This window comes from Roseovarius sp. MMSF_3281 (assembly GCF_030733685.1).
In the GTDB taxonomy this organism is placed as follows: Bacteria; Pseudomonadota; Alphaproteobacteria; order Rhodobacterales; family Rhodobacteraceae; genus Roseovarius.
The window spans coordinates 1-112,282 of sequence record NZ_JASHIM010000003.1; the positions used below are offsets into that span (position 1 = coordinate 1).

Consider the following 112,282-nt stretch of genomic DNA (forward strand, 5'->3'; position numbering starts at 1 on the left):
GGACGATGTCTCTGAGCAATCAGAGCATCCGGATACTTACGAGCTCCCGCCCGCAAACATACTTACACGTCAGCGACAGACTGGATATTTCGGGCCAGAAGAAACCCTCAGGCCCAGTTCAGGAAGCGCAGGATCTCTGCGCCAACCTGCTTGGCATGGGTGATCGGGGCCATATGACCGGCACCGGCAATCACCGCGCGTTCGGCGCGCGGCAGGCGCTTGGCAAGCCCTTCGTTGATCGCGGGGATGATGGCGGGGGATTGATTGCCCTCGATCAGCAAGGCGGGCTGCGTTACGGCATCGATCCCGCCGGGGCCCAAGAGGCCGCCAACATCATCGTAAAGCGCGGGCTGCGCGGCGGCGACCAGGTACATCTGGTCGGCCATGGCGGCGCGATGCGCAAGGGGTATGGACGCCCAGGGCGTTCCATCGCCCCAGACCGAGGTGAATGCCTTTGCGGCCTCCATGTCATTGCCATCCCGCATCGCCCTGTCAAAGCCGGTCATCGCCTCGTCGAAACGCCCCTTGGCAGCGGGTTGATCGGCAAAAGCCACGGCGAAGAACACAGGTTCGATCAGGGTAAGCGAGCGCACCAGGTCGGGCCGAATCACGGCCAGCCGAAGCGCCACGGTCGCCCCGAAAGAATGGCCGATGAGATCCCGCGGCCCGCCGTCGCAGAAACTGGCGGCGATCCTTGCGGTTTCTTCCTGTATCTCGCCGCTGCCCTGCCAGGGCGCACTGCGCCCGTGCCCCGGCATGTCGAAGGCGGTGAGCGTCAGCGCGCCCGAGACATGCCGCGCCACACCGCCCCAACTGCCCGAATGCGACAAGGAACAGTGGATGGCCAGCGCCTCCCTTGGGCCCTGACCGAATGTCGTCCAGTGGATGTCATGGCCGGCGCGGCGCCCCCTTGGCATCGCTTAAAGCTTGCCCTGCAAATGCAGGTCCAGATCCTCCAACCGGTCCTGCCCCCAAAAGCTTTGGCCCGTATCCACCACGTAAAACGGCGCGCCAAAGACATTGGCGGCGACCGCATCCTCAAGGTTTGCGGCATAGGTTTCGGCCCCGGTCAAAAGCCCGCTGTCGGCCAGCCCCGGATCAAAGCCCGCCTTTTCCAGACAGTCCTTGATCACCGCATCCTCGGCAATATCGCGATCTTCGGCCCAACAGGCCCGCAGAACCCCATGCACCAGACCGCCCAGATCGCCGCCGCCCGTCTTTTGCGCGGCAATGATCGCGTAAGAGGAGGGCGCGGCATTGGTCGGCCAATGCGCCGGTTGCAGGTTCAAGGGCATTTCCGCCTTCTTGGCCTGACGCGGCAATTCCTGATTGCGATAGGCCATCCGCGAGGGATGCCTGTCCTTGGGGGCAACCCCGCCGGTACGGGCAAAAAGCTGCATGATATCCAAGGGTTTATAAATCACCCCGGCCGCGTGGCGCGCGGCGATCTCTTCCAGTCGACCGCCCGCCAAGTAGGCATAAGGCGACAATGTTGAAAAATAATACTCAATCTGCGCCATTTTCGCGCCCTCCCCCTTTGCACAGCTTTGCCCGACGCTACGCCCATGCTAAGCGAAGTTCAACTTCACGAATCTGTCATACCAGACCAGCCAGGGACCGCTGCCATGCCCACCTCCGAACCCAAACTTATCACCGGCAATGCCAACAAACCCTTGGCCCAGGCCATCGCGCGGCGCATGTCCATGCACCGTGGCGTCAACGTGGGGCTGGTCGACGCGCGTGTCGAACGCTTCAACGACCAGGAAATTTTCGTCGAGGTCTACGAGAACGTGCGCGGCGAGGATATGTTCATCATCCAGCCCACTTCGAACCCGGCCAATGACAACCTGATGGAACTGCTGATCATGGCCGATGCGCTGCGCCGGTCCTCGGCCAAGCGGATCACCGCCGTGATTCCCTACTTCGGCTACGCCCGACAGGACCGCCGCTCTAAGGCGCGCACGCCGATTTCCGCCAAACTGGTGGCCAACATGATCGTCGAGGCGGGCATCGAGCGGGTTCTGACGATGGACCTGCACGCTACCCAGATCCAGGGCTTCTTCGATATTCCCGTCGATAACCTCTATGCCTCGCCGGTCTTTGCGCTTGACCTGATGACCCAGTTCAAGGACGAGATGGAAGACGTCATGGTGGTCTCGCCCGACGTCGGCGGCGTGGCCCGCGCCCGCGAGTTGGCCAAGCGGATCGAAGCGCCGCTTTCGATCGTCGACAAACGCCGCGAGAAAGCCGGGGAAGTCGCCGAAATGACCGTGATTGGGGATGTCACGGGCAAGAAATGCATCATCGTCGACGACATCTGCGATACCGCCGGAACACTGTGCAAAGCGGCGCAGGTTCTGTTGGATAACGGCGCCTCGGAAGTGCACGCCTATATCACCCACGGCGTCCTGTCCGGCCCGGCGGTCGAGCGGATCACCAACTCGGTCATGAAATCGCTGGTGATCACCGATACCATCGCCGCCACCGAAGCCGTCAGATCCGCACCGAATATCCGGATCATCCCCACCGCCCCGGTTTTTGCCCAGGCAATCCTGAACATCTGGAACGGCACCTCGGTTTCGTCGCTCTTCGAAACCCCGACGCTTGAGCCGGTCTACGAAGGTCAGTTCGGCCATTAGAACGTATTCAGTTTACCCTGAATCAAGGTGCATCACCAATGTCCCGAGAAGGCCGTAGGCCTGGCAGGGTATTGGGGATGCAACAATAACTGGAAACGCTTTAACGTCGCGCCAAGCCCGTTCGAACGGGCTTGGACAACGCGGTTTCGAAACCGCGTCGGAAAGCGCCTTGCACGGCGCTTGGGCCAAGCCGTTTCGAAACGGCTTTCCGGCTTTGATCGGAAAAGTTGAAGGTCTTAATAGACGTCTTGCCAGTCGTCGTCGTGAAAGACTTCGCCAATGGCCGTCCACAGGATACGCGCCCGGGCGACGCGGGTGTCGGCCCATGTGCGAAACACCACGTCAAAGCCTTTTTCGGTGATCTTCTCGGCGCTGACATCGGCGCGCACATTGGTGGCGCTGTCCATGTCCCACATGGAAAGCGACACATGCACCACCGGCGGGCTTTTGAAATGTTCGGGGAATTTCAGGCTGTGCCGCCTCTCGCGCGATCCGCTGCCCGTCCACATATCGCCACCGTCCTCGTAATCCGAGAACAGCACATCGTCGCCCTGTGCCACACCGATATGTTTGCTTTCGAGATGCCGCATCGCGCTTTCCACCTTCCCCCGGATGCGAGTAATACGACTTCTGGGCGAAATTAAGAACCAAAAAAGGAAAAGGGCCCAAAGGGGCCCTTTACGGTCTGTTACCTGATCCCGCCGGGGGTCGGTCAGTTGGCCGAAAGACCGATGTGGTCGCCCATCGCCACCATGTCGGCCAGCAGCTTGGCGGCGTCATCCACCGGGCCCGGCTCGTTAACATAGACCTCTTGCGCCTTGGCAAGCTTGTCGCTTGCCTCGTCCACCAGGGTCTTGAAATGCTCTTGCGTGATGTCGTCGCGCGCAATCGCCTTCTCGGCCAGAACCGAGATACCGTCGGCGTTGATCTCGGCAAAGCCGCCGGTAACCACGTAATCCGCCTCGCCTTCGGCGCTGACAACCTTGAGGATGCCGGGCCGCAGGGTGGTGATCAGGGGCGAATGATCGGGCATTGCCGTCATGTCGCCCTCGGCACCGGGAATACGCACCTCTTTGGCCGCGACGGATGTCAAAAGGCGCTCGGGGCTTACCAGATCGAATTGGACTGTATCAGCCATTCATTGATCTCCTTCAGGAGTTACCCTCCCGTCCCGGGGGACGGGAGGCGCTAAGGCTTAGGCCGCGTCGGCAGCCATCTTCTCGGCTTTGGCTTTCACCTCGTCGATGCCGCCCACCATGTAGAAGGCGCCTTCGGGCAGGTGGTCGTATTCACCGGCCACAACCGCCTTGAACGATTTGATGGTGTCTTCCAGCGGAACCTGCACACCGTCCGACCCGGTAAAGACTTTCGCCACGTCGAAGGGCTGCGACAGGAAGCGCTCGATCTTACGGGCGCGCGCAACGGTCAGCTTGTCGTCTTCGCTCAACTCGTCCATCCCAAGGATGGCGATGATGTCCTGAAGCGCCTTGTAGCGCTGCAAAACACCCTGAACGTCACGGGCCACCGCGTAATGCTCTTCGCCCACGATCTGCGGGTCCATCAGGCGCGAGTTACTGTCAAGCGGGTCAACCGCCGGGTAAATCCCTTTTTCCGAGATCGCGCGGTTCAGAACCGTGGTCGCGTCCAAGTGGGCAAAGGTGGTCGCCGGGGCGGGGTCGGTCAAGTCGTCCGCAGGCACGTAAACGGCCTGGATCGAGGTGATCGACCCCTGCTTGGTCGAGGTGATCCGCTCCTGCATCTGGCCCATGTCGGTGGCCAGCGTCGGCTGGTAACCCACCGCCGAAGGAATACGACCGAGCAGAGCCGAAACCTCGGAGCCCGCCTGCGTAAAGCGGAAGATGTTGTCGACGAAGAACAGAACGTCGGTCCCGGATTGGTCACGGAACTGTTCGGCCAGCGTCAGACCGGTCAGGGCCACACGGGCACGCGCCCCCGGCGGTTCGTTCATCTGGCCGTAGACAAGCGCCACCTGGGATTCTTCAAGGTTGTCGGGCTTGATCACGTTGGATTCGATCATCTCGTGGTAAAGGTCGTTCCCTTCACGGGTCCGCTCCCCCACACCGGCGAAAACCGAGTAGCCCGAGTGCACCTTGGCGATGTTGTTGATCAGTTCCATGATAAGAACCGTCTTGCCCACACCGGCACCCCCGAAGAGGCCGATTTTACCACCCTTGGAATAGGGGGCCAGCAGGTCGATCACCTTGATGCCGGTGACAAGGATTTCCGACTCGGTCGACTGCGCCTGAAACTCGGGGGCTTCGGCGTGGATCGGGCGGGTTTCCTTGGCCTTGATCGGCGCGCCTTCGTCCACCGGCTCACCGATCACGTTCAGGATGCGGCCAAGGGTGGCGTCGCCCACGGGAACACTGATCGGCTCGCCCATGTCCGACACTTCCTGCCCACGGACCAGACCTTCGGTCGCGTCCATGGCGATGCAGCGCACGGTGCTTTCCCCGAGGTGCTGTGCCACCTCCAGAACAAGGCGCTTGCCGTTGTTGTCGGTTTCAAGGGCATTCAGAATTTCGGGCAGGTGGTCGTCGAATTGCACGTCCACCACGGCGCCGATCACCTGAGTGACTTTGCCTTTTGCGTTTGCCATTGTTTCGTTTCTCCGGTTGTCGTCAGAGCGCCTCGGCGCCCGAAATGATTTCGATAAGCTCGTTGGTGATCACGGCCTGACGCGAACGGTTATATTCGATGGTCAGATCGTCGATCATCTCGCCGGCGTTGCGCGTGGCGTTGTCCATGGCGGACATCCGCGCGCCCTGCTCCGAGGCGCCGTTTTCCAGCAGGCCACTGAAGATCGCCGTGGCCACACCGCGCGGCAGAAGATCGGCCAGGATGGCCTCTTCGTCCGGCTCGTAGTCGTAAACGACATTGGCATCGGCCTCGTCCTCGGCGGCGCTTTCGTCCACCTGGAACGGGATCACCTGCTGCATGGTCGGGATCTGGCTTACGACGTTCTCGAACTCCGAGTAGAAGATCTTGGCAACGTCGAATTCGCCCTTGTCGAAACGATCCAGCAGGTTCTTGGCCACCGCCTGCGCGTCGTCATAGCCGATGTTTTTCACACCGGTCATATCGACGTGGTCGATGAACAGATCGCCAAAGTCCCGCTTCAGGGCATCGCGGCCCTTCTTGCCGACGGTGATGATCTTCACCGTCTTGCCATGCGCTTTCAGGCTTTCGGCCTCGGTGCGCGCCAGCTTGGCGATATTGGCGTTAAAGCCACCGCAAAGCCCCCGCTCGGCGGTCATCACCACCAGCAGATGCACGTTGTCCTCGCCGGTGCCGCGCAACAGGCGGGGCGCGCTATCGCTGTCGCCCACCGATGCGGCCAGCTTGCTCATCACGGCATTGAACCGCTCGGCATAGGGGCGCGCCATCTCGGCGGCCTCCTGCGCGCGGCGAAGTTTCGCCGCGGCAACCATTTGCATGGCCTTGGTGATCTTGCGGGTCGATTTGACCGACTCGATCCTGTTTTTTAGGTCCTTGAGATTCGGCATTGCCTTATCTCCCCCTTAAGCGAAGTCGGCGGCGAATTCGTCCAGCGCAGCCTTGATCTTGTCCTCGGCCTCACCCTTGATCTTCGGATCTTCGTTGGTGATCCAGTCCAGCACGTCCTGGTGCTTGGACCGCAGGTGATTCAGAAGACCGTCTTCGAAGCGGCCAACCTGGCCCACTTCGATCTTGTCAAGGTAACCGTTGGTGCCCGCGTAGATGATGCAGACGATCTCGGCATTGGTCAGCGGCGAATACTGCGGCTGTTTCATCAGCTCGGTCAGGCGCGCACCACGGTTCAGCAACTGCTGGGTCGCGGCGTCAAGGTCCGAACCGAACTGCGCAAAGGCCGCCATCTCGCGGTACTGGGCCAGCGACAGTTTCACCGGACCGGCAACCGATTTCATCGCGTTGGTCTGGGCCGACGAGCCCACACGCGACACCGACAGGCCGGTGTTCACGGCCGGGCGGATACCTTGGTAGAAGAGTTCCGTTTCAAGGAAGATCTGACCGTCGGTGATCGAAATCACGTTGGTCGGAATAAAGGCCGAAACGTCACCACCCTGGGTTTCAATGATCGGCAGCGCGGTCAGCGACCCCGAACCATTGTCCTCGTTCAGCTTGGCCGAACGCTCCAGCAGGCGGGAGTGAAGGTAGAAAACGTCACCCGGGTAAGCTTCACGCCCCGGCGGACGACGCAGCAGCAGCGACATCTGACGATAGGCAACGGCCTGTTTGGACAGGTCATCGTAAACGATCAGGGCATGGCGGCCATTGTCGCGGAAATGCTCGGCCATCGCGGTGGCCGAATAGGGGGCAAGGAACTGCATCGGCGCGGGGTCCGAGGCGGTCGCGGCGACAACGATGGAGTATTCCATCGCACCGGACTCTTCCAGTTTCTTCACCAGCTGCGCAACGGTCGAACGCTTCTGGCCGACGGCCACGTAGACACAGTAAAGCTTCTTGCTTTCGTCGTCGCCCGCGGCTTCGTTATAGCTTTTCTGGTTCAGCATGGCGTCCAGCGCCACGGCGGTCTTACCGGTCTGACGGTCGCCAATGATAAGCTCACGCTGGCCACGGCCAATCGGGATCATCGCGTCAACCGATTTCAGGCCGGTCGCCATCGGCTCGTGCACCGATTTACGCGGGATGATGCCCGGCGCTTTGACGTCGGCAACGCCGCGGTTCTTGGTCTTGATCGGGCCCTTGCCGTCCAGCGGGTTCCCCAGGCCGTCCACGACACGACCCAGCAGTTCGTCACCGATGGGCACGTCCACGATCGACTTGGTGCGCTTCACCGTGTCGCCTTCGCCGATCTCACGGTCCGAGCCGAAGATCACGACACCCACGTTGTCGGCTTCAAGGTTCAGGGCCATGCCCATCACACCGCCGGGGAATTCGACAAGTTCACCGGCCTGCACATTGTCCAGACCGTGCACACGCGCGATACCGTCACCGACCGACAGAACCCGGCCAACCTCGGCCACTTCGGCGTCTTTGCCGTAGTTCTTGATCTGGTCCTTCAGGATCGCAGAAATCTCTGCAGCTTGGATACCCATTTATCCGACCTCTTTCATTGCATTCTGTAGGGAATCGAGGCGCGAACGGATCGAGGTATCGATCATCTTCGAGCCCACCTTGACGACAAGACCGCCGATGAGGCTTTCATCGACGGCCGCATTGATCTTCACGTCCTTGCCAATACGCGCCTTCAGCGTCTTGGCCAGTTTCTCGGACTGCGCCTTGGTCAGCGCCTTGGCGCTGGTCACGTCGGCGGTCACTTCGCCCTTGTCCTCGGCGATCAGCGCATTGAGCTGGCCCAGAAGCTGCGGCAGCACGAACAGGCGGCGCTTGTCGGCCATCACGGCCAGGCCGTTCTGCAGCGCAGGCACCAGGTTGAGCTTTTTGCCGACAGCGGCGATTGCGGCCCCCTGTTCGGCACGGCTCAGGACCGGGCTTGCGATCAGATCGCGCAACTCCTCGCTCGCGTCCATCGCGGCGGCAAGGTCGGTGATATTGGATTCAAGCTTGGCCACGGATTTGCTTTCCTTGGTCAGCTCGAAAATGGCGGTGGCATAGCGCTCGGCAATGCCGGAGGAAATCGAAGCTGGTTCGGACACGTCCACCCTTCCGATGTCTGGCCCCGGTTTACAAAAGACGGCACGGGGGCCGTCTTGCCGGGGGCGTTAACAAACGGCGTGACCCGGATCACACCAAAATTCGGCTGGGGTGTAGCAGAGCCTTGCACACCGGGCAAGCCGCTTGAAAAAGAATGTATACCATTGAATACCACGTGTTTTCAAACACTTGTGCACCCTGCGACGCTTTGCACCCATTTTCCCGCTTGAAAAAGATCATGCCGGGACGGTTTTTTTGCGATTCCTTGGCGAAAAAGGCGGCAATCCGTTAACGCTATCACGCCCAAGATGGCCACCTGACCGGGGTTTCTACGGGGACGTTTGCGATGTATCACCGGCAGATCAGGACAAGCGTCAGGAGTGACATGCCCCATCCTATCGCCCTCATTCTCACCCTGTTGACCGGCGCGATCATCGGCTGGTTCACCCTGACCCCGCCGGGCGAGACCGGCAGCGCCCTGCCGCTCACCGACAAGCAGCTTCACGCGCTGGCCTTCGGGCTGCTGGTGCTGCCCGTCGCGCTGACGCGGCCCCGCGCGCTTTGGTGGCTAGCGCCCCTCGCGCTGCTTTACGGCGCGGTGATCGAACTGATCCAACCCGGCGTCGGGCGCACCGGCGAATGGGCCGACCTGCTGGCCGACGGGCTGGGCATCGCCCTTGCCTGCGGCTTGGGCGTATTGCGCGGGTGGCGCCCCAAGGCGGCCCGCACATGACCGATGCCATCACCCTTCTGGGCACCAAGGGCGGCCCGGCGATCCGGCCCGGCTCCTCCATGCCCACGGCGATCCTCGTGCAAATGGCGGGCCAGACGGTGCTGGTCGATGCCGGTCTTGGCTGTACTTCGGCCCTTGCCCGCGCGGGGGTCACGCTGACCGATCTCGATGCCGTGCTGATCACCCACCTGCATTCCGATCATTACCTCGAACTCGGGCCGCTTTTGCACACCGCTTGGACGGCGGGCCTCAAAACCCCGCTGCCCATCCACGCGCCCGAGGGGCTGAACACCTACTGGCAGGGCTTTCTGGCCTCCATGGCGTTCGACATCGAAACCCGCATCGCGGACGAGGGCCGCCCCGATCTGGCCAGCCTCGCGCCGATCCATGTGCTGGACGAGACCACGACCCTTCGCATGGGAGACCTGACCGTCACCGCCCTGCGCAACCACCACCCGCCGATCGAGGACAGTTTCGCCCTGAAACTCACCGGCGCGGGCAAAACGGTGGTGCTGTCGGGCGATACCGCGCCCCTCCCCGAAATGGTGGATTTCGCCAAGGGCGCCGACCTTCTGGTGCACGAGGCGATGCTGATCCCCGGCGTGCAAAAGATCGTCGACCGGATGGGATACAAGGACGACCGCCTGCTCAAGCACATCCTGCGCAGTCACACCCCTGCCGAAGAGGCCGCCAAAATCGCCCGAAAGGCCGGGGTCAAGGCGCTGGCCCTCAATCACCTGATCCCCGCCGACGACCCCGGCATCACGGCAAAGGATTGGCTGCACGCCACCGAACCGCACTATTCCGGGGCAATCCACGTGGGCCAAGACGGCATGAAAATCCCGCTTTAGGGGCCACGGACCCTAACCCGCCTGCCAGGTGGCAATCGCCTCAACCGGGTACAAAAGCATGATGATATTGAGCGCCAAGCCGTCGCGGATAATCCACATGGTCAGCACCTCGAACCCGATGACAACGGCCACACTGGCCCAGACCGGCAAGACCCGCGCCAGCCAGAAGCCGATGAACATCGCCACGATATCCGACGCGGAATTGAGGACGCTGTCACCGTAATAATCCAGTGAAATCGTCACCTCGCGATACCGCTGGATCACCGCATCGGTGTTCTCGACAATCTCCCAAGCGCATTCGACCAGCGTGGCGATCACCAAGCGCCAGCCAAGCGGCACCCGCCGCGCCACCAGCCACAGGGTCGCGTAGAACAAAAACCCATGCAAAAGGTGACTGGGGGTATACCAATCGGCCAGTTGCTGACTGGCCTCGCTGGTGCCCAGTGTCCCCCACAGGTCAACATGCCCGCATTCGCAAAACGGCACCCGCCCCATCGCCAGCAGGGTGATCAATGTGCCCAGGGTGATCAGGGCGGTCAGGATAAGGGCGGGGCGGCCAAGGCGCGTATCACTCGTCATGGCGCTAAAAAGGCACAAGCCGCCCGGGCTGTCCATGGGTTAAACCCCTATCATCCCGGCCTTCATCCGCCTATCGTCGCCCCGAACAAACAGACAGGAGGCCCCGATGCCCGCCCCCGAAAACCGCTTCAAGATCCGCCTGGCCAAGGGCGAAATGCTTTACGGCTGCTGGGCGGGTTTTGCCGACCCTTATGCAACCGAGGTGCTGGCCACCGCCGATTTCGACTGGCTGGTGATCGACGGCGAACATGCCCCAAACGATCTGCGCTCCATCATGGCACAGCTTCAGGTGCTGGAAGGGCGGCACAGCGCCCCGGTGGTCCGCCTTCCCATGGGCGAGGACTGGGCGATCAAGCAAGCGCTCGACACCGGCGCGCAAACCCTGCTGATCCCCATGGTCGAAAGCGCCGACCAGGCCCGTGACCTGGTGCGCGCCACGCGCTACCCGCCCGAAGGTATCCGCGGGTCGGGCGCGGCGCTGGCCCGTGCCTCGCATTTCTCGGCCATCCCCGATTATATCGGCACGGCGAACGCGCAAATCTGCCTGCTGGTACAGGTCGAAACCCGCGCCGGGATCGCCGCGCTGGACGACATCCTTGCCGTCGACGGCGTCGATGGCGTTTTCATCGGCCCCTCGGACCTTGCCGCCGACATGGGGCACGCCGGGGACAGCAGCGCGCCCGAGGTCCGCGACGCCATCCAAGATGCCCTTGCCCGCATCAAGACGGCAGGCAAGGCCCCCGGCATCCTCGCCCTCGACCCTGCCACCGCGCAAACCTACCGCGACTGGGGCGCGCAATTCCTGGCCGTGGGCATCGACGTGGTGATGCTTGCCAAGACCGCGCGTGACACCATGGCCCGCTGGCGCGATGACTGACCTTCTGGTGGACCTCGGCGGCACCCATTGCCGCGTCGGGCTTGGCGACGATACGGGCCTTCTGCCCGAAACCGTCGCCAGCCTGCGCAATGCCGATTTCCCCGATCTGTCCAGCCTTCTGCAGGATTATCTCGCCGCCCAGCGCCCCGGCCCCCTGCGCATCCTCTGCGTAGGTGTCGCCGGGCCGGTGCGCGGGGATACGGCCCAACTGACCAACCACGCATGGCATATAAGGGCCGATGCACTGGCCCGGGCCACCGGCGCGCAAGCCGTGCATTTGCTTAATGATCTACAGGCCCAAGGCTACGCGCTCTACACGCTGGCCCCCGGCACCCTGACGCCGCTGCGCCCCGGCACGCCCGATCCGGACGGTGCAAGGCTGGTTCTCGGCCTTGGCACCGGCTGCAACGTCGCCGTGGTGCACCGCGTGGGCGATGACCTGTTCGTGCCCGCCGCCGAATCCGGCCACGCCCCGCTGCCCGATTGCCCCGACCTGCGCCCGCTTTACGATGCCCTGCGCGGCGCGCACCCCCACCTGCCGATCGAGGCCGCCCTTTCCGGCCCCGGCCTTACCCGCCTGCACCACTGGCTGACAGGCGAACGGCTGACGCCGCAACAGGTCATGACCGCAAAACACGATGACACTTTTGCCCTTGTCTCGCGCATATTGGGCAAGGTCGCAGGCCTGCTTTGCCTGCACCACATGGCCACGGGCGGCCTTTTCCTCATCGGTGGCACCGCCCGCGCCATCGCCCCTCATATCGCTTGGGGCGTGTTCGACACGGCCTTCACCGCCCGTGGGCCATATACCGAGATCGTCAAGGGCATCCCCCTACACCTTGTAACGGATGACAATGCTGCCCTCAGGGGGTGCGCAAGAGTCGTCAAAGCCTTCCGCCCTTGACCCGAGATACCAGCCAAAGGCGAAAGGCCTGCAACGATTGAGGAAGGCGCAGCATTTCGCGAAACCCCGTGTTTCAGGTTTTTCGCGAAACGCTTTGGGCAAGACAACACGGTCGTGCACGCCCCCCCACCGGGCTGCTGCCACAGCCCCAGGTGCTTATAGTCTAGGCAGGTTCCTTCACCGCCGAAGGTTGAATGACCTTCAGGCTGTTGCTGACCTTCGTCCAGTTCCGGCCATAGCGCCGGTAAAGATCTTGGTCCGCGTCGTCGCTGGGCCGCGCAAGGAATTCATCGCCTGGCTGCCAATCGGCGGGTACGGCAAGATTCGTCGCCTCGGCCGCCTGCAAGGCCTGCGTCGCGCGCAAAGCCTCTTCGCTCGACCGTCCAACACAGGCAGGGTAGTCGAACATCATCCGAAGCCGCAAATCCGGCCCGATGATAAAGCTTTTGCGAATACTGAAGTTCGGATCGCTCTTTGGATGGATCAACCCCATCTCTTCGCTCAGCATCCCGTTCGGATCTGACAGGACAGGGAAATCAATCCGGATGTCGAACAGCGCTTCGACCTCCTCGACCCAGGTCATGGTTTCATACAACGTCCCCACCGAGATCGCCGCCAGCGCGATATTGGCACGCTTGAAATCCTCCTGCATGACGGCCAGCGAGGCAAGCTCGGTCGTGCAAATCGGGGCGAAGGCCTTTCGATGGCTGAAAAAGTAGACCCATTCCCCCTCGGCCCAATTGTGCAGGCAAAATTCTCCCTCCGTTCCCCAGGTTCTGAAGTTGGGGAAAATGTCTCCGATCTGCGGCGTCCATTTCTTCGCGGTTTTATATCCACTCGGAATTTCGATCCATTCGTCTTCCGGCTTTGAAAACTGCAATACGTTTGGCATTTTGCTTGTTCCTATTGTTGCCCCTAGTCACAATAACGTCTTCAACCAACAAACCTCAGGTTGAAATTTCTCTGGCAATAATGGCGAAAGTTGGGCAAAAACCACCTGAGGGCGAATTTTTTCGTCATCTCTGTTTCCGTTTCGAAACCAGCCCCGAAAAAGACGCCCCCGGCGCCACGTACCGCATCCATGCCGCACGGGGACGATGCGCAATCCCTTCCCCTGCTCCGCGCGCTCTGCCATAATGCGCCCCAACCCATAAAACAAAGAGCAGTGCAGACATGGCCGACGATCTTCTGACCCCGTCCGAATCCTCCGATTACGATGCCTCCTCCATCGAGGTGCTCGAAGGGCTGGAACCGGTGCGCAAACGCCCCGGCATGTATATCGGCGGTACCGACGAACGCGCGCTGCACCACCTCGTGGCCGAGGTGCTGGACAACTCCATGGACGAGGCCGTCGCGGGCCATGCCAACCGCATCGAGGTGGAACTGCACGAGGATTACTCGATCACCATCCGCGACAACGGCCGCGGCATCCCGATCGACCCGCACCCCAAGTTCCCCGGGAAATCCGCGCTAGAGGTGATCCTTTGCACCCTGCACGCGGGCGGCAAATTCTCGGGCAAGGCCTATCAAACCTCGGGCGGGCTGCACGGCGTCGGGGCCTCGGTGGTCAACGCGCTGTCGGATTCCATGGTCGTGCAGGTGGCCCGCAACAAGGAACTGTTCGAGCAACGCTTTTCGCGCGGCAAGCCCCTTGGCCCGGTCGAGAAAGTCGGCCAGGCGCCCAACCGGCGCGGCACCACCGTCACCTTCCACGCCGACGCCGAGATTTTCGGCTCCCACCGGTTCAAGCCTTCGCGGCTTTTCGGCTCCATCCGCTCCAAGGCCTACCTGTTTTCCGGCGTCGAAATCCGCTGGAAATCCGCGATTCCCGATGGCGACACCCCGCAAGAGGCCACGTTCCACTTCCCCGGCGGTCTTGCCGATTACCTCAAGGAAACCCTGGGGCAGGCGGCCACCTACGCCGAACACCCCTTCGCCGGCACCGTCGATTTCCAGGAACGTTTCGGCACCCCCGGCAAGGTCGAATGGGCCATAAACTGGACCCCCTCGCGCGACGGTTTCCTGCAATCCTACTGTAACACCGTGCCCACGCCCGAGGGCGGCACCCACGTGGCGGGTTTCTGGGCCGCGATCCTCAAGGGCATCAAGGCCTATGGCGAGTTGGTAAACAACAAGAAGGCCGCGCAGATCACCCGCGACGACCTGATTACCGGCGGCTGCGCCCTTGTGTCCTGCTTTATCCGCGAGCCCGAGTTCGTCGGCCAGACCAAGGACCGTCTTGCCACCACCGAGGCGCAGAAACTCGTTGAAAACGCCGTGCGCGACCATTTCGACAACTGGCTGGCCTCCGATACCAAATCCGCCGGCGCGATTCTCGATTTCCTTGTCCTGCGGGCCGAAGAACGCCTGCGCCGCCGCCAGGAAAAGGAAACACAGCGTAAATCGGCCACCAAGAAACTCCGCCTGCCCGGCAAACTGGTGGATTGCACCGCCACCAACCGCGAGGGCACCGAGCTTTTCATCGTCGAGGGCGACTCGGCGGGCGGCTCTGCCAAGATGGGGCGCGACCGCAAGCGTCAGGCCCTCCTGCCCCTGCGCGGCAAGATCCTCAACGTGCTGGGGGCTGCCTCTTCGAAACTGGGCAGCAACCAGGAGATCAACGACCTCACCCAGGCCCTTGGCGTGGGACTGGGGACCAAGTTCAACATCGACGATCTGCGCTATGACAAGATCATCATCATGACCGACGCCGACGTCGACGGCGCGCATATCGCCTCGCTTCTGATGACCTTTTTCTTCACCCAGATGCGCCCGATGATCGACGCGGGGCACCTGTATTTGGCCTGCCCGCCGCTCTACCGGCTGACGCAGGGCGCCAAGCGCGTCTATTGCATCGACGAGGCCGAGCGCGACGAATGGCTGGAAAAGGGCCTTGGCGGCAAGGGCAAGATCGACGTCAGCCGGTTTAAGGGCCTGGGCGAGATGGACGCGAAGGATTTGAAAGAAACCACCATGGACCCGGCCACCCGGAAATTGATCCGTGTGACCATCGACGAGGACGAACCGGGAGAAACCGGCGACCTGGTGGAGCGCCTGATGGGCAAGAAGCCAGAACTGCGGTTCCAGTATATTTCGGAAAATGCGCGGTTTGTGGAGGAGTTGGATGTTTGAGGGAGCTTGATCACAGACAACCAACACACTATTTTTAGTCTATCTATTAAGGGTAGAAACAAATGTCTAAGGTCACCAAACCTTCGCAATATACGCGCTACTCAAGCGCTAAAGATGGCTCTTGGCAATGCAAGCGCGAAGCCAAGACAGGACGTTTTGTTACCGTGAAGAATGCTTCAAAGATTACGAAAGGCGTGGTCAAGGCGAGTGCAAGTAAGCGAAGTGCTGCCTTGATTCGTTTAGCGGATCGGTAAGCGTCATTATCGTGTTTCACTGGCCGACGCGTTCGAATGCCATTCCATAGCACTTCAATATGGTGGTGGTGCAAATGGAGTGAGTAATATTGATTCGCTGCTCGGGGCACTTGGGCGACCTTACCACGGCTATCATCCTCCAATCAGTCGCAAAGCAGCCGCCTTGCTGCACGGCGTCGCAACTTCGCATGGATTTGTAGACGCGAACAAAAGAACGGCTTGGCTCATAACAGAATTGCTGATTGAAAGAAGCGGCTATCAGCTGACGGTGTTTGAGGATGACGCCATTGACGATCTTGTCGTTAACGTAGTGATCGGTGCAATCACTGAGATAGATGCCGCAAATTGGTTCAAGCAAAGATTGGTGAAATGTGATTGAACTAAGTATGTCGTAGATCACCGTCTCGAACATCGACAAGGCCGCCGCCCCACTTCCCCTCAGGCTAGAAATTGATAAACGCCAGCGCGCCGTATGACCGTTCTCCGACAGTTCCATAGATAAATCAAAAGTGCTCAAAACGCGTATCGCCCCCCCGCCGTCTGGCAATCCCGCGGCTTGCTCCCCCGGGGCTCCGCCCGTTCGCGGCTGAATGCGTCCCCCGGACGCATTCCAAGACGCCGCTCACCCCCGATTTCGTCAAAAGAAATCGGACCGAAGTCTTTTCAAGACTTCGGCACCCGCCAAACCAAACCCACCCGCCCCGGGCCTGACCCGGGGCCTCTCTCAAAACAAGAAACCCGCGAACTCCAATCTCCCCCCTTACGCCATCGTGCCGCCGTCCTGCGCAATGCGCGGGCGGTGGCAAAGGGGAAAACTCGCCCGGCACAGCCGCTTTGGTGTTGCGTACAAAACTCGCGTACGTTCTGTACGTTTTGTACGTTTCTCGGCAGGGCCCTTGCATTCCCCCTGTCCGCAGCCCCGATCCCTTGCTAAGTCTTGCCCATGCGCTGGTTCTGGCTTCTTCTTCCCCTGATCCTCATTTCCTGTGGCCGCCCCCTGACGGACACCGAAAAAACCTTTGCAAACCAGATGTTTGGCGACAGTTTCGATGCCCGGCCTGTGCGCGTTGTCGATGGCGCTTTGATCGGCAAGGCCACCTATCCGCGCCGCAAACGCCCGCGCCTTGCCTGCCGCGAGCGTATCTTCCCCGAGCCGACAACCCCCACCGTCACCGTCAGCCCCGCCGCCTTGGTGGTGCACAACAAGGTTTTTTACTCAAAGGATTGGTATCAAAGGAATTTTTTGCCCCGCTACCCGCAAGTGATGAGCCTCGTCCATGCCATGGTTTTCGCCCATGAGCTGACCCACGTCTGGCAATGGCAAAACCGCCGGGCCACCGGCTACACCCCCCTGCGCGCGGCCCGCGAACACGGGGTCACCGATGACCCTTATCTATTTGATATTTCAACGGAAAATCGCTTTCTCGACTATGCCTACGAACAACAGGCCAGCATCGTCGAGGAATACGTCTGTTGCGCCACCCTCGACCCCGACGCCCCCCGCACCAAGCGCATGGAGAAGATGCTGTCCGACACCTTCCCCTTGGGCGATCTGCCCATCCCCGACGCCACGATCCTGCCGTGGAAAGGCGCCAAGGTGAAGGGCATCTGCCGCATCTAAGCCTTTGTTATTCCTGGATACTTTCGAGGTAGGTCAACAGTGCCGCCAAGGGCCGGGGCGTCGGCGTCAGCACTCCGTCGCCCACATCCACCGGCACGGTATCACCTTCCAACAGCAGCCCGAATTCCGGCATCTCCTGCCCCGGAAGGCCGGTGCGGTCATAACCGTCGATCACGCTCAACACCTGCGCGCGCGGAAACCCCTCTGCCGTGCTCAGTTGCGTCAGGTCCGAAGGCTTGGGCCGCAGGCTTGCCGCCCAAGGGCCATTACCCTTGCCGCTGACCCCGTGACACTGCGCACAGTTTTCCACGAAAAGCACGCGGCCCTCATCGGGTTCGGGCATCGACACCTCGGAACAGGCCACGATCAGCCCAAGAACTGCCATTGAAATCAACGTGTTGCGCATCTTGCCCCTGCCTTTGCTGTTTTGCCTATCATGCCAAAGGCGCGGGACACGCGCAACCGACTCAGGCGAGTTTGCCCGCCAAGGCCGCGTTGATCAGGGCGATGGTCTCATCGACCCCGTAAAGCGCGATGAACCCGCCGAACCGCGGCCCCTGGCTGGCGCCCAAAAGCACCTCGTAGATGGCGGTGAACCAATCGCGCAGCGGTTCGAACCCGTGCAGTTTGCCGATCGCAAAAACCACCGATTGCAGGAATTCCTCGTCCGAAAAATCCGGCTCCGGCAGCGGGTCATCCCGGCCCATGGCCTTGTTTTTATTGGCAATCGCTTCCAGGGCCGCCTCGGGGCTGGACAGCGCCTTGGCCAAATCCTGCAAGGCGGCGCGCTCAACGTCCGTGGGCGCGCGGTAAACCTTCGCAGGCTTCACGAAGTCATTGAAATAGCGCACGGCAAAGCCCGCCGCCGCATCCATGCCGGGGTGCGTCTCAGACGTGGCATCGGGGGCGTATTTGCGGATGAAGCCCCACATGGTTTGCTTGTCCTCGGCGCTCGACGCGCTGGCAAGGTTGAGCAGCATGGAAAACGGCACCACCATGTCCGAGGCGGGCACATCGCCGCCGTGGATATGGAACACCGGGTTATTAAGCTGCTGCGTCTGATCCTGACCGGGATAGGCGCGCAATTGCTGATGGTATTCGTCCACCGCCTTGGGGATCACATCGAAATACAGCCGCTTGGCGGTCTTGGGCTTTTGATACATGAAATACGACAGGCTTTCGGGGGCTGCATAAGTCAGCCATTCCTCCATGCTCAGCCCATTGCCCTTCGACTTGGAAATCTTCTGCCCTTCCTCGTCGTTGAACAACTCATACGACAGGGATTCAGGCGGGCGTTGACCAAGCGCGCCACAGATGCGCGAGCTTTGCTTCACGCTGTCGATCAGATCCTTGCCCGACATCTCGTAATCCACACCCAAGGCGGCCCAGCGCAATGCCCAGTCCGGCTTCCACTGCATTTTCACATTACCGCCGGTGACAGGGATTTCCACGCGCTCGCCATCGGGTTCTTCATAAACGATGGTGCCTTTTTCCACGTTCCGCTCAAGCGTCGGAACCTGAAGGACATGGCCGGTTTTCGGGCTCACGGGCAGGAAGGGCGAATAGGTTTTCTGCCGGTCTTCGCCGAGCGTGGGCAGCATGATCTCCATGATCTTGTCGAAGCGCTCCAGCGCCACCAGAAGCATTTCATCGAACCGGCCAGAGGTGTAATACTCGGTCGCCGAGGCGAATTCGTATTCGAACCCGAAACTGTCCAGGAACGCCCGCAGGCGCGCGTTGTTGTGCTGGGCAAACCCCGCATGCGTGCCAAAGGGGTCGCGCACCTTGGTCAGCGGCAGGTTCAGGTCTTCGGCCATCTGTTCGCGGTTGGGCACATTGCCCGGCACCTTGCGCAACCCATCCATGTCATCGGAAAAGCAAATCAGCTTGGTGGGAATGTCGCTCAGCACCTCGAAGGCCCGGCGCACCATGGTGGTGCGGGCCACCTCGCCGAAGGTGCCGATATGCGGCAGGCCCGAGGGGCCATAACCCGTCTGGAACAGCACATAGCCCTTTTCCGGCGGGGCCTTTTGATAGCGTTTGAGCACACGGCGCGCTTCTTCAAAAGGCCAGGCTTTCGAACTCATCGCGGCCTCGCGGATATCTGTCATGTGCTCATTCCCATAATTGATGCGCGCAAAAGCGCGCGCAGCGCCGCCCGCTTCCTATTGCCGAGGCGCCGGACAGTCAATATTCTGCACCGCAACAGGAATTCAGCCCCGAGCGGCGAAAGGACCCCGAAATGACCGAGCAGATCCCACACCCCCTCTCGCCCGAAGATTGCCTTGTCGCCGTGATGATCGCCGTTTCGGCCTCGGACGAGGACATCCGCACCGCCGAACTGGTCAAGATCGAGTCGGCCGTGAACAACCTGCCGATTTTCGCGCAATACGATGTGGACCGGATGAACATCGCCGCCCAGACCGTGTTTGATCTGTTCTCGGTCGAGGATGGTCTGGATGCGCTGTTCGGCCTGATCCGCAACAACCTGCCCGAACAACTTTATGAAACGGCCTATGCACTGGCCTGCGACGTGGCCGCCGCCGATGGCACGATCCACCAAGACGAACTGCGCCTGCTGGAAGAAATTCGTTATGAACTGAGCATCGACCGGTTGCATGCAGCCGCCATCGAACGGGGAGCGCGCGCGCGGCATATGACCCTGTGACGCGGGCTTTCAGCGCCTGCCCCCGGGAATGCCACAAGGCTCAACAAACTGACCCGGTCGGCGGGCCGCACCGCGACCTCGATCGAGACCCGGGGCAAAACCAGCTTATCGGGGGTTTCACCCCCGGACCCCCAGGGTATTTTCACCAAGAAAAAGCCCAAGGCCCTGCTTTGGGCGGCGGTTGCATCTGTCAGGCCGTCCAAGTCAACCCTTGGGTGCAAGGATAAAATTCGCCGTTTCCTTCCCGCGCGGTTTCGCGTTTAAATACCCGCGCAATTCCGGCAAGAGGTCAAACATGCGCCCCGTTTACGTAAACATCCGCTGCAAGCCCGGCACCTCCTATCGTGTGGCCGAGGAAATCGCCCTTCGTGAAATCCATTCCGAGCTGTATTCCACCTCGGGGCCATTTGACCTTTTGCTCAAGCTTTACGTCCCCGACGGCGACGACGTGGGCAAGTATATCAACGAGAACCTGCTTGATATCGCAGGGATCGAACGCACCGAGACGACGCTGACCTTCAAGGCGTTCTGAAAAGCAAAAACAGGGAGATTGAAGATGAAGATGAAAACGCTTTTTGCGGCAGGGTGTGCCGCGATGCTGGCCACGGCGGGCCTGGCCGACGACCACAAGGTCAAGGTCGGCATGATCACCACGCTTTCGGGCGGTGGCGCGGGCCTTGGTATCGACAGCCGCGATGGCTTTCTTCTGGCGGCCAAGCTTGCCGGGGCCGACAACCTTGAGATCATCGTCGAAGATGATCAGCGCAAACCCGACATCGCGGTCCAATTGGCCGACGAGATGATCCAGTCGGAAAAAGTCGACGTGCTGACCGGTATCGTCTGGTCGAACCTGGCCATGGCCGTCGTGCCTGCGGCCACCGCGCAGGGGAAATTCTACCTGTCCACCAATGCCGCGCCCTCGATGCTGGCCGGCAAAGGATGCAATCCCAACTATTTCTCGGTGTCTTACCAGAACGACAACCTGCACGAAGCCGCCGGCGCCTACGTTAAGAACGAAGGCTATTCCAAACCCTTCATCCTTGCCCCCAACTATCCGGCAGGGCAAGACAGCCTGACAGGGTTCAAACGCCTCTACGGTGGCGAACTGGCCGGTGAAGTCTACACCAAGCTGGGCCAGACCGATTACGCCGCCGAACTTGCCCAGATTCGCGCCAGCGACGCCGATAGCATCTTCTTCTTCCTGCCCGGCGGTATGGGGATTTCCTTCCTCAAGCAATATGCCGATAGCGGTCTTGACCTGCCGGTGGTCGGCCCCGCCTTCAGCTTCGACCAAGGCATTTTGCAAGCCGTGGGCGACGCCGCCATGGGTGTCAAGAATACCAGCCAGTGGAACAAGGATATCGACAACACGGCCAACGCCACCTTCGTCAAGGAGTTCCAGGCCGAGTATGGCCGCCTGCCCTCGCTTTATGCCGCGCAAGGCTATGACACGGCGAACCTGCTGCTCTCGGCGATGGACAAGGCCGATGTCTCGGATGCCGATGCCTTCCGCGCGGCCCTGAAAGAGGCCGATTTCGACAGTGTCCGTGGCGATTTCGCCTTCGCGGCCAACAATCACCCGGTTCAGGACATTTACGTCCGCGAAGTGATCAAGGAAGGCGAGGTTTTCACCAACAAGATCATCGGCACCGCGCTGGAGGATCACGCCAACGTCTATGTTGACGAGTGCGAGATGTAAGCCAAACGTCAAGACCCGGGGCCTTTTCATGAGGGCCCGGGGCACAAGCCCGGGACGCGACAGATCAGCCACCAATGACAGCCATTCTTTTCATCGAACAGGTCCTCAACGGGCTTCAGTTCGGGGTCATGCTTTTCCTCATGGCCGCCGGGCTGACGCTTGTGTTCGGGGTCATGGGGCTGATCAATCTGGCGCATGGCTCGCTTTACATGGTGGGGGCTTTCGCCGCTGCCGCCGTGGCCGGGGCGACGGGCTCTTTCCTGTTGGCCTTGGCGGCGGCATTGGCCGCCTCTGCCGCCGCCGGGGCCTTGGTTGAATTGCTGGTCATCCGCAGGCTTTATGACCGCGACCACCTTGACCAAGTGCTGGCCACCTTCGCGCTGATCCTGATCTTTTCGGAAGGCACGCGCTGGGTATTCGGTTCGTTTCCGCTGTTCCTCGATATTCCCGACTACCTCTCCGGCCCGGTCACCCTGCCGGGCGGGATAGAATATCCGCTTTACCGCCTGACCATCATCCTCACCGGGCTGATCATTGCCGCTGGCCTCTTCTGGCTCATTTCCCGCACACGGCTGGGGGTGCGCATCCGCGCCGGTGAGTCCGATCGCCAGATGATCGCGGCACTTGGCGTCGATATCTCGAAACTCTACACGGTGGTCTTCGCCCTTGGCGCGGCATTGGCCGGGCTGGCCGGGGCCATGGTGGGGGCGATCCAGTCGGTGCAGGTCGGCATGGGAGAGCCCGTGCTGATCCTTGCCTTCGTGGTGATCGTGATCGGCGGGATCGGCTCGATCAAAGGGGCCCTCATCGGGGCCATTCTCGTCGGCCTGACCGATACGCTTGGCGGGCTTCTCCTGCCGGAACTCTTCAAACTCTTCATGGAGGCCTCGGCGGCCAGCACCACGGGCTCGGCGCTGGCCTCGATGCTGATCTATATCCTCATGGCCTGCGTGCTGATCTGGAAACCCCAGGGGCTGTTCGGGGGGCAGGCATGAGCCGCGAAAACCTGATCAACGCCGCCCTCCTTCTGGGCCTTGCCATGGTGCCGCTTTACGCCTGGGCCATGGATGAGCCCTTTACCATCACGCTTGCCACCCGCGTGGCTATCCTCGCGCTGGCGGGCGTGGGTCTCAATATCGCGCTGGGGCTTGGCGGGCTGGTCAGCCTGGGGCATGCGGCGTTTTTCGGGGTCGGCGGTTATGCCATGGGCATCCTTGCCAGCCATGCGCAAAGCTATACCCCCCTGATGGAGGTGCCATTCCTGATCGAAGGCACCAAATCCATGCCGGTGATCTGGATCACCGCGCTTGCCGCCTCGGCCCTCGCTGCACTTCTCATTGGCGTGCTAAGCCTGCGCACTTCGGGCGTCTATTTCATCATGATCACGCTGGCCTTTGGGCAGATGTTCTATTTCTTCGCCATAAGCTGGCCCGCTTACGGCGGTGAGGATGGGCTTTCGATCTATATCCGCAATGATTTTCCGGGGCTGAACACCCTCGACCCGATCCAGTTTTTCGGTATCTGCTTTGGCCTGCTGCTTCTCGCGCTCTGGCTCAACGCCCGACTGGCGCGCTCGCCCTTCGGGCTGGCGCTCAATGCCGCGCGCCAGAACGCACAGCGGGTGGAAACCGTGGGCCTCAGCCCCTTTCGCCTGCGGCTGGCGGCCTTTGTCATCTCGGGCGCGATCACCGGGCTGGCGGGCGCGCTTTTTGCCGATCTCAACCGCTTTGTCTCGCCCACCATGTTCAGCTGGCAAATGAGCGGCGAGATCATGGTTTTCATTATCCTGGGCGGGGTGGGCCGCCTCTATGGCCCGGTAGCGGGCGCCGCGCTCTTCATCACGCTGGAGCATTTCCTCGGAGGGCTGTCAGAGTTCTGGCACATCTACCTCGGCGCGCTTCTGCTGGGCGTGGTACTTTTCGCGCGCGGTGGCGTGATCGGCCTTTTGGCCGGACGCAAGGTGGCACATGACTGATCCGGTTCTCACCACCCATGGCATCACCAAGTCTTTCGGCGCGGTACAGGCCTCGCGCGGCATCTCGCTATCGCTGAACCCCGGCGAAATCCACGCCATCATCGGCCCCAACGGCGCAGGCAAATCCACGCTCATCGCGCAAATCTGCGGCGGGCTTGCGCCGGATGCAGGCCGGGTGGAGTTTCTGGGCCAGGACGTAACCCCCCTGCCCACGCGCAAACGCGCCCAACTGGGCCTTGCCCGGACCTTCCAGGTTTCCGCCTTGGCGATGGAGGATACCGTCCTGCAAAACGCCACGCTGGGGGCGCTGGGCGCACGCGGCGGGCCGCTGGGCCTTCTGCGAAACGCGCTCAGGGATCAGGGCCTGCGTGACAAGGCCATGACAGCGCTGGAACGCGTGGGTCTCGCCGGACAGGCCAGCACCGTGACCGCCGAACTGTCCCATGGCCAACGCCGGCAACTGGAAGTCGCCGTCGCCCTCACCCTCTCGCCACGTGCTTTCATCATGGACGAGCCCATGGCCGGGATGGGCACCGAAGGCTCCCACCGGATGACGGGCTTCCTGGATGAATTGCGCGCCGAGGCCCCGATCCTCCTGGTGGAACACGACATGGACGCGGTCTTTGCACTGGCCGACCGGCTCAGCGTGCTGGTCTACGGCGAAATCATCGCCACCGGCACGGTCACGGAGATCCGCAACAATCCAGAGGTGCGCGCCGCCTACCTTGGAGACCCCGCATGACCCGGAATGCCCACCCCCATATCCAGTGGCCACTGTCGGATGCCTCCGGCGGGGATATTTGTGAAAAGAAGAAGACATGGGCCCTGCCCCCTTCTTCTTTTTCCAAATATCCTGGGGGAGTCGCCCGCAGGGCGGCGGGGGCAACGCCCCCATCTCCAAAGGAAGGCTTGGGCACATGAGCTTGCTCACCCTGCAGGATGTCACGGCTTTCTATGGCCCCACGCAAGCGCTTTTCGGTGTTTCGCTGTCGCTGGCCGAGGGCGAGGTGCTGGCCCTCATGGGGCGCAACGGCATGGGCAAATCGACCACGGTGAAAACCATCTGCCGCATGCTGCCCGCGCAGGCGGGTCGGTTGGAATTTGACGGGACCGACCTCACCCACCTGCCCTCCTATCGCGCGGCGCGCTTGGGCATTGGCCTTGTCCCCGAAGGTCGCCGCGTCTTTCCCAACCTGACGGTCGAGGAAAACCTGATCGCCGCCGCGCGTCCGGGGCACTGGGACATGGCCCGGGTGACCGGCCTCTTTCCCCGCCTGGCCGAACGCCGCCGCCAGGCCGCGGCCACCCTTTCGGGAGGGGAGCAGCAAATGCTGGCCATTGGCCGCGCCCTGATGACCAACCCGCGCCTTTTGATCCTCGACGAGGCGACAGAGGGGCTGGCCCCCATCGTCCGGCAAGAAATATGGGCTGCCATTGCCACCCTAAAACGCGAAACCGGCCTTGCGATCCTTCTGGTCGACAAATCCATTGCCGAGCTGGAACAGGTGGCCGATCGCGCGGTGATCCTGCAACGCGGCGAAACGGTCTGGACCGGCGGGTTCGATGCCCTCTCCGAGGACATCACAACCCGCTACATCGGCGTTTAAAGCGTTTCCAGGTATTATTGCATCACCAATACCCTGCCAGGCCTGGGGCCTTCTCGGGATATTGGCGATGCACTTTGATTCAAGGTGAACTGGAGACGCTCTAACCCTCGCCGATCTTGTCCTGCGTTTTCGTGTCGAAATCGCTGGCCGCGTGGCGTTCGTGCAGTTGCTCATGCGGCTCGCCCATGGTGCGGTTCACCATCCGGCCCCGCTGCACCGGCGCGCGCGCATCCAGCCGCTCGGCCCATGCCTTGAGGTGGCTGTAGCTGTCGGCGTCAAGGAAGGTCGCCGCGTCGCCATATTGGCGGCCAAGCACAAGGTTTCCGTACCACGGCCAGATCGCCATATCGGCAATCGTGTAGTCACTGCCCGCGACGAACTCATGCTCGGCCAGTTGCTTGTCCAGTACGTCCATCTGCCGCTTCACCTCCATGGTGAACCGATCAATCGGATATTGCCATTTTTCCGGCGCGTAGTGATAGAAATGGCCAAAGCCGCCGCCAAGGTAAGGCGCGCTGCCCATCTGCCAGAACAGCCAGTTCAGCACCTCGGTCCGTGCCGCACCGCTTGCGGGCAGGAAGGCACCGAATTTCTCGGCCAGGTGCAAAAGGATCGACCCGGATTCGAAAACCCGCACCGGGGCATCGCCGCTTCGGTCCACCATGGCCGGGATCTTGGAGTTGGGGTTCGCCTCCACGAACCCGCTGCCGAACTGGTCGCCCTCGGTAATCCGAATGAGCCAGGCATCGTATTCCGCGTCATGGCCCGCCGCCAAAAGCTCTTCGAACATCACGGTCACCTTCACCCCGTTGGGCGTGCCCATGGAATAAAGCTGAAACGGGTGTTCCCCCACGGGCAGTTCCGCGTCATGGGTGGCCCCCGAAACGGGCCGATTGATCGAGGCGAACCGCCCTCCCGAGGGCTCTTGCCATTGCCAGACCTTCGGCGGGGTATAGCTGTCATCACTCATCGCGCGCTCCTATCCTGTCCTGTTTGTTCTAGAGGTAACCAAAGCGCACCGATGCGCAAGGTGCGCGCCTGCACATATCCGTGTGCAGCATAAAAAACGCGCCCGAGTTGCCCCGGGCGCGCCTGCATAATGCTGTTTTCCAATGCGGCTTAGTACACCACGACCGAGCGGATCGATTCACCCGCGTGCATCATGTCGAAGCCCTTGTTGATATCCTCAAGGCCCATGGTGTGGGTGATCATCGGGTCGATGTCGATCTTGCCGTCCATGTACCAATCGACGATCTTCGGCACATCGGTCCGGCCCCGCGCACCGCCAAAGGCCGTGCCTTTCCAGACCCGGCCGGTCACCAGTTGGAAGGGCCGCGTCGAAATCTCGGCACCAGCGGGCGCAACACCGATGATCACGCTTTCGCCCCAGCCCTTGTGCGCCGATTCCAGCGCCGTGCGCATCACGCCCACGTTACCCGTGGCATCAAAGGTGTAATCACCGCCACCGCCGGTCACTTCCACCAGATGCGCCACCAGATCGCCGTCCACCTCATCGGGGTTGACGAAATGGGTCATGCCGAATTTCTCGGCCATCGGCTTTTTGCCGGGGTTGAGGTCAACGCCCACGATCTGATCGGCCCCCGCAAGGCGCAGGCCCTGAATGACATTGAGGCCAATACCGCCCAGACCGAAAACAATCGCGGTCGATCCGATTTCCACCTTGGCGGTGTTGATCACCGCGCCGATGCCGGTGGTCACGCCACAACCGATATAGCAAATCTTGTCAAAGGGCGCGTCCTTGCGCACCTTGGCCAGCGCGATTTCCGGCAGGACAGTATGATTGGCGAACGTCGAACAGCCCATGTAGTGCAGGATCGGCGTACCATCCAGCATCGAAAACCGGCTGGTGCCATCGGGCATCAGGCCCTGCCCCTGGGTCGAGCGGATCGACTGGCAAAGGTTGGTCTTGGGGTTGAGGCAGTATTCGCACTCCCGGCATTCGGGCGTATAAAGCGGGATCACGTGATCGCCCACTTCCAGCGAGGTCACACCGGGGCCCACTTCCACGACAACGCCCGCCCCCTCATGGCCAAGGATCGCCGGGAAAAGCCCCTCGGGGTCAGCCCCGGACAGGGTAAAGTCATCGGTGTGGCACAGGCCCGTTGCCTTGACCTCCACCAGAACTTCACCGGCCTTGGGGCCTTCAAGATTTACTTCCATGATCTCAAGCGGTTTGCCCGCTTCAACGGCAACGGCGGCTGTGGTGCGCATAGGACGATCCTTCCGAATATGATTTGCCCTGACTTTGAGCGAAATGCCGCAGAGTTTCAACACGATGTGCGACACCTGCTTGCGCATGGCCGACGAATGACCAAATCCTTAGGCGAAGACACATCGGAGGGTAATGCCATGCAGCGGCTTGTTTTTCTTGGGATCGGGGCAATCGCCCTTGCGGCCTGTCAACCTGATCGCGAAGCCGCGCCCGATACCGCCGAAAGCTGCGGTGCCGATGCGCTGCAACACCTCGTGGGCGAACCGCGCAGCGCCTTTGAAAGCCAGAACATCGACGCGCCCACCCGCGTCTTGCCGCCCGGATCGGTCATGACAATGGATCACCGACTTGATCGTCTGAATATTGATCTGGATGAGGAAGGCCAGATCACCCGCATCTGGTGCGGCTGATCGGCATGCGGGGACACGGCTCCAGTTAGGGACAGTCCCAATCTGGAGCAAATCAGGAACAACCGTATCCCCCCTGTCCGCCCGACGCATCCTTTCCGCGTGGCTTTCCCCCACCGCGGGGCCGAACGCCTTTTGCAGCCTATAACACATGAATTCCCTTGATTTACCGCCGCACCCGCGCAACTCTGGAGATATGACATTCCAATCGCCCAGCCCCTTCCCCGCCAAGGGCGCACAGGATCAAGTGGCTTTCCATCGCACCGAACTCGCGGTGATCCTGTCGCTTTACGGTCGCATGGTCGCCGCCGGGGAATGGCGCGACTACGGTATCTCCTCGCTGCGCGACGTGGCCGTCTTCTCGGTTTTTCGTCGCACCGCCGAACACCCGCTTTACCGGATCGAAAAGCGCCCCAAGCTGCGCAACAAGCAGGGCCAATACGCGGTGATCGGGATGGATGGCCAAATCCTCAAACGCGGGCATGACCTCAAAACCGTGCTGCGCGTCCTTGAACGCAAGCTGATCCGCGCCATCGACTGACGCGCCGGCAGCCTAGCCTGCCGCCCGCGCCTTGATCATATCGGCGGCCTTCTCGGCAATCATCGTCACCGGCGCATGGGTGTTCCCCGAGGGGATCGACGGCATGACCGAGGCATCGGCAACACTCAGGTTCGCAATTCCCTCAACCGTCAATTCGGGCGAGACCACCGCGCCCGGGTCACTGCCCATCCGACAGGTTGAAACGGGATGGAAAATCGTTGTCGAAATATCCCCCGCCGCCCGGGCCAGCGCCTCGTCGCCCTGCACATCCGCGCCGGGCAGATATTCATCCGGTGCGAAGGCCCGCATCCGATCCGTCGCCATCAACCGCCTTGCATGCTGAATGGATTGCACCGCCACCCGCCTGTCGCCCTCGGTCCCAAGGTAATTGGGCCGAATGGCGGGCGGTGCGGCAGGATCCGCACTCGCGATATGGCATGTCCCCCGGCTTTCCGGGCGCAGGTTGCAGACCGAAACCGTCAGTGCCGGAAACCGATGCAAAGGCTCGCCGAACTTCTCCAAGGATAAGGGCTGCACATGGTATTCGATATTCGCGGTCTCATGCTCCGGGCCGGAGCGGGTGAATATGCCAAGCTGGCTGGGGGCCATCGCCAAGGGGCCAGACCGGTTCAACGCATATTGCGCCGCGATCTTTGCCTTGCCCAAGGGAGAGGCATACAGATCGTTCAGCGTCTGCGCGCCCTTGATCCTGAACACCGTGCGGATTTGCAAGTGATCCTGAAGGTTCTCCCCCACCCCCGGCAGGTCATGGCGCACCCCGACCCCATGTTCACGCAGCACCGCTTCCGGGCCGATGCCCGACAGTTGCAAAATCTTGGGCGATCCGATCGCCCCCGCCGCAAGCACCACTTCGGCCCCGGCCGCCGCATGGCAATCCCGCCCCTTGTGGCGGAACCGCACACCGGTCGCGCGCCGCCCCTCAAGGCTCAGGCCCTGAACCTCGGCCCCGGTCAGGATCCGAAGGTTGGGCCGCCCGCGCGCCGGGTCAAGAAAGCCCTTGCGCGCGTTCCACCGAACGCCGCCTTTCTGCGTCACCTCGAAATATCCGACGCCCTCGTTGTCGCCTGAATTGAAATCCTCGGTGCGTTCGATCCCAAGTTCCTGCGCCGCCTCGATCACCGCATCCAGAATCGGCCAGTTCAGCCGCTGGCGCTCGACCCGCATCTCGCCATCGCCGCCATGTGCCCCGGTCTTGCCAAGGTAATGCCCCTCGGACCGCTTGAAATAGGGCAGTACATCGTCCCAGCTCCAACCCCGGTTGCCCATCTGCCGCCAGCCATCGTAATCCCGCGCCTGCCCCCGCATGTAGATCATGCCGTTGATCGACGAACAGCCGCCCAAGACCTTCCCGCGCGGATAGTTCAAGGCCCGCCCGTTCAGCCCCGGTTCCGGTTCGGTCTTCAGGCACCAATCCAGCGACGGGTCGCCCATGGCGTACAAATACCCAACCGGCACATGCACCCAGAACCGGTTGTCACTGCCGCCCGCCTCCAACAGCAAAACCCGCGCCTTGGGATCTTCCGACAGGCGGTTGGCCAAAACACAACCGGCCGAGCCCGCGCCGACGACGATGAAATCATAGCTGCCTTCGTCTACCGTTGCCTCGCTCATGCGGCCTGCCCCGCCATCACGCAAAGCATCTCGAACATGATCGACACCCCCAGGAAGGCCGTACCGCCCGATTGATCGAACGGCGGCGACACCTCGACCATATCGGCCCCGACGATATTCAGCCCCTGCAACTCGCGGCACACCTGCAACGCTTGGAAACTGTTCGGCCCGCCCACCTCGGGCGTGCCGGTGCCGGGGGCAAAGGTCGGGTCCACGAAATCAATGTCATAGCTGACATAGGTCGCCCCGTCGCCCGCAATCTCGCGTGCCTCGGCCATGACATCCTCAACGCCCCGGGCGTGGAACTCTTCGATTTCAATGATCCGTATGCCTTCGGCCTTGGCGAAATCACGGTCCTCGCTGTCATACATGGTGCCACGAATACCGATTTGCACAACGCGCCCGGGGTCCAGAAGCCCCTCTTCCACAGCCCGGCGGAAAGGCGTGCCATGGGTATACATCGTACCGTTGAAATAGCTGTGAAACAGGTCCGTGTGACTGTCGAAATGCACCATGCCAAGCGGCCCATCCTTGGCCAAGGCCCGCAAAACGGGAAGCGAGGTCAGGTGATCGCCCCCGGCGGTCAGGGGCCGAATGCCCGCCGCCCTGACCTTGTCGTAGAACACCGTGATCCGTTCCAGGCTATCCATGATGTCTGCCGGGTTCGGCCCCACATCCCCAAGGTCGGCACAGTTCACCGCCTCGAAGGGGCGCATGCCGCTGGTTGCATGCTGCGCGCGGATCATGGTCGAGGCATCGCGCAATTGCCGTGGCCCGTGGCGCGGGCCGGGCCGGTTTGTCGTGCCGCTGTCCCACGGCACGCCGATCAACCCGATATCCACCTCGTCCAAACGCGGGTGATCCAAGGCCAGATGCGGCAACCGCATGAAGGTCGGCACCCCGGCGAACCGCGGCAGGTCGAACCCGCTCACAGGTTGGAAAAATGCGTCACTCATCCTGTCCTCCCAATCGTTTGTGGGCTGTCACCGGCCCATCGCCTTGCGCCTTGATCCGGGCGATGGCCGCGTCCAGCGGCTCGTAGGCCACCGCCATGTGATGCACATTGGCATGCAAGATTGTCGTGGCATCGACCACCCATGCCACATGCCCGGCCCAAAACAGCAAGTCACCACGCTCTGGTGGCGTTTCAGGGGGCACAACCCGGCCCAAACCGGCCGCTTGCGGCCCGCTGTCGCTTGGACAGGACCGCCCGCACGCGATCAGCGCAGCATGCACCAACCCCGAACAATCCACGCCCCAAATGCTATTGCCCCCCCAAAGATAGGGAACGCCCAGGTAAACTTCGGCCACTGTCACGGGGTCTGTCGCGGGGGTGTCGGCAAGATGCGCCGTCGGCACCCAGCCGATCTCGGTCTTCGAAAACCGGCCCTCGCGCCCGGTCACGCATAATTTCGACAAATGCGCCAAGCCCGCCCGTTCCGGTGCTTTGAAATCCGGCTCGCTATAGGCGTGGGTTTGCCGCGCGCTTACCCAATGGGTCGGCGCGCCGCGCTGATCCGCAGGCATCACAGCCGCCTCCAACAGCCAACCTTCGTGGCCCGCATCCTCGGACCGCCCAAAGGCGAAACCATCCCGCCGCTCGTGGATGGTGAACCCCTCGCCATAACGCAACTGGCGGTCACGGCCCTGGCCGATCTCCTGGTAAAGGTCCGTGACCGGATGCGCGACAAAGGTTGGCTCGGGCCTTGTCATGCGGTCAGGACATCCGGCAGCGCCTGCAGGATCGCCCGCGCGCCCATGCCAACCCCGCCCTTGGGTCGCGCCGGTTTCGCCTCGGGGTTCCAACCGTAAACGTCGAAATGCGCATAGCGCGTCTCGCCCGCGAAGCGCCGCAAGAACAGCGCGGCGGTGATCGCCCCGGCAAAGCCGCCCTTGGGCGCATTGTCCAGATCGGCGATGCCCGGCTCGATCATCGCCTCGTACGGCGTATGCAGCGGCAAGCGCCAGACCGGGTCGGCAACCTGCCCTGCCGCCTGTTCCACCGCCCCGACAAAAGCCGCATCATCCGTGAAATAGGGGGCCAGATCGGGGCCAACAGCCACCCGCGCTGCCCCGGTCAGCGTCGCCATCGACAGCATGAAGTCCGGCTCGGCCTCGGCCCCATAGGCCAGCGCATCGGCCAGCACCAGGCGCCCCTCGGCATCGGTATTGTTGATCTCGACCGTCAGGCCGCTGCGCGCGGTCAGGATATCACCGGGCCGGAAGGCATTGCCGCTCACCGCGTTTTCCACCGCCGGGATCAGCACCCGCAACCGCAGCGGCAGGCCCAGTTCCATGATCATCTGCGCCAGCCCCAGAACCGTGGCCGCGCCGCCCATGTCTTTCTTCATCAGGGCCATCGACCCGCCAGGCTTGAGGTTCAGGCCCCCGGTGTCGAAACACACCCCCTTGCCCACCAGCGTCAGCATCGGCCCGGCCACGCCCCATTGCATGTCAATCAGGCGCGGCTCGGCCTCGGGGGCCGCCGCGCGGCCCACGGTGTGGATCAACGGAAAGTTCTGTTCCAGCAGCGCCTCGCCCCGAATCACTTCGATCTCGGCCTCGTGCTGGGCCGCCATGGCCACACAGGCCGCTTCCAATTCCGCGGGGCCCATATCGCTGGTGGGCGTGTTGATCAGGTCGCGGGTCAGGCATTCGCCCGCGGCGATCGCCTCAAGCCGGACAGCATCAACGCCTTCAGGCGCGACAAGTTGGGCGGCCGGGGTGGTCTGGCCGCGATATCGGTCAAAAACATAGCCCGCCAATAGCCAGCCCAGCGCCTCTTCCTCGGCGCGGTCCTCCGGCAATCCTTCAAAACGATAGGTCCCCTCGGGCAGGCTTCCTGCCGCAGCGGCCAAATGGAACCGGCCGCGTGCCCGCGCTTCGGGCGTGCCGTACCCGACGACAGCGCTTTCAAGGCGTCCGTTCTCACCGGGCACCAGCAAAACCTTGCCCATGGCACCGGTAAATCCCGCCGCACGCACCCATCGGGCGACGCGCTCGGGCTGCGCGGAAAGCCAACCATCGACCCCGTCTTGCTCAACCACATGTAGCGGAATGGCCCCTCCGGCCCCGGTGGCAAACGTCAGTTCCATGGCGCGCTCCTGTCAATTTGTTGGTCGCGCACAGCCTAGCCCAGTCAGTGCCACCTGCAAGGCATCAAATACTCATATCCTGTAATTCCCAAACCTCGCTCAAGGATCGCTCCCCGATCCGCAACAGCCGCGCCAGAACCGCGCCCAGGGCGACGGCATCGCTGGCATCAATGCATTGCGTCACATCGCGCGCCACATTGGCCAACATCCACATGCCGATCTGTTCAGCGATGGCAATCAGGCTGCGGGCGGATTTGCGCATATCCTCGGTGCGGCGTTCCCGATAACATCTTTCAGTGTGCGACAGCCGCGCCGCCAACTCCTCCAAGGCGCGGCACACCACGCTTTCCGCGCCCCGCTCTCCCAACTGGTCATACAAATCCTCCAATCGGTCGGGATCAAGGCGCACAACCTCATCCTGTGTCAGCATTGTCACCTGTTTCACGATCTCACCCCATTCTTCATGCCCCCTCGGACAAAGGTAATCTGTCCCACAAATGGTTCCCAAATCCTTTCCACGGAGCTGTCGCCCTTTGAATTTGTCTCTCGAATTCTCTGCGAATCCGCTCTATCTACAGTGAGATGCCGAACAAAAGAGGGTTACAATGAACAACGCACGCCCATTGCCCAGTTACCTTGTAAAGCGCTTCCATGGCTGGAAGGCCACCGCTTATGCCGAGAACAAGGCATGGTATCGCCGCCTCGCCGACGAAGGCCAGCGCCCCCGCGCGATGGTTATCTCGTGTTGCGACAGCCGGGTGCATGTCACCTCGATCTTCGGCGCCGATCAGGGCGAGTTCTTCATTCACCGCAATATTGCCAACCTCGTGCCGCCGCATGAACCCGATGGCAACCAGCACGGCACATCGGCGGCGGTGGAATACGCCGTGACCGCCCTCAAGGTGGCGCATGTCATCGTCCTGGGCCATTCGAAATGCGGCGGCGTGCAGGGCTGTCTGGATATGTGTTCGGGCAATGCCCCGCAACTGGAAGAGAAAAGCAGCTTCGTCGGCCGCTGGATGGACATCCTGCGCCCCGGCTACGAGCGGGTCAAGGACATCTCCGATCAAACCGCCCAAAGCCGCGCCCTTGAGAAAGAGGCGGTCATGGTTTCGCTGGAAAACCTGATGACCTTCCCTTTCGTCGCCGAGGCCGTCAACTCCGGCGAACTCAGCCTGCACGGCCTTTGGCACGACATCGGCCAAGGCAGTATCGAACAGTACATGGCCGACAGCGGCGAGTTCGCCCCGGTCTGAGCACCGTACCGTTTTCTTCAAAAGAAAACGGACCGAAGTCTTTTCAACACTTCGGTCCGTTCCGGCGTAACCTGCCGGTCTCGATACCGCGCCGGGGCTCCCCGGCGCGCGCAGCTACCGCAGCACCTTGCCCTCGGGCCATTGCAGGTCGTACTGCACCCCGATGTCGCGGCTCTCGCCCGCGCCAATGTCAAACGACCACGCCAGAACCCCGCGCTTGCCATCCACATCAACCTCGCTGGCGCGCGGCGTGGCTTGCCATTCCACTTCCAGGTCCTCTTGTTCGGAATAAGGCACCCTGTCGATCACCCGCACCGGCCACGCCTGCCCGGTCAGGTTTTCCACCTCGATCTTCACCTCTTCGGTAAAATCGCTTGACCGGGTGATGACGCCCCGCTGACCTTCCTCCCGGCCCAAAACGGTCCGCGTCAGGCGCAGCCCGTCAATCGGCCCAAAGGACAGGTCCGCTTCGCCACCCGCCGGGATCATCTGCAGGAACTGCTTGCCGATGAACCGACCATCCAGATAGAACATCGCCTCGCCCGTCGGCAGGATCAATTCGCCCATGTCATTCTCGACCCGGGCCATCAAGAAGGCACTCGGATCGAAAAGCGGCACCGCCCGCGCCTCGACCTGCGCTTGCGTTTCCAGCGTGCCCAGCGCCAGCCGCACACGGTCCGCGCCTGTCGCAACGGAAACCGCGCCGGGATAGTCATATGTCACCGCCAGACCGTCGAAATTCGCCTGCGCGGTTTCCACCTCTGCCGCCTCGGCCTGCGGCGCGGCCATCTCGGCAAAGCCACTGTCGGCCTGTCCCCGCATCAATGGTTTGGGGCGAATCTTTTCGGGGTCGAAGACCCGCCGCAACCATGGGAAAACCTCGCTCGGGGCCACCTGCTCGGACGGGCGCACGGTGGACAGGGTCATCGCCACATCGCTCCAGTTCTCGCCGGTGGATTGCCGCACGAAGGCCCCGCGTTCGATCCGCAAATCGCCACTGTCGCGCGCAAGATGCAGGTCATAAACCGGCGTCCACCCGGCATCGCGGATCGTGTAACTTACCCGCACATTGCCCTCGGTCGCCTCCTCGCTGGAAACCGCAACCGCCAGCATCGCCCGTGCTTCTTTCTCGGGCACCAAGGCCCGCAACGCGGCGCGCGCCGCCTTCAGTTCCTTGCGCAGGTCTTTCAAGGCGCGGTCGGTTTCCTCGGCGCGGCGCTCTGCCTCATGGGCGGCGCGCAGGGCGGCAAGGCTTTCATCGCCGATCATCCCCACAACCTCGCGCAGGTCCGCCGGGGCCATGCCCGCCACGGCCTCGCCCTCGCCCAATTGCTCAAGAAACTGCAACCGGGCCCGCGCCGCATTGCGCTCCAACTGGATTGCCCGCACATCCGCCTCGCCTTCGCGCAAAGCAGCTTCCAGCCGCTCCACCTCGGCGCGCGCCGCCTCGCGTGCGGCGCTCATGTCCGGGTCACGCGGCGGTACGAAATCGTCCCGCGTCGTCACACTCCCCATGACCGCGCCATCCACGGAAACCCGCACTGACGCCAAAGGGGTGCCTTGCGGCAAATCGGTCAGGATCAGGTCATGCTGCCCGGCGGGCGCGCTGAACGGCACTTCGCGGATCACGGTGGCCCCTTGGGGGTAAAGCGTGACCTCGCTGACCTGACTTTCAAGCGGGATATCCTCGGCCCATGCCGCCACCGGCAATGCCATGAAAACTAAAGCGTTTCGCGAAAAACCTGAGTAACAGATTTTCGCGAAACGCAGTGCTCCGCTCAATCGTTGCGCGCGTTCCGCCTTTCGCCGATGTCTCGGGTTAAAGGCGGAACGCTTTAGGGGGAAAGTGAAACGCATGCCGAAGCTCCTGACAGTAAACTCACCGTTCTACTTGGGCCGAGTGCCCACCGCTTGGCAAGCGGCACGTCGCGGAATACGGCAATTCCCCGCCGACGACGAACGCAAAACGGCGGGCACGGTTGCCCGCACCCGCCGTTCCAGATCTCTTCAAGAACGGGCTCAGCCCTTCTGCAACACGCGCTTGCCCAGCGTTTCGGCGATCTGCACCGCGTTCAACGCCGCGCCCTTGCGCAGGTTGTCCGACACGCACCACAGGTTCAGGCCGTTATCAATCGTGCTGTCCTGCCGGATACGGCTGATGAAGGTGGCAAAATCGCCCACGCATTCCACCGGCGTGACGTATCCACCGTCCTCGCGCTTGTCGATCACCATGATACCGGGCGCCTCGCGCAGGATGTCGCGGGCCTCTTCCTCGTCCAGATGATCCTCGAACTCAAGGTTGATCGCTTCCGAGTGACCCACGAAAACCGGCACCCGCACGCAAGTGGCTGTAACCTTGATCTTGGAATCGATGATCTTCTTGGTCTCTGCGACCATCTTCCATTCTTCCTTGGTCGACCCATCTTCAAGGAAGACATCGATATGCGGGATCACGTTGAAGGCGATCTGCTTGGGGTAAACCTTCGGCTCATATTCCGTGGTCGGGTTGTAAACCGCCTTGGTCTGGTCCCACAGCTCGTCAATCGCTTCCTTGCCCGAGCCCGAAACCGACTGGTAGGTGCTGACGACCACCCGCTTGATCGTCGCGCGATCATGCAGGGGCTTGAGCGCCACGACCATCTGCGCGGTCGAACAGTTGGGGTTGGCGATGATGTTTTTCTTGGCATAGCCATCCACCGCCTCGGGGTTGCACTCGGGCACCACCAAGGGCACGTCCGGGTCATAGCGGTAGAGCGAGCTGTTATCGATCACGACACAGCCCTGGCTGGCGGCCTTCGGTGCGTATTTCTTCGTCGCGTCCGAACCGATGGCGAACAGCGCCATGTCCCAGCCGGTGAAATCGAATGTATCCAGATCTTCGGTTTTCAGGGTGCTGTCACCAAAGCTCACCTCGGTCCCGAGGCTGCGGCGGCTTGCCAGTACGGCAATCTCGTCCACAGGGAACTGGCGCTCGGCCAGAATGTTCAGCATTTCGCGGCCCACGTTGCCCGTGGCGCCCACGACGACGACCTTGTAACCCATCTGAGTTCTCCGTTTCCAAAAGTGGCCGGGTCTTACCGCAGCGCAGCATTGATTTAAAGCGGATTCGGGTGATTAACCGGATCACACCCTGTGATACGGACTTCCGGCAAGGATCGAGGCCGCCCGATAAAGCTGTTCCGACAGCATCACGCGGGCCAACATATGCGGCCAGACCATCGCCCCGAAGGACAGTTTGAAATCGGCCTTGGCGCGCAAAGACGGGTCCACCCCATCCGCGCCGCCGATGACAAAGGCCACGTCGCCCCGCCCCTCGTCACGCCACGCGCCCAGCTTATCGGCAAACTGCGGCGACGGGATGACCTTGCCCCGCTCATCCATGACCACAAGAACCGCCCCCTTGGGAATCGCGCGTTCCAAAAGCGCGGCCTCGGCGCCCATGCCGCCGCCCTTCTTGTCCTCGACCTCATGAACGCAAACAGGGCCAAGCCCCAAGGCTCGGCCCGTCTTGTCAAACCGGGTCAGGTAATCGTCAAGCAAAGCGCGCTCCGGGCCGGCGCGCAACCGGCCCACCGCGCAGATATGCACCTTCATTCAGCTCTCGGTGGCTGGCACCGGGGCAACCGCGCCGCCGGAAAGCCACATCTTCTCAAGCTGATAGAAATCGCGCACTTCGGGGCGGAACACATGGACGATCACATCGCCCGTGTCGATCAGCACCCAATCGCCCGTGTCCTTGCCCTCGATCTTCGACAGGATGCCATATTCCTGCTTCAGACGATCGGCCAGTTTCTCGGCAATCGCCGTGACCTGCCGCGACGATCTGCCCGAGCAGATCACCATGTAATCGCCCATCGCCGATTTGCCGCGCAGGTCAACCTGCACGATGTCTTCGGCCTTGTCGTCGTCAAGGGATTTCAGGATGCGCGCAAGCTGTGCCTCGCTATTCGCGCCAGTGCCGGGCGTCATCACGGGCGCCCCATGTTCAGCGGCCTGTGCCGCGTCAGCCGTAAAAGACAGGACATCGTCCTCCTTCGCAAACGCGCCGCTCAGCCCCGGCGCCGGGCATGTCTTTAAGGTAGCAACTCAAACGGGCCTTTTCAATAAAACCCTGCGCGGGCTCAAGTGCCCTGTGCCCCTTCTGCCGCATCGCCCAGCAGCCGCACCTCGCGCTGCGGGAAGGGGATGGAAATGTCATGCTCTTGGAATTTGTCCCATAGCGCAAGATACACATTGCCCCGGATATTGGTCAGGCCGCCGGTTGGGTCACTGATCCAGAACCGCAGGATGTAATCGACGCTGCTGTCGCCAAAGCCCACGATATGGCACACCGGCGGCTTGAACTCCAACACCCGGTCCACGCTCTTGGCCGCCTCGATGGCCAGCGCCCGCACCTTGTGCGGATCGTCGCCATAGGCGGTACCGAAATAGATATCCAGCCGCACGTAATCGTTGGAATGGGACCAGTTGACCACCTGGCCGGTGATCAAATCCTCGTTCGGAATAAGGTATTCCCGACCGTCGCGCGTGGTGATCGAGACGTAGCGCGCCCCAAGGCTGTTGATCCAGCCGAAGGTCTCGCCAAGGCTGATCACATCGCCCGGCTTGATCGACCGGTCCAGCAAAAGGATCACCCCCGACACAAGGTTCGACACCACCTTTTGCAGGCCAAACCCAAGGCCAACACCAATCGCCCCCGACAGCACCGCAAGCCCGGTCAGGTCCACGCCCACCGCGCGCAAGCCGATGAAAAACGCCGCGCCATACAGCAAAAGCTGGATGAACTTGACGGCCAAGACCTGCATCGAGGGCGAGATTTCTTCGTTGCTGCGAATCCGCGCCGCCGTGGCTTTCGACACGAACCGCGCCGCGAACATCAGCGCGACCACGATCACGACCGCCTGCACCACCATCCAGACCGACAGGCGAATGTCACCGAAACTCACCGCCGCACTGTCCAGAAGCCGCTCAACCTCATCCGTCAGGCCAAGGATGATCAGCGTCACCCATATCCACGCCCCGTAACGCACCGCCGAACGCACGAAACCATTGACGATGAATCGCGTGATCACCGTGATCAACAACCACGCCATCGAAAGGCTTGCGAATATCTCCAACAGGTAGGATCGCGATGGCCATGTCGTGGCCTGCATCCCCCAGACCACCGGCCAGATCAGCGCGACGAAAACAATCAATCGCAACCGCCTGTGGATCATCACCAGAAAACGCATCCGCGATTTGGGCCAGCCTTCGCGCCCGCGCATCCAATTGTGATACCGCGGCGCCAAAACCCGCGCCACGAGCGTGGCCAAGATGAAAACCCCGACCGCAATCGCCACCTGATAGGCGTTCCACGGCCGCATAAGGCCCATCGCGAAGGTCTGGACATGCTCCCAAAGGCCCAGCGCGATTTCCTGGGTGCCTTGCGGGAAGGCCCGCGAAAGGCCATCCGTGATGATATCTTCTTCCATGAAGCCAGATTACACGCACTGCGCACATCAACAAGCACCGTCTGGACAATCCGGTGCGCCCGCGTCCATCCTGTGGCGCAACACAGGACGCGGAGACACTCGATGACAACCACCCTTCTGACCCATGCCGATGGCCTTGAACACGTCACGCCCCCCGGCCACCCCGAACAGGTGGCCCGGCTGGAACGGGTCTGGGCCGCGCTTGCCGGCAAGGATTTGATCCGCGAAGAGGCCCCGATTGCCACCGACGACGACCTGCGCCTCACCCACCCCCAGGCGCATATCGACCATATCAAGGCCTCCGAACCCGCCGAGGGCCTCATCCAGCTGGATGCAGATACTTGGATGTCGCCCGGTTCGGTCGATGCCGCCCTGCGCGGTGTGGGCGCAGCCCTGCGCGCCACCGATCTGGTCCTGTCCGGCGATACGCAAAACGCCTTTTGCGCCATGCGCCCGCCCGGCCACCACGCCGAGACCGAAAAAACCATGGGCTTTTGCCTTTTCGGCACGGCGGCGATTGCCGCCAAACACGCGTTGGAACGGCATGGCCTCAATCGCGTGGCGGTGGTTGATTTCGACGTCCACCACGGCAACGGCACACAGGACCTACTGTGGGATGAGGCGCGCGCGCTTTTTGTCTCCTCGCACCAATTCCCGCTTTGGCCCGGCACCGGGCGCTCCAGTGACGTTGGTGCGCATGACAACGTGCTGAACCTGCCGCTTGACCCGATGAGCGATGGCAAAATCTTCCGTGCCGCCTATGAAGATCACGTGTTCCCCCGGCTCGGGGCCTTCGCCCCCGAACTGGTGATCATCTCCGCCGGGTTCGACGCCCACCGCGACGACCCGCTGGCCCAACTCGACCTGCTCGAGGCCGATTTCGCATGGGTGACAAATCGCCTTTGCGACATCGCCGACAAACACGCAAAGGGCCGCGTGGTCTCGGTTCTCGAAGGCGGCTACAACCTCGACGCATTGGCCGCCAGTGCGGCGGCGCATGTGGATGTGCTGATCGAACGGGGGTAAGGCCCGCCCCCGCAGGGGGAAAGGTCAAAGACCCCGCGCACCGGCGATCGAGAACACCTCGTCAGGCTCTAACACCATGTCGAACCCCAGCTTGAGACAAACCGCAAGCACCAGCATGGCAAGCAGAATCCGCACCTGCTCGGCCTTCAATAGCAATCCGATCCTCGATCCGATCTGCGCCCCGATCACCCCGCCGACAATCAAAAGCACCGCCAGAACCGTATCCACGGTATGGCTGCTATAGGCGTGCATCATCGTGGTGTATGCCGAAACGAAAAGGATCTGGAACAGCGAGGTCCCGACCACAACCTTTGTCGGCATGCCGAGAATATAAATCATCGCAGGCACGATCACAAAGCCGCCGCCAACCCCCATGATGGCCGACAACACACCGACGACAAACCCGACGATCAGGGGCGGGAAAACCGAAATATACAATTTCGACGTCCGAAAGCGCACCCGCAGCGGCATGGCATGCACCCAGTCGCGGCGCGTGCGCCTGGTCCGGGGCCGGGGGCCTTGCACTCTGGCCCGGCGGATGGCGTTCAGGCTCTCGATGAACATCAATCCACCGATCAGGCCCAGGAAAACCACGTAAAACAGGTTCACCAGCAGATCGACCTGGCCAAGCTGACGCAACAGGTTGAAGACGTAAACCCCCACGGTCGACCCGGCCAGCCCGCCGCACATCAAGGCGAACCCCATGGGAAAATCCACCGTGCCGCGCCGCAGGTGGGCAAGGATGGCCGAAAAGGACGAGGCGACGATCTGGTTGGCCGATGTAGCCACGGCGACGGCGGGCGGGATGCCGATGAAAAACAGCAATGGCGTGATCAGGAACCCGCCGCCAACCCCGAACATCCCCGACAGCAACCCGACAATCAGCCCGATGGACAACAAAAGAGGTCCGTTCAAGGAAACTTCGGCGATGGGCAGATAAACTTGCATACGGCGGGCTTGGGAAATTGCGTCTGCCACGCCCCTACGCCCAAGACCCACCGGGTGCAAGCCGGGGCCGCATTAAAAGTTGGTCAATCCCGCCTAATCCAGCACCCGCGCGGCCGCCCCGATCAGGTCCAGCACCTCACGGGTTTCGCGGTCCACATGGTACACGTGATCGCCGACGCGATAATAGGTATAATGCGGGTCCAGCCCATGCCGCCCCGGTCGCCTGACGATCCAGTAATCGCCGTCTATGATATCGCCCCGCCGGTATTTTCGCGCCTGGCCGGGCGGCACGCAGGGCGGGTTCTTCTTGGTCAGTCCGGGCGGGCAATCAAGGCCCTGCGCAACGCCCCCCGAACGCCCCTTGCCCGGCTTGTGGTTTCCCGCCTCCGCCGCCAAGCCGACCAAGGCCAGCCCCGCCGCGGCAATGAATACCGGAACATATCGCATAAGACGCCTCCGTTTCTTTCAATCGTGTCACAAAGATAGGCATTTCCCGTGCAAGGAAAGCCCCGATCAGGACCCGTCGGCGGAATCGAGCCTGCCTGCAGAGCCGAGGGGCCACATCCACCGCAAGGCCCCGCCGCTTGCCCGCCCCGGGCATCGGTCCTCGCTATCCAGCGCACCGGATGTCCCCTGCGGCACCGCGTCCCCCTGCGCTCCAGGCAGGCCCCACCACCCCTACATAACCTGACGCCAAGGGGTTCACCCCGCCGCCGCAAGGCGCTAGAACCCCTGCAACCCGAGGCAGGAGCAAAGCATGAGCACCCCGAAACCCGTTGTCCTGTGCATTCTTGATGGCTGGGGCCTGTCGGACACGACCGAGGCCAACGCCCCGGCCTTGGCCAACACCCCCAATTTCGACCGCATCATGCAGACCTGCCCGCAGGCCACCCTCATCACCCACGGCCCCGACGTGGGCCTGCCCCGCGGGCAGATGGGCAATTCCGAGGTGGGGCACACCAACATCGGCGCGGGCCGGGTGGTGGCGATGGACCTTGGACAGATCGATCTGTCGATCGAGGATGGCTCCTTCTTCGACAATGAAAACCTGCAAGCCTTCGTGTCGAAGCTGCAAGAAACCGGCGGCACGGCGCATCTCATGGGGCTGATATCGGATGGCGGGGTGCATGGGCACCTCAACCACATCCTCGCCGCCGCCACGGCGATTGCCGGCGCGGGCGTGCCCGTGGCCCTGCATGCCATCACAGATGGGCGCGACGTGCTGCCCCGCTCCGCCCGTCCCTTCTTTGAAACATTGGAAGACGGCCTGCCCAATGGCGCCCATGTGGCTACCGTCACCGGGCGCTATTTCGCCATGGACCGCGACAACCGCTGGGACCGCGTGCAAGAAGCTTACGAGGCCATGGTGCACGGCAAAGGCATCCGCGCCAAGGACGCGCGAACGGCCGTGACCAACGCCTATGCCCGCTCCGAATCCGATGAATTCATCGCCGCCACCGTGATCGGTGACTATACCGGGGCCAAGGATGGCGACGGGGTCTTCTGCCTCAACTTCCGCGCCGACCGCGCCCGTGAAATCCTCCGCGCCGTGGGCGAGCCGGGGTTCGACGCCTTCGACGCGGGCCCGCGCCCCGACTGGGCCGCGCTTCTGGGTATGGTCGAATACTCCGACGCCCATAACCAATTCATGGATACGGTCTTTCCCGCCCGCGACATCGTCAATACCTTGGGCGAATGGGTGGCCAAACAGGGCAAAACACAGTTCCACCTGGCGGAAACCGAGAAATACCCGCATGTCACCTTCTTCCTGAACGGCGGCAAGGAAGAGCCCGAAACCGGCGAAGACCGCTACATGGCCGCCTCCCCCAAGGTGGCCACCTACGACCTGCAACCGGAAATGAGCGCGCCGGAAGTGACCGAACATTTCGTCGGCGCCATCGAAGACGGCTATGACCTGATTGTGGTCAATTACGCCAACCCCGACATGGTCGGCCACACCGGCGACCTGAAGGCCGCCATGGCCGCCTGCGAGGCGGTGGACGAGGGATTGGGCAAAGTCCTGACAGCCCTCGAAAAAGCCGATGGCGCGATGATCGTCACCGCCGATCACGGCAATTGCGAAGTGATGATCGACCCCGAAACCGGCGGGCCGCATACCGCCCATACCCTCAACCCGGTGCCCGTGGTGCTGGTGGGCGGGCCTTCGGGGGCCTCGCTTAACCCCGGTCGGCTGGCCGATCTTGCGCCCACCCTGCTGCACCTCATGGGGCTGCCGCAACCGCCCGAGATGACCGGGGAGTGCCTGATCGCATGAAACTGCTGGCCGCAGTCGCAGGGATCTTCTTTGCCGGTGCCCTCGCCGCACAGGAACCTGCGGCCACGCCAGACCCCGCCGAGGCCGCGCGCACCGCCGCCGACCGCCTGTCGCGTGCAGGCCGGATGCTGAACGACGCGCAGGGCGCGCGCAACCGGGTCAAGGCCCTGTCGGAAACCGTGCACGCCTACGAGGACGGGCTGGAAGCCATGCGCGAAGGCCTGCGCCGGGCGGCCATCCGCGAAGAAACCCTGACCCGTGAATTGCAGTCGCGCGAAGATGACATCGCCCGCCTTCTGGGCGTGCTGATGTCGATGGGCGATACACCCGCGCCGGTTCTCACGCTGCACCCCTCGGGGCCGGTGGGCACCGCGCGCTCGGGCATGATCCTGGCCGAGGTGACACCGGCCCTCAACAGCCGTGCCAGCGACCTGCGCGAAACCCTGAACGAGGTCGCCATCCTGCGCGGCCTGCAACAAACCGCCGCCGACAGGTTGGCCGAAGGCCTGCAAGGCGCACAGAAAGCCCGCACAGCCCTTAGCCAGGCCATGGCGGACCGTACCGACCTGCCGCGCCGCTTTACCGAAGACCCGGTGAAAACCGCGCTTCTGATCGCCTCGACCGAAACGCTGGAAGGCTTCGCAAGCGGCCTCAGCGAGATCGCCGTCGACGAAGCGCCGGGCAGCCTGCCGGGTATCGCCGAGCGCAAAGGGCAACTTCCCCTGCCCGTGCAGGGCCGCATATTGCGCCGCGCGGGCGAACAGGACGCCGCCGGAATCGCCCGGCCCGGCATTGTCATGGCCACCCGCCCCCGCGCCCTTGTCACGACGCCTGCACCGGCGACCGTCAGGTATCGCGGGCCGCTTCTGGATTACGGAAACGTGATCATCCTCGAACCGCAGGCCGGAATTCTGCTGGTGCTCGCGGGGTTGGACGTGGTCTATGGTCAAAGCGGACAGGTGCTTCCGGGCGGCAGCCCGGTGGGCCTGATGGGCGGTGCAGCCCCCGGTGCCGACCTGATAATTCCCGACGCGCCCCAACAGACGGGTGCCGAACGCAGCGAAACCCTCTATATTGAGGTCCGAGAAGACAACTCACCCGTGGACCCCGCCCAGTGGTTCAAGACAGACGAAGGATAACCGCACCATGAAGAAATTCCTGATGGCCGCAGTCGCCGGAATACTGGCTGGCATCGTCGTGACCACACAGGTCGCCGCCCCCCTTCTGGCGCAGGAGGCCGAGCGGCAAACCAATGTCTATGAACAGCTCGACCTGTTCGGGGATATTTTCGAGCGCATCCGCTCGCAATACGTCGAAGAGGTCGACGAAGCCGACCTGATCGAGGCCGCCATCAACGGCATGCTGACTTCGCTCGACCCGCACTCCAGCTACCTCAGCCCGCAAGACGCCGCCGACATGCGCGTCCAAACCCGCGGCGAATTCGGCGGCCTGGGCATCGAGGTCACGCAGGAAGACGGTTTCGTCAAGGTCGTCTCGCCCATCGACGGAACCCCGGCAGATAACGCCGGCGTCGAGGCGGGTGATTTCATCACCCATGTCGACGGCGAAAGCGTTCTGGGCCTGACCCTCGACGAAGCGGTCGAGAAGATGCGCGGCCCGGTCGGCAGCGAAATCGTCATCACCGTGGTCCGCGAAGGCGAAGCCGAACCTTTCGACCTGTCGATCATCCGCGATACCATCAAGCTGACGGCGGTGCGCGCACGGACCGAACAACAAACCGTGGTGCTGCGCGTGACAACCTTCAACGACCAGACCTATGACAACCTGACCGAGGGCCTGACCGAACAGTTCGAGGCCGCAGGCGGGGCCGACAAGGTCAACGGTATCGTGCTGGACCTGCGCAACAACCCCGGCGGGTTGCTGACACAGGCGATCAAGGTGTCGGACGCCTTCCTTGAAAAGGGCGAGATCGTCTCGACCCGGGGCCGCAACCCGGAAGACGGCGAACGCTTCAACGCCACCGCCGGAGACCTGATCGACGGCAAACCCATGGTCGTGCTGATCAACGGCGGCTCGGCCTCGGCCTCCGAAATCGTCGCCGGTGCGCTTCAGGATCACCGCCGCGCGGTGGTCGTGGGCACGAAAAGCTTCGGCAAGGGCTCGGTTCAAACGGTGATGCCGCTGCGCGGCGACGGCGCGATGCGCCTGACCACCTCGCGCTATTACACGCCGTCGGGCCGGTCGATCCAGGCGCTGGGCGTGTCGCCCGACATCGTGGTCGAACAACCCCGCCGCGCACCGGAAAGCGAGGAGGAGGAAGAGACCACGCCTCGCGCCCGTTTCGAAGCCGACCTGCGCGGCAGCCTCGACAACGACAGCCTGAGCGAGGACGAGATCCGCCAGATCGAAGATGAACAGGCCCGCGCCGAAGAGGTCGCGAAACTGCGCGAGGAGGATTATCAGCTGGCCTATGCCATCGACATCCTCAAGGGCCTGACCACCCTGAACGGCGACGGCAAGTAAGCGTTCCAACCACGCTTGTGTGACGGCCCGCCCCTCCCGGCGGGCCGTTTTCTTTTGGCTTTCGGGTATCTCGGTCTCCGCCTTCGGCGGGAACCTCGGCGCCTGCGGCGGGCGGGCCGCGATGCGCCGACCCCGGCGCGGGTGGCCGGCCCTGGATGCCTCCGGCGGGGATATTTATGAAAAGAAGAAGACCGGTGGCATTGAAAGGACGCGGCAGTTGCGAAAGACTGCCCATATGGTGGTTGAGAAAAGCCCAGAGGAGCCCGCGGTCGCCCCGCCCGCCCAACGCGCGTTGATCCTGATGCTTTGCGCGCTCGTCATTGGCGCGGCGGCCTCGCTTGCGGCGATTGGCCTGACCGATGCGGTTTCGTGGCTGAACGACGGTCTGCTGATCGCACCGCGGGCGCGGGTGCAATACGAGGCGGCGGGTTGGCTTGTGCCCCTGGCGACCGTCGCGGTCCCGGCCCTTGGCGGGCTGATCGTGGGCCTGATCTGGCGCTATGTCTCTTCTGCGCGCCGCCCGTTGGGGCCGCCGGATGTTATCGAAGCCGTGCAATTCGAACGCGCCTTGCCGGACCTGCGCAGCGGTGTCGCCTCGACGCTGGCGGCGATGGTGTCCCTGGGGTTCGGGGCCTCTGTCGGGCAATACGGGCCGATGGTGTATCTTGGCGCCATGCTTGGCGGTTTGGTGCGGCGGCTTCGGCTGGGTGTGCCGAACCTGCCCGCCATCGCCGTGGCCTGCGGCGTGGCGGCGGCCATCGCCACGGCCTTCAATGCACCGGTCGCGGGGCTGGTCTTTGCCCATGAGGTGGTGCTGCGGCACTACTCGACCCAGGCCTTTGCGCCGACGACCGTGTCGGCGGTTACCGGCTATGTGCTGGCCAATGTCGTCTTTGAGCGCCCGGCGCTGTTTCTGGTCCAGTTCGACGGCGTCGCGCATGGGTATGAATTCGTGCTTTTTGGCCTGTTGGGCCTGTTGTGCGCGGGCCTTGCCATGGGTTTCATGCGGCTGATCCTGCGCATCGCCACCCTGGCCGCGCAAAGCCGCCTGCCCGTGCTTTTGCGGCCCATGGCGGCGGGGCTGGCCCTTGGGGTCACCGCGCTTTGGCTGCCCGACGTGCTGGGCATCGGCAAGGAGGCCTTGCGTTTTGCCACCATCGAAGGGGCCTTCGGCGCGGGCGAACTGGCGGTGCTGGTCACCGCCAAGATCGCGCTGACCGCGCTGTGCATCGGCTTTGGCTTTGCCGGCGGGGTCTTCAGCCCCGCACTTTTGATCGGCATCCTTTTCGGGGCGCTGTTCTGGACAGCCATCGACAGCACCGGGCTTGCCCCCACCTCGGGCGTCGCGGTCTATGCGATCTGCGGCATGATGGCCCTGACCAGCCCGGTGATCGGCGCACCGCTCACCACCATCCTGATCGTCTTCGAACTGACCCGGAACTACGACCTGACCATCGCCGCCATGGTCGCCGTGGTGTTTTCCAACCTCATCGCACACCGCTTCTTCGGTCGCTCGCTGTTCGACGTGCAACTCGCCCGCCGCGGCACCGACCTTTCGGCAGGGCGCGACCGGGCCCGCCTGCAGGCCATGCCAATCACCACCTGCCTCACCCACGACATGATCCGCGCCACCCACGAAGAGCCCCTGAAGGACATCCAGAACCGCCTTGCCGCCTCCCCATGGTCCGAGGCCTATGTGACCGACGCCGAGGGGCGGTTCGTCGGCGTCTTGCCACAGGGCGCGGAAACCCCCGAACCCCCAAGCCTGCAATTCCACGACACCACCACCGTTCTGGAAGCCATGCAATCCTTGCGCGGCTTCATCGGCGATGCCATCCCGGTGGTCGATCGCGACACCGGGAAACTTATCGGCGTGGTCTCCGAGGCCTCGGTGATCGAAGCTTACCTCGACATCTCCCAAACCCTGAGGCGCGAAGAAAATGCGGTTCTTTAGCGCCCTCTTCGTTCTTCTCGCGGTCACGGCCCGGGCCGAGGAGCTGACAGTCGTCACATGGGGCGGCGCCTACGAGGCCGCACAGGCCAAGGCGGTCTTCGCCCCCTTCACCAAGGCCACCGGGATCAAGATCACCACCGCCCGCTACGACGGCAGCCTGACGGCCCTCACGGCCCGCGCGGACGCCGAAGGCTGGGATGTGATCGACATGCTGGAACCCACGGCGATCACCGCCTGCGACGCGGGGCTGCTTGCGCGGCTCGACCATGCCGCCCTCACCAAGGCGCCATCGGATTTCGCCCCGGCGAAACTGCGGCCCTGCTCGCTGCCGCAGAACGTCTTTGCCACGGTCATGGCCTATGCGCCGAACGCCTTCCCCGGCGTCAAACCCACAACGATCGCCGATTTCTTCGACACCGCCCGCTTTCCCGGCAAACGCGCCATCCGCAAAAGCCCCGACGACATCCTCGAATGGGCGCTGCTGGCCGAGGGCGTGCCGCCTTCGCAGGTCTATGACCTGCTCAGCACGGACCGCGGCCTGCGCCTTGCCTTCCGCAAACTCGACCAGATCCGCGACCATATCGTCTGGTGGGAAGATGCCGCCGACCCGCCCCGCCTGCTGGCCAAGGGCCGCGCCAGCATGGCAAGCGGTTACAACGGGCGTTTCTTCGCCGCGCAACAGGCGGGCGACCCGCTTAGCGTCGTCTGGCACGGCCGCATCATCGGGCACGAGGTCTGGGGCATCGCGAAAGGCACCGACGCCCCCGATGCCGCCCGCCGCTTCCTGCGCTTTGCAACCCGGCCCGATACCATGGCCCGCCTGTCCGAACGGATCCCCTATGGTCCGGCGCGGCAAAGCGCCCTGCCGCGCATCGGGTTGCAGCCGGGCACCGGCATCCCGATGCGTGACCACCTGCCAAACGCGCCGCAACACGGGCCCACCTACCTTGTCCGCGACAGCCTTTGGCACAGTCATACCGCCGATCTGCGCAAACGCCGCTTCGACGCATGGCTGGCACGCGGCGAGGATGATGGTTGACCCCGGGGATGGCACACCGCATGTAATGACCGAACGCTAAGCACGAGGCCGCCGATGACCCCCGAAGAAATCGCCAAACTGCCATACCGCCCCTGCGTGGGCGTCATGCTCGTCAACGAAAAAGGCATGGTTTTCGCCGGTCAACGCATCGACAGCGAGACCCCCGCCTGGCAAATGCCCCAAGGCGGAATCGACCCCGGCGAAGCCCCGCGTGACGCCGCCCTGCGCGAACTTTGGGAAGAAACCGGCGTGCCCGCCGACATGGTGAGCGTCGAGGCCGAAACCACCGAATGGGTGCCCTACGACCTGCCGCATGACATCGTGCCGCGCATCTGGAAGGGCCGCTTCAAGGGGCAAGAGCAGAAATGGTTCCTGCTGCGCTTCCACGGCACCGACAGCGATATCAACATCGAAACCGAGCACCCCGAGTTTTCCAAGTGGCACTGGATCGCGCCCAACGACATGTTAGAGCAGATCGTGCCCTTCAAACGCGCGGTCTATGAACATGTGCTGAACGAATTCCAAGCGCGGCTCTAGGCGGCGGCTGCATGTGTCAGGCCATCCTGCGTTATCCGAGCTTGCAATAGCCCCGCTATTCCTGTGCTCGGGTGCCTTGGGGCTGACGCAACCCGACAGAAGTCGGGGCGGCCTGACAAATGCAGACGCCCCCAAAAGCGTTTCGCGGAAACCTAAAGCGTACCGCCTTTAGCCCGAGATATCGGCTAATGGCGTAACGCGTGTAACGATTGAGCAAAACACTGCATTTCGCGAAAATCTGTGATTCAGGTTTTTGCGAAACGCAGTACACCGTACAATCCTTGCGCATGTTGCGCCTGTCGCTGATGTTTCAGGTTAAAGGCGAAACGCTTTAGGCAAAGGCCTATCGCCCTCAAAAGCGTTTCGCGGAAATCTGGACATGGCATTTCGCGAAACGCGGCACACCGGTCAATCGTTGCACGCGGTCCGCCTGTCGCTGATGGCTCAGGTGAAGGGCAGAACCTGTTAAGCCTTGGGCGATTGCGCCTTTCGCCGGGGCCTCCGGGTACGGGCGAACACCGCGTGGCCATCGACCGGCAAGCTCTTGCCAAGCGGCTTTCCTTGCCTGTCGCGCCGTGGCATCCTGACAGGATCAACCGTCAGAGGGCCTGTTATGAGTGATACCGCAACGTCGCAGCAACCACTTTACCCGAAAGGCGGTTTTCGCCATCGCCATCGCCTTCGCAATGCAATGTCCACGTTTGCCGCCATGCGGCTGGATGGCCTGAGGATAAAACCCGCGTTGCGGCCTGTCGCCGGTCTTGCCCTCCTGTCGCTATGCACCTTGCCCGTTGCCCCGGCCCATGCGCTCAGTTGCCTGCCCCATGATGTCGCCCGGACCTATGAACAGGCCGCCAAATCCGACAAGACCTATATCGTGGTCCATGGCACCCTGACCTTCGATGAGTCGCGCCTGCCGAAAACCGATTGGCAGAACCAGCAAAAGACACCGCCGAACACCCTGATCCCGGCACGGCTCAAGGGGAAGGCGCTGACACGGAACGGCTTTGTCGCGCGCTTCAACCGGCCGATCACGTTCAACGTCCAATGCCTTGGTCCATGGTGCGCCAGCGCCGAATCCGGCACACCCTACCTTGCCTTTCTACGCAGAACCGGCACGCCCTCGGGCTCGGGCGAAACAGGCCAATCCGCGTCCGGCGGCAGTTATCAACTCGATATCAACGCCTGTGGCGGCATGGGGTTTGCCGCCCCGTCGGGGCAAGCGCTTGAAACGGTCGTTGAGTGTTTCCGCGGCGGCCCCTGCAAACCGCAAGATCAACGGCCCTGAAAAACCTTATCGCCGCATCCTGTTCATCTCCTTTGCCTCCGTGGTTCCGAATCCTCGTATGACCACACTCGCAGGACAATCTTGCCAAAAGGTAAACCAAGGCGCGCGGCGGCCCGCCCCCCGTGTTTCGTACGAAACTTTTTCGGCACCCCCCGAGTTTCGTACAAAACTCGGGGGTAAAACGTACAAAACGTACAAAATTTTCAGCGGCGGCGCAGGTGCCCCAGAACCGTCTGGCTGGGATGGCCGTCCGCCGTCACCCCGATCGAGCGTTGGAACGCCTGAATCGCCCCCACCGTGTTCGGCCCGATCAGCCCGTCGATCTTTTCCACGGCAAAGCCCTTGCGTTTCAGGCGCCGCTGAAGTTCCTTTTTTTCGTCGAAACTCAATGGGTTATACCCACGGGGCCAGCTTGCCCTGATCGGTGGGCCACCCTTGATCCGGTCGGAAAGATGCCCCACCCCGATCACGTAGGCATCGGCGTTGTTATACCGTTCGATCACCCGGAAATTGTCGAAGACCATGAAGGCCGGCCCGTTCGTTCCAGCCGGCAACATGATCGAGGCCGGCCCAAAATCTCGTATGGGCCTCCCCTGCATATCCACAACACCTTGTGTCGCCCAGTAAGACGGCATCGCCGTGTTGCTGCGCTTGGCACGCCCCGGGCTAAACCCGCGCGGCACTTTCACCTCAACGCCCCAAGGCTGGCCCTTTGTCCAACCAAAGCGTTTCAGGTAAGCCGCCGTCGAAGCCAAAGCATCCGTAGGATCGTCCGACCAGATATCTCGTTTTCCATCACCCGTGAAATCCACCGCATAGGCTTCATAGGAGGTCGGAATAAACTGCGTGTGCCCCATGGCCCCGGCCCAAGACCCTTTCATGTTGCGCGGCGTCACATCCCCCGACTGCAGGATTTTCAAAGCGGCGATTAACTGCTTTTCAAAGAACGCCCCGCGCCGCCCGTCAAAGGCCAAGGTCGCCAGCGACTCGATCACCGGCAAGGTGCCGCGCCGATCCCCGTAGGAACTTTCCATTCCCCAAACCGCCAAAACCACTTCTTTTTCAACACCATAGCGCCGCTCAATCGCGTTGAGCGCCCGCCTGTGACGGCGCAACATTTTCTTCCCGTCACTTACCCGCACCGGGTTCGCGGCGCTATCAAGATAATCCCAGATCTTCTTGGTGAATTCCGATTGGTTACGGTCTTTTTCGACCACGCCGGTGTTGTAGCGCACACCGCGAAAGGCTTGGTCGAAAACCCGTGAACTGATGCCCTGCGCCCGTGCGCGGCCCCGAAACCCATCAATCCACCGTTGAAACGCCCGGTTCGAGGTCGAGACCTGAAGCACATTGGCGTCCGCCCCCAAATCCGAGGGCCGCACCACGGGGCGCAGGCTACTGACGGGCCCGTCCATCACGACAATCGCGGCCTCATGGAGCAGGCCCGATCCCGGCCGGGCCTGTGGCCGCAAGGATTCCGCCGGGCCCGCTTGTGCGGCCCCTATCGAAACCACTGCTAACAGTGCTGAAATCAATCCACCCATACGCATTGCTCGACCCCTTTGTTTCCGGGTTTTGAACAATGGTAGCGCGATTAGGCGTAAATCGAAAGAACTCTTAGCACCGGCTGCGAAAGCCCGCCTAGCGGCGGCTGCGCTTCACCTTGCGCTTAACCTTGTCGGATTTGCGTTTCGCCTTGGCCTGCTTGCGCCGGGGCGGCTTGCCCCGCCCCTTGGCCGGACCACGCGGCATTTTTTCGCCTTCGATGCTGATAAGCTCAAGCGCGATACCGCCCGTCACCGGTGCGGCCTCCGACAGTTTCACCGTCACCCGTTGGCCCAACTGGATGGTCAGCCCCGTATCGGCCCCCATCAAGGTGCCAGCGTCGCGGTCGAAATGGAAAAACTCCCGCCCCAGGGATCGGACCGGGATCAACCCGTCGGCCCCGGTTTCATCCAGCTTCACGAAAGCCCCGAACTTGGCGATGCCATTGATCCGCCCGGTAAATTCCTCGCCCACCCGTTCCGACAGAAAGGCGGCAAGGTAACGGTCGGTGGTGTCCCGTTCGGCGGTCATCGACCGGCGTTCGGTATCGGAAATATGCTGCGCCGTGGTCTCAAGCTTGTCGATATCCTGCGGTCGCAAGCCATCCTCGCCCCAGCCATGCGCCAGGATCAACGCCCGGTGCACCACCAAATCCGCATAGCGCCGGATGGGCGATGTGAAATGCGCATAGGCCTGCAGGGCAAGGCCGAAGTGCCCGAAATTGCTGGGCGCATAATAGGCCTGCGTCATGGCGCGCAGGGTCGACATGTTGATCACTTCCGAATGGTCGGTGTCCTCTGCCGCCTCCAAAAGCGCGTTGAGATGCGCGGTTTTCAAAACCTGCCCCTTGGCCAGCGTCAGGCCCGCCGCGTCTGCCACATCGCGCAGGGTATCCAGCTTCTCGGGCGAGGGTTCTTCGTGCACCCGGAACAGCAGCGGCGATTTCTTGGCGATCAGGGTTTCGGCAGCAGCCACATTGGCCAGCACCATGAATTCCTCGATCAACTTGTGGGCATCCAGACGGTCGGCGAAATTGACCGACAAAACCTTGCCTTCGTCGCTCAACACCACCTTGCGTTCCGGCAGGTCAAGATTCAACGGCTGCCGCCGCCCGCGCGCCTTTTCAAGCGCGGCATAGGCGCCGAAAAGCGGGCGGATCACGTCCTCCATCAGGGGGGTGCATTGGTCGTCCGGATACCCGTCCATGGCCGCCTGCACCTGCTGATAATTGAGCGAGGCCGCCGAGCGCATCAACCCGCGCACAAACCTGTGCCCCACCTTCTCACCATTCGCGGCAATCTGCATCCGCACCGCGATACAGGCGCGCGGCACCCCTTCGTGAAGCGAACACAGGTCGCCTGACAACCGGTCCGGCAGCATCGGCACCACCCGATCGGGGAAATAACTGGAATTGCCGCGCTTGCGCGCCTCGCCATCCAAGGCGCTGCCCGGCGTCACGTAATGCGCCACATCGGCAATCGCCACCCAGATCACATAACCGCCGTCGTTCTTGGGGTCGTCATCCTCATGCGCCCAAACCGCATCGTCGTGGTCGCGGGCATCGCTTGGGTCGATGGTGACAAGCGGCATCTCGCGCATATCCTCGCGGCCCTTCAGACCCGCAGGTTTCATGCGGTCGGCCTCGTCGATCACCTCGTCAGGGAAGTCATCGGGAATCCCGTGTTGATGAATGGCAATAAGCGAGACCGCCTTGGGCTCCGACGGATCGCCCAAACGCTCGACCACCCGCGCACGCGGCAGGCCCATCCGGCCCTTGGGGCCGGATTGTTCTGCCTCCACCAATTCGCCGTCCTTGGCCCCGCCCGTGGCACCATCGGGCACCTGCCACTCCTTGCCGTCGCCCTTGTCGATGGGCACGATCCGCCCACCTTCGGAGCGTTTGCGGAATATTCCCAGAACCTTGCGCGGGTTGGCCCCGATCCGCCGAATAAGCCGCGCCTCGTAGTGATGGCTCTCGCCCTTCACCTCTTGCAGCCGGGCCAGAATACGATCACCCTCGCCCAAAGCGGGATCACTGGCGCGCGGGATCATCAAGACAACGGGTTCCACGCCCTCGCCGTGCCACTCCAGCGGCTTGGCCAGAAGCTCTCCGTCATTGGTCATCCCCGAGATCTGCAAAACACTCACCGGCGGAAGCTTGTCCGGATCTCGATAGGTCTTCTTGCGCTTTTCAAGATGGCCCTCTTCCTCAAGCTCTTTGAGGATACGCTTAAGGTCGATCCGCGCAGCCCCCTTGATACCAAAGGCCTTGGCGATATCGCGTTTCGAGGTGAGGGTCGGGTTATCCGAAATCCATTGCAGGATATCGTCTTTGGAAGGCATCTGGCTCATGGCTTTGGCCTAACATGAAAGATAAGCAGGGGCCATTGCCGAAACGCATCACGCGGCCCGACCAAACAACCCGGTCAACGCGCGTTTGACCAAGCCGGTGACCGACGGCCGCTCGCCGCGCGTGAACGGCAAGGGGCGACAGACCTCCATCGCGGCCACGCCGACCCGCGCGGTCAGCGCCCCGTTCACCACGCCCTCGCCGAACCGGCGCGATATCTTTGACAAGACCCCGCCCCCCGCGACCGATCCGATCAGGTCATCGCCCACGGCAACGGCCCCGGTGGCCACCAGGTGGGTCATCACCGCGCGCGCCAAACGCCAGCTTCCCAAGGTGCCAGATCGCCCGCCGTAGATCTCGGCAATCCGCCGGATCATCCGCAGGTTCGCCGTCAATGCGGCCACCACATCGGCCATGGCCAGCGGCACCACTGCGGTGACTGTCGCCACCTGCCGGGCGGCGGCCTCGATCTCTCGCGCGGCGGCGGTATCCAAGGGGATCATGACCTCGACCTCGGCCAAGCCCAAAAGCCCCGAGGCATCGAATTGATCCGCTTGCAGCCCGGCCAGTTTATCCCGGCCCCAGCGGGTATCCTCCCGCCCCTTGTAAAGCGCGGTCAGGTCGCGCACCACGCCGCGCGCCTTGCCCAAATCCTCCTCGCCAAGCGCCTCTTCGGCCTGCCGATGCAGCCGGTCAATCCGCGACAGCCGCGAAAAGGCCGCCAGCTCATTCAGGGCAATCACGATCAGCACCAAGAGGAAGGCTGCGATCAAAGCGGTCACGACATAGCCAAAGATCGGCGCCCGTTCGATCAACCCGGTCACGAAATCCCACGCGGCCACCGAAACGACCGCGCCCAGAATGGTCAGCAACAAACCCCAAAACAGACGCGCCAAGCGCGATGGGCGGCGCGCCGCCAAGGTCGCCACCGTCTGCATCGCGCGCCCCTCGGGCGGTTCCGGCATCTCGGGGTCGGGCACAGGCGGGGCGCTATCCGGCCCCGGCGCGGTCTCTTTGCCTTCAAGATCAATCAGGATCGGCCCCTTGGTCATGTCAAAGCGCCTCCCGCGCGTGCCAGATCATGCGAATATCCGGCAGGTTTTCGTCATTGCCCGCGCCCGTGCCCCGGCCCGCCTCGGCAAAGCCTTCGCGGGCATAGAACGCCCAAGCCCTCCGGTTCTGCTGCAAAACAAAAAGATCCAACTGACGTGCCTGCGCCTTGGCCTCCTGCAAAAGCGCCCGGCCCACCCCACGGCCCCGCGCGTCTGGATGCACATAAAGCGCATGAATACGGCTGCCCTCGCGGGCGATAAAACCCACGGGCCACACCCCGTCAAAGGCCACCCGCACCCAGCCCCGCCGGATCACCGCGCACATCATGCGCAGGTCGGTGAAGGGCGAGCGCACCTTGGGCAACCACGCGGTGCGCCGTGTAAAAGCCCAAAGAATGCCCAGCAAACTTGGGGCATGACCGATATGCGCCTGCCCCAACCTCATAGCTTATCGCCAATCAGGAACTGCGCAGCCCGGTCCAGCCGGATATGCGGTGGCCCTTCCCCGGGCTTGAGCGACAGCTTGGCAGGCGCGAAATTCATTACCTCGTAATCCGCATCCAGCCATTTTTCCGCCCCCTCCCGCGCAGGCCCCAAAAGGCGCGCGGGGTCTTCTGGCAGGTCACCGGGATAGAACGCCGCCTGCTTGCCGCTGCTCAACAACCGCCCGCGCACACAATCCAAGGGTGTACCGTCGTGATCGATGGTTTCCTCGACCGTCGCGCGCAACGCGGCCAAGGCCATGGCCTGCGTCTCGGCCCCGGCGAAATCCGCCCGATCCCTCGCATCCCGCGTAAGCGCATTCATGATCCCCGTCAGGCGGGCGTGTTGGCCGTGATGCAAATGGTCGGCCTTGGTGGCGGCAAACAGGATTTTTTCAACCCGCTGCCCCAGCAAAAGCCGCGACAGAAAGGCGTTCTTGCCGGGCCGGAACGCCCCCAGAATCTCCGCCATGGCGCGGCGCATATCCTCGACCGCCTGCGGGCCGCTGTGAATGGCCCCAAGCGCATCGACCAACACCACCTGCCGGTCAATCCGCGCGAAATGATCCCGAAAGAAGGGTTTGACCACCTGCGCCTTGTAGGCCTCGAACCGCCGCTCCATTTCCCGCCAGAGCGATTTGCGCAGCGGGCTGTCAGGCGCGGGCAAAGGCGCAAAGGTAATCGCGGGGGAGCCCGCCAAATCCCCCGGCAAAAGAAACCGCCCCGGGGTGCAATCGTAAAACCCGGCCAGCCTTGCCTCCTGCAGATATTCGGTAAAGCCCTGCGCCAGGCCCTGCGCTACCGGCTCGTCCAGCTTTTCTGCCCCGTCCGTCGACTTGGCCTGCGCCAAATAAGCCTCTGCCTGTGGCCGCGCAGCGATCCGCTGCAAAACATCCTCGGACCACTGGGCATAGGTCTTGTCCAAGAGTGCCAGATCAAGTAACCACTCACCGGGGTAATCCACGATATCCAGGTGCACGGTGCGCGGGCCGGACAGCCCCCCCAGAAGCCCCGTGGGCTGCACCCGAAGCGAGAGCCGCAATTCCGACACCGCCCTCGTGCTTTCGGGCCACCGGGGCGTTTCCCCGGTCAAGGCCGCCAAATGCGCCTCGTAATCAAAGCGCGGCACGGTATCGTCGGGCTGGGGCTGCAAGAACGCCGCGCTGATCCGCCCGTCGGCGGCGGCCACCAACCCCGGCATCCGCCCACGATCCATCAGATTGGCCACAAGCGAGGTGATGAACACCGTCTTGCCCGCGCGCGACAGGCCGGTCACGCCCAAGCGAATAACCGGTTCAAAGAATGTCTCCGACAGGGTGTCGGTCACATTCTCCACACCCCGCGTCAGGCCATCGGCGATATCCGTGATGATCAAAAGACCTGTCCCCTTGCCCGTCTTACCCTGAAGATAGCCACGCAACCCCGGCGATACCAGAGGGGAGCTTTGGGGGATTGTTCCCCCACCCTCACCACGCTATTTGCCTCGCTATGCCCAGATACGCGCTCAAAGTCGAATACCACGGCGGCCCCTTTGCGGGTTGGCAACGGCAGGCCGATCAGCCTTCGGTGCAAGGCGCGATCGAGGCGGCTTTGGCCAAGCTTGAGCCGCGCGAGCATACCATCGCCGCCGCAGGGCGCACCGATGCAGGCGTTCATGCATTGGCGCAAGTGGCGCATTGCGACATGGAGAAAGACTGGACGCCCTTCAGGCTGTCCGAGGCGCTGAACTACCACCTCAAACCCGATCCCGTGGCCATCGTCGATTGCGCGCGCGTTGATGACGGTTGGCACGCCCGTTTTTCGGCGCTGGAACGGCGCTATTTCTTCCGCCTGTTGATGCGTCGCGCCCCCGCCACCCATGACAAGGGGCTGGTCTGGCAAGTATCGCAACCCCTGGATGCCGAGGCCATGCGCCAAGGGGCCGACCATCTTGTCGGGCACCACGATTTCACCACCTTCCGCTCGACCATCTGCCAGGCAAAAAGCCCTGTGAAAACGCTGGACGCGATTGAGATTGCCGAGGTGCAGGGCCTGTCAGGCCCCGAAATCCACTTCCACCTGCGCGCCCGCTCCTTCTTGCACAACCAAGTGCGCAGCTTCGTGGGCACGCTTGAACGCGTCGGTGCAGGTGCATGGGAACCCCAGGATGTGAAACGCGCGCTAGAAGCCCGCAACCGCGCCGCCTGCGGCCCGGTCTGCCCGCCATATGGCCTCTACCTCGCCGGTGTCGGTTACCCGGACGATCCCTTCGTCTGAGCTGCGGGCGATTTGCCTTTGATCTCCCGCCCCGACCCCGCTAAACGAAAACTCAGCGGTCCCGTAGCTCAACTGGATAGAGCAGCTGACTTCTAATCAGCAGGTTCGGGGTTCGAGTCCTCGCGGGATCGCCAATTTATTTATATTTTTCAATTCTTTGCGAGAAATGCTTCTTGCGTCGCTTCATCCCGCTGATCTGCCGGAAGCAATACGGAAGCACCATATCAATGAATAGTTCTGTTGCAGATATGAGGCACTATGCGAGTCGGTGAATGAATTGCAGGAATATCCGGCGGCTTTCAGTCGTTTTCTTCGGCCTGCACCAATGGTAGGTCGCAGGAACATCATTTCCAGTTTCCAGCGGTTCCTGACTGCAAGCCCATACTTGGCTACTTCACCAGAAAGAATTAGTGCCCATATCAGCTTGAGGTTGAATGCAGCCACTAAAGCACAGATATTGAAATCTGTCCGCACCACGCATTTTTTCTATTTTGGCGAAAAGGCATTCATCAATGGTTTCTTTTTTGGAAATTTCACCAGAACAAATCCAACGCCTAGATGAGCACTTGCTGGTAGAGTTACTCCGCAGGCTTTCCAAAGCTGAAATGCTGAAAAACGAAATCCCTTTGAGGGATGTGAATGTTCCAACGCAAATCCATATACCCGATGGGGGTGAAGACGGTCGCGTGTCATGGAGCGGAGGTTTAAACGAGACAGATTACCTACCTAGTAGGCATACTATTTTTCAATGTAAAAAAAGTGATCCTGGGCCCACGGGGTGCAAGAAGGAAACTTGGAAAAAGGGAACAGGAACCACAGACCATCCGGCAGAACTAAACGAGGCTTTGGATGAGGCTTTAGCCGCTAGCGGTTCCTACATCATCGTTACCGGCAGCGCCGTAGTCGGCACCAAGGTTACCGACCGGATCAGCAAAATCGAAGAAGGCATTAGGGATGCAGGTAAAAACCCTGATTTATTATCAAGTATCAGAATCTATGACGCAAATAAGTTATCTGACTGGACCTCCACCCACCCGGCAATTGCACTGTGGCTAAACAGCATTTTGCAAGAAGTCGATCTTGGGGGCCTGCAGTCTTTTGAATTATGGTCGCAAGATGGCGACATATCGCAAGTGGCCTTCCAGACCAGTGAAGAGCCGCGATTTCGCCTCACAGGAAACACAGCCCGAAATTTAATATCTGAGTTAGGGATCGATCAAAAAACGATCAATTTTGAACAACTTCAGGCAGTGATTGAGCATTTCTTCGCATCTGGTGGAAAGTCCGTTCGCGTTGTTGGTCCGTCTGGTTTTGGCAAGACGCGCGTCGTTCATGAATTATTCTCAAGAACAAATGATACATGCCCAACACTCGATTCTTCGTCAGTGGTTTTTTGTGACTTCGAAGATGTCTCGCAGCGCCTTGGCAGTCTTGCCTTGAACCTAGTCTCAAGCGGTGCCGAAAGCATTCTGATCGTCGATGATTGCCCAGACAATCTTCACAACGATCTGTTCAAAAAAGCTCAAAGAAATGGGTCCAAAGTTAGACTGATCACTTTGGATGTGGAAACTCGGTCTCAGGGCGTGTTTGGAAACCTTGTCATCGAACTACTTCCGGCTTCAGATGAGCTTATCAATGGGATTGTAGAAGGCAGCCCATATTCTAACGCAAAGAACGATGTCGGCTTCATTCGCGAACTAGCTCAAGGCTTTCCCAGAATGGCTCTGGTAGCAGCAGAAGCGGCGGAGAACGGCGACACAGAGCTGGTTTCGGTTGACGCATTGGTTAATCGGATTGTTTGGGGTAAAGAACAGGAAGATGCGGAAGCCCTTCGAGCGCTACAGTTCTTAAGCTTATTCACGTTTGTCGGCGTAGAAGGAGACAGGCAATTTGAGCTTGAGCAATTGGCAAGCTTTATGGAAACGCCGACCAAAGACATCTTTCGAGATTTGGCAGCATTTCGTGATCGTGGTGTTGTTGGAAGAGTGGGAGACTTTGCCGAAGCGCGTCCACAGCCACTGGCCGTAAGGCTAGCCGTTCAATTGCTCGACACTTCGCCGGAGGGTGAACTCATTCGGCTCTTCGAGAGGGTCGGCACAGACTTGCGTTTCAGATTGCTCAGTCGACTTAGGTGGCTAAGCTTCGATCATCGTGTTGCCGGTCTTGCATTGAGCATTGTCGAAACACTCATCCCAAGTATTGATGCACTCAACACAGACGAAGGCTCCAAATTCATGGATCGGCTCGTTCATCTGGAACCCGATCTAGCAATAGCTACACTTGAGGGCTTCCTTTCCCACTTATCAATCGATGAGCTCTTGGAGTTCAGAGGCGGTCGTCGCAATACGGTTTGGGCGTTAGAAAAGCTTGTTTTTCGGAATGACAGTTTTGAGCCCGCGGCCAATTTGTTGCTAAAACTGGCTGCAGCAGAAAACGAAAATTGGGGGAACAATGCTCACGCACAGTTTGTTGGACTGTTTCAACTACACCTATCAGGCACTGAGGTTGAACCTGCAAGACGACTAGAAATCTTAGATGCAGGGCTTAAGGATGAAGACTCCAGAATAAGGTCGGTTTGTATCGATGCGCTCGGAAGGATGCTGCAGACAGGACATTTTACTAGGTCAGGTGGCAATGAGCGGATTGGCGCAGACCCAGCCCTACAGGATTGGCAGCCCGAAATTTATAAAGATGTTTTCGAGTTCTACAATGCAGCTATAGATCGACTGACCGATATCGCGTTGGAAGCGAACGTCGAGAGCTACGAAAAGGCTACTTCGCATCTTGGAAGCAATATTCGTGGATTGCTTTCGTACCCCAATATTTTCGATAATCTACGAAAACAGGTAACGCGGGTTTTTGAGAGAAATCCTGCATGGACAGAGCCAATCAAGTCGATAAACCGATGGTTCTTTTTCGACAGCAAAGAGGCTCCGGCGGACTACGTCATTCAAGTGCGTGAATGGTATGACGAATTGTTTCCAGACTCCAAAGTGGACCAGATTTTGCTTTTGTCCGAAGGGTGGCCCGGAGACTTCCATGATATTGAAGTTCCGTACGACCCTCAGAACGACACAGACCATGAATATGCAATAACTTGCATTCGCGAGGCTGTCTCTACTCTTTCAAGAGATGCAAAAGATAACTCGGAGTTGGTTGGCAAGATTGTCCGTGGTGAATTCAACAGCGGTTGGGCTCTTGGATATGCGCTGGCTAATCATGTTGAGGATCCCGAAGCATTAATGGAATTAGCCTGTGAGGCTCTTCGCCTCCCGGAAGAAACTGTAATATGCCTTAAAACGTTTTGTGGCATTATATCTGGAAGCTTTGATCAATCTCGCGATGTCGGAATGGCCAACTTGGAGATTGCTTTGAGCACACCTGAGCTAGAAGCTTACGCCATTACATTGATTTCAGCCGCTCAAATGGATGCTGAAATTGCATCGCGCGTTGCCCAATTGGTTACTGACGGTCTATGCGATCCAAGACATGCCGCGACTCTAAGTTGTGGCCGTGGCTTTGACGATTATGACTTCGAGACTATTCTGCCACTTGCAGATGCTATCAAACAAACCGGACCGCTGGGAATATGGTCAGCCTTGGATTTGGTTTATATGTACAGATATGGACAACCCGAGAGCTCAGTAGAAAAAGCTTCATATTTAAAGGAACTTTGCTCTTGCCCAGACCTTTTCTCAGTTGAGGCGATCGGGGTAATGGACGCCCATCATTGGGAAAAAAGCATTGAAAAACTTGTCATTTCCAATCAGGTAGACGGAGCGTTCGTCGAAGCCATTTGTGATCGCTCGCTGGAACTGGCGACCGAAGCGGAGCATAATGTTCAACTGAAAATGGATGATGCAGCGTACAAGGTTTTGTTGCTTTGTGTGCAGTATGATCCCGCCGTGGTTTGGAACAGAGTTTTGGCAGCATTTGAGCACGCAGATGCCCTCACAAAGTGGCGGTTGCATAACCTTCTTAAAGGTTCGGATCGAACGCCCGGTCAGGCTGGAGTCCTAAACGATATCCCTGCAGAAATATATCTGAAATGGATAGGTGAAAAGCCCAACGAGCGGCTTGAGTTCGTGCTTGAATGGATCGAGTTGGTGGAACAAGATGAGGAAAGTCGTCTTTTTTGGACTTCTCAGTTTATATCGCTGATCGAAACCTATGCGTCCGACGTTTCTCAGCTTGAAGCAGTATATTGTAGACTGCACTCCGGCGTAAGTTGGGGTCCGTTCTCTGCTCGACTGAAGCCACTTGTTCCGCTGTTTCAGAGCCTTCGGAACAGCAAAAACCCAACAGTAAGAAAATGGTCCAGCGAATGCGTCCGGAGTCTAACTATTAGCATTGAGCAAGAAGAAAGAAGGGAAGCCAATCGGGAAGCAGAGCTACAAGGTTAACATCTTTTAGCTGTATCATGTCTGATTTAGGAGCCGCATAGGCTGCAGTCCCTGTGGTGATTAATCACACGAAAGGGCTCTGTATGATCTCTATATGATAATGCTGGTCCGAAGTGATGAGAACTTGCGCAGTCACCAAGGTCATTTATGCTGGCCTACATGGAGCTTATCTATCCAATAAACTTTGTAGGCCACGATGAGTGGATGGAAAGCGAATACGCACTCGATCTGGCAGGCGGCGACGTCATTACCCGTGACGGGGAAGTTCTTGGAAGCTGGCGCGTCGTGGAATATGACCCCGAAGATGATCAGAGCAGCGGGCGATACGAATTCGTCTTGGATGGGCAGGATGTCGTTTTGCTCACTGGGGAGTTTGCACATTTGGACTACAGGATCAGTAGAGGTCTTGTGCTTTCAACACTTACTCGTGAAATACGAGAATGGCACGAAGCCCAGCCAACCTGATACTCCGTTAGCGGTGACAATCTTCTTGTGACGGCGGCCAGCAGGTCTCAAGTACCCGCTAGTGGGAAAGTGGTGTCCAGCACCGTGTATAGGGGCGAATAGCATGAACCGAAACGCGAGAAACCGACGGTGTTTCCTGGCGAAAAATTAGTCATTTGATTTCTACGGCGGGCCAAGTGTACCACCAGCCCGCCGCATTACCGCAGACTATTGGTAAGTCTGACCCGGCGGCGCGTCTCGATTGGCCGGGTTGATAAAGGCATACCGATCCCGTGCATCCTGCAACTGTTTTGCGGTGCGTTCCGGGTCAGCCTTGGTCTGACCCGCCAGTTTCGAGGCCGTATCCTTGAAAAACCTTTCAAGGTCTTGCTCTTCCACGCCTTCAAGAGCGGCAAGGGTGATCGTGCTACCCTTGATGTTCTTTAATAGTACGCTGATGTGATGACTGCGCTGAATCTCTTTAACCGGGTTGGGGTCGGTGCCTTCGTACATCTCAATCAGGTCTGTATTGATCTCGCCCAGTGCGATTTCCCAGATTGGATGGTTGGGCCAGCGGGCGCGGTTGGTGTCATGGGTCGTAGGGACGGTGTAGCGGATCACTTGGCCCGTTTCATTGGTCAGATCGCCAAATCGTGTGAACAGGTCTTCCCACGTTCGGATATTCCAACGGTCTCGCAACAGGTGCTTGCCTGCCCGGAACTCAACACGCCAGATGCTCAGGTCGGGTGTATCCGGCCCGATGGTTGTTTGTGAGTTGGCGCGACGAGTCTGGTTCCAGAGATGCCACCAATGCGGCTTATGCTTCTGTATCACCTCGGCCCGCTTGTCATAGACGATGACCTGCCGCGCACGCGAGCTGCCGATGGTGACGGAGGTTGTACGCCCTGACTTGCCGCTGACCGCCATATCGGTATTCGCGATATGATCCCGGCGGTTCGTGCTGGAATGCATAATGACGGCCTCGGGATCGAGCACGAAGTCAAGCGGCGTGAGGATATCGACGCAGTAATCGACACGGGACATGCTGATATCCTCGGGCCGGGTTCGGATACCCAGCCGCTCCAATACGCTGTCGAGATGCGCCCGCGCCGCGCCAAGGCCCAGCGTTGCCAGAAAGGTTGAGCCAAAAATCACGCGGATGCCCCAAGGGTCTTTCGGGTTGGGCTTCTTGAAAGCCCATTGTGCACCCATAGGCCCGCCATTGGCCAGAATGCGATATCCTGACCCGCCATGCCCTTTGATATGGAATTGCACGCCATTGTAATCGGTCAGGGTGTCTTGCTGCTCTTTTTCGGCAAGGTCCTTTTGCGTTTCAAAATACTCGAACGCCTCGGGCGGTAAATTGACCTGAATGGCGATTGTTAGATTGTCGAAACCCTTGTGCAGAACCTGATAGGCGCCGGGGTGGTCTGTATTTCTGGAGAGGGGTGCTACTATCCCCCCTCTCCCGGTCCCGCCCGGATCGGAAACTGGGGTTTCTTGTGGCTGGTGTGCGCCTCCGGCGGGGTAGCTTCTGTTTTGGGGCCGGGGCGTGGCCCCGGCTTGGTTCAGTTTGAGTTTGTCAGCTTGCATTGGTTTTCCTCGAAATCCAGATTTCCGCGCGCTCGGCGCATTTTGCGATGTTGAGAAGGTCCGCGTGTGAAAAGGTCGTGGTGTTTTGCCAGTTCCCTTCCTTGTCGCGGTATGAGCGGGACAGATCGACGGAATAGAATCCTTCGTTGTCCCACACGGTGGCCGTGATCAGGCCAAGCCGCACTTTGAAGGCGGGTTGATTTGCCATGGTTTCCTTTCCTTGGCTGTCGGTTGTTGGCAGGCACAAGAAGGGCGCGAGGTGCGTTTACCCCGCGCCCCTTTTCGAGCCATCCGGCCCCAAAATCCCTTAAGGTGCTACCAACCCCTTAAGGGCAAAACTGGTTATTTGGTGGGTTCGGCTCCGGTGTTCGCAACACGCTTTGCGGCGATCCACTCTTGCAGGTCGCGGCGCGTGTAACGGACAGAACGCCCGGAAACTTTAATGAAGTGCGGACCGCCACCGCGTACGCGCCAGTTCTGCAACGCACGAACCGAATAACAGAGATAGCTGGCGGCTTCTTTCTCGTCGATCAAGCGATCAAAATAGTCTGGGTTTGTTTGGGTCTGCATCGTTTCACCTCGTTGCGTCTTAATGCTTTGAGGTGACTATGCAGCGTAAAGCCGGGTTTATTCTAATGGCGTAAATGTCCCGGATTTGAGCTATTTCCGCCATGACCTATTTTTTAAGGTCAAAAGCACGCCTCGCCGCATCTCCAAGCGCGTTGCCGCTCGGGTAAGCGCGATCATTCAAAGACCAGAAAACAGCATAAAGGAAGTCGAAAAACTGCCCTTGATATGGTTGCGAGCTATTTGATTCGTCATAGGTGTAAGTCTTCATTGGGGAATTGCCTGAGTATTTCTCGAAGATATCACCCAAATCCTTTATCGTGCTGGTCAACGTCGCATTTTGAGGCGGGCGCCCCCTTCCCCGGCTGAAATGCTTTTTTGCATCGTCCGTAATACTTGCAAAAGATTTCAATTCTTCGATCAATCGGCAGAGGCGAAATTCTCCGTAGGACAACCCCTCATACTCACCGGAATAGCATGGTTCGAAGCCTTCCGGCTCATTCTCAATGTTGTATGCAATTATCTCATGCTCAATATGATAATGTAGGTTTTCCAACTCAGTACGAAGCCGGCTAATTGATTTTTCCAGTTTGTTATAAGCTGAACTGCGTTCTTTCCACCCAAGGGCTGCTTTCCGATCTGGACCCGGCCTGTAGAAACGCAAAGCATCGCGCAGGTCTGATTTAAACTCGGCACATGGTTGCCCCTCGCGCCCACAGGTGGACCAAAGTTCATCAAGGTCCAGCCTCGAAATTGCTTTCTCACTTTCCTCGTCGGTGACGAAACCCAAGGGCAACCTCCGTCTTGTCATATGTGTAAATTTACCGAGATCGGCGAAGCATGAATTTGGCTGATTTCTTACGCGTACGTTCGTACGTAGGAAATTAGAAGCGTGCAAATTCTCGTACGTAGACAGGCTTTTATTCGTACGTACGTACGCGTTACAGCAGTGGGCCAAGCATCCCTATATCTATAGGCCCCTATATAAAGGCCCTACATATACGTAAGGTAACGGGGTCACTTAACCGCGCGCAGCCGCCGTGGTTCGCCACCCCTCTTACCTATAGCTCCGGCCAAGCGACTTGCCACTGACCCGGCGGCACGCTGTACGGCGTCGTCCGCCAGATGTGCGTAGCGCAGGGTGGTTTGCAAATTCCGATGCCCCATGATTTCTTTAAGCGTGAAGGGATCGATACCGTTCTGCATCGCAACCGATGCATAGGTGTGTCGCAGATCATGCAACCGCACGTCCGGCAGCCCGGCCCGGCTTCGAATACGTCGCCAAGGCCGCTCCAAATCTGTCAGGTGTCCATCTTCGGTCAGCCCCCGGATCACATAGGGGTTTCCATCCTCTCGGGGCAGGTTCATGAGGATTTCATATGCCTCTCGCGGCAGGGGAATGCGCCTGCGGCCTGTCTTGCTGTCCGGCAGGTCCAAGTGCGTGTAATGCACATAGGTCCATTTCAGGGTGGTGATCTCATTGCGACGGCACCCGGTCAGCATCAAAAGCATGATGGCCGACACGACAAAGACGGTTTCGCTTCCGTCTTCGAGACACTCATTCAAAACACGGCCCAAGCGCATCTGTTCATCGTCGCTTAGGTAGCGCTTCTTTTCTTCCTCTCGGTTCTTCTTGATCCGTCGCGCGGGGTTGGTGCCTTCGTCACGCAATCCCCAATCCTCCGCCGTGTTGAACAGCTTAGACAGCAACGACAGAACCCGGTTGGCCTGATAGGGCGCGTCAGCACTCAGTTTCAGGTGCAACGCCGCTACATCTGCGCGGGTCACATCTTGGATCAGCATCGGGCCAAGTGCTGGCTTGATATGCAGCCGGATCAGCATTTCGTAGGACCGATTTGTTGATGGCTTGCAATGGATCGCCGCGTAGTATTCCAAAAACCGCTCACAGAGCGCCTTGACTGTCGGGGCCTGCCTTCGATCCTGCCGGGTTGCTGAAGGGTCTTCACCGCGCAACACATCGCCTAGAAGGCGCTTTGCTTCGGCGCGGGCCTGATCGGCGGTCAGCACACCATGCGATCCTATGGTGTAGCGCCGGGTGCGACGTCCGCTGCGGTATTGTACCAGATAGGCCTTCTTGCCCGATGGATAGATCCGCACCCCGAACCCGGCCACGTCGCGGTCCCATTCGATATAGTCCACGCCCCGCAATTCGAGGGCTTCAACAGAGCGTTTTGTGAGCCGGAACATTTGTGAACACCTCCAAGTTCATGACTGCCTGCCGGAAGCAATACGGAAGCACCGTGCAGCAAAATCTGGAGTCGTTTGTGATAGGCAGGCGCAACAGCCGTCAATCTAAATATCTGAAATAAAGTGATTTTTCGCAGTGCGGCGAAATCTGGCGCGATACGGCGAAACCAACTGACCGGGACTTCTAATCAGCAGGTTCGGGGTTCGAGTCCTCGCGGGATCGCCATAAAATCAAATCGACTTTGGGATGCCCCGTCCGATCAGCCACCGTTACGTCCAAGAATGATATCCGCCCCTCGGTCCGCCAGCATCATGACCGCCGCCTGCGTGTTGCCTGACACCATATCGGGCATAACCGAAGCATCCACAACGCGCAGGCCACTGACCCCGCGCACCCGCAAATCGGGGCTGACGACGGATTGCCCTTCGGGCCCCATCCGGCAGGTGCCTAGCGTGTGGTAAATCGTCTGTCCGTTACGGCGTGCGAAATCCAGCCAATCGGCATCGCTGCGGCACTCGGGGCCGGGGGCGATCTCATGCATCCTGTAGCGATCCATGGGGTCTTGTTCGATGATCCGGCGGCCGATCTTCATACCTTCGACCATGGCCCGCTGATCTTCGGAACTATCAAGAAAATTCGGGCGAATGGCGGGCGGTGTCATGGGGTCGTCCGAGGTGATATGGATACTGCCCCGTGATTCAGGACGCAGCTGCGTCACCCCCAAGGTCATGCCCGGTTCACGGTCCAGTTTTCGTTCTGCCGCATTTGCATAACTTGCGTGCATGAAGAAATACTGAACGTCTGGCCCTTCCAACCCGTCACGCGTGCGCACAAAGCCATGCGCCAGACCTGTTCCAAACGTCAGGACGCCGGTACGGTTGAAAGCGTATTTCAACACTTCGCCGACAAGGTGCAGGCCGCGTGTTTGCTCGTTAAGCGTTTCGGGTCGTGAGACCCGCCAGCTCATTCGCGTACAGAAATGATCAATATAGTTTTCACCCACATTCGGATTCGCCACCCGCACCGGGATTCCCGCCGCTTTGAGGATTTCCGGATCGCCTATACCGGCGAGTTCCAGAAGTTGCGGGGATTGTATCGCCCCGGCGCAAAGGATCACTTCGTGCCCGGCGCATATACTGCGTTCCTGCCCCTGTTGATTGAACGTGACCCCCGTTGCACGTTGGCCGTCAAGGTCCAGCCCCGTCACCATGGCCCTGGTAAAGACAGTCAGGTTGGATCGGTTTCGCACCGGCTTGAGCCAGGCATCTGCGGCACTTATGCGCCTGCCGTTCCGCTGGTTCACCTGATAATATCCGAATCCATCCTGTGAAGCGCCGTTATAGTCGGGATTGCGCCGGTAGCCGGCGGCGACGGCGGCGTCGATGAAGGCCTCGCCGATGCCGGGACGTTCGCGCACCTCGCACAGGGCAAGCGGCCCATGCTTGCCGCGCAGGTCGTCCGGGTCCGGCCCGTCATAGGCCTCGATACGCCGAAAAACAGGCGCGACATCGGCCCAGCCCCATCCGCTGGCCCCAAGCTGTGCCCAGCGGTCGTAATCCTGCGGTTGCCCGCGCACATAGATCATCCCGTTGATCAGGGTTGAACCGCCCAGCCCCTTGCCTCGGGGCACGGCGATTTCGCGCATGTGGGTCGCCTTTTCCGGTTCTGTATGAAACCCCCAATTGTAATGCGGGTCGGTCAGGAGCTTGTAAAATCCGGCCGGGATCTTCGTCCATGGGCTCACGGCCTCGCCCCCGGCTTCTAGCAGGGCAACCCTGTACCGCCCGTTCTCACTCAATCGGTTGGCGAGAATACACCCGGCCGTGCCCCCTCCGACGATGACATAGTCAAACACCTGTGCCTCGCGTTCACTCATGCCGCTTTGTGCTCCTTGATGGACAGGCCCTTGCCGGGATTCAGGATGCCCTGCGGATCAAGGGCCGTCTTGATGCGCCCCAAAAGCACCTGTTCGGCCCTTGCGGTCAGACGTTCCCATTCCGCAACCCGATATTGTCCCAGGCCATGCTCAGCCGAGATTGACCCGCCATGCGCATGAACCAGATCATGCACCAAACGCATCACCCCTGTACTGTCCGCCTCCTTGGGCAACAGGACATTGACGTGCAGGTTGCCGTCGCCCAGATGGCCAAAGACATTCGGGGTTGCTTCGGCTTCGACCTCTGGCAAGCGTGTGCCGAAAGCTTCCAGAAATGCGGGAAAGGCCGCGATAGGAAGCGAGACGTCATGTTTGACACTGCGCCCCGACTTGGCCTCGGCCTCGGTGATATGTTCGCGTAGCGCCCAGAGGTGATCGGCCTGCCCCGCAGAAGATGCCACAACGCCATCGGTCGCCCAGCCCTTTTCAAACACGTCTTCCAGCATGGCCTCGGAGGTTTCGGCAAGGCCGGACAACGTGCTGCCTGCTTCGATCAGCAAATACCACGCCCCGGACTGCACGGGCAGGGTCAGGTTAAAATGCGTCTCGACCCGCTCCAATGCCGCGGCTTCCATCAGTTCGAAAGCCGTCAAGGCATCGCCCAGCACTGTCTGTGCATGGCTGAATACGCTCAATGCAGTCTGCACATCAGGTACGGAAACGAGGGCAACAGACCTGTGCAAGGGCCGTGGCACCAATCGCAGGGTCGCTGCGGTCACGATGCCAAGCGCCCCTTCGGACCCGATGAAAAGTTGTTTCCAGTAGCGCGCGGCGTTGTCTTTTCGCAGCGGGCGCAGGGCGTCGATCACCGTGCCATCCGCCAAGACGACCTCAAGCCCCAGCACCAGATCGCGGGTCATGCCATATCGCAAGACATTCACCCCACCGGCATTGGTTGCGATGATCCCGCCGATGGTGGCGCTTCCTTCGGCGGCAAGACTGACGGGGAAAAGACGGTCCTCCGCCGTGGCAGCCTCGCGTACGGATTGCAAGATTGCCCCGGCTTCCGCCTCGATGCACAGGCCAACGGGATCGACCGATCGGATATTGTTCATGCGGGCGAGGCTCAGAATCACCTGCGGCGCATCCCCCTGAGGTGTGGCCCCGCCGGCAAGGCCGGTATTGCCCCCTTGGGGCACGATGGCGACACCTGCCTCGGCACAGAGCCGCACCAGTGCCGACACCTCTTGCGTCGACCCCGGGCGCAAGACGGCAATCGCCTGTCCGGTAAACATATGCCGCCAGTCGGTCAGGTAACCCGCCATCATATCAGGGTCGGTGACGACAGCCGCATCAGAGGTTGCCGCGCGCAGACGCTCCGGAAACTCGTCCCCGGCTGTCATCACAACGCCCCCATGTGCTGTGCCATCAGGCGGATTTGGCTTTGCAGCATGGGAAGGCCTGTATGGATACGGCATCCGGCAGCCTTCGCCGCCTTGAGAAGCGGCGTCATCTCGGGGTCCATGATCGCCTCGGCGACGATTTGCCCGGAATGGAGCTGGCCTGTGTCCAGCGGCAGCGCGTCGTCCGGCTTCATCCCCAAGGAGGTCGCGTTCATGATCAAATCCTGTTCGGCCAAATCCATTGGGTCCGTCGAGAGGGCAAGATCAGGATAAGTTTGCGCGATACGGGCACAAAGCGCCTCGGCCTTCGACCGGGTCCGGTTGGCCACGGTCAGGGATTTGACCCCCGCCCCGGCCAGCGCGAAGGCCACGGCAGAGGCCGCCCCCCCTGCCCCAGCCACGTAGGCGCGCATTCCTTCGGGGGAGATCCCTGCGCCGCGCAGCCCTTCGACAAAACCGATCCCGTCCAGCATGGCACCGACCATCCGGCCATCCGCCTCGCGCCGAACGCAGTTGACGGCGCCGACGCGGACGGCCTCGTCGGTGGCGGTATCGCAAAGGTCCAGAATCGTGGATTTATGGGGCACCGTGGCGATGAACCCGCCGAAGTTTTCCGCCGCCCGCAGCCCATCCATCAGGCGCGCCACCCCTTCGGGGCGCGCATGAAAGGGCACCAATACGGCATCAATGCCTTCGTCCCGCGCCAGGGCGTTGAACACCTGCGGCGTTTTGACGTGATGGATGGGATCGGCAAGAATACCGTAAACCCGCGTATGTCCGGTGATCGTGGTCATGGTCTTCAACTCAATGCGCTGTGTAGCCGGTCTTGACGGTGCTGTAGAATTCGCGCGCGTAAGCGCCCTGTTCACGCGGTCCATAGCTGGAGCCTTTCCGCCCTCCGAAGGGAACATGGTAATCGACACCAGCCGTCGGCAGGTTGACCATGACCATCCCCGCCTCGGCGTTGCGGCGGAAATCGGCGGCATGTTTCAGGCTTGTCGTCGCGATCCCTGCGGACAGACCGAAATCGGTATCATTGGCCACTGCCAGCGCCTCGTCGTAATCACGGACGCGGATCACCGAAGCAATAGGGCCGAATATTTCTTCGCGTGCGATCGCCATGTCGCTTTTCACTTCGGTAAACAGCGCCGGGGCAAAGTAATATCCCGGGGTGTTCACCCTTGGCTGACCGCCTCCCGCGAAAAGATGCGCGCCGTCGGATTGACCGCGCTCCAGGTATTCAAGGTCGGTGTCCAGTTGCGACTGATCAACAACAGGGCCGATCTGTGTTGCCTCGTCCAGGGCGTTTCCGACGCGCAGCGCCGTCATCCGTTGGCTCAGGGCTTCAATGAAACGGTCATGGATTCCTTCCGTCACAATAAGGCGTGACGACGCGGTACAACGCTGGCCCGTCGAGTAAAACGCCCCGTTCAAAGCGGCCTCAACGGCCACGTCAAGATCCGCGTCATCGAGAACCACGAAGGGGTTTTTCCCGCCCATCTCCATCTGGATTTTCTTCATCGGTTGCGAGCCGACGCATCCCGCGGCAATCCGTCGGCCGGTGCTGACCGAGCCGGTAAAGGACACCGCGTCGATGCCGGGGTGGCTCACCATCCGCTCCCCCACGACCGATCCACGCCCCATCACAAGGTTCAGCACGCCCTCGGGCAGCCCGGCCCGTACAAGGATATCGGTCAGCATCCAGGCGCTATGCGGCACCAGGTCGGCAGGTTTGAAAACAACGCAGTTGCCCCAGGCGAGAGCCGGTGCGATCTTCCATGCCGGAATGGCGATAGGGAAGTTCCACGGCGTGATCAGCCCGACCACCCCCACCCCTTCACGGGTGACCTCAACCCCGACTCCGGGGCGCACCGATGGTATGCTTTCGCCCCCGGTACGCAGGCATTCGCCAGCGAAAAAGCCAAGCACCTGACCGGCGCGGGTGGCTTCGCCAATCCCTTCCGCCAGCGTCTTGCCTTCTTCCCGCGACAGGATACGCCCAAGTTCATCAGCCCTTGTGATCACCTCGTCCGAAGCGCGTTTCAGGATGTCATGCCGTCGTTGCGGCGTGCTTCGCGACCATGCGGGAAACGCCGTGCGGGCCGCCTCGACCGCACGATCCACATCCTCGGCAGAGCCGCGGGCGAACTCTGCGATCACATCATTGGTATCCGAAGGATTGATATTTCGCGTGGCGTCGTTTCCATCGGCCCAGCTTCCCGCGATGAAGTTCTTGTAAACCATGTGTCTGTCTCTTGTTGTTGTGCTGTCAGGTCATCGCCAAGCCGCCAGCGACATCAATCGTCTGGCCGGTCACGAACCCGGATTCGGGCGATGTTAACCATAGCGCCACATCGGCCACTTCATCGGGCTGTCCAAGGCGTGACAGCGGGGTCAGGCGCACCTGTTCCTCGTTCACCTCAGGCGCAACCCCCCTGACCATCGGTGTTTCGATACGGCCCGGCGCCATGGCATTGACCCGGATACCGTGCGGCCCCAACTCACCTGCGAGATGCTTTGTGAAACCGATTACGGCCGATTTGGTCGCCGCATAATGGCACGCGACGATCGGGAAATAGGTTTTGCCCGCCACCGAGGAGGTATTGACGATCCAGCCGCGCCCGGCTTCGCGCATGGCCGGGGTCAACGCCCGGATGGTGTTGAAAGTGCCCGTCAGGTTTACATCGACAACCCGAGACCATTCAGCCGGGTCCATTTCCCAGACCCGATGTGCGCTACCGTCATGCTTGGGCGATATCCCGGCATTGTTGATGACCGTATCGAATGCCCCGCCCATCGTATCCGCGGCCTTGGCCAGCGCATTTTCAAGCGCGGCGTAGTCGGCAACATCCACTTTCATCGGAATCGCCCGGCCACGCCCTGCGGTCGTGATGGAATCGACGGTTTCGGCAATCGCCGCATCATCCATATCGGCCACGCCCACGGTTGCCCCGCGCAGAGCGAAGCCCTCGGCAATGGCGCGGCCAATCCCCTTGGCCGCCCCGGTTACCAGAACCCGGCGCCCTGCATGGCTGTCGCGGCGGATGAATTCGGGGTGGTTTTGCTCACGTATTCCCATGAATCATATCCCCAGATACGCGCGGCGGACGTGATCGTTCGAAAGCAGGGCCTCGGCCGTGTCCGACAGCGCGATTTCCCCGTTTTCAAGGACATATCCCCGGTCCGCAGATTGCAGCGTAGTGAAAACATTCTGCTCGACGATCAGAACCGTTGCCCCGCTGGCCGCGACTTTCTTGACCACCTCGAACACCTGCTCGACGATGATCGGTGCAAGCCCGAGCGAAGGTTCATCGAACATCAGGAGCCTCGGCTTGGCCATCATGCCACGCGCGATGGCGACCATCTGTTGTTCCCCACCGGAAAGGGACGACGCCATCTGATCCAGACGTTCGCTGACCCGCGGAAACAGGTCGAGCACATAGTCCAGTGTCTCGTTCTGCACACTGCGCGCCCCGCTGCGGAACGCCCCCAGCAAAAGGTTGTCCCGCACCGTCATATCCGGGAAAAGCTGCCGGCCTTCGGGGATCATGGTGATACCAAGATCCACCACGTCATGCGCCGCAAGCTTGGTGATGTCGCGACCCTCGAAGTATATGTGCCCCGAGGTCGGCGTGATTTGTCCGGCGATGGCACGTAACGTCGTCGTTTTACCCGCGCCGTTGGCGCCTACGATCGTCACGACCTCACCGGGTTGAACATCCAGGGATACGTCCTGAAGGATCGTCGTGGCGCCATAGCCTGCGTGAATATTTTCAAGAGTTAGCATCGGCAAACCCCTTTCCGAGATAAGCTTCGATCACATGCGGGTCGCGCACCACCTCTTGTGGATCGCCTTCGGCAACGATCTCACCCGAGTTGAGAACAATCACGCGGTCCGACAAGGACATGACCGCCTGCATGACATGCTCAATGGCGATGATGCTGACGCCGGTATCGCGGATCGACAACATTAGGTCGATGGCACGGCGAACATCGGTCTGGTTGATCCCTGCCATCACCTCGTCAAGCAGCAGGATACGCGGTTCCATCGCCATGACGCGGGCCACTTCCAGACGCTTGAGACCACCGATGGTCAACCCGTTCGCTTCGGCATTGAGCCATGGACCAAGGCCCATGCGGTGGGCGGTTTCGCGGGCGGCCTCGCGGGCATCATTCACATCGGGGTGGCGATAGAACGCGCCGACCATGATGTTTTCCTCGACGGTCATTGCCGCGAAGGGCTGAACGATCTGGAAGGTACGGCCCACGCCGATCGAGGCAAAATCCGCCGGGCTAACGGGCGCGCTAAAGTTGCCGGCACTGTCCGATACTGTCACTTTACCGCTATCGGGCTGCAAGAAGCCGGACAGCATATTGAAAAGTGTCGTCTTACCCGCCCCGTTGGGGCCGATCATTCCAAGGATTTCGCCTTCACGCAGATTGAAGCTGACATCCTTGGTCACATGCAAGCCACCGAAATGTTTGTCGAGGTTTTCCACCCGGAGAATCTCAGGGCCCATCTTGTGCTCGGGCTCGGCGCGGGGCACGGCAGCCACCGGAGCCGCCTGCGTTTGGCCGGTCTCCTCGTCCTCGTCGTCTTTTTGCAGGTAACGGTGCAGCACGCCCATGATCCCATTGGGCATGAACAGGACGGCCAGCACCAGCATCACACCATAGACGAACCCATGCAAACCAAGCGCCTCGGCCCCCAGCCAGCCACGGGCCAGTTCGGTAAGCGGCACCAGAAGCAAGGCCCCCAGAAGCGGCCCGTAAACCGTGCCGATCCCGCCGATTAGCGCAAACATGGCAATCTGGATCGAGAACGAAAGCGAGAACATCGACGAAGGTTCGATAAAGGTCAGGTACATGGCGTGGAACGTGCCCACCATCGAGGCCAGTGCCGCCGAAATCGCCACCGCGATCAGACGCACCTGTACGGTTCGCACGCCTGCGGCCTTGGCCGCGGACTCCCGCTCGCGTGTCGCCACGAGATAATAGCCCAGCTTGCCACTACGTATCCATTGCGCCACGGCCAGACAGAGTAGCAACATGCCAAAGGCGATGATCAGGGACGGCAGGCGTTCGCGGAAAACCATCCATTCCCACCCCATCTTGATCGGGATCATCAGGCCGGTCGCCCCGCCTGTCAGGTCACGGAAGTGAAGCGCAAGAACCCGGAACACCTCCAGAAACGCGATGGTGGCCAATGCAAAGAACGGACCATGCAAGCGGAAACAGGGATAGCTGATCACGACCGCCGCCAGCGCCGCGAAGGCCGCCCCGACGAACATGCCCAGCCATGGGCTGATGCCCATGTTCATCAGGATCACGCCGGCATAGGCACCGATCCCGTAGAAGATTGCATGCCCCAGCGAAAGTTGCCCGGCAAACCCGCCGACGATATTCCACGCCGTGGACAGTGCCGCGAAGATGCAGATCGTGACAAAGACGTGATAGACGAAGGCATCTCCGATCACGACAGGGGTGATGAACAGCGCCGCCAGGGTCGCCAGCAACGCGGGTGCCGCCCAAGAAGCTGTACGGGGCGAGCCAAGGGATAGAATGTGTTTCATGGCCCTCTCCTCAGCTAATATGTGAAAGTTTTTGCTTCGATCCGAAAAGCCCGGAAGGCCGCAAGATCAGGATGACAAGGAAAACCCCGAAGACGACAGCCTCGCGCAGGTCGGCCCCGATGTAGAATCCGGACAACGAGTCGATCAGCCCGATCACCATCGCACCGACGAAGGCGCCGGGGATCGACCCCCACCCGCCGAGGATGACGACGACAAAGGCGATCAGGACGAAATAGGTGCCGATGTTGCTTGAAGTCGGATAGAGCGGTGCCACCAGAACAGAGGCCATACCGACGCAGGCGGCCCCTAATCCGAAGCTGAGCACGTAAATCCAGTTGACGTTGATACCCATCAACTGGGCAGCGGTCCGGTTTTGTGCCACGGCACGAATGGCAAGGCCCGTGCGACTGCGGCGCAGGAAAAGTTCCATTCCGATCACGAGCAGGATCGCCGCGCCAAGAATGAACAACTGTCCCTCCAAGACCCGGATCGGCCCGAATTCCAACGGTGTACGCAGCCCGTAGGCAGGCGTATTCGCGATGTCGGCCCCGTAGATCAGAAGTGCAAGGTTGATCATCGCGGTCGAAAGACCGACCGTGGCGAATATCTGAATATGTTCGTCACGTGCATTCATCAGCGGCTGGATCAGCAGTTTCTGCGTCACCCCGCCCAGAACAAAGAGTGCGGGTGCGACGACAACCACAGCCGCATAGGGGTGCAGTCCCAGTTTCGTGGTGAACAGCCATGTCAGGAACATACCCGCCATCAGAAATTCGCCATGGGCGAAGTTCACGATCTTGATGATACCGAAGATCATGGTCAGGCCGATGCTGATGATCGCAAACAGACCGCCCAGCATCAGACCATTGACAACAACCTGAATAAAAGTTTCCAAAACGCGCCCTCCTATCGAGCGTGGCCCAAGAAAGTGGCTGGCAAGACTGCCAGCCACTTCTGACAGGGAAGTCAGTTACCGAGTTTCATCTCGGTCACGGCACCCGCGTCGGGATAGACCGTGACCAACTGGCCATCTTGCCATTGCATCCCCATCATGGAGGCGCGTTCGTTCTGGTTGTTCTCGCCGAACTTGATGCCGTATCCAGCGGCTGTATCGCCTTCCTGAACATCGATACCGGCCATGGCCTCGACGATGGTATCGGGTTCAAAATTCTCTGCGCCGTCAAGGGCTTCGAGAATCGCCATCGCACCGACATAGTTGTTCAGGGAGTGCCCCGAACGGGGGTTTTCGCCGTATTTTTCCTTGTAAGTTTCGACGAACGCCTCAAGACCGGGCGTATAGTCGGTATTCACCGCGTATTGCGTGAAATCGGCGTCCAGAACGCCCTCGATCACGTCGTTGCCCACGGCTTCCGCGGTTGGCAGCATCGAATAACCGCCGCCACCACCGATGATCGCGGCGGGCTCGAACCCTGCTTCGTTGGCCTGTTGCAGGAACAACACCGAGTCATTCTGATACGAGGTCTGGAACACGACATCGACGTCGCGCTGCTTGAGATCAAGCACGATGGAAGACATATCAACCGTCGAAGCCGGGTAGCCCTGTGTCGTGACGATGTTCAGGCCAGCCTCTTCACCATAGCGTTCCTGGTGCCCTGCAACCGAGGTTCCATAAGCCGAATCCTCATGGATGATCCCGATTTTCAGATCGCCGGGTTCCTTGCCAAGGCCCGGTGCGACCTTGTCGACCACCATTTGCACGATGAGTTCACCCATGTCTTCGGCGGTCGGGTTGGTCCGGAACAGGTACTGAAGCCCCCGGCCCGTCACATCGTCAGCAACCGCACCCAGTTCAAAATAGGGAATGCCAGACAATTCAGCGACCTGGCTGGCTGCAATCGACCGCGACGACGAGTAGGTACCGAAAATCGCCTTGACGCCAGCAACCGAGATCAACCGGCGGGCTTCGCCGATGGCCTGGTTGTTATCGACGGCATCGCCACGTTCCAGAACGATCTGCTCGCCCTGCACTCCTCCGTTGGCGTTCACTTCATCAACAGCGATCTCAAGCCCCCGCGCGCTTTCTTCGCCCAACAGGGCAAGCTGCCCACTGAACGGATAGAGCGCGCCGAACTTGATATCTGCCATGGCCTGTCCGGCCATGAGCGACAGTACAATTGCAGTACTGGTCAGGAATCCTTTGCGTGACATAGTATCTCCTCCTCTGGTTCATCGCAAAAAGTTGGTCTTAGTAATCGAGTGCGGCTTTCCCGTGGAACACGGTGACGGGCGGGTGTGCCCGTTCATCGGTCACGACATCAATCACGGTCACGCCATCGGCCTTCAACGCGTCGGACAACGCCGGAGCGAAACCCTCGGCCGTTTCCACGCGAACACCCGCACAGCCGCAGGCACGGGCAATGGCAGCGTGATCGACGGCTTCGAAATGGCAAACATCCGTATGGTCACCGAACAGGCTCAGTTCGGCGTGCTTCTGATATCCGAGAATCTGATTGTTCAGGACAACCACCACCATCGGCAGTTTCATCCGGCGGGCGGTTTCCAGTTCCGACCAGACATGGGCAAATCCGCCATCACCGGTCACACAGATCACCGGGGCATCGGGTTGCGCGCTTTTCGCGCCGATGGCATAGGGCAAACCCCAGCCCAACCCGGCCAGGCCACGCGGTGCCAAAAAACGCTGCCCGGACCTTGAGGCCGTCAAGCCATTCGCAATCCAGATCGACGAATAGCTCGCGTCAGCCACGACGATGGCATCATCGCTAAGCTGCTTGTCGATTTCGGCCATCATGCGCTCGGGACGCACGGGGGCCTGATCCATATCGACGATCTCCAGAAGTTCCTTCTGCGCCGCCTCGTGCCCCTCGGCAATCCGGGTTTCGATATCCGAACGGCGCGCGTCCAGCGCGGCGGTGTCCCGCGCATCAAGCGCATCGGCCAGCGCGTCGAGAGACAAGCGCGCATCCCCGACAAGACGTACCGCAGCCTCGTAGTTTCGGCCCACTTCAGTACCGTCCACATCCAGATGGATATACGTGGCGTTCTCGGGATAAAGCGACCAGCTATCGGTGCCGTTCTGGTTGGTCCGATTGCCGATCAACAGCACGACATCCGCCCCGGTCACAAGATCGCGCATATGCGAGGTTCGGCTGCCGGGGGCCATGAAATACCCGACCACACCAACCGAAAGCGGATCGGTTTCCGCCACCGCCCCTTTCCCCATGAGCGTGGTCGCCACCGGAATCCCAAGTGACTGCAACCGGCCAAGCGCATCATAGGCACGCGAGGAATGAATGCCCCCGCCGGCAATCACAAGCGGCGCTTTCGCACCGGCCAGAAGGTCCGCTGCCTCGGCGACGCGGGCCGGATCGGCACAGGTCCTGTCCAGCGGGTATTCCCCGAGGTTCGCGGCCCGACGCGGCGCGTCAGGGGTAAATTCCGGCGCTTCGTCCAGTACATCGACAGGTACCAACAGAACCGCAGGCCCGGCGCGGCCCGTCGCGGCATTGGTAAACGCCATGTCGACATAATCGTCGATGCGCGATGCATCCGGCACCCGCCGCACCCATTTGGCGACCCCGGAAAACAGAGCGACATGATCCAGCTCCTGAAAGGCGTTCTTGTCGGTAAAGTCGCGATGCACTTCCTGCACGATGGCCACCACGGGAATCGACGCCTTATGCGCTTCGGCAAGGCCGGGAACGAGCAACGTCGCCGCCGGGCCATTCTGCGCCGTCACCACAGGCACCTTGCCGGATATGCGGGCATAGGCATCGGCCATCGCCGCACCGGCATTCTCAGTACGGTAACCGACCTGCCGAATGCCATGGTCCGGCGCCGCGAGGATCAGTGCGGACGGTAGGGATTGCCCGAAGATTTCTGTCACGCCGTGGCGCGACAGGGCCGCCGCCATGATCTGCCCTCCGGACTGGTTACCCTTGGCAAAACCTTTGCTGTGCTTTGTCATGCTCAATTTCCTTGATTTCGTTTATTCTGTTGTCAGGACGATCTTGCCAATGTGCTGACTGCTATCCATCCGCGCATGGGCCTTGGCCACGTCTTCCAGTGCGAAGGTGCTGTCGATCAGCGGGCGCACCGCCCCCGAGGCCAGCATCGGACCGACGTTCTTTTCCACCGCCCGTGCAAGCCGTTCCTTCATCTCGATGGGGCGCGCCCTCAGTGTCGATCCGCTCAGCGTCAGCCGCTTGAAAAGAAGAGGCCCAAGGTCGAGGTCGGTCCGGCTTCCTGTCTGGAAGGCAATCTGCGATATGCGGCCATCTTCGGCCACGACATCGAGATTGCGTTGAAAATAATCCGCACCCACCATGTCGAGCACTACATCAGGCCCCCGCCCCCCGGTCAGGTCACGGGCCGCCGTGACGAAATCGTCCGACTTGTAATTGATCGCGTGATCAGCGCCGAGCTTGAGGCATGCTTTGCATTTCTCGTCCGACCCCGCGGTCACGATGACATTCGCGTCAATGGCCTTGGCCAGCATCGTCGCAGTCGTCCCGATCCCGGAGGTTCCGCCGTGGATCAAAATCGTCTCGCCGGATTGCAGCCCAGCCCGTTCAAAGACGTTGCTCCAGACGGTAAAGAATGTTTCGGGCACCGCCCCCGCTTCGACCATCGACAGATTATCGGGCACGGCGATTGCGGTCTGTTCGGGCAGGACGGCCCGGTCGGCATAAGCCCCCGACGCGACCAGCCCCATGACCCGATCACCGACGGCAAAATGCTGCACATCCGGCCCGACGGCCTCGACTTCTCCCGCCAGCTCCAGCCCAAGCACATCAGAGGCCCCCGGCGGCGGCGGATAATTCCCCTGGCGCTGCATGACATCCGGGCGGTTTACCCCGGCCGCCATAACGCGCACCAAAAGTTCCCGTGGACCGGGCTGCGCCAAAGGTGCCTCAGTCACTTCAAGAACCTCCGGGCCGCCGGCCCCCTTCGCGATTACGGCACGTGTTGTTTGCGTCATTGACCGTTTTCCTCCTCGGCATGGTCCGGCACCAGCATCACCTTGACCGCCGCGCCCCCCTTGGCGATTTCGAACCCTTCCGGGCCGCGACTGAACGGCAACTGGTGAGTGATCAACTGCGACAGAACACCCCCGTTGTCCGACAGAAGCGAAATGGCCTCCACGAACGCGGCGCGCGTCGTATCATGCGCACCCCGGATTTGTTTTTTCTCACGAACAAAACGGGTCAGGTCGATCTCGCAGGGCCGCGCATGTATGCCGGCCGCCACGAACACACCACCCGGCCGCAAAAGGCGCAGCCCCTGCGATACAGAATCGGGATGGCCCGTAGCCTCGATCACCATGTCGGCATCACGCCCGAAAACCCGGCGCGCCTCGGAGGCAAGATCGGCACGTGCCAAATCCACGACATGCTTCAAGTCCATGTCCTGCGCCGCCTTCAGGCGTGCATCATCGTTCAGCCCGGCCAGAAGGACCTGCGCGCCGCGATGTTGTGCGACCCATGCCGCACCAAGGCCGATCGGCCCCGGCCCCAGAACCACGACGGCATCCCCGGGGCCAGCCTCGGACAAATCAACGCTATTCACCGACACGGCCAGCGGCTCAGCAAGGGCCGCAATACGCGGGTCCAGATCATTCGGCACGATGAAGCAGCGACCTGCGGGCACATCCACCCATTCGGCGTACCCCCCGTCCCGGTGCAACCCTATGATGGAGCGGTCACGGCACTGTTCAGGGTGACCGCGCTTGCAGCCTTCACATTTCCCACAGGCGATGACGGGCCAACAAACCACCCGATGGCCTTCTGCGAAGTCATTCACTCCGGGGCCAACTGCATGTACTGTACCGCAAAACTCGTGCCCCAACGTGACCGGAAGACGTTCTTCCATGAACTCGTAGCCAGAGGACCATTCATAGGCATGCAAATCGCTTCCGCAGATCCCCGCCGCTTCGACCCGCACCCTAAGCATGCCCTGACCCGGCCGACCCTGAGGATCGGGAACGGTGCAAACGTCGATTCCCGGACGCGCACTGAGTTTTCTGACTGCTATCATCTGTCCCCTCCGAACGCGGGCAATTCAAGTGATGATGGCTCCTCAACATCATATCGCCTTGGCGCGTTATAACAAATAACGTAATATGTTATTACAGACGTGGCAACTGGTTAGTACGAAAAGGTGGAACTCGTGGAGAATAGCTCGGAAAAGCAAATGAAATCAGAAAGTTGGGTACAGCCAATCGTAAAGGAAAACCTTAGCGACAGAGCTTATAACGCCTTACGGAACGCCTTGATGAGAGGGCACTTGGAACCGGGTAACCAGCTTCCGCTTCGTCCGACATCGGCGCGATTCGGCATCAGCCCCACCCCCATGCGCGAAGCCCTGACCCGTCTTGTCGTCGAACGCGCCTTGACCCTCAACGGCCGTGGAACCGTCACGGTCCCGCACTTGACGAAGGATCAATTGCTGGAAATCCGAAATATCCGAATGGATCTGGAAGGCCGCTGCGCGGCCCAGGCCGCCCAAGCCGCAAGCGCAGACGAAATCAAGTCACTGGCTGACCTTCATGCACAATTTATGGAGGCACAAAAGAACAAGGACTACAAGGAAGCGGTGGACCTGAACACACAGTTCCACCTCCAGCTTGCCAAACTGGCCAAACTTCCCCTGACCTATGAAATCATTGAGGGCCTGTGGGTAAGGTGCGGGCCGATTCTAACCCACTTGTACGACTCAGGCTTGCCTGCAACCGGGGAACCCCATCCGCATCAGCGAGTTCTGGACGCGCTAGGCAAACAAGATTCCGCCGGTGCACGCGATGCAATTTCCCATGACATCGAGGAAGGGGGGCAAGGCCTTCTCGACTACGTGTCCCGCTAAAGGCTTTGCTTAACGGACAGTGACCGAAGAACGTGAAACTGGGCCGCCCCCGAAATTCTCCACCGTGTATTCAGCGACAATGACACGTCCGGTTTGGAAATCGAAGGCCTCGTGACGGAAGACTTCCTTGAACGAATTGATTTCGCCGTGTCCCATCGCTAGGGCCTGATGATCGAAATGCGCAGCGAGGCGTTGATCTCGCCGCGTTAGCCACTGACAAGCTTTGCCGGATCAACCACTTTTCGGCGGCGTTCTTGAAAGCGGAGGGATATTGACCGTTCTCCATGCCAACGATCGGGACCATTTCAATCAACAGACGATGTTGGGAATGACCGAGGAAACACGCCGGAAAACAGACTGCCTCAAAAAATGAACACGCGATCACTGGAAAGGCCAAGCACCCGCCTCGTGCGGGGCTTTTTTTGCCTTGTTTCACAAGGTGTGCATGTTTCTGGCTCTAATGTGCATACTCATACCATAGCTGCTTTCGCGGTTCCTGAGAAAATCTCTAAATAACAACAGGCTGGGAACTCTTGGTGGCATAACACCCAAGTATGCACTCATATGGCCGTTTCACAAAACGGAAAACCGCTCAACTATCCAAAGTCGTCAGGCGACGGACAGGTTCGTTTCGGGGCCGTATTCGCGCTTGCATTTGAATCTTCCATCCATCACTTTCCGTCGATGGGCTTTTCACCGTTTCACCGTTTTACAGCAAAAACAGCGCGATGCCTGGTCATTGCGATACTCTTCTTCGGGGCTTCGAACACGGCTCCGTCTTTCGCACAAGACTTTGACAAGGGCTATGAAGCGGCACTGGCCGAAGACTTCGACACCGCCCTAAAGGAATTACGCCCCCTGGCAGAGGCAGGCCACGCAGCAGCCCAGTATGTTCTGGGCTTTATCTACAAGAACGGCAAAACGGTGGCCGCGGACCCGGTTGAAGCCGCTCGCTGGTACCGGCGCGCGGCCGAGCAAGGGCATATGGAAGCCCAATACACCCTTGGGTTTCTGTATTCTCGGGGCGATGGCGTGCCAGAAGATTGGATTGAAGCTGCCAGTTGGTTCCAACACGCCGCCAAGCAGGGCCATATCACGGCCCAGTTCAGCCTGGGTTACATCTACAGGTTCGGCCAGAACGGCGTTCCCAAGGATGGGACCGAAGCGGTCAAATGGTACAGGCTTGCGGCTGAACAGGGCCATGTATCGTCACAGGAATCTATGGGCTACAGCTATTTCTTCGGTCACGGCGTTCCGCAGGATCTTGCGAAAGCCGCCAGATGGTATCGCCGGGCGGCAGAGCAAGGTAGCGCCAGTGCGCAATATTCACTTGGCGACATCTATCAACGGGGCAAAGGCGTTGCGACCGACGCGGCAAAGGCAGCCCATTGGTTCACTCTGGCCGCGAAACAAAACCACGCGGAGGCACAATTCGACCTAGGCTTCATGCTTTATCACGGGCGGGGCATAGCACAGCAGCCTGCAGAGGCCACGAAATGGTTCCACGCGGCTGCGGAACAGGGGCATGCACTTGCGCAGTCCAAGCTTGGTGCCATGTATGAATTCGGCGTGGCGGTCCCACAAGACCCGGCCGAGGCGTCGAAATGGTATGATCGGGCCGCGGCACAGGGCGTCACCGAAATACCAGAACGCGACCTTCTCCGCCTGACGGCCAAACTCGAGTCCGCCGAGCGCAAACACGGCATGGCCAGCCCGCAGGTGCTACACACCCTGCACGCGCTCGGCCACGTTTATCGCGCCAAGCTGTCTTTCCGCGACAAGGCCCGTGAAACCTACAGGCGGGGATACGGGATCAGCCGAAAGCTGAACGGGGCCAGCGACGCCAAGACGCTTGAATTCCTGGGCTTGTATGTGCTGGAACTGAACGACGGAGGCCAGGTCGAGACGGCATTGCCACTGGCCCGGGAGCTGGTCAAACTGTCCAGAACGACGTTGGGCCCGGCGCATGTTCGGACACTCTATCGAACCGGCACCCTTTCGGTGCTGCTTGCGAAATCCGACAAGCGCGAAGAGGCCAACCAGCTTTTGTTGGACGGCATGGCCGTTGCCGCCGCCGCCCATGGCGAAGACCACGCGCTTGTTACCAGTTCGCTCGGAACGCAGGTCGCGGTGATTGACACGAACGGTGCGAATCCTCGTCTGGTCGACACCCTTCGGAACGTGCTGAACAGGACACGGCAGGACAACGGAGAAACAAGCCCCAAGACACGCTACCTGATGACAAGCCTGTCCGAGGCACTTATTGCCGTGAATGAGCCCCTTCCGGCAATGGAAGTGCTGGGCGACCTGATATCGGCACACGAAGAGCGATTGCTGTTAGCCTCGGCGCTGGACGATATCACGCGAAAATCGGTCATCGCCGAAAGTCGGCAAGCGGGTATCCGATTTGCCCAGCAGGCGTGGTCGGCCCAAGCGACCAAGCAGGCGCCGGGCAGTTCACTCAACTACAAGGGCCGGCGCCAAACCCGGGCGGACCTGAACGAGACACTCGCCAAAGAGGCATTTCATGCCGCACAGATGGGGCAAAGCGGGGCCGCCTATGCCCTGGGCCGTGCCATGGCCAGGCTGGCACTTGACGACGCAGGGTTGCAGGCCACTTTCGCCGCCTACGAGGCCGCGCAGGAAAAGGCCTTGGCGATAACCGAGACACTCGGCCAGCAAATTCAGGACCAAGGCGGGCAAGTCCCGGACGCAACCGCCCAAATCGTTGCGCTGCAAAACGACAGAACCGCGGCGATTGAACAGGTCAGGACGCTCGAGGAACAGCTTGAAGCAGAATTTCCGCGCTTTTTCGAGTTTCTTGCACCACGTCCGGTCACGGCGGGCGAAGTTCGCGGCACTGCGGAAAAGCCACCACTGCTTGGGCCGAATGAGGCCTTGTTGCAGATAATGCCGCCCAAGGGTGGCACGCCCGGCCTGATTTGGGCGATTAGCCAAGACGGCTTCGCCTGGAGCCAAATCCCCGGGACCGAAGCGGAACTGCGTGAAGATTTAATGTACCTCCATTCCTTGCTTGATGGGGGCGGCGCAACCCAGACCCGGGGCGATGATGCCGACAGCCGCGGCGGGGTCAGCCTGGCCAAGGAAGCGCCCGAAGATGCCATAAGAGGCTTTGACCGTGCCTTCGCCCACGACCTGTTTCGCACCCTATTCGGCGACCCTGCCATTCAGAAGATCATCAAGTCCAAGCCCGAATGGATTCTCGCCCCGCAAGGTATGTTCCTAAGCTTGCCCTTTTCCACCCTGGTCACCACCGCACCACCCGGTGGACGGGACGGCGATGCCGACCCTGCGCAGCTCCGCAGGACCAGCTGGCTTGGCACCACGCACGCCCTGTCTGTCGTTCCCGCGGTTTCTTCGCTGCGCATGTTGCGTCGTGCCGCCAAGGACGGCGCACCGGAAAGGGGCAATGCCTTCTTCGGGCTCGGGGACCCCGATTTCAGCGGAAGCGCAAGCGCGGACCGCAGCGCCGCGCTTGTCGATACCCAACGGTTCTTTCGATCCGCCGTTGCCGACCCCGCCATGGTGAAACAGCTTTCCCGGCTTCCCGGCACCCGCCGGGAAATCGAACAGCTTGCCGCCGTTTTCAAATCTCCCGGGGACGCCATCTTGCTTGGCAAGGATGCATCCGAAACCGGACTCGCCAAGGCGCAAAGGTCTGGTGTACTTCAAGGGTCGCGGGTCATCATGCTGGCCACGCACGGTCTGATGGCCGGCGCTTTCGACGGGTTGGATGAACCGGCCCTGGCCATGACCCCGCCCGTTTGTGGGGTGCGACCGCTCAACCCGGATAACGAGACCGAAACAGGGGGAAAATGCCCCGCCCCCCTGCCGGACCCAGAACTCGATGCCGCGGTCTCTCAAGGAGCGTGGATCGAAGACGGGCTTCTAACCGCGTCGGATGTGACACATCTGAAGCTCAACGCGGATTGGGTGATCCTCTCGGCCTGCGACACTGCCGCCGGATCAGATCAGAGCCCGGACGCAGAGGGATTGTCAGGCCTCGCCAGATCGTTCTTCTTCGCGGGCGCGCGGTCACTGCTTGTCTCTCATTGGCCGGTGCGTGACGACGTTGCGGCACTGTTGACGCCAGAGGCGGTTTCGCAGGCCGCCACGGGATCGATTTCACGGGCCGAAGCGCTCCGTCAAGCCATGGAACAGCTCGTCAGCAACACTGGATCGGATGCCGCGGGCATGTCATTTGCCCATCCCGCGGCATGGGCCCCCTTCCAGGTCACCGGCGTGGACGCCCGGGGCAGATAACCCCGGATCCGGCCTCGGGGTGCATCTGTGCAGCTATGATCAAGTCAGCTGTGGAATGCTCGGTGCGGAATGTAGAGACAGACATCCAGCGGCAATAGGCTGTGCCGCCGGAATGCAACGATCATCGCTCCCTCCTCTATGCCGAGAACAGTTGATTGCACCTCCTCGGATTCCATTACAGCACCATCAATATGATCTCGTTTGTGTCTGACGTCAGCGCGAATGAAACAGTTTATGGCAGTTTTATAAGAGGAGGTTTCTGGCACATCGTAACCACCAAGGAGTGGAGATGAGACAGAACCCCTGAACGCGAAAGAGCCACGGCGTCGGGTCAGCAAGCGCAATTGCACCAGTATTGCATAGAACTGCAACCAGACGCAGGGAGTGTCAGCAAATAGAATATCTTTTGATGGTAATTTTGCTGGTAAAGATTTTAAAAAACCCAAATATATTTTAATAATAATGTTTTATTTGGGAAATAATGGCGGAGACGAAGGGATTCGAACCCTCGAGACGGTTTCCCGCCTACTCCCTTAGCAGGGGAGCGCCTTCGACCACTCGGCCACGTCTCCGCCGACGCGTTTATCGAAAGCGGCACGGGGGGGCAAGTCGGAATTGCCCCTTATGTCACTCAATTCCCGATTGGCATGGTGGATCGCCACCCGGCCCCCGGCCCGGGGCTTCGAAGCCGCCGGTCTATAAGGCTCGAAACATGCGTATGAGCCCAACAGCGCATTCATGTACACCGTTTCAGGCCGCCACCTTCGGCCAAATAGATCGACACGACAGCACCGTCTCACGGCAACGCCAAAACCCCGATCATTCACCAAGATACGCCGGCATGATTCGACGATGAGGCAGGCCGCCCCGGCTCAGGTGTTGAACAGGAAGTGCAAAACATCGCCATCCTTGACGACATAGGCCTTGCCCTCGGCGCGCATCTTGCCCGCTTCCTTCGCGCCCTGTTCGCCATTGCAAGCGACGAAATCGTCATAGGCGATGGTTTCGGCCCGGATGAAGCCCTTTTCGAAATCGCCGTGAATCACGCCCGCCGCCTTGGGCGCCGAGGTGCCGGTCTTGATGGTCCATGCACGGGCCTCTTTCGGGCCGACGGTGAAATAGGTTTCAAGGTGCAACAGCTCATAACCCGCCCGGATCAAACGCGCCAATCCGGCCTCGGCCAGCCCCAATTCCTCAAGAAATTCAACGGCTTCTTCGGCGTCCAACTGGCTGATCTCTTCCTCGATCTGGGCCGAGATCACCACGCTGGCCGCCCCTTGTTCGGCGGCCATGGCTTCCACCTTTGCCGAGAACGCGTTGCCCTCTGCCGCGCTGCCTTCATCCACGTTGCAGACATACAAGATCGGCTTGGTGGTCAGAAGTTGCAGCCCCTTCCAGGCCTTGACGTCGTCCTCGCTCACCTCGACAAGCCGGGCGGGCTTGCCCTCTTCCAGCATGGCCTGCGCCTCGGACAGCAAACGGTCCTGCTGAACCGCCTCCTTATCGTTGCCTTTCAGCTTGCGCACCAGACCCGCGCGCCGCTTTTCGATGCTTTCCAGATCGGCCAGCATCAATTCGGTCTCGATCACCTCGGCATCGGCCACCGGATCAACGCGCCCCTCAACGTGGGTCACATCGCCATCCTCGAAACAGCGCAGCACATGGGCGATGGCATCCACCTCGCGGATATTGGCCAGGAACTGGTTGCCCAGCCCCTCGCCCTGGCTGGCGCCCTTCACCAGCCCGGCGATGTCCACAAAGGTCATCCGCGTCGGGATGATCTGCTTTGAGCCGGCAATCTCCGCAAGTGTTTCAAGACGTTGGTCCGGCACGTTGACCTCGCCCACATTGGGCTCGATCGTGCAGAACGGGAAATTCGCCGCCTGCGCCGCGGCCGTCCTAGTGAGCGCGTTGAAGAGCGTGGATTTCCCCACGTTCGGCAAGCCCACGATACCCATCTTGAAACCCATCTCGCGCCCTCCATTACGGTAACGCGGCGCTTCTATGCCGCAAGCGGGCGCGTTGCAAGTCACCCCTTGCCGCAGGCCCGGCCAGCATGGCAAGCAAAGGTGGTCCGAGCATTAACGAACAGGAAACCTCGATGCCGTACCCGTATCTGCATTTCCAAGGTCACTGCGCCGATGCGATGACCTTCTATGCCGATGTGTTCGGCGGCGAGTTAACCATTATGAAATGGTCCGACGCGCCCGCCGACACGCCACAAAATATCGACAGCGACAGAGTAATGCATTCGCAGCTTGCCTTCCCCGACGGCTCGCGCCTTATGGCGGGCGATTTCCCCCCGGGAATGGAGGGCGATCCCCAAAAGGCTGTCTCGGTCACGCATGTCGTCTCCGACCCCGAGGAGGGCCGGACGCTTTACGACCGGCTGGCCGAGGGCGGCGACGTCATCGACGCATACAGCGCCAAATTCTTCTCATCTGGCTTCGGAATGGTCCGCGACCGCTACGGCACTCACTGGATAATCATGACCGAGGCATGATCGTTATTGCACTTGGGCGCGGATTGAGCGAAACCACCGGGAACCAGAATTCAGGATTCCCGCATGACCCGTATCGACGCCAAATTCGCCGCGCTGCACGCCGAAGGTAAGAAGGCCTTTGTCGCCTATATCATGGCCGGGGATCCTGATTACGAAACCTCGCTTGAGGTGGTCAAAGGCCTGCCCGGCGCCGGTGTCGACATCATCGAAATGGGCCTGCCCTTCACCGATCCGATGGCCGATGGCCCGACCATCCAATTGGCCGGTCAACGCGCGCTCGAAGGCGGCATGACGCTGGAACGCACCCTGCAAATGGCCCGTGAGTTCCGCGAAACCGATGACACCACGCCGATTGTCATGATGGGATATTACAACCCGATCTACAGCCGCGGGGTGGACAAATTCCTCGTCGATGCCAAAGAGGCGGGGATCGATGGGCTGATCGTGGTCGACCTGCCCCCCGAGGAAGACGAAGAACTGTGCATTCCCGCCCAAAAGGCCGGGCTCAACTTCATCCGCCTTGCCACTCCCACCACGGACGACAAGCGCCTGCCCAAGGTTCTGACGAACACCTCGGGCTTTGTTTACTATGTTTCTATCACCGGGATCACCGGCGCCGCCGCCGCCCAGGCCAGTGATGTCGGCCCCGAGGTCGCGCGCATCAAATCGCACACCGACCTGCCGGTGATCGTGGGCTTCGGCATCCGCACTCCCGACACCAGCCGTGAAATCGCCGGCGTCGCCGATGGCGCGGTCGTCGGCTCTGCCATCGTCGGCAAACTGGCCGAGGGCTTGAGCCCCGCAGAGGTCCTCGATTTCGTCAAAGGCTTGGCCGACGGCGCACATTCCGCCTGACCCTGCCTTTCTTCTGGCCCGAAATATCCCGGGGGTGAGGCCGCAGGCCGAGGGGGCAACGCCCCCTTGCCACGCCGCCAAGGGCGCATCAGCCTGTTTCTTGCGCGCACCCGCATGGATTGGTAATAAATATTTACCATTTTACGATTGGATACCCCATGCCCGTAATCACCTGCGTCGATGACCTCAAGCGCATCTACAAACGCCGCACCCCCAAGATGTTCTACGACTATGCCGAGTCGGGCAGTTGGACGGAACAAACGTTCCGCGAAAACACCAGTGATTTCAATGACATCTACCTGCGGCAACGGGTGGCCGTCGATATGGACGGGCGCAGCACCAAAACCCGGATGATCGGGCAGGACGTGGCGATGCCCGTGGGCCTTGCCCCCGTCGGCCTGACCGGCATGCAATGCGCCGACGGCGAGATCAAGGCCGCCCGCGCCGCCGAGAAATTCGGCGTGCCCTTCACGCTCTCGACCATGTCGATCTGCTCCATCGAAGACGTGGCCGAGAACACCACCAAACCCTTCTGGTTTCAGGTTTACACACTGAAAGACGATGATTTCATGCAGCGCCTCTTTGATCGCGCCAAAGCCGCCAAATGTTCGGCGGCGATGATCACCGTGGATTTGCAGGTGCTTGGCCAGCGGCACAAGGATCTCAAGAACGGGCTTTCCGCCCCGCCCAAGCTTACACCTTCCTCCATCGCCAACATGATGACCAAGGTACATTGGGGCCTTGGCATGCTGGGCACGAAACGCCGCTCCTTCGGCAATATCGTGGGCCACGCCAAAGGCGTGACCGACCCCTCCTCGCTTAGCACCTGGACTTCCGAAGCCTTTGATCCCTCCCTCAACTGGGACCGCATCCGCGAGTTTCGCAAGATGTGGGACGGCCCCCTCATCATCAAGGGTATCATGGACCCGCGCGACGCGCGTGAGGCGCTCAATGTGGGCGCCGATGCGATCATCGTGTCCAACCACGGCGGGCGACAGCTTGATGGCGCGCTCAGCGCCATTCGCGCCCTGCCGCCGATCCTTGACGCCGTGGGCGACAAGATCGAGGTGCATCTCGACAGCGGCATTCGCACCGGGCAGGATGTTTTGAAGGCCATGGCGCTTGGCGCAAAAGGCACCTACATCGGCCGCGCTTTCGTCTACGGCCTTGGCGCCATGGGCGAAGAGGGCGTGACCAAGGCATTGGAATGCATCCACAAGGAGCTGGACGTTTCCATGGGCCTCTGCGGGCGCACCGACGTGAAGACCCTTGACCGCGATATCCTGATGGTGCCCGAGGATTTCACGGGCCGCTGGGCTTAACCCTCAACGCGGGTGGGTGCGCCGGTGGCCATATTCGTCCCGATATAGGGCTGCTTGGCCTCTTTCCACGCGCCGAACCCGCCTTTCATGTGGGCAATCCGGTCAATCCCGGCCTCGATAGCCGCCCGCGCGATTTTTTCGGATCGCACGCCCGAACCACAGTGGAACACGATACGCTTGTCCTTTTGCCCCGGAAGCTTTTCGGCATTGAAAAACGGCATCGGTAGCAACAGCGCGCCCTCGATATGCTCGAACATGTATTCCTGCGGCGTGCGCACGTCGATCAGCACGATCTCGTTCCTGGCCCAGGCCTCGGCCACCTCCTCAACCGTCCATGTCTCGAAAGTGGCCCCACCGATGGTTTCGCTTTGCATGTCGTATCCTTTCGCGCGCTTCAGAACCGGTTGGCCGGTATCTTGTAATAAGCGTTGCCATCCGCCTCCGGCTCCGGCAATTGCCCGGCCCGCAGGTTCACCTGCAAGGCATAGAGCATCCGATCCGGCAGCCCAAGCGTGGCGTCCCGCTCATCCCGCAGCCTGGTAAAGGCTTCGCGCGTGGCCCCACCCCCGACATGCGGGTTATCGGCCTTGTGCCGCGCCACCGTGGCCTCCCATGCTGGTTCCTTTCGGTCTTTCACCGGCGGATAATCATGCCCGATGAACAGCCGCGTGTCCTCTGGCAGCGCCAGAATCGCCTGCAAACTGTCATACAGGTCATCCGACGACCCACCGGGGAAATCCGCCCTCGATGTGCCGACATCCACATGCATGAACGTGTCATGCACAAAGGCGGCATCCCCCATGACATAGGTGATCGACCCAAGCGTATGCCCGGGCGACAGCATCACCCGCACCTCCAGATTACCCAGCCTGAAGGTCTCGCCATCTTCGAAAAGCCGGTCGAAATCCCGGTCCGGGTCAAAGGCGCCGGGCGTGTTGTAAATCCGTTCCCACAGCCCGCCGATATCGCGCACCTTGGCACCGATCGCATTCGGCGCGCCGGTTTGTTCTTTCAGCCAACGGGACGCCATCAGGTGATCGGCATGGGGGTGGGTATCCAGCACCCACTCCACTTCAAGTCCCTTGTCCTTGACGAACTCAAGTATGACCGACGCACTGTCAAAGCGGCTGCGCGCTTCGGCAGGGTCAAAATCCTGCACCACGTCGATCAAAGCCGCTTTCCCGGTTTCCGGGCAAGCGGCAACATATTGTACGGACCCCGTGGCCGGATCGTAAAATCCGGTCACCTCGGGCGAATGTGGTCCGTTTGAAGCACTGGTGCGCGTGAACATCTGGGACTCCTCTCAAAGGGTTTTCATTCACATAATTGAATATTTACCAGTGCCAACCCAGACGCCGAAATTTCTTTTGCCAAATCCCCGCGCACAGCAAGCCTTCGCTGGCAGAATCGGGCCCACCCATGCTAGATATGCCCAGATGAACCAACCTGACCCCAAGATAAGCGCCGCACCCCCTATCATTCGGCAACTCGACGATGCCGCGATCAATCGTATCGCCGCCGGCGAAGTGGTCGAACGCCCCGCCTCGGCGGTCAAGGAACTGGTGGAAAACGCGCTCGATGCAGGCGCCCGCCGGATCGAGGTCAGCTATGCCGACGGCGGCAAGACCCTGATCCGGGTCAGCGACGATGGCTGCGGTATCGCGCCCGATGATTTGCCGCTGGCCCTGTCGCGCCATGCCACCTCCAAGATCGACGGCTCTGACCTTCTGAATATCCACACCTTCGGGTTTCGTGGTGAGGCCCTGCCAAGCCTTGGCGCGGTCGGGCGGCTGACCATCACCTCCCGCGCCCAAGCCCATGACGCCGCCGAGGTTGCAGTCAGCGGCGGTGAAATGAGTGGCGTCAAACCCGCTGCTCTCAACGCCGGCACCATCGTCACCCTGCGCGATCTTTTCCATGCCACGCCCGCCCGCCTGAAATTCATGCGCACCGACCGGGCCGAGGCGCAGGCGATCACCGACGTGGTCAAACGCCTCGCCATGGCCGAACCTTTCGTGGGCTTCACCCTGCGCGATGTCTCGGGCGGCGGCGAGGGGCGCGTCACCTTCCGGGCCGACCCGGAAACCGGCGACCTGTTCGATGCCCTGCACGGCCGCTTGGCCCGTATCTTGGGCACGGAGTTTGCCGAAAACGCCCTGCGCATCGACGCAACCCGCGAAGGCCTGCAGATGCGCGGCTACGCCGCTCTGCCCACCTATTCGCGCGGCAGTTCCGTGGCGCAATACCTTTTCGTCAACGCCCGCCCGGTGCGTGACAAGATGCTATACGGTGCCCTGCGCGCCGCTTATCACGACTTCCTCAGCCGTGAGCGTCACCCGGCTGCGGCCCTTTTCATCGAATGCGATCCCACGCTGGTTGACGTCAACGTCCACCCCGCCAAATCCGAGGTCCGCTTTCGCGATCCGGGCCTTGCGCGGGGCCTGATCGTGTCGGGCCTGCGCCATGCACTGGCCGAGGCCGGGCATCGCGCCTCGACCACCGTTGCCGGGGCCACCCTTGGCGCCATGCGCCCCGAACCCACCGGCGCGCCCCGCGTCTACCAGATGGACCGCCCCTCGGCCCAAGCCCGCGCCGCCAGCTATCAGGCACAAGCCCCCGGCTTTGCCGATATGCAATCGGAATGGTCCGCGCGGGTCGAGCCAACAGTCACGGAAGACGCCACGCCCGAGGCCCCGCCCCGCGAAGACCTGCCCCTTGGCGCCGCCCGCGCGCAGGTGCACGAAAACTACATCGTCGCCCAAACCGCCGATGGCATGGTCATCGTCGATCAACACGCCGCCCACGAACGTCTGGTTTATGAAAAACTCAAACACCAGATGGATGAAAACGGTGTCACCTCGCAGGCCCTTCTGATCCCCGAGATCATTGAAATGTCAGAGGGCGACGCCGCCCGGCTGCTCGAATTATCCGACGATCTGGCCCGTCTTGGCCTGCACATCGAAGGCTTCGGCCCCGGCACCATCGCCGTGCGCGAAACCCCGGCGATCCTCGGGCAATGCGATGCCCGCGCGCTGGTTCTCGACATCCTCGATGAACTGGCCGACCAAGGCGATAGCCTCACCCTACGCGCCCATATTGAGGCGATCCTCAGCCGCGTCGCCTGTCACGGCTCCATCCGCTCGGGCCGCCGCATGCAGGCCGAGGAAATGAACGCCCTCCTGCGCGAAATGGAGGCCACCCCCCATTCCGGCCAATGCAACCACGGCCGCCCCACTTATGTCGAGCTCAAGCTTGCAGACATCGAAAGGCTTTTCGGGCGCACATGATCCAGATCGGCGAAACAACCTATTCCTTCAGCGCCCCCCTGGTGCTGCTGATCTTGGCCGGTGCAGCGGTGCTGCTGCTCATCGTGATCCTGTTGATCATGGCCGTCCGCGCCGCCGGGCGCAGCGCCAGCATGACTGCCCCCCTGTCGCGGCAGGTGGGCGAATTGGGCCTGCGCGTTCAAAGCCTTAGCGATGGGCAACAACAGCTTGCGGGGGGCCTCAACCACGTCTCCGAGGCGCAAGCCGCCGCTCAATCCAACATGCTGCAACTGATGGAAAAGCGGCTGGCGCAGGTGTCGGGCCAGATGAACGAGAACCTGCAAGGCTCCGCCCGCCGCACCGCGCAAACCTTGGGCGATTTGCAACAGCGCCTCACCGCCATCGACAAGGCACAGGAGAATATCACCAAGCTCTCGGGCGATGTCCTGACCCTTCAGGACATCCTCAGTAACAAGCAGACCCGCGGCGCCTTCGGCGAAATCCAACTGCACGACATCGTGCAAAAGGCCCTGCCCTCTGACAGCTTCACGCTGCAACATACGCTATCGAACGGCAAACGGGCCGACTGCCTCATTCACTTGCCCAATCCCCCCGGCCCGATCTGCATCGACAGCAAGTTCCCGCTTGAGGCCTACGAGGCCCTGCGCAACGCCACCACCGATTGGGAGGTGAACGAGGCCGCCAAGTTCCTGCGCACATCCGTCAAGAAACACATCAAGGATATTTCCGAGAAATACATCCTCGACGGCGAAACCGCCGATGGCGCCTTGATGTTCTTACCATCCGAGGCGGTCTATGCCGAACTGCACGCCAATTTCCCCGAACTGGTGCGCGACGGCTTTGCCGCACGGGTCTGGATCGTGTCGCCCACCACCTGCATGGCCACCCTCAACACCATGCGCGCCATCCTCAAAGACGCCCGCATGCGCGAACAGGCCGGGGCCATCCGGCGCGAATTGGGCTTGCTTTTCGCCGATGTGGACCGCCTTGGAACCCGTGTCGAAAACCTCGACCGGCACTTCAATCAGGCGGCCAAGGATATTTCCGACATCAAGATTTCCGCCGACAAGGTCGGCCGCCGCGCCAAACGCCTTGATAACTTCGATTTCGAAGAACTCGCCCCGGAAACCGAACCGACCATCGTGAAACTGCCCAAGGGCAGTTAACCTACATCGTCTCCAGGCAATGCCGCCGGAAGGCGCGTTTGAGCATATCCAGCTCTTCTCGCAAAAGGTTCATTTCCGCGCGAATGTCATGGCTCAAGGCCTCCCCCGCCAGAAGCGAAAAACTTTCCAGGGTCTCGCCGCTTTTGACATCCTTGATCAGGAACGTCTGAACCCCGTCGGCAATCAGTTCCAAGGGCACCGGCACCCGGACAACCCATAGGCTCTCATCGGGTTTTTCGGTCACCTCGACCCCGCGAAGCACCCGTTCCAGATGCGTTACCTCGACTTGGGGTTGGTCGTTCCCCGCCCCCTTGCGGGTCAAGACCCCCTCCCAAACGCCTTCGATCAGCCGTGTTTTGGTCAGTGTGAAATCACTCATCGGCTCTCTCCGTCAAAACTCGGCCCGGGGGCGGCGGCTAAAGGTCAGGTCCCGCAGGACAACCTGGCTCATCTGCGGGTTCTCGAAGATCAGGTCGATCCAGGCCCGTTCGATCCGTTTTTCATTCAGGTCGGAATAGGCCAGATCGAATTCCACCATGATCTCATCGGAATTCAGGGGCAATTCCCGTACGATCTGTTCGGTATTAGGGCCGTGCTTGATGTTCAGCCGGGCAAAAATCTCAAGCGGCTTTTCCATCTCCACGATGGTATCCATGCGGATCAGGTGACGTCGCCCCAGCCCCTGCACCACCTCGGGCGGCATATCCAACACCAGCGACAGGAACGAGCCATCGAAACTGAATACATCCATGCGCAGGCCAAAGGGGGCCAGGTCGGCCTCTCTCAGGTTGCGCAACTGCCGAAGCGTCAACTCGGAATGTTGACAGTCGTGAAACAATGTCACTTCGCGCCCAAGCGTGGACTTGCTTTGCACCGCTGACATGCCCGGCGCGGCCAAGGGTTCGCGCCACAGCGCGGGCCGCCAGGCCCAATCGGTTCCATGCGGTTTGGAAAAGGTGTTTGACCCGATCATCGGCAAGGCCATCCGGCTATCGGCGACCGAGATCAATTCATTCAACCAATACCGCAATTTGCGCGCGCGCGCGCGCTCGGACCGCAGGTCGCTTATCCGCATGTCGTGCACGGATTGCGCGGCCTTCCTCCACCGTCGAAGCCCGCGCCGATCCGAGGCCCATTTCAGTAGCGATTTGCGCGACTGTGGCATGCATTTTCCCTGTATTCCGGTCCGACCCTTAACGGGTAAAAGTTAACGCCTCCATAGCATTAACCGGATTTTGGGAACAATCCACCCAAGAAACCGCCCAAGGGTTTTACGCGTGCCGGGGATTGCTCTGTCATGACCTCCACCGCCGAAGGCGCGGGCACTTACCCCGGTGCCGCCTTCGTACTTGCCGACCGCAAGGCTTCGGCCAGATCCAGCATCAAGCGCCGCCCTTCCGCCCCGGACAAACCACCATCCGTTCGCCCGTAAAGCGCCAGGCCAACGATATGGCCATTGACCTCCATCGCACCGCGCCAATAACGTGGGTCGCCTTCCGGAAGCCGTGTCTCACCGCCATTGGACACGCGCACAAGCGCGATACCGTCGCCATCCTCGGCGTTGCTGACCTCCACCGGGGCCAAAGAGGCGGCCAATTCCGCCGCCGTGGGCTGTTCCGCGCCGAACCGTTTCGGCAAAACCGAAACCGTCATCAGGGCAGGTTCCACCGGCACATAGCCTTCTCCGGTCAGGCTGCCGCAGGTTGCCAAGGGCACGACCGTTGCCGACGGCCCCCGCGTCACATGCGCGGCATCCACGCAATAACCATCCGGCGCGCGAACCACGACCGCGCCCCGAAAAAGCGGCAACTCACGAACCGCCTTTGCCTTGCCGCCGCCCGGGCCCGAAAGCCCGAAAGCACCGACATCCCCCATGCAGGCGGACAGGAAAAGCATGGCACTCAGGCTGACCGCCATGCGCATCCGCCCTGGCCTGTCAGAGGTCCATATAGACATGACGCTCGGCCTTGCCGCCCGGATGGGTCACCGCGCCCTTGTAGGTCTCGCCCACCAGCTTGGCATACTTGTAAAGCGCGCCGCTGGCATAGATGGTTTCCTTCGGCCCGGCCCAATCCTTCTTGCGCTCGGCCAGCTCCTCGTCGGAAAGGTCCACGCTCAACTCGCCCGAAACCGCGTCGATGGTGATCGTATCACCGTTGCGCAACAGGGCGATCGGGCCACAATGCGCCGCTTCCGGCCCCACGTGCCCCACGCAGAAACCCCGCGTCGCGCCCGAGAAACGGCCATCGGTGATCAGGGCCACTTTCTTGCCCATGCCCTGGCCCGAAAGCGCCGCGGTGGTGGCCAGCATCTCGCGCATCCCCGGCCCACCGGCGGGGCCTTCGTTGCGGATGACGATCACCTCGCCTTCTTCGTATTCACGCGCCTTCACGGCGGCAAAGGCCTCTTCCTCGCATTCGAACACGCGCGCCGGCCCGGTGAACCGCTGGTGCTGCGTCGGGATGCCCGCGACCTTCACGATGGCCCCATCGGGGGCAAGGTTGCCCTTCAGGCCGACAACACCGCCGGTCTTGGTCAGGGGCTGGTCGATAGGATAAATCACCTTGCCGTCGGCCTCGCGGTCGATGCGGTCCAACTCCTCGCCAATGCTGCGGCCCGAGGCCGTGACGCAATCCTCGTGGATCAGGCCCGCCTTGCGCAACTCCTTCATCACCACCGGGATACCGCCCGCCTCGTAGAGATCCTTGGCCACATATGTGCCACCGGGCTTGAGGTCGACGAAATAAGGCGTGTCGCGGAAAATCTCGCAGACATCATCAAGGAAAAACTCGATCCCCGCCTCATGCGCAATCGCCGGAAGGTGAAGCCCGGCATTGGTCGACCCGCCGGTGCAGGCCACGACGCGCGCGGCATTCTCAAGGCTCTTGCGGGTCACCACGTCACGCGCCCGGACATTGCTTGCCAACAGGTCCATGACCGCCCGACCCGAGGCCTCGCCATACTGGTCGCGGCTTTCATAGGGGGCGGGCATGCCGCTGGAATTCATCAGGGCAAGGCCAATCGCCTCGCTGACGCAAGCCATGGTATTGGCGGTGAACTGCCCGCCACAGGCCCCGGCCGACGGGCAGGCCACGCGCTCAAGTACATCCAGCGCCTTGTCCGACATCTCGCCGTTCTGGTGGCGGCCCACGGCCTCGAACATATCCTGCACCGTCAGGTCACGGGTGCGGAAATCCTCGGGGATATCGTCGATCTGCGGGGCCTTGCCGGGCAGGATCGAACCACCGTAGACAAAAACCGACGGCACGTTCAGGCGCACCATGGCCATCATCATGCCCGGCAGGGACTTGTCGCAACCCGCCAGACCGACAAGCGCGTCATAGCAATGGCCGCGCATGGTCAGTTCCACGGTATCGGCAATCGCCTCGCGGCTGGCAAGGCTCGAACGCATCCCCTCGTGGCCCATGGCGATCCCGTCGGTCACGGTGATCGTGGTGAATTCACGGGGCGAACCATGCGCCTCTTTCACGCCGCCCTTGACCGCCTGCGCCTGACGGCTCAGGGCGATGTTGCAGGGCGCCGCCTCGTTCCAGCAGGTCGCGACCCCGACCAAGGGCTGGTGAATCTCATCCTCGGTCATGCCCATGGCATAGTAATAGGACCGGTGCGGCGCGCGCGCCGGGCCTTCGGTCACATAACGGCTGGGTAGCTTGGATTTGTCGAATTTGGTCATGATGGGCCTCCCCGAAAATATTCCCCCTTGGAATAGGCGAGCGGCGGGGCGGACACAAGACACGCCCGCCCCAAGGCTCGGGATTTTCGCGCATCACACAGGTTCGGATTGCACGACCGCCGCCACCCCCCTAGCTATGAGGCATGAGATACGACGCCCATGAACGCCTTGTGGCCCCGGCACGGGCCAGCAACCAACCGCTATTGCTACTGGCAGGACTGGTCCTGATGGTGCTGATATTCATGGCGCTCAATCTGGGCTATTCCATCCTGCACAGCGCCCTTATCGGCCCCGAAGCCTGGGGGGTTCTGGCGGCGGAACTGGCCACCGGGGGCACGCCCCGCGCCGTGTTGATCAACCTGTTCCTGTTTATCTTCCTGATCGTGGCCCTCGCCGCCGCGCTGCGCGCGCTGCACAACCGGGGCCTGCTGTCGGTCATTGGCCCCCTGCCGCTGGCCATTCAACAGTTCCGGCAAGTGGGCCTTGCCGTTCTGGCGCTTTTTGCCGTGGTCAGCCTGCTTTTGCCCGCCGGCGAGGCCATGCAACCCGCTCCCAATCTCGCGCCCGGCACATGGATCATGCTCCTGCCCTTGGCGCTGCTGGCACTGCTCATCCAAACCGGGGCCGAAGAACTGGTCTTTCGCGGCTACCTTCAATCGCAATTGGCCGCGCGGTTTTCACACCCCCTTGTCTGGCTGGCCCTGCCCGCGCTGTGTTTTGCCGTGCTGCACTACGATCCCGCCACGCACGGCCAGAATACATGGCTGGTGGTGGGCTGGGCCGCGCTTTTCGGCCTCGCCGCCGCCGACCTGACGGCGCGCGCAGGCACCCTTGGCCCGGCCATCGCCCTGCACATGGTCAACAACCTCAGCGCCATCGTCCTCGTCGCGCCCGAAGGCAATTTCGATGGCCTCGCGCTTTATACCTATCCGTTCTCGCTGGATGATGCGGCGGCCATCTGGGCCTGGGCCCCGGTTGATATCATGGTGCTCTTTTGCGGCTGGCTCATCGCGCGCATTGCCTTGCGTCGCTGATTGCAATTCCCCTCGCGTCACCTTATCTCGGGGCGTGCAACAAACAGGGACCGAAGCGGTATGAACTGGATCACCAACTACGTGCGCCCACGCATCAACTCGATCTTCTCGCGCCGCGAGATGCCCGAGAACCTTTGGTCCAAATGCGATGACTGCGGCACCATGCTGTTTCACCGCGAACTCAGCCAGAACTTGAACGTCTGCACCAATTGCGGCCACCACATGGCGATCACGCCACGGGACCGTTTCAAAGCGCTCTTCGATGGCGGCATCTTTTCCGAGATCACCGTCCCCGCCCCCACACCGGACCCCCTGCACTTCCGCGATCAGAAAAAATACCCCGACCGCATGAAAGCCGCGCAACGATCCACCGGCGAGAAAGAGGCGATGCTCGTCGCCACCGGCGAGATCGGCCGCACCCCCATCGTTGCCGCGGCACAGGATTTCTCGTTCATGGGCGGCTCCATGGGCATGTACGTGGGCAACGCCATCATCGCCGCCGCCCAAGAGGCGGTGAAACTCAAACGCCCGCTGGTCCTGTTTTCCGCCGCCGGCGGCGCACGCATGCAGGAAGGCATCCTAAGCCTCATGCAAATGCCCCGCACCACCGTCGCCATCCAGATGCTCAAGGAAGCGGGCCTTCCCTATATCGTCGTGTTGACGCACCCCACCACCGGCGGGGTTACGGCCTCCTACGCCATGCTGGGCGATGTGCATATATCCGAGCCCAACGCCCTGATCTGTTTTGCCGGTCCCCGCGTGATCGAACAGACGATCCGCGAAAAGCTGCCCGAAGGCTTCCAGCGGGCCGAATACCTGCTGGATCACGGCATGCTCGACCGGGTGACACCGCGCACCAAGATGCGCGAGGAACTGATCACCATCACCCGTATGCTGATGGGCCTGCCGCCTGCCGTGCGCGGTGACCTGCCGGGCCCCGACCCGTCGGAAAGTGACACCACGTCCCAAGATGACACCCCGGCCGAAACCGACAAAGCGGAATGAGCGGCCCCACATCGGACATCATCCTTGACCGGATGATGTCGCTTCACCCGAAAATCATCGACCTCACCTTGGATCGCGTCTGGCGCCTGCTTGAGGCCCTGGGCAACCCGCAGGATTCCCTGCCACCGGTGATCCACCTTGCCGGAACCAACGGCAAAGGCAGCACACAGGCGATGATCCGCGCCGGGCTTGAGGCCGCGGGCAAAAGCGTCCACGCCTATACATCGCCGCATCTGGCGCGCTTCCACGAACGTATCCGGCTGGCCGGTGCGTTGATCTCGGAACCCGACCTGACGGCGGTGCTCGATGAATGCTATGCCGCCAACAACGGCGAAAACATCACCTATTTCGAAATAACCACCTGCGCCGCGCTTCTGGCGATGAGCCGGGTCAAGGCCGATTACACCCTGCTCGAAGTGGGCCTTGGCGGCAGGCTTGACGCCACCAACGTCATCGCCGAACCGGCGCTCAGCATCATCACGCCCATTTCCATCGACCACGAACAGTTCTTGGGCAACACGCTGTCCAAGATCGCGGGCGAAAAGGCCGGGATCATCAAGCGCGGCGTACCCTGCATTGTCGGCCCGCAAGAGGACGAAGCGCTAGAGGTGATCGAAGACATCGCCCGCCGCCTCGGTGCCCCGCTGTTCGCGCATGGCCAGCACTGGCACGTCACCCGCGAAAACGACCGGCTGATCTATCAGGATGAAACCGGGCTACGTGACCTGCCGCTGCCCAACCTGCCCGGAGACCACCAGGTTCAGAACGCCGGGGCCGCAATCGCCGCCCTGCGTTATCTTGAAATGGGCGACGCCGCGCTTGAAGGGGCCGTGACCGCCGCCCAATGGCCCGCCCGGATGCAGCGCCTCAAGACCGGCCCCTTGGTCAAGGCCGCACCACGGGCCGAACTGTGGCTCGACGGCGGCCACAACGCCGCCGCAGGGCAGGCGCTTGGCCGCCTTCTGGCCTCGCTGCCCGACCGCCCCACGCACCTGATCTGCGGGATGCTCAACACCAAGGACATCTCGGGCTACCTCGCCCCGCTTGCCCAACAGGCCGACAGCCTCACGGCAATCTCCATCCCCGACGAGGCCAATACCCTGCCAGCCGAGGAAACCGCCCAAGCCGCGCGCGCCCTGGGCCTGCCCGCGCAGTGCGCCGACGATGCCCTCTCCGCCATCACCCGGATCACCGCCCAAACACCCGGTGCACGGGTGCTGATTTGCGGCTCGCTCTATCTTGCCGGGGCGATCCTTCGGGAAAACGGCTAAAGACGCCTCCACCAACCCCTTGAAGTGATTCGAAAATCTCGGACGGCCTTGAAAAACAGGGGCAAAACGCGCTTTTCCGAATCACTTCATATTGACGATTTCGCCAAAAATCGCCTATATCTGGAACAACTAACTATAAGTTGTTGTCACATCGCGCAGTAAGCGGGTGTGTCTGGTGGGGGGCACCGCAACAGGACTGGCATCGCGAATCCATCGGGATGGATGCCAAGGGCGGACAAAGATCACCCCCGACACCCTGCCCATAGCCAAGGGCCCTGGTTGCATGATCCGTATCGTTTTGATTTCCGTCGGCTTCATCAGCATCACGATCGCATTGATCATGATGCAACCCTCTGCGCCACGGCAGGCCGGTATGGCTGCCCCTGCCGCCCAACCCGATCCGGCAGTCACCCGGCAAAAGACCGACATCCAAACCCTGCCACAGCCCAAGGTCGCCCCGGAACGCATTGCGCCCGAAAACCGGGACACCGCCGCGCGAACCGCGCAACAGCCCAGGGCGACAGCCGAAACAAGCGCCTCATCGCCCCGCCCCTTGCCCGCGGGGGATACCAAGCTCGAAACCATGGTGGTTGACGCCCTGAAACAGGGCCAGTCCAAGGATTACATCACCGCCCTGGTCGTGGACGCCGCCGAGAAGGGCAAGGTCGAGGTCCCCGAAAGCCTGATCACGCAGGATGGGCGGGTCGATACCTCGGCGCTTCTGGCCAACCTCTCGCAACCTGTCCAGCCCCGGCATGAGCTGCACACCGTGTCACCGGGCGATACGCTGGCCTCGATTTCCTACCGCTACTACGGTCGCACACACCACGGTTCCGAGATCCTGGCCGCCAACGCCGAAACCTTGCCCTCCGAGGCACATCTCACCATCGGCCAAGAGATCATGATCCCAAGGCTTCAATAGATATACAGTCAACATGGCAGGAGTGAATGAGGGGCCGGTTCAACGGCCCCCTTTCATTTCCAAGGGGGGCAAAAACGCCCCCCAACCGGATCGCATCGAAGGCAGGCAGCCAAGCGGTTTCGAAACCGCTTGCGCCAAGGATTTTCAAAATCCTTACCCGCGCGACGCATCGAACACGTTTACCAAACGCTTTCTGCTCAATGACACCGCCCCTGTGCATGCCACAGGCACGAACGCCATGCACCGGGGCACATGACGCCATCCCTCCTTGGCCACAGAAAAAAGGCCCGGATCATCGCATGATCCGGGCCTTTCCTATCCTGAAACGCTTGCGCCGCGTTAGTGCAACTTGGCGTCCACTTGGCTGATCGCGTCGTCAATCAGCTTGTTGCCCTCGGTCGCGGTCATCTGCTTGGCGACCACGTCCTTGGCGGCACCCACGGCAATGGCAACGGCCTTGTCGCGCACTTCCTTGACGGCATTGGCTTCAGCCGAGGCAATCTGGTCTTCGGCGGCCTGAATACGGCGCGCGATCGACACTTTCAGATCTTCCTTGGCTTGTTCCGCCGCCTCGGCGGCCTCTTCCTTGGCGTGGGTGACGATGCGGTCGGCCTGCTCCTGCACTTCCTTCTGCTTGCGCTCATAGCTGGCCAGCAGGGTCTGTGCTTCTTCACGCAGGGCGCGGGCTTCGTCCAACTCGGATTTGATGCCCTCGGCACGTTCGTCCAGTTTCTGACCCAGAAGGCCAGGCACCTTGAAGTAGAAGATGACGCCGACGAACACCAGGAAACCCAGCAGAACAACAAAGTCGGTGTTGCCCAGCGAAAAGAAAGGGCCAGTGGCGGCAAGTGCGGGGCTGGCCATGGTCATGGCGGCCATGAATGCGATGTATCGTGCCATATCGGTTACCCCTTCATCCGTGCGTTGATCGCCGCGGTGATGGATCTCGCGTCGGCCTTGCCACCCATGACACTGACCAGTTCCTTGGCGGTGTCCTTGGCAACATCCTTGACGCTTTCCATGGCATTGGCACGGATTTCGGCGATTTTCTCTTCGCCTTCCGCAGCCTTGGCCGCGATTTCGGCATCGGCCTTCGCGGTTGCATCGTCCAGTTCGGCTTTGATCTCTGCCTTGGTCTGGTTGACGATATCCTGCGCCTGCGCCCGGGCATCGGCCAAGGCCTTGTTATAGGCTTCCTCGGCCTCAACGGCTTTCGCCTTGAGATCCTCTGCGGCGGCCAGATCGTTGGTAATGGTCCCCTGACGCTCGGCCAGTACGGCGGCAATGCGCGGCAGCGCGATGCGCGACAGGAAGAAGAAGATCACGACGAGCGTGACAATGAGCCAGAAAATCTGGTTGGGCCACCAGTCAAAGCAAAGCTGCGGCATGCCGACGGCAGAGCCGTCAACGACACAGGTGCTTGTGCTAGCGGTGCCCGCTGTTGTTTCGGTCGCCATCGCGTCCTCCGTCGGAACTGTGTCTCACTATCGGGCGGCCCGCTCTACAGGCCGCCCGCGCGTAAGGATAAGGTTCCGTAGGCTTAGACGGCGAACATCAGCAGCAGAGCAACGAGGAACGAGAAGATCCCCAGGGCTTCTGCGAAAGCGATGCCGATGAACAGGGTCGCGGTTTGACCGGCAGCCGCCGACGGGTTGCGCAGGGCGCCCGACAGGAAGTTGCCTGCCACGTTGCCCACACCGATGGCAGCAGCGCCAGAACCGATTGCAGCCAGACCAGCGCCGATATGTGCGAGTTCGCCTTCCATGATGTATCTCCTTACGATTGGAAGTTAGTAATTCAGGTGTTGAGAGGGCCGGACCTTAGTGCGACGGATGCAGTGCATCCTTCAGGTACACACAGGTCAGAATGGTAAAGACATAGGCCTGGATGAAGGACACCAGCACCTCAAGGCCGTACATCGCGGTGATCGCCAGAACCGACACCGGGCTGACCACGGCAATCGCGGCAAAGCCCGCGAAAACCTTGATCACCGCGTGACCGGCCATCAGGTTGCCCGCCAGACGAATGGAGTGGCTGACAGGGCGCACGAAGTAGGAAATGATTTCGATCACGGCCAGGATCGGGCGAAGCGCAAGCGGCGCGCTCGACACCCAGAAAAGGCCAAGGAACCCGGCGCCGTTCTTGACGAAGCCCACGACCGTCACCGTCACGAACACCAGCAGCGCCAACAGCACGGTCACCGCGAAATGCGAGGTGGTGGTGAAGGACATCGGGATCAGGCCAAGGAAGTTGGCGAAAACGATGAACATGAACAGGGTCATGATATAGGGGAAAAAGCCCACGGCGTCCTTGCCGGCCACGTCTTCGACCATCTTGTAGATGAAGCCATAGGCCAGTTCACCCACCGATTGCATGCGCCCGGGGATGGTCGAACGTTTCGAAGTACCCAGAACCATGAGCAGGACAACCGCAACCACGGTCAGCGCCATCCAAAGCGTCACGTTGGTGATCGTGAACAGGCCCACCGGGCCGTCGCCAAACAAGGGCTTCACGATGAACTGATCCATCGGGTGGAATACCAGACCGCCTTCTTCGCCCTGCGCTTCAGTCGCCATCTTTCGTCCTCTCCTCGTCGCCCGTATCGGGCGCTGTAGTGTCGCCCGCGTCGGGCGCTGTATCGTCCCCGGCCGCTTCGGCCATATTTGCCTTCTGCATCTCGGCGGCACTGCGCATCATCGTCTGCACACCGGCCGCGAGGCCCAGAAATGTAAACAGCACCAGGAAAATCGGGATCGTCCCGAACAGGCTGTCCAGCCCGTACCCGATGCCAAAGCCGATCATCAGACCGGTCACAAGTTCGATCACCATCCGCCAGGCTTGCTGCGCCTGGCTATAGTGCTCTTCCTGGTGGGCTTTCGGCGGCTCCTTGTGCCTGAGCTTCGCGATCCTGCTCTCAAGCTCCTCAAGGCGCTTGCGCTGGTCCGGATCGCTCACCTTTCGCCCCTCCAAAACGGTTGGCCATGTGCTATGCCGCAGCGCGCCCCGAGTCAAGCACGCCCGCCGCCGGAGAGCGACGCACTCAAGGTATTGAAATTACTTCATATTTCAAAGCGCACAGCCGCCCCGGATATTCTGCCGCAGGCGTCGAACGCGCCATTCGGGCATGAACGCCATATTCAACCAAATGGTTGAGAATGGATAAGGGCCGCGCAGCGTCGCGCTGCACGGCCCTTCCCCATTTGACGTCCGCAACCCTCAGCGCACCACAAAAACCGAACACTTGGCATGCTGCGCGATATAGCCGCCATGGGACGAGAACACATGCTCCAGAACCCCCGGCTCATGGCTGGCCACGATCACCAGGTCGGCACCGGTGCGTTCGATCTCGCGCATCAAGGCCTTGGTCGTCTCGATCTCGGGGTCATGGCTGATCACCGGGTCACCTTCCACCGGCACGCCGAATTTCTCGGACAGCTCCTTGGCAAAGCCCCTTACGGTCTCGCCGAATTCCTCGGGCGTATGGCCCAGTTTCCCCGGAAGCGCGCCACCGACGCTGACCACCTCGATACCGGCCCCATGCCGTTTGGCCATGTCACCCGCCACCTCAAGCGCCTTGGCCAGACTGTCCTTGTGAACCAAATCCACCGGCACCATGATCTTGCTGAACATAAACGATCCTTTCGCATTTCCTGTTTCCATGTATCCACCCTAGAAACGCGGCCGCCTTCATGCTTTGCGACAGATCAAACGCATTCCACAGTTGACGCCGCGCCGCGCGCGGGGCTTAACAAGACCCATGGCCAAGGACCTCGATACCGTCTTTCACGCACTCGCCGATCCCACGCGGCGCGCCATTCTGGCCATGCTGCTGGAAGACGACATGGCCGTGACCGACGTCGCCGACCCTTTCGATAAAAGCCTCGCCGCCATCTCCAAGCACCTTGGCATCCTCACCCGCGCGGGCCTCATCAGCCAGGAACAACGCGGGCGCGTGAAATGGTGCAAGCTGGAACCGGACGCGCTGCGCGATGCCAGCATCTGGATGCAGGGCTTTGGACAATTCGAGGCCGTGAACCTTGATGCCTTCGAACGCTTTCTGGCCAAGGAACTGCCCGGGGATGGTTGACCCAAACGGCCCATTGCCCCCGGCACAGGTCGAAACCCTGCACGGGGCCACCGTCGTGCCCATGGCCGAGGACCCCGATCAGGCCTGCGGCGTGCTGCGCGCCGATGGCTCGTTTTGCGAAACCTCCGCCACCCGCCTGTCCGCGGGCCGCATGACAGGTATCCCGCAACCGCCCACAAACGCCAGCCCCCTGCCCGGCCGTCACCTCTATGCCGGGCTGGGGCGGCACCACTTCGGCCATTTCCTCGTGGAAACCATCACCCGGCTTTGGGCCTTGGATCATCAGGCGGTGCCGTACGACGGCATCGTCGTGATCCCCAAACACGGCATTGATTTCAATGCCGTGATGCGCCGCCGCTTGGGCGCCTTCTTCGATCTGCTTTCGGGGGGCCTGCCCGTGCATGTCGCCGATACCCCGCTCAAGGTCGAAACGCTTTGCGTGCCGACACAGGGGTTCGGGCATATGAACTGGCTTACCGGCACGCCCGAGTTTCGCAACCACACGCGTCAACGCCTGACGGCCCAGATCACGCCCGAAGGCCCCGAGAAACTCTATGTCGCGCGCACCGCGCTCAAGGATGCGGCCCAAGCCATGGATCAGGAAGACCGCGTCGTCACCATGATGAAACGCGCCGGCTACACCGTCTTTCACCCACAGGATCACTCCCTCGCCGAGCAATGCAGCCGCTACATGGCCGCAAGGCAAATCGTCGGTCCCGATGGTTCGGCCTTTCACCTTGCCCCGTTCGTCTTGCAAAAAGGCACCCGCGTCGGCCTCATCCAACGCCGCCACCGGCAGGACGTCTTCGATGCCCTCGTCGCGCAAATCCGGGCCTTCTGCGAGGCCGAGCTTGTCACCGTCAATCCGCTTTTGCCCCTCGGGCAGGGGCGCGAACCCGACAAGCCACAGGTTTTTGTCAGGCAGGCCAGACGCGGCCTCAGGGACTCAGGCTTCCTGTAATCCGTGCTCATCCTTCAAAAGCAGCACCAAGGCCAAGACGATCAACGCCACACCCGGCAACATCGCCATGGGCGGCAGGCCTTGGCCCAGGGCCACAAGCCAACAAATCACCCAGACCGGCGCCAGATAGGTATAGGCCATGACCTTCGCACTCGGCAGACGAAGCGAGGCATATTGCAACAACACAAAGGTCAGCGCCGTCGCCATGGCGCCCGTATAAGCAATGGTAATCCAGACGATCGGCGGCAGGGCGGCCCAATCCGTGGCCCGGATATCGCCCCATCCCGCGATCAGGATCATCCCGGCCGCCGCCACCAGGGCCCCGAAGGAAAAGGCAATCGGACTTTCACCCCGGTTCAGGCGCGGAACCAGGGGCGTGTAAAGCGCATGCCCCACGCAGCCGATGAAATAAATCGCCACGCCCCGGCCCACCTCGAATGCCAAAAGCGCATCGAGATCGGCACGGAAAATCACCCACAGCGCCCCCAAACCGCCGAAACTCAGCGCCATGGCCATGCGCCATGTCATCACTTGCCGCATCAGGATATACCCGAAAAATCCCGCCACCACCGGCATCAGGGTAAAGACCGCCGAAAGACTCACCGGCGAGGCGGTTTTCAACCCCTCGAACATGGTGACAAAGTAGAATCCCATCAGGCCGCCAAGCACCACGAACCGCCAAGGCGCGCGAAACTGGCCGGGATGCAGGCCAATCCGTGCCTGCGCCACGATGCCCAACAGCACGGCGGCCAGGGCAAAGCGCACCGCGTTCAGCGCGGTCGAGGCGATATAGGGGCTGGCCAATGATCCCAACGCGAAGGACCCCGCGATCAGGGCCGAGAAACACAGCATCGCCAGATGCCCACGGACCGCCGCGCTCATGCCTCGGCCCAAAGCGCGGCGCGTTCTTTGAGAAAGCTCAGGAAGGCCTGCACCTTGCTGGTGCGGTGCAGGTCCATATGGGTGACCAACCACAAGGCCGATGACCATTCCTTGCGCGGCGGCATGACCTCGGTCAGCCCGCCGATCTCACGGGCATGCAAACGCGACATGAAACCAATGCCCGCACCTTCCTGGATCGCCCGGCGCTGTGCATGAACATCGCCACTGCGGAAACTGATCCGCTCCAGGGGGATTGTCTCATACATCCAGCGGAAGAACGGCGCGCGCGAGGCCGGATCGTCCGCCCCGACAAACCAATGGTTCTGCAACTCGCTCTCATCCGTCGGCAGGCCGAAACGCGAAATATAGCCATCGCTGGCAAACAGCGTGAATTCCTGCGTCACGAAGGGTTGCACCACGTTATCCGGCTGATCGGGGGCGGCCCCCGCCCGTACCGCCACATGCGCCTCGCCATATTCCAGCCGGAACAGGCGGTCGCCGGTCAGGTAACGCACCACGATATCTGGGTGGGCCTGCTGAAATTCGGTCAACACCGGCACCAACAGGTGGCTCACGCTACCAAGCGAGGTCACCACCAGGTCGCCGGACACGTCGTTGCCCCGCCCCTTGATCCGGCCCGAAAGCTGCGCGAACTGATCGTCCGTGGCCTGCGCCACCCGCATCAGGTCTTCGCCCGCCTCGGTTGGCGTATAGCCCCGCGCATGGCGTTGAAACAGCCTCACACCAAGGCGGTCCTCCAACGCGTCGATATGGCGGATCACGGTGGCATGATGCACGCCCAGAACCTCCGCCGCGCCACTCACCGTACCAACCCGCGCCACGTTAAAGGCCGTGCGGATCTCGTCCCAGTTGTCCATGGTCATCTATCCGTCTTTGTGCAATTGCAAACATCACATGTTGATTTGGTGATATTGAGTTTATTTAAGCACAATGCAAAATGATCCTCAATATCCAAAAGCAACCCTACGAGGATCACAATGACAACCCTGCTCCGCATCGACAGTTCCGCCCGTACCCAAGGCTCGGTCAC

Annotated in this window: 108 protein-coding genes and 2 tRNA genes (1 of these 110 cut by a window edge); 45 read left to right on the forward strand and 65 right to left on the reverse strand. The window is 61.1% G+C overall.

Annotated elements, in window-relative coordinates; all coding sequences use genetic code 11:
* Positions 1-107: 107 nt before the first annotated feature.
* Together RBB32_RS05050 and RBB32_RS05055 are read right to left on the reverse strand one after the other, a co-directional pair.
* Positions 108-917 (reverse strand): alpha/beta fold hydrolase, encoded by an 810-nt coding sequence (locus RBB32_RS05050; RefSeq protein WP_306151606.1) that lies wholly within the window; start codon positions 915-917, stop codon positions 108-110.
* 3 nt (positions 918-920) lie between these two features.
* Positions 921-1,520, reverse strand: coding sequence for a 2-hydroxychromene-2-carboxylate isomerase (locus RBB32_RS05055; protein ID WP_306151607.1), 600 nt, complete (start codon positions 1,518-1,520; stop codon positions 921-923).
* A gap of 105 nt (positions 1,521-1,625) precedes the next feature.
* On the opposite strand from RBB32_RS05055, the gene RBB32_RS05060 reads away from it, so the two are divergent.
* Positions 1,626-2,639: a ribose-phosphate pyrophosphokinase gene (locus tag RBB32_RS05060; protein WP_306151608.1), complete on the forward strand. Its 1,014-nt coding sequence runs from the start codon at positions 1,626-1,628 to the stop codon at positions 2,637-2,639.
* Positions 2,640-2,875: 236 nt separating this feature from the next.
* On the opposite strand, the gene RBB32_RS05065 is transcribed toward RBB32_RS05060, so the two are convergent.
* The 6 genes from RBB32_RS05065 to RBB32_RS05090 form a co-directional block, all read right to left on the reverse strand.
* Positions 2,876-3,229: an H-type lectin domain-containing protein gene (locus tag RBB32_RS05065; protein ID WP_306151609.1), complete on the reverse strand. Its 354-nt coding sequence runs from the start codon at positions 3,227-3,229 to the stop codon at positions 2,876-2,878.
* A gap of 122 nt (positions 3,230-3,351) precedes the next feature.
* Positions 3,352-3,777, reverse strand: a complete 426-nt coding sequence (locus RBB32_RS05070; protein ID WP_306151610.1) for a F0F1 ATP synthase subunit epsilon — start codon at positions 3,775-3,777, stop codon at positions 3,352-3,354.
* A gap of 57 nt (positions 3,778-3,834) precedes the next feature.
* A complete protein-coding gene (atpD, locus tag RBB32_RS05075; RefSeq protein WP_306151611.1) occupies positions 3,835-5,259 on the reverse strand; it encodes a F0F1 ATP synthase subunit beta in 1,425 nt (474 codons plus the stop codon).
* Between the two features lie 22 nt (positions 5,260-5,281).
* A complete protein-coding gene (locus RBB32_RS05080) occupies positions 5,282-6,166 on the reverse strand; it encodes a F0F1 ATP synthase subunit gamma (RefSeq protein ID WP_306151612.1) in 885 nt (294 codons plus the stop codon).
* A 15-nt stretch (positions 6,167-6,181) separates the two neighbouring features.
* Entirely contained in the window at positions 6,182-7,720 is a 1,539-nt protein-coding gene (atpA, locus tag RBB32_RS05085) for a F0F1 ATP synthase subunit alpha (protein WP_306151613.1), read from the reverse strand.
* A complete protein-coding gene (locus tag RBB32_RS05090) occupies positions 7,721-8,287 on the reverse strand; it encodes a F0F1 ATP synthase subunit delta (protein WP_306151614.1) in 567 nt (188 codons plus the stop codon).
* A 377-nt stretch (positions 8,288-8,664) separates the two neighbouring features.
* Here RBB32_RS05090 and RBB32_RS05095 point away from each other — a divergent pair, with 377 nt between their 5' ends.
* Complete coding sequence (locus tag RBB32_RS05095) at positions 8,665-9,012, forward strand: VanZ family protein (protein WP_306151615.1); 348 nt, start codon at positions 8,665-8,667, stop codon at positions 9,010-9,012.
* Complete coding sequence (locus tag RBB32_RS05100; RefSeq protein ID WP_306151616.1) at positions 9,009-9,863, forward strand: MBL fold metallo-hydrolase; 855 nt, start codon at positions 9,009-9,011, stop codon at positions 9,861-9,863. Before RBB32_RS05095 ends, RBB32_RS05100 begins: the two co-directional genes overlap by 4 nt.
* 12 nt (positions 9,864-9,875) lie before the next feature.
* Here the strand turns inward: RBB32_RS05100 and RBB32_RS05105 are convergent, their stop codons facing one another.
* Positions 9,876-10,442 (reverse strand): DUF2585 domain-containing protein, encoded by a 567-nt coding sequence (locus RBB32_RS05105; RefSeq protein ID WP_306151617.1) that lies wholly within the window; start codon positions 10,440-10,442, stop codon positions 9,876-9,878.
* 106 nt (positions 10,443-10,548) lie between these two features.
* Between RBB32_RS05105 and RBB32_RS05110 the strand changes: the two genes are divergently transcribed.
* Together RBB32_RS05110 and RBB32_RS05115 are read left to right on the forward strand one after the other, a co-directional pair.
* Positions 10,549-11,319, forward strand: a complete 771-nt coding sequence (locus tag RBB32_RS05110; RefSeq protein WP_306151618.1) for an HpcH/HpaI aldolase/citrate lyase family protein — start codon at positions 10,549-10,551, stop codon at positions 11,317-11,319.
* Positions 11,312-12,223: a glucokinase gene (locus tag RBB32_RS05115; RefSeq protein ID WP_306151619.1), complete on the forward strand. Its 912-nt coding sequence runs from the start codon at positions 11,312-11,314 to the stop codon at positions 12,221-12,223. Before RBB32_RS05110 ends, RBB32_RS05115 begins: the two co-directional genes overlap by 8 nt.
* Before the next feature lie 163 nt (positions 12,224-12,386).
* On the opposite strand, the gene RBB32_RS05120 is transcribed toward RBB32_RS05115, so the two are convergent.
* Positions 12,387-13,115 (reverse strand): redoxin domain-containing protein, encoded by a 729-nt coding sequence (locus tag RBB32_RS05120; RefSeq protein WP_306151620.1) that lies wholly within the window; start codon positions 13,113-13,115, stop codon positions 12,387-12,389.
* Positions 13,116-13,396: 281 nt separating this feature from the next.
* On the opposite strand from RBB32_RS05120, the gene parE reads away from it, so the two are divergent.
* From parE to RBB32_RS05140, 4 genes are all read left to right on the forward strand, one after another.
* Entirely contained in the window at positions 13,397-15,355 is a 1,959-nt protein-coding gene (gene parE, locus RBB32_RS05125; protein ID WP_306151621.1) for a DNA topoisomerase IV subunit B, read from the forward strand.
* Between the two features lie 62 nt (positions 15,356-15,417).
* On the forward strand, positions 15,418-15,609 hold the full coding sequence (locus RBB32_RS05130) for a hypothetical protein (RefSeq protein WP_306151622.1): 192 nt from the start codon (positions 15,418-15,420) through the stop codon (positions 15,607-15,609).
* A gap of 79 nt (positions 15,610-15,688) precedes the next feature.
* The gene (locus RBB32_RS21325) at positions 15,689-15,988 is read left to right on the forward strand and encodes a type II toxin-antitoxin system death-on-curing family toxin (RefSeq protein WP_371931020.1); all 300 of its coding nucleotides are present in this window, start codon (positions 15,689-15,691) and stop codon (positions 15,986-15,988) included.
* Positions 15,989-16,552: 564 nt separating this feature from the next.
* Entirely contained in the window at positions 16,553-17,230 is a 678-nt protein-coding gene (locus tag RBB32_RS05140) for a hypothetical protein (protein WP_306151624.1), read from the forward strand.
* Positions 17,231-17,237: 7 nt separating this feature from the next.
* Here the strand turns inward: RBB32_RS05140 and RBB32_RS05145 are convergent, their stop codons facing one another.
* A complete protein-coding gene (locus RBB32_RS05145) occupies positions 17,238-17,615 on the reverse strand; it encodes a cytochrome c (protein ID WP_306151625.1) in 378 nt (125 codons plus the stop codon).
* 82 nt (positions 17,616-17,697) lie between these two features.
* On the reverse strand, positions 17,698-19,341 hold the full coding sequence (locus tag RBB32_RS05150; protein WP_306151626.1) for a lysine--tRNA ligase: 1,644 nt from the start codon (positions 19,339-19,341) through the stop codon (positions 17,698-17,700).
* A gap of 131 nt (positions 19,342-19,472) precedes the next feature.
* Between RBB32_RS05150 and RBB32_RS05155 the strand changes: the two genes are divergently transcribed.
* From RBB32_RS05155 to RBB32_RS05185, 7 genes are all read left to right on the forward strand, one after another.
* Complete coding sequence (locus tag RBB32_RS05155) at positions 19,473-19,898, forward strand: tellurite resistance TerB family protein (protein WP_306151627.1); 426 nt, start codon at positions 19,473-19,475, stop codon at positions 19,896-19,898.
* 295 nt (positions 19,899-20,193) lie between these two features.
* Positions 20,194-20,430, forward strand: a complete 237-nt coding sequence (locus RBB32_RS05160; protein ID WP_306151628.1) for an Lrp/AsnC ligand binding domain-containing protein — start codon at positions 20,194-20,196, stop codon at positions 20,428-20,430.
* A gap of 24 nt (positions 20,431-20,454) precedes the next feature.
* The gene (locus RBB32_RS05165; protein ID WP_306151629.1) at positions 20,455-21,597 is read left to right on the forward strand and encodes an ABC transporter substrate-binding protein; all 1,143 of its coding nucleotides are present in this window, start codon (positions 20,455-20,457) and stop codon (positions 21,595-21,597) included.
* 74 nt (positions 21,598-21,671) lie between these two features.
* Complete coding sequence (locus RBB32_RS05170; protein ID WP_306151630.1) at positions 21,672-22,592, forward strand: branched-chain amino acid ABC transporter permease; 921 nt, start codon at positions 21,672-21,674, stop codon at positions 22,590-22,592.
* Positions 22,589-23,572 carry a branched-chain amino acid ABC transporter permease gene (locus tag RBB32_RS05175; RefSeq protein WP_306151631.1) on the forward strand — a complete coding sequence of 328 codons (984 nt, stop codon included), beginning with the start codon at positions 22,589-22,591 and terminating at the stop codon, positions 23,570-23,572. The genes RBB32_RS05170 and RBB32_RS05175 overlap by 4 nt, the downstream gene beginning before the upstream one ends.
* Positions 23,565-24,314 (forward strand): ABC transporter ATP-binding protein, encoded by a 750-nt coding sequence (locus tag RBB32_RS05180; protein WP_306151632.1) that lies wholly within the window; start codon positions 23,565-23,567, stop codon positions 24,312-24,314. Before RBB32_RS05175 ends, RBB32_RS05180 begins: the two co-directional genes overlap by 8 nt.
* Before the next feature lie 175 nt (positions 24,315-24,489).
* Positions 24,490-25,179: an ABC transporter ATP-binding protein gene (locus tag RBB32_RS05185; protein WP_306151633.1), complete on the forward strand. Its 690-nt coding sequence runs from the start codon at positions 24,490-24,492 to the stop codon at positions 25,177-25,179.
* A gap of 100 nt (positions 25,180-25,279) precedes the next feature.
* Here RBB32_RS05185 and yghU read toward each other — a convergent pair whose 3' ends face one another.
* A complete protein-coding gene (yghU, locus tag RBB32_RS05190) occupies positions 25,280-26,149 on the reverse strand; it encodes a glutathione-dependent disulfide-bond oxidoreductase (protein ID WP_306151634.1) in 870 nt (289 codons plus the stop codon).
* A gap of 149 nt (positions 26,150-26,298) precedes the next feature.
* Positions 26,299-27,411 carry an S-(hydroxymethyl)glutathione dehydrogenase/class III alcohol dehydrogenase gene (locus RBB32_RS05195; protein ID WP_306151635.1) on the reverse strand — a complete coding sequence of 371 codons (1,113 nt, stop codon included), beginning with the start codon at positions 27,409-27,411 and terminating at the stop codon, positions 26,299-26,301.
* A 96-nt stretch (positions 27,412-27,507) separates the two neighbouring features.
* Here RBB32_RS05195 and RBB32_RS05200 point away from each other — a divergent pair, with 96 nt between their 5' ends.
* Entirely contained in the window at positions 27,508-27,822 is a 315-nt protein-coding gene (locus RBB32_RS05200; RefSeq protein ID WP_306151636.1) for an I78 family peptidase inhibitor, read from the forward strand.
* Positions 27,823-28,015: 193 nt separating this feature from the next.
* Entirely contained in the window at positions 28,016-28,360 is a 345-nt protein-coding gene (locus RBB32_RS05205) for a DUF2794 domain-containing protein (protein WP_306151846.1), read from the forward strand.
* Between the two features lie 12 nt (positions 28,361-28,372).
* Here RBB32_RS05205 and RBB32_RS05210 read toward each other — a convergent pair whose 3' ends face one another.
* The 5 genes from RBB32_RS05210 to RBB32_RS05230 form a co-directional block, all read right to left on the reverse strand.
* A complete protein-coding gene (locus RBB32_RS05210; protein WP_306151637.1) occupies positions 28,373-29,992 on the reverse strand; it encodes a GMC family oxidoreductase in 1,620 nt (539 codons plus the stop codon).
* Entirely contained in the window at positions 29,989-30,948 is a 960-nt protein-coding gene (speB, locus tag RBB32_RS05215; protein WP_306151638.1) for an agmatinase, read from the reverse strand. Before speB ends, RBB32_RS05210 begins: the two co-directional genes overlap by 4 nt.
* Positions 30,941-31,705 (reverse strand): NlpC/P60 family protein, encoded by a 765-nt coding sequence (locus tag RBB32_RS05220; RefSeq protein ID WP_306151639.1) that lies wholly within the window; start codon positions 31,703-31,705, stop codon positions 30,941-30,943. The genes speB and RBB32_RS05220 overlap by 8 nt, the downstream gene beginning before the upstream one ends.
* Entirely contained in the window at positions 31,702-33,087 is a 1,386-nt protein-coding gene (locus RBB32_RS05225) for a M17 family metallopeptidase (RefSeq protein WP_306151640.1), read from the reverse strand. Before RBB32_RS05225 ends, RBB32_RS05220 begins: the two co-directional genes overlap by 4 nt.
* Before the next feature lie 64 nt (positions 33,088-33,151).
* The gene (locus RBB32_RS05230) at positions 33,152-33,517 is read right to left on the reverse strand and encodes a hypothetical protein (RefSeq protein ID WP_371931025.1); all 366 of its coding nucleotides are present in this window, start codon (positions 33,515-33,517) and stop codon (positions 33,152-33,154) included.
* A gap of 175 nt (positions 33,518-33,692) precedes the next feature.
* On the opposite strand from RBB32_RS05230, the gene RBB32_RS05235 reads away from it, so the two are divergent.
* Entirely contained in the window at positions 33,693-34,343 is a 651-nt protein-coding gene (locus RBB32_RS05235) for a carbonic anhydrase (RefSeq protein ID WP_306151642.1), read from the forward strand.
* Positions 34,344-34,457: 114 nt separating this feature from the next.
* Here RBB32_RS05235 and RBB32_RS05240 read toward each other — a convergent pair whose 3' ends face one another.
* The 5 genes from RBB32_RS05240 to RBB32_RS05260 all read right to left on the reverse strand — a co-directional run bounded on the left by RBB32_RS05240 (position 34,458) and on the right by RBB32_RS05260 (position 39,814).
* Positions 34,458-36,059 (reverse strand): DUF4139 domain-containing protein, encoded by a 1,602-nt coding sequence (locus tag RBB32_RS05240; RefSeq protein WP_306151643.1) that lies wholly within the window; start codon positions 36,057-36,059, stop codon positions 34,458-34,460.
* A gap of 303 nt (positions 36,060-36,362) precedes the next feature.
* Positions 36,363-37,385: an aspartate-semialdehyde dehydrogenase gene (locus tag RBB32_RS05245; protein WP_306151644.1), complete on the reverse strand. Its 1,023-nt coding sequence runs from the start codon at positions 37,383-37,385 to the stop codon at positions 36,363-36,365.
* Between the two features lie 81 nt (positions 37,386-37,466).
* Complete coding sequence (rlmH, locus tag RBB32_RS05250) at positions 37,467-37,937, reverse strand: 23S rRNA (pseudouridine(1915)-N(3))-methyltransferase RlmH (RefSeq protein WP_306151645.1); 471 nt, start codon at positions 37,935-37,937, stop codon at positions 37,467-37,469.
* On the reverse strand, positions 37,938-38,396 hold the full coding sequence (gene rsfS, locus RBB32_RS05255) for a ribosome silencing factor (RefSeq protein ID WP_306151847.1): 459 nt from the start codon (positions 38,394-38,396) through the stop codon (positions 37,938-37,940).
* Between the two features lie 68 nt (positions 38,397-38,464).
* Positions 38,465-39,814 (reverse strand): mechanosensitive ion channel family protein, encoded by a 1,350-nt coding sequence (locus RBB32_RS05260; RefSeq protein WP_306151646.1) that lies wholly within the window; start codon positions 39,812-39,814, stop codon positions 38,465-38,467.
* Positions 39,815-39,916: 102 nt separating this feature from the next.
* On the opposite strand from RBB32_RS05260, the gene RBB32_RS05265 reads away from it, so the two are divergent.
* Positions 39,917-40,840, forward strand: coding sequence for a histone deacetylase family protein (locus RBB32_RS05265; RefSeq protein ID WP_306151647.1), 924 nt, complete (start codon positions 39,917-39,919; stop codon positions 40,838-40,840).
* A 24-nt stretch (positions 40,841-40,864) separates the two neighbouring features.
* Here RBB32_RS05265 and RBB32_RS05270 read toward each other — a convergent pair whose 3' ends face one another.
* Positions 40,865-41,788 carry a sulfite exporter TauE/SafE family protein gene (locus tag RBB32_RS05270; protein ID WP_306151648.1) on the reverse strand — a complete coding sequence of 308 codons (924 nt, stop codon included), beginning with the start codon at positions 41,786-41,788 and terminating at the stop codon, positions 40,865-40,867.
* A gap of 93 nt (positions 41,789-41,881) precedes the next feature.
* Positions 41,882-42,235: an excinuclease ABC subunit A gene (locus RBB32_RS05275; RefSeq protein WP_306151649.1), complete on the reverse strand. Its 354-nt coding sequence runs from the start codon at positions 42,233-42,235 to the stop codon at positions 41,882-41,884.
* A 310-nt stretch (positions 42,236-42,545) separates the two neighbouring features.
* On the opposite strand from RBB32_RS05275, the gene gpmI reads away from it, so the two are divergent.
* From gpmI to RBB32_RS05310, 7 genes are all read left to right on the forward strand, one after another.
* Entirely contained in the window at positions 42,546-44,063 is a 1,518-nt protein-coding gene (gene gpmI / locus RBB32_RS05280; protein ID WP_306151650.1) for a 2,3-bisphosphoglycerate-independent phosphoglycerate mutase, read from the forward strand.
* Positions 44,060-45,202 carry a murein hydrolase activator EnvC gene (locus tag RBB32_RS05285; protein ID WP_306151651.1) on the forward strand — a complete coding sequence of 381 codons (1,143 nt, stop codon included), beginning with the start codon at positions 44,060-44,062 and terminating at the stop codon, positions 45,200-45,202. The genes gpmI and RBB32_RS05285 overlap by 4 nt, the downstream gene beginning before the upstream one ends.
* A 7-nt stretch (positions 45,203-45,209) precedes the next feature.
* Positions 45,210-46,547: a S41 family peptidase gene (locus RBB32_RS05290; protein WP_306151652.1), complete on the forward strand. Its 1,338-nt coding sequence runs from the start codon at positions 45,210-45,212 to the stop codon at positions 46,545-46,547.
* 235 nt (positions 46,548-46,782) lie between these two features.
* Positions 46,783-48,501, forward strand: coding sequence for a chloride channel protein (locus tag RBB32_RS05295; RefSeq protein WP_306151653.1), 1,719 nt, complete (start codon positions 46,783-46,785; stop codon positions 48,499-48,501).
* Positions 48,488-49,540 carry an ABC transporter substrate-binding protein gene (locus tag RBB32_RS05300; RefSeq protein ID WP_306151654.1) on the forward strand — a complete coding sequence of 351 codons (1,053 nt, stop codon included), beginning with the start codon at positions 48,488-48,490 and terminating at the stop codon, positions 49,538-49,540. Before RBB32_RS05295 ends, RBB32_RS05300 begins: the two co-directional genes overlap by 14 nt.
* Positions 49,541-49,594: 54 nt before the next feature.
* The gene (locus tag RBB32_RS05305) at positions 49,595-50,077 is read left to right on the forward strand and encodes an RNA pyrophosphohydrolase (protein WP_306151655.1); all 483 of its coding nucleotides are present in this window, start codon (positions 49,595-49,597) and stop codon (positions 50,075-50,077) included.
* A gap of 691 nt (positions 50,078-50,768) precedes the next feature.
* Positions 50,769-51,365, forward strand: coding sequence for a hypothetical protein (locus tag RBB32_RS05310; protein ID WP_306151656.1), 597 nt, complete (start codon positions 50,769-50,771; stop codon positions 51,363-51,365).
* Between the two features lie 203 nt (positions 51,366-51,568).
* On the opposite strand, the gene RBB32_RS05315 is transcribed toward RBB32_RS05310, so the two are convergent.
* The 5 genes from RBB32_RS05315 to RBB32_RS05335 all read right to left on the reverse strand — a co-directional run bounded on the left by RBB32_RS05315 (position 51,569) and on the right by RBB32_RS05335 (position 58,169).
* Positions 51,569-52,909, reverse strand: coding sequence for a lytic murein transglycosylase (locus RBB32_RS05315; protein WP_371931021.1), 1,341 nt, complete (start codon positions 52,907-52,909; stop codon positions 51,569-51,571).
* 97 nt (positions 52,910-53,006) lie between these two features.
* A complete protein-coding gene (rnr, locus tag RBB32_RS05320) occupies positions 53,007-55,262 on the reverse strand; it encodes a ribonuclease R (protein WP_306151657.1) in 2,256 nt (751 codons plus the stop codon).
* A 48-nt stretch (positions 55,263-55,310) separates the two neighbouring features.
* A complete protein-coding gene (locus RBB32_RS05325) occupies positions 55,311-56,312 on the reverse strand; it encodes a YcjF family protein (protein ID WP_306151658.1) in 1,002 nt (333 codons plus the stop codon).
* 1 nt (position 56,313) lies between these two features.
* Entirely contained in the window at positions 56,314-56,757 is a 444-nt protein-coding gene (locus RBB32_RS05330; protein WP_306151659.1) for a GNAT family N-acetyltransferase, read from the reverse strand.
* Positions 56,754-58,169 carry a YcjX family protein gene (locus RBB32_RS05335; RefSeq protein ID WP_306151660.1) on the reverse strand — a complete coding sequence of 472 codons (1,416 nt, stop codon included), beginning with the start codon at positions 58,167-58,169 and terminating at the stop codon, positions 56,754-56,756. The genes RBB32_RS05330 and RBB32_RS05335 overlap by 4 nt, the downstream gene beginning before the upstream one ends.
* A 113-nt stretch (positions 58,170-58,282) precedes the next feature.
* On the opposite strand from RBB32_RS05335, the gene truA reads away from it, so the two are divergent.
* The 4 genes from truA to RBB32_RS05355 all read left to right on the forward strand — a co-directional run bounded on the left by truA (position 58,283) and on the right by RBB32_RS05355 (position 63,918).
* On the forward strand, positions 58,283-59,050 hold the full coding sequence (gene truA, locus RBB32_RS05340) for a tRNA pseudouridine(38-40) synthase TruA (RefSeq protein WP_306151661.1): 768 nt from the start codon (positions 58,283-58,285) through the stop codon (positions 59,048-59,050).
* A gap of 57 nt (positions 59,051-59,107) precedes the next feature.
* Positions 59,108-59,184, forward strand: a tRNA-Arg gene (locus RBB32_RS05345).
* Between the two features lie 378 nt (positions 59,185-59,562).
* Entirely contained in the window at positions 59,563-63,453 is a 3,891-nt protein-coding gene (locus RBB32_RS05350) for a hypothetical protein (protein ID WP_306151662.1), read from the forward strand.
* A gap of 159 nt (positions 63,454-63,612) precedes the next feature.
* Positions 63,613-63,918 carry a hypothetical protein gene (locus RBB32_RS05355; RefSeq protein ID WP_306151663.1) on the forward strand — a complete coding sequence of 102 codons (306 nt, stop codon included), beginning with the start codon at positions 63,613-63,615 and terminating at the stop codon, positions 63,916-63,918.
* Positions 63,919-64,125: 207 nt separating this feature from the next.
* Here the strand turns inward: RBB32_RS05355 and RBB32_RS05360 are convergent, their stop codons facing one another.
* The 17 genes from RBB32_RS05360 to RBB32_RS05440 all read right to left on the reverse strand — a co-directional run bounded on the left by RBB32_RS05360 (position 64,126) and on the right by RBB32_RS05440 (position 83,133).
* The gene (locus tag RBB32_RS05360) at positions 64,126-65,490 is read right to left on the reverse strand and encodes a hypothetical protein (RefSeq protein WP_306151664.1); all 1,365 of its coding nucleotides are present in this window, start codon (positions 65,488-65,490) and stop codon (positions 64,126-64,128) included.
* Positions 65,480-65,698 carry a hypothetical protein gene (locus tag RBB32_RS05365; RefSeq protein WP_306151665.1) on the reverse strand — a complete coding sequence of 73 codons (219 nt, stop codon included), beginning with the start codon at positions 65,696-65,698 and terminating at the stop codon, positions 65,480-65,482. Before RBB32_RS05365 ends, RBB32_RS05360 begins: the two co-directional genes overlap by 11 nt.
* Positions 65,699-65,832: 134 nt before the next feature.
* Positions 65,833-66,060 carry an AlpA family transcriptional regulator gene (locus RBB32_RS05370; RefSeq protein WP_306151666.1) on the reverse strand — a complete coding sequence of 76 codons (228 nt, stop codon included), beginning with the start codon at positions 66,058-66,060 and terminating at the stop codon, positions 65,833-65,835.
* Positions 66,061-66,166: 106 nt separating this feature from the next.
* Entirely contained in the window at positions 66,167-66,847 is a 681-nt protein-coding gene (locus RBB32_RS05375) for a hypothetical protein (protein ID WP_306151667.1), read from the reverse strand.
* Positions 66,848-67,074: 227 nt separating this feature from the next.
* Positions 67,075-68,265 carry a site-specific integrase gene (locus RBB32_RS05380; RefSeq protein ID WP_306151668.1) on the reverse strand — a complete coding sequence of 397 codons (1,191 nt, stop codon included), beginning with the start codon at positions 68,263-68,265 and terminating at the stop codon, positions 67,075-67,077.
* A 260-nt stretch (positions 68,266-68,525) separates the two neighbouring features.
* Positions 68,526-70,142: a GMC family oxidoreductase gene (locus tag RBB32_RS05385; protein WP_306151669.1), complete on the reverse strand. Its 1,617-nt coding sequence runs from the start codon at positions 70,140-70,142 to the stop codon at positions 68,526-68,528.
* Complete coding sequence (locus RBB32_RS05390; RefSeq protein ID WP_306151670.1) at positions 70,139-71,545, reverse strand: FAD-binding oxidoreductase; 1,407 nt, start codon at positions 71,543-71,545, stop codon at positions 70,139-70,141. Before RBB32_RS05390 ends, RBB32_RS05385 begins: the two co-directional genes overlap by 4 nt.
* Positions 71,545-72,339, reverse strand: coding sequence for a shikimate dehydrogenase (locus RBB32_RS05395; protein ID WP_306151671.1), 795 nt, complete (start codon positions 72,337-72,339; stop codon positions 71,545-71,547). Before RBB32_RS05395 ends, RBB32_RS05390 begins: the two co-directional genes overlap by 1 nt.
* Positions 72,340-72,349: 10 nt before the next feature.
* Positions 72,350-73,789: an aldehyde dehydrogenase family protein gene (locus RBB32_RS05400; protein ID WP_306151672.1), complete on the reverse strand. Its 1,440-nt coding sequence runs from the start codon at positions 73,787-73,789 to the stop codon at positions 72,350-72,352.
* 25 nt (positions 73,790-73,814) lie between these two features.
* Positions 73,815-74,624, reverse strand: coding sequence for a 3-oxoacyl-ACP reductase FabG (gene fabG / locus RBB32_RS05405; RefSeq protein ID WP_306151673.1), 810 nt, complete (start codon positions 74,622-74,624; stop codon positions 73,815-73,817).
* Between the two features lie 3 nt (positions 74,625-74,627).
* Positions 74,628-75,332 carry an ABC transporter ATP-binding protein gene (locus RBB32_RS05410; protein ID WP_306151674.1) on the reverse strand — a complete coding sequence of 235 codons (705 nt, stop codon included), beginning with the start codon at positions 75,330-75,332 and terminating at the stop codon, positions 74,628-74,630.
* Positions 75,319-77,118, reverse strand: a complete 1,800-nt coding sequence (locus tag RBB32_RS05415; protein WP_306151675.1) for a branched-chain amino acid ABC transporter ATP-binding protein/permease — start codon at positions 77,116-77,118, stop codon at positions 75,319-75,321. The genes RBB32_RS05410 and RBB32_RS05415 overlap by 14 nt, the downstream gene beginning before the upstream one ends.
* Before the next feature lie 10 nt (positions 77,119-77,128).
* Positions 77,129-78,013, reverse strand: coding sequence for a branched-chain amino acid ABC transporter permease (locus RBB32_RS05420; protein ID WP_306151676.1), 885 nt, complete (start codon positions 78,011-78,013; stop codon positions 77,129-77,131).
* Between the two features lie 71 nt (positions 78,014-78,084).
* Positions 78,085-79,287, reverse strand: a complete 1,203-nt coding sequence (locus RBB32_RS05425; RefSeq protein ID WP_306151677.1) for an ABC transporter substrate-binding protein — start codon at positions 79,285-79,287, stop codon at positions 78,085-78,087.
* A gap of 37 nt (positions 79,288-79,324) precedes the next feature.
* A complete protein-coding gene (locus RBB32_RS05430) occupies positions 79,325-81,064 on the reverse strand; it encodes an acetolactate synthase catalytic subunit (RefSeq protein ID WP_306151678.1) in 1,740 nt (579 codons plus the stop codon).
* A 21-nt stretch (positions 81,065-81,085) separates the two neighbouring features.
* Complete coding sequence (locus tag RBB32_RS05435) at positions 81,086-82,078, reverse strand: NAD(P)H-quinone oxidoreductase (RefSeq protein ID WP_306151679.1); 993 nt, start codon at positions 82,076-82,078, stop codon at positions 81,086-81,088.
* Positions 82,075-83,133: a zinc-binding dehydrogenase gene (locus RBB32_RS05440; RefSeq protein WP_306151680.1), complete on the reverse strand. Its 1,059-nt coding sequence runs from the start codon at positions 83,131-83,133 to the stop codon at positions 82,075-82,077. The genes RBB32_RS05435 and RBB32_RS05440 overlap by 4 nt, the downstream gene beginning before the upstream one ends.
* Positions 83,134-83,265: 132 nt before the next feature.
* Here RBB32_RS05440 and RBB32_RS05445 point away from each other — a divergent pair, with 132 nt between their 5' ends.
* Both RBB32_RS05445 and RBB32_RS05450 read left to right on the forward strand, forming a co-directional pair.
* On the forward strand, positions 83,266-83,958 hold the full coding sequence (locus RBB32_RS05445) for a GntR family transcriptional regulator (protein WP_306151681.1): 693 nt from the start codon (positions 83,266-83,268) through the stop codon (positions 83,956-83,958).
* Positions 83,959-84,642: 684 nt separating this feature from the next.
* Positions 84,643-88,242, forward strand: a complete 3,600-nt coding sequence (locus tag RBB32_RS05450) for a CHAT domain-containing protein (protein ID WP_306151682.1) — start codon at positions 84,643-84,645, stop codon at positions 88,240-88,242.
* A gap of 44 nt (positions 88,243-88,286) precedes the next feature.
* Here RBB32_RS05450 and RBB32_RS21330 read toward each other — a convergent pair whose 3' ends face one another.
* The 3 genes from RBB32_RS21330 to ychF form a co-directional block, all read right to left on the reverse strand.
* On the reverse strand, positions 88,287-88,688 hold the full coding sequence (locus RBB32_RS21330) for a hypothetical protein (protein WP_371931026.1): 402 nt from the start codon (positions 88,686-88,688) through the stop codon (positions 88,287-88,289).
* A gap of 36 nt (positions 88,689-88,724) precedes the next feature.
* Positions 88,725-88,814: transfer RNA gene (locus RBB32_RS05460), tRNA-Ser, on the reverse strand.
* A gap of 300 nt (positions 88,815-89,114) precedes the next feature.
* Positions 89,115-90,212 carry a redox-regulated ATPase YchF gene (gene ychF, locus RBB32_RS05465; protein ID WP_306151683.1) on the reverse strand — a complete coding sequence of 366 codons (1,098 nt, stop codon included), beginning with the start codon at positions 90,210-90,212 and terminating at the stop codon, positions 89,115-89,117.
* An 86-nt stretch (positions 90,213-90,298) separates the two neighbouring features.
* Between ychF and RBB32_RS05470 the strand changes: the two genes are divergently transcribed.
* From RBB32_RS05470 to RBB32_RS05480, 3 genes are all read left to right on the forward strand, one after another.
* Positions 90,299-90,745 carry a VOC family protein gene (locus RBB32_RS05470; RefSeq protein ID WP_306151684.1) on the forward strand — a complete coding sequence of 149 codons (447 nt, stop codon included), beginning with the start codon at positions 90,299-90,301 and terminating at the stop codon, positions 90,743-90,745.
* Between the two features lie 63 nt (positions 90,746-90,808).
* Positions 90,809-91,600, forward strand: coding sequence for a tryptophan synthase subunit alpha (gene trpA / locus RBB32_RS05475; RefSeq protein WP_306151685.1), 792 nt, complete (start codon positions 90,809-90,811; stop codon positions 91,598-91,600).
* A gap of 158 nt (positions 91,601-91,758) precedes the next feature.
* Positions 91,759-92,922 carry an alpha-hydroxy acid oxidase gene (locus RBB32_RS05480; RefSeq protein ID WP_306151686.1) on the forward strand — a complete coding sequence of 388 codons (1,164 nt, stop codon included), beginning with the start codon at positions 91,759-91,761 and terminating at the stop codon, positions 92,920-92,922.
* On the opposite strand, the gene RBB32_RS05485 is transcribed toward RBB32_RS05480, so the two are convergent.
* Both RBB32_RS05485 and RBB32_RS05490 read right to left on the reverse strand, forming a co-directional pair.
* The gene (locus RBB32_RS05485) at positions 92,919-93,296 is read right to left on the reverse strand and encodes a rhodanese-like domain-containing protein (protein WP_306151687.1); all 378 of its coding nucleotides are present in this window, start codon (positions 93,294-93,296) and stop codon (positions 92,919-92,921) included. The two genes, RBB32_RS05480 and RBB32_RS05485, sit on opposite strands and share 4 nt — an antisense overlap.
* A 20-nt stretch (positions 93,297-93,316) precedes the next feature.
* Positions 93,317-94,213, reverse strand: coding sequence for an MBL fold metallo-hydrolase (locus RBB32_RS05490; protein ID WP_306151688.1), 897 nt, complete (start codon positions 94,211-94,213; stop codon positions 93,317-93,319).
* A gap of 145 nt (positions 94,214-94,358) precedes the next feature.
* Between RBB32_RS05490 and mutL the strand changes: the two genes are divergently transcribed.
* Positions 94,359-96,209 carry a DNA mismatch repair endonuclease MutL gene (gene mutL / locus RBB32_RS05495; protein WP_306151689.1) on the forward strand — a complete coding sequence of 617 codons (1,851 nt, stop codon included), beginning with the start codon at positions 94,359-94,361 and terminating at the stop codon, positions 96,207-96,209.
* The gene (locus tag RBB32_RS05500) at positions 96,206-97,375 is read left to right on the forward strand and encodes a DNA recombination protein RmuC (RefSeq protein WP_306151690.1); all 1,170 of its coding nucleotides are present in this window, start codon (positions 96,206-96,208) and stop codon (positions 97,373-97,375) included. Before mutL ends, RBB32_RS05500 begins: the two co-directional genes overlap by 4 nt.
* Before the next feature lies 1 nt (position 97,376).
* Here the strand turns inward: RBB32_RS05500 and RBB32_RS05505 are convergent, their stop codons facing one another.
* The 4 genes from RBB32_RS05505 to ilvD form a co-directional block, all read right to left on the reverse strand.
* Positions 97,377-97,754, reverse strand: a complete 378-nt coding sequence (locus RBB32_RS05505; RefSeq protein ID WP_306151691.1) for a hypothetical protein — start codon at positions 97,752-97,754, stop codon at positions 97,377-97,379.
* 12 nt (positions 97,755-97,766) lie between these two features.
* Complete coding sequence (locus tag RBB32_RS05510; RefSeq protein WP_306151692.1) at positions 97,767-98,540, reverse strand: DUF6478 family protein; 774 nt, start codon at positions 98,538-98,540, stop codon at positions 97,767-97,769.
* 161 nt (positions 98,541-98,701) lie between these two features.
* The gene (locus tag RBB32_RS05515; protein ID WP_306151693.1) at positions 98,702-99,331 is read right to left on the reverse strand and encodes a hypothetical protein; all 630 of its coding nucleotides are present in this window, start codon (positions 99,329-99,331) and stop codon (positions 98,702-98,704) included.
* Positions 99,312-101,069 carry a dihydroxy-acid dehydratase gene (ilvD, locus tag RBB32_RS05520; protein WP_306151694.1) on the reverse strand — a complete coding sequence of 586 codons (1,758 nt, stop codon included), beginning with the start codon at positions 101,067-101,069 and terminating at the stop codon, positions 99,312-99,314. The genes RBB32_RS05515 and ilvD overlap by 20 nt, the downstream gene beginning before the upstream one ends.
* Before the next feature lie 143 nt (positions 101,070-101,212).
* On the opposite strand from ilvD, the gene RBB32_RS05525 reads away from it, so the two are divergent.
* From RBB32_RS05525 to RBB32_RS05540, 4 genes are all read left to right on the forward strand, one after another.
* Positions 101,213-102,103: a CPBP family intramembrane glutamic endopeptidase gene (locus RBB32_RS05525; RefSeq protein WP_306151695.1), complete on the forward strand. Its 891-nt coding sequence runs from the start codon at positions 101,213-101,215 to the stop codon at positions 102,101-102,103.
* 60 nt (positions 102,104-102,163) lie between these two features.
* Positions 102,164-103,108 carry an acetyl-CoA carboxylase, carboxyltransferase subunit beta gene (gene accD, locus RBB32_RS05530; RefSeq protein WP_306151696.1) on the forward strand — a complete coding sequence of 315 codons (945 nt, stop codon included), beginning with the start codon at positions 102,164-102,166 and terminating at the stop codon, positions 103,106-103,108.
* Entirely contained in the window at positions 103,105-104,379 is a 1,275-nt protein-coding gene (locus tag RBB32_RS05535; protein WP_306151697.1) for a folylpolyglutamate synthase/dihydrofolate synthase family protein, read from the forward strand. Before accD ends, RBB32_RS05535 begins: the two co-directional genes overlap by 4 nt.
* Before the next feature lie 283 nt (positions 104,380-104,662).
* Positions 104,663-105,301, forward strand: coding sequence for a LysM peptidoglycan-binding domain-containing protein (locus RBB32_RS05540; protein ID WP_306151698.1), 639 nt, complete (start codon positions 104,663-104,665; stop codon positions 105,299-105,301).
* Between the two features lie 339 nt (positions 105,302-105,640).
* Here the strand turns inward: RBB32_RS05540 and RBB32_RS05545 are convergent, their stop codons facing one another.
* The 6 genes from RBB32_RS05545 to RBB32_RS05570 form a co-directional block, all read right to left on the reverse strand.
* Entirely contained in the window at positions 105,641-106,201 is a 561-nt protein-coding gene (locus RBB32_RS05545; RefSeq protein ID WP_306151699.1) for a F0F1 ATP synthase subunit B, read from the reverse strand.
* A gap of 5 nt (positions 106,202-106,206) precedes the next feature.
* Entirely contained in the window at positions 106,207-106,758 is a 552-nt protein-coding gene (locus tag RBB32_RS05550) for a F0F1 ATP synthase subunit B' (protein WP_306151700.1), read from the reverse strand.
* A gap of 83 nt (positions 106,759-106,841) precedes the next feature.
* Positions 106,842-107,066, reverse strand: a complete 225-nt coding sequence (locus tag RBB32_RS05555) for a F0F1 ATP synthase subunit C (protein WP_007816449.1) — start codon at positions 107,064-107,066, stop codon at positions 106,842-106,844.
* A 55-nt stretch (positions 107,067-107,121) separates the two neighbouring features.
* The gene (locus tag RBB32_RS05560) at positions 107,122-107,877 is read right to left on the reverse strand and encodes a F0F1 ATP synthase subunit A (protein ID WP_306151701.1); all 756 of its coding nucleotides are present in this window, start codon (positions 107,875-107,877) and stop codon (positions 107,122-107,124) included.
* Complete coding sequence (locus RBB32_RS05565) at positions 107,867-108,256, reverse strand: AtpZ/AtpI family protein (protein ID WP_306151702.1); 390 nt, start codon at positions 108,254-108,256, stop codon at positions 107,867-107,869. The genes RBB32_RS05560 and RBB32_RS05565 overlap by 11 nt, the downstream gene beginning before the upstream one ends.
* Positions 108,257-108,517: 261 nt before the next feature.
* Positions 108,518-108,931 (reverse strand): universal stress protein, encoded by a 414-nt coding sequence (locus tag RBB32_RS05570; protein WP_306151703.1) that lies wholly within the window; start codon positions 108,929-108,931, stop codon positions 108,518-108,520.
* A gap of 127 nt (positions 108,932-109,058) precedes the next feature.
* Between RBB32_RS05570 and RBB32_RS05575 the strand changes: the two genes are divergently transcribed.
* The gene (locus RBB32_RS05575) at positions 109,059-109,388 is read left to right on the forward strand and encodes a helix-turn-helix transcriptional regulator (RefSeq protein WP_306151704.1); all 330 of its coding nucleotides are present in this window, start codon (positions 109,059-109,061) and stop codon (positions 109,386-109,388) included.
* A complete protein-coding gene (locus RBB32_RS05580) occupies positions 109,381-110,349 on the forward strand; it encodes a DUF563 domain-containing protein (protein WP_306151705.1) in 969 nt (322 codons plus the stop codon). Before RBB32_RS05575 ends, RBB32_RS05580 begins: the two co-directional genes overlap by 8 nt.
* Here RBB32_RS05580 and RBB32_RS05585 read toward each other — a convergent pair.
* A complete protein-coding gene (locus RBB32_RS05585) occupies positions 110,335-111,231 on the reverse strand; it encodes a DMT family transporter (RefSeq protein ID WP_306151706.1) in 897 nt (298 codons plus the stop codon). The genes RBB32_RS05580 and RBB32_RS05585 overlap by 15 nt on opposite strands.
* Entirely contained in the window at positions 111,228-112,109 is an 882-nt protein-coding gene (locus RBB32_RS05590; RefSeq protein ID WP_306151849.1) for a LysR family transcriptional regulator, read from the reverse strand. The genes RBB32_RS05585 and RBB32_RS05590 overlap by 4 nt, the downstream gene beginning before the upstream one ends.
* 120 nt (positions 112,110-112,229) lie before the next feature.
* Between RBB32_RS05590 and RBB32_RS05595 the strand changes: the two genes are divergently transcribed.
* Positions 112,230-112,282, forward strand: the 5' end (the start) of a protein-coding gene (locus RBB32_RS05595) for an FMN-dependent NADH-azoreductase (protein ID WP_306151707.1). 535 nt of this gene lie beyond the right edge of the window; only the first 53 of its 588 coding nucleotides appear in the window; the start codon lies at positions 112,230-112,232; its stop codon lies off the right edge, out of view.

What these genes read in the sequence shown, in the direction of transcription:
- RBB32_RS05050 (WP_306151606.1), bottom strand. Translation starts at nt 917, where the DNA reads ATGCCAAGGGGGCGCCGCGCCGGCCATGACATCCACTGGACGACATTC.
- RBB32_RS05055 (WP_306151607.1), bottom strand. Translation starts at nt 1,520, where the DNA reads ATGGCGCAGATTGAGTATTATTTTTCAACATTGTCGCCTTATGCCTAC.
- RBB32_RS05060 (WP_306151608.1), top strand. Translation starts at nt 1,626, where the DNA reads ATGCCCACCTCCGAACCCAAACTTATCACCGGCAATGCCAACAAACCC.
- RBB32_RS05065 (WP_306151609.1), bottom strand. Translation starts at nt 3,229, where the DNA reads ATGCGGCATCTCGAAAGCAAACATATCGGTGTGGCACAGGGCGACGAT.
- RBB32_RS05070 (WP_306151610.1), bottom strand. Translation starts at nt 3,777, where the DNA reads ATGGCTGATACAGTCCAATTCGATCTGGTAAGCCCCGAGCGCCTTTTG.
- atpD (WP_306151611.1), bottom strand. Translation starts at nt 5,259, where the DNA reads ATGGCAAACGCAAAAGGCAAAGTCACTCAGGTGATCGGCGCCGTGGTG.
- RBB32_RS05080 (WP_306151612.1), bottom strand. Translation starts at nt 6,166, where the DNA reads ATGCCGAATCTCAAGGACCTAAAAAACAGGATCGAGTCGGTCAAATCG.
- atpA (WP_306151613.1), bottom strand. Translation starts at nt 7,720, where the DNA reads ATGGGTATCCAAGCTGCAGAGATTTCTGCGATCCTGAAGGACCAGATC.
- RBB32_RS05095 (WP_306151615.1), top strand. Translation starts at nt 8,665, where the DNA reads ATGCCCCATCCTATCGCCCTCATTCTCACCCTGTTGACCGGCGCGATC.
- RBB32_RS05100 (WP_306151616.1), top strand. Translation starts at nt 9,009, where the DNA reads ATGACCGATGCCATCACCCTTCTGGGCACCAAGGGCGGCCCGGCGATC.
- RBB32_RS05105 (WP_306151617.1), bottom strand. Translation starts at nt 10,442, where the DNA reads ATGACGAGTGATACGCGCCTTGGCCGCCCCGCCCTTATCCTGACCGCC.
- RBB32_RS05110 (WP_306151618.1), top strand. Translation starts at nt 10,549, where the DNA reads ATGCCCGCCCCCGAAAACCGCTTCAAGATCCGCCTGGCCAAGGGCGAA.
- RBB32_RS05115 (WP_306151619.1), top strand. Translation starts at nt 11,312, where the DNA reads ATGACTGACCTTCTGGTGGACCTCGGCGGCACCCATTGCCGCGTCGGG.
- RBB32_RS05120 (WP_306151620.1), bottom strand. Translation starts at nt 13,115, where the DNA reads ATGCCAAACGTATTGCAGTTTTCAAAGCCGGAAGACGAATGGATCGAA.
- parE (WP_306151621.1), top strand. Translation starts at nt 13,397, where the DNA reads ATGGCCGACGATCTTCTGACCCCGTCCGAATCCTCCGATTACGATGCC.
- RBB32_RS05130 (WP_306151622.1), top strand. Translation starts at nt 15,418, where the DNA reads ATGTCTAAGGTCACCAAACCTTCGCAATATACGCGCTACTCAAGCGCT.
- RBB32_RS05140 (WP_306151624.1), top strand. Translation starts at nt 16,553, where the DNA reads ATGCGCTGGTTCTGGCTTCTTCTTCCCCTGATCCTCATTTCCTGTGGC.
- RBB32_RS05145 (WP_306151625.1), bottom strand. Translation starts at nt 17,615, where the DNA reads ATGGCAGTTCTTGGGCTGATCGTGGCCTGTTCCGAGGTGTCGATGCCC.
- RBB32_RS05150 (WP_306151626.1), bottom strand. Translation starts at nt 19,341, where the DNA reads ATGACAGATATCCGCGAGGCCGCGATGAGTTCGAAAGCCTGGCCTTTT.
- RBB32_RS05155 (WP_306151627.1), top strand. Translation starts at nt 19,473, where the DNA reads ATGACCGAGCAGATCCCACACCCCCTCTCGCCCGAAGATTGCCTTGTC.
- RBB32_RS05160 (WP_306151628.1), top strand. Translation starts at nt 20,194, where the DNA reads ATGCGCCCCGTTTACGTAAACATCCGCTGCAAGCCCGGCACCTCCTAT.
- RBB32_RS05165 (WP_306151629.1), top strand. Translation starts at nt 20,455, where the DNA reads ATGAAGATGAAAACGCTTTTTGCGGCAGGGTGTGCCGCGATGCTGGCC.
- RBB32_RS05170 (WP_306151630.1), top strand. Translation starts at nt 21,672, where the DNA reads ATGACAGCCATTCTTTTCATCGAACAGGTCCTCAACGGGCTTCAGTTC.
- RBB32_RS05175 (WP_306151631.1), top strand. Translation starts at nt 22,589, where the DNA reads ATGAGCCGCGAAAACCTGATCAACGCCGCCCTCCTTCTGGGCCTTGCC.
- RBB32_RS05180 (WP_306151632.1), top strand. Translation starts at nt 23,565, where the DNA reads ATGACTGATCCGGTTCTCACCACCCATGGCATCACCAAGTCTTTCGGC.
- RBB32_RS05185 (WP_306151633.1), top strand. Translation starts at nt 24,490, where the DNA reads ATGAGCTTGCTCACCCTGCAGGATGTCACGGCTTTCTATGGCCCCACG.
- yghU (WP_306151634.1), bottom strand. Translation starts at nt 26,149, where the DNA reads ATGAGTGATGACAGCTATACCCCGCCGAAGGTCTGGCAATGGCAAGAG.
- RBB32_RS05195 (WP_306151635.1), bottom strand. Translation starts at nt 27,411, where the DNA reads ATGCGCACCACAGCCGCCGTTGCCGTTGAAGCGGGCAAACCGCTTGAG.
- RBB32_RS05200 (WP_306151636.1), top strand. Translation starts at nt 27,508, where the DNA reads ATGACCAAATCCTTAGGCGAAGACACATCGGAGGGTAATGCCATGCAG.
- RBB32_RS05205 (WP_306151846.1), top strand. Translation starts at nt 28,016, where the DNA reads ATGACATTCCAATCGCCCAGCCCCTTCCCCGCCAAGGGCGCACAGGAT.
- RBB32_RS05210 (WP_306151637.1), bottom strand. Translation starts at nt 29,992, where the DNA reads ATGAGCGAGGCAACGGTAGACGAAGGCAGCTATGATTTCATCGTCGTC.
- speB (WP_306151638.1), bottom strand. Translation starts at nt 30,948, where the DNA reads ATGAGTGACGCATTTTTCCAACCTGTGAGCGGGTTCGACCTGCCGCGG.
- RBB32_RS05220 (WP_306151639.1), bottom strand. Translation starts at nt 31,705, where the DNA reads ATGACAAGGCCCGAGCCAACCTTTGTCGCGCATCCGGTCACGGACCTT.
- RBB32_RS05225 (WP_306151640.1), bottom strand. Translation starts at nt 33,087, where the DNA reads ATGGAACTGACGTTTGCCACCGGGGCCGGAGGGGCCATTCCGCTACAT.
- RBB32_RS05230 (WP_371931025.1), bottom strand. Translation starts at nt 33,517, where the DNA reads ATGCTGACACAGGATGAGGTTGTGCGCCTTGATCCCGACCGATTGGAG.
- RBB32_RS05235 (WP_306151642.1), top strand. Translation starts at nt 33,693, where the DNA reads ATGAACAACGCACGCCCATTGCCCAGTTACCTTGTAAAGCGCTTCCAT.
- RBB32_RS05240 (WP_306151643.1), bottom strand. Translation starts at nt 36,059, where the DNA reads ATGGCATTGCCGGTGGCGGCATGGGCCGAGGATATCCCGCTTGAAAGT.
- RBB32_RS05245 (WP_306151644.1), bottom strand. Translation starts at nt 37,385, where the DNA reads ATGGGTTACAAGGTCGTCGTCGTGGGCGCCACGGGCAACGTGGGCCGC.
- rlmH (WP_306151645.1), bottom strand. Translation starts at nt 37,937, where the DNA reads ATGAAGGTGCATATCTGCGCGGTGGGCCGGTTGCGCGCCGGCCCGGAG.
- RBB32_RS05260 (WP_306151646.1), bottom strand. Translation starts at nt 39,814, where the DNA reads ATGGAAGAAGATATCATCACGGATGGCCTTTCGCGGGCCTTCCCGCAA.
- RBB32_RS05265 (WP_306151647.1), top strand. Translation starts at nt 39,917, where the DNA reads ATGACAACCACCCTTCTGACCCATGCCGATGGCCTTGAACACGTCACG.
- RBB32_RS05270 (WP_306151648.1), bottom strand. Translation starts at nt 41,788, where the DNA reads ATGCAAGTTTATCTGCCCATCGCCGAAGTTTCCTTGAACGGACCTCTT.
- RBB32_RS05275 (WP_306151649.1), bottom strand. Translation starts at nt 42,235, where the DNA reads ATGCGATATGTTCCGGTATTCATTGCCGCGGCGGGGCTGGCCTTGGTC.
- gpmI (WP_306151650.1), top strand. Translation starts at nt 42,546, where the DNA reads ATGAGCACCCCGAAACCCGTTGTCCTGTGCATTCTTGATGGCTGGGGC.
- RBB32_RS05285 (WP_306151651.1), top strand. Translation starts at nt 44,060, where the DNA reads ATGAAACTGCTGGCCGCAGTCGCAGGGATCTTCTTTGCCGGTGCCCTC.
- RBB32_RS05290 (WP_306151652.1), top strand. Translation starts at nt 45,210, where the DNA reads ATGAAGAAATTCCTGATGGCCGCAGTCGCCGGAATACTGGCTGGCATC.
- RBB32_RS05295 (WP_306151653.1), top strand. Translation starts at nt 46,783, where the DNA reads ATGGTGGTTGAGAAAAGCCCAGAGGAGCCCGCGGTCGCCCCGCCCGCC.
- RBB32_RS05300 (WP_306151654.1), top strand. Translation starts at nt 48,488, where the DNA reads ATGCGGTTCTTTAGCGCCCTCTTCGTTCTTCTCGCGGTCACGGCCCGG.
- RBB32_RS05305 (WP_306151655.1), top strand. Translation starts at nt 49,595, where the DNA reads ATGACCCCCGAAGAAATCGCCAAACTGCCATACCGCCCCTGCGTGGGC.
- RBB32_RS05310 (WP_306151656.1), top strand. Translation starts at nt 50,769, where the DNA reads ATGTCCACGTTTGCCGCCATGCGGCTGGATGGCCTGAGGATAAAACCC.
- RBB32_RS05315 (WP_371931021.1), bottom strand. Translation starts at nt 52,909, where the DNA reads ATGGGTGGATTGATTTCAGCACTGTTAGCAGTGGTTTCGATAGGGGCC.
- rnr (WP_306151657.1), bottom strand. Translation starts at nt 55,262, where the DNA reads ATGAGCCAGATGCCTTCCAAAGACGATATCCTGCAATGGATTTCGGAT.
- RBB32_RS05325 (WP_306151658.1), bottom strand. Translation starts at nt 56,312, where the DNA reads ATGACCAAGGGGCCGATCCTGATTGATCTTGAAGGCAAAGAGACCGCG.
- RBB32_RS05330 (WP_306151659.1), bottom strand. Translation starts at nt 56,757, where the DNA reads ATGAGGTTGGGGCAGGCGCATATCGGTCATGCCCCAAGTTTGCTGGGC.
- truA (WP_306151661.1), top strand. Translation starts at nt 58,283, where the DNA reads ATGCCCAGATACGCGCTCAAAGTCGAATACCACGGCGGCCCCTTTGCG.
- RBB32_RS05350 (WP_306151662.1), top strand. Translation starts at nt 59,563, where the DNA reads ATGGTTTCTTTTTTGGAAATTTCACCAGAACAAATCCAACGCCTAGAT.
- RBB32_RS05355 (WP_306151663.1), top strand. Translation starts at nt 63,613, where the DNA reads ATGGAGCTTATCTATCCAATAAACTTTGTAGGCCACGATGAGTGGATG.
- RBB32_RS05360 (WP_306151664.1), bottom strand. Translation starts at nt 65,490, where the DNA reads ATGCAAGCTGACAAACTCAAACTGAACCAAGCCGGGGCCACGCCCCGG.
- RBB32_RS05365 (WP_306151665.1), bottom strand. Translation starts at nt 65,698, where the DNA reads ATGGCAAATCAACCCGCCTTCAAAGTGCGGCTTGGCCTGATCACGGCC.
- RBB32_RS05370 (WP_306151666.1), bottom strand. Translation starts at nt 66,060, where the DNA reads ATGCAGACCCAAACAAACCCAGACTATTTTGATCGCTTGATCGACGAG.
- RBB32_RS05380 (WP_306151668.1), bottom strand. Translation starts at nt 68,265, where the DNA reads ATGTTCCGGCTCACAAAACGCTCTGTTGAAGCCCTCGAATTGCGGGGC.
- RBB32_RS05385 (WP_306151669.1), bottom strand. Translation starts at nt 70,142, where the DNA reads ATGAGTGAACGCGAGGCACAGGTGTTTGACTATGTCATCGTCGGAGGG.
- RBB32_RS05390 (WP_306151670.1), bottom strand. Translation starts at nt 71,545, where the DNA reads ATGACAGCCGGGGACGAGTTTCCGGAGCGTCTGCGCGCGGCAACCTCT.
- RBB32_RS05395 (WP_306151671.1), bottom strand. Translation starts at nt 72,339, where the DNA reads ATGACCACGATCACCGGACATACGCGGGTTTACGGTATTCTTGCCGAT.
- RBB32_RS05400 (WP_306151672.1), bottom strand. Translation starts at nt 73,789, where the DNA reads ATGGTTTACAAGAACTTCATCGCGGGAAGCTGGGCCGATGGAAACGAC.
- fabG (WP_306151673.1), bottom strand. Translation starts at nt 74,624, where the DNA reads ATGGGAATACGTGAGCAAAACCACCCCGAATTCATCCGCCGCGACAGC.
- RBB32_RS05410 (WP_306151674.1), bottom strand. Translation starts at nt 75,332, where the DNA reads ATGCTAACTCTTGAAAATATTCACGCAGGCTATGGCGCCACGACGATC.
- RBB32_RS05415 (WP_306151675.1), bottom strand. Translation starts at nt 77,118, where the DNA reads ATGAAACACATTCTATCCCTTGGCTCGCCCCGTACAGCTTCTTGGGCG.
- RBB32_RS05425 (WP_306151677.1), bottom strand. Translation starts at nt 79,287, where the DNA reads ATGTCACGCAAAGGATTCCTGACCAGTACTGCAATTGTACTGTCGCTC.
- RBB32_RS05430 (WP_306151678.1), bottom strand. Translation starts at nt 81,064, where the DNA reads ATGACAAAGCACAGCAAAGGTTTTGCCAAGGGTAACCAGTCCGGAGGG.
- RBB32_RS05435 (WP_306151679.1), bottom strand. Translation starts at nt 82,078, where the DNA reads ATGACGCAAACAACACGTGCCGTAATCGCGAAGGGGGCCGGCGGCCCG.
- RBB32_RS05440 (WP_306151680.1), bottom strand. Translation starts at nt 83,133, where the DNA reads ATGATAGCAGTCAGAAAACTCAGTGCGCGTCCGGGAATCGACGTTTGC.
- RBB32_RS05450 (WP_306151682.1), top strand. Translation starts at nt 84,643, where the DNA reads ATGGGCTTTTCACCGTTTCACCGTTTTACAGCAAAAACAGCGCGATGC.
- ychF (WP_306151683.1), bottom strand. Translation starts at nt 90,212, where the DNA reads ATGGGTTTCAAGATGGGTATCGTGGGCTTGCCGAACGTGGGGAAATCC.
- RBB32_RS05470 (WP_306151684.1), top strand. Translation starts at nt 90,299, where the DNA reads ATGGCAAGCAAAGGTGGTCCGAGCATTAACGAACAGGAAACCTCGATG.
- trpA (WP_306151685.1), top strand. Translation starts at nt 90,809, where the DNA reads ATGACCCGTATCGACGCCAAATTCGCCGCGCTGCACGCCGAAGGTAAG.
- RBB32_RS05480 (WP_306151686.1), top strand. Translation starts at nt 91,759, where the DNA reads ATGCCCGTAATCACCTGCGTCGATGACCTCAAGCGCATCTACAAACGC.
- RBB32_RS05485 (WP_306151687.1), bottom strand. Translation starts at nt 93,296, where the DNA reads ATGCAAAGCGAAACCATCGGTGGGGCCACTTTCGAGACATGGACGGTT.
- RBB32_RS05490 (WP_306151688.1), bottom strand. Translation starts at nt 94,213, where the DNA reads ATGTTCACGCGCACCAGTGCTTCAAACGGACCACATTCGCCCGAGGTG.
- mutL (WP_306151689.1), top strand. Translation starts at nt 94,359, where the DNA reads ATGAACCAACCTGACCCCAAGATAAGCGCCGCACCCCCTATCATTCGG.
- RBB32_RS05500 (WP_306151690.1), top strand. Translation starts at nt 96,206, where the DNA reads ATGATCCAGATCGGCGAAACAACCTATTCCTTCAGCGCCCCCCTGGTG.
- RBB32_RS05505 (WP_306151691.1), bottom strand. Translation starts at nt 97,754, where the DNA reads ATGAGTGATTTCACACTGACCAAAACACGGCTGATCGAAGGCGTTTGG.
- RBB32_RS05510 (WP_306151692.1), bottom strand. Translation starts at nt 98,540, where the DNA reads ATGCCACAGTCGCGCAAATCGCTACTGAAATGGGCCTCGGATCGGCGC.
- RBB32_RS05515 (WP_306151693.1), bottom strand. Translation starts at nt 99,331, where the DNA reads ATGTCTATATGGACCTCTGACAGGCCAGGGCGGATGCGCATGGCGGTC.
- ilvD (WP_306151694.1), bottom strand. Translation starts at nt 101,069, where the DNA reads ATGACCAAATTCGACAAATCCAAGCTACCCAGCCGTTATGTGACCGAA.
- RBB32_RS05525 (WP_306151695.1), top strand. Translation starts at nt 101,213, where the DNA reads ATGAGATACGACGCCCATGAACGCCTTGTGGCCCCGGCACGGGCCAGC.
- accD (WP_306151696.1), top strand. Translation starts at nt 102,164, where the DNA reads ATGAACTGGATCACCAACTACGTGCGCCCACGCATCAACTCGATCTTC.
- RBB32_RS05535 (WP_306151697.1), top strand. Translation starts at nt 103,105, where the DNA reads ATGAGCGGCCCCACATCGGACATCATCCTTGACCGGATGATGTCGCTT.
- RBB32_RS05540 (WP_306151698.1), top strand. Translation starts at nt 104,663, where the DNA reads ATGATCCGTATCGTTTTGATTTCCGTCGGCTTCATCAGCATCACGATC.
- RBB32_RS05545 (WP_306151699.1), bottom strand. Translation starts at nt 106,201, where the DNA reads ATGGCACGATACATCGCATTCATGGCCGCCATGACCATGGCCAGCCCC.
- RBB32_RS05550 (WP_306151700.1), bottom strand. Translation starts at nt 106,758, where the DNA reads ATGGCGACCGAAACAACAGCGGGCACCGCTAGCACAAGCACCTGTGTC.
- RBB32_RS05555 (WP_007816449.1), bottom strand. Translation starts at nt 107,066, where the DNA reads ATGGAAGGCGAACTCGCACATATCGGCGCTGGTCTGGCTGCAATCGGT.
- RBB32_RS05560 (WP_306151701.1), bottom strand. Translation starts at nt 107,877, where the DNA reads ATGGCGACTGAAGCGCAGGGCGAAGAAGGCGGTCTGGTATTCCACCCG.
- RBB32_RS05570 (WP_306151703.1), bottom strand. Translation starts at nt 108,931, where the DNA reads ATGTTCAGCAAGATCATGGTGCCGGTGGATTTGGTTCACAAGGACAGT.
- RBB32_RS05575 (WP_306151704.1), top strand. Translation starts at nt 109,059, where the DNA reads ATGGCCAAGGACCTCGATACCGTCTTTCACGCACTCGCCGATCCCACG.
- RBB32_RS05580 (WP_306151705.1), top strand. Translation starts at nt 109,381, where the DNA reads ATGGTTGACCCAAACGGCCCATTGCCCCCGGCACAGGTCGAAACCCTG.
- RBB32_RS05585 (WP_306151706.1), bottom strand. Translation starts at nt 111,231, where the DNA reads ATGAGCGCGGCGGTCCGTGGGCATCTGGCGATGCTGTGTTTCTCGGCC.
- RBB32_RS05590 (WP_306151849.1), bottom strand. Translation starts at nt 112,109, where the DNA reads ATGGACAACTGGGACGAGATCCGCACGGCCTTTAACGTGGCGCGGGTT.